This is a genomic window from Neorhizobium vignae, assembly GCF_000732195.1.
Taxonomy (GTDB): Bacteria; Pseudomonadota; Alphaproteobacteria; order Rhizobiales; family Rhizobiaceae; genus Neorhizobium; species Neorhizobium vignae.
On sequence record NZ_JNNU01000011.1, the window covers coordinates 51,652 to 159,857 of the forward strand.

The window sequence follows — 108,206 nt, forward strand, 5'->3', positions numbered from 1 at the left end:
CGTGTCGGCCATGCCGCCTTCATCGCCTCGGTCGACGAGAGCCTGGCCAAGCTGAAGACCGACTATGTCGACCTGCTTCTCCTCCACTGGCCACAGAGCGAAATGCCGCTCGCCGACCGCATGGGCGCGCTGAACGAGCTCAAAAAAGCCGGCAAGGTGAAGAATATCGGCGTCTCCAATTTTTCCACCGCGCTGATCGCCGAAGCGGTGAAGCTGTCGGACGCGCCGCTTGCCACCAACCAGGTGGAATACCATCCCTATCTCGACCAAACGAAGGTTCTGGCCGAAATCGCCAGGCACGGCATGTCTTTGACCGCCTATTACCTGATGGCGAACGGCGCTGTGCCGGATGACGATGTGCTGAAGGATATCGGCGCCAAGCACGGCAAGACGGCGGCGCAGGTGACGCTGCGCTGGGCGATCCAGCAGAAGGACGTCATCGCGCTTTCCAAGACCGCGACCGTTTCCCGCCTGCCGGAAAATTTCGACGTGTTCGATTTCGCGCTGTCGGAGGAAGAAATGCTGGCGATCCACGCACTCGCCAAGCCGACCGGCCGCATCGTCAGCCCGGGACATCTGGCGCCGGTATGGGATGTTTGACGTTCACCGACAAAGCCGACACGATGCGCCGGAGATCTCCGGCGCATTTTTCGTTTCCAGAAGCCGGAAGGCCCCGGCAAGGGTGAGGGCCCGCCCTACAGCCAGCCTCTCCGCTTGAAATACAGATAGGGCATGGCCATCGAGAAGATCATCAGCACGATCGCGGCGTGATAGCCGTAGTGCCATTGCAGTTCCGGCTGGTAGGCGAAGTTCATGCCGTAGATCGAGGCGACCAGCGTCGGCGGCAGGAAGACGACCGAGGCGACCGAGAAGATCTTGATGATCTGGTTCTGCTCCAGATTGATCAGCCCGAGCGTCGCATCCAGCAGGAAATTGATCTTGCTGGACAGGAAGGCCGAGTGATCGCCGAGCGAGGTGGCATCCCGCTGCAGCAGTTTCAGGCGCTGGCGCAGTTCCTTCGACAGTTTGCGGTCGACGCCATCGAGCGCTGCGTAATAGGCCACGACTCGGCTGACGCTGACGAGGCTTTCGCGCACCACGGTGATGAATTCGCCCTTCTGGCCGACCTCACGGATGAGGTCCTGCAGGTCGCGCGTCTTCTTGTTGGCCTTGGCGGCCTTGGTCGAAAAGACCTCCTGCGAAATCTGGTCGATCTCGGTGCCAAGCCGTTCCAGCGTGTCGGCCATGCGGTCGATGATCGCCTCGATCAGTCCGGTCATGATCAGCTCGCCATAACCGCAATGCAGGCCCGTGCCGTTCGGCTTGCGGGCGCGCGCCATGAACGCGTCGAAGGGGCGCGGTTCCGCATAACGGACGGTGACCAGGACCTGGCCCTTGATGATGAAGGTGACGGGCACTTTTCGCGGCGTGCCGGCATCGGGCCTGGTCAGCACCGTCATCGTCATGAACTCGGCGCCGTCCTCCTGGTAGAGGCGGGCGGAGAGTTCGATATCTTCCATCTCGTCCATGGTCGGCACGGTGATGCCGAGGCGCTCGCCGACGATGCGTTCCTCGTCGGGCGTGGGGCTGACGAGGTCGTACCAGACGACCGCAGGGATCGAGGGGGCGGACGTGACCGGTGCCGACGGATCGGAAACGACCGGCGCTGCGGCAACGGCCGGCACATCGGAGGCGACGGAAACAAGGCGATCAAGGTCGTAGGCATGGATGCGCAGCATGACGGCTCCTTTTTCGGACCATCGGTCCCTTCGGAGCGCGCATCCTTTCAAGCAAGGACTAGAGCCCCGGAGGAACGGGTCGGTATGATGACGTCGAACTTCGACTGTCGGGGTTCATCTCAATTTGTCCTTTGAAAGGAGGACGCCCGGACAGGCGCCTCTCCCGCGTGAAATGTGCCTTAAACGGCGAAAAGTCAATGGCTTTTCTGTCGGAGCCAAAGGCTTCCGGATTAACATTTGGAAAGGCTTTTTCAGTCCGTGGAGACGGGATGATCAGGCGGAAAGGTCCGCCCAGAGCCAAACCGAATGATCCGCCCGGTCACCTCGTGATCCGGAAGCCGACCGGCTTTTCCGCGAGCGCCGCCGGTTGTCGCTCCACGCCGGAGACCGACGCACCGGGCGGACCGTGCCGGAAACGTTCGAGCATTTGCGATATGCCGGCGGGCGATCCCGAGAGCAAAGCGAGGACGGAACCATCCGGCTCGTTGCGGACCCACCCGGTCAAACCCAGTTGATTTGCCTCCTCACGCGTCCAGGCACGGAAACCCACGCCTTGTACCCTTCCCGTTATCCGCACCATGGCGGCATCGTCGTCGGACATGGCAACCTCCCGTCCCGCGCAACTCTCATTGACATGGAGAGTGCGAAACCCACGGCAAGCCTGCAAGGTGCCGACGGCATCCGGTTGACCTCTCGCCGGTTCACTGCCTTGGATAAGACAAAAAACCGCCGGCCTCGCGGCCGACGGCTTGGACGTGCCGAAGGATGCAGATCAGACGAACTGGCTGAGGCCCGGAACCGAAGCGACCACCGTATCGACCACTTCGTCGCCGGCGTATTCGCGGGCGACCGCCATGGTTTCCTTGGCAAGGCCGGTGATCTCGCCCATGCCGAGACCCTGGCTCATCAGCTGCTGGCCGAGCGCCATGACGCCGCCGCCGAAGCTTGCCATCAGGCCGCCGAGGAGACCGCCGCCGCCCGCACCTTCGCCGTTGAACTTGGCGACCAGTTCGGAAGCGCCCGGGATCGCCTCGATCATCTTGGCAACCGCGCCGTCATCGGCCTCGCGCTGCAGGAAACCGAGCATCATGCCGATCGCCTTTTCGGCGACGTCAGGGGCAATGCCGACATTCTCGGCGACGCGGGAAACCAGTTCGTTCATCAATCTCTCCTGAAGTTTTGACGTTCACGTCAAGGTAATACACACAGTCTTCGCCGAAGCCAACAGGGCGCCTGAAGCCTCGTGCGGCTTCAAGTTTCGCCCGACGCCCTGCCCACCGTATCCGCCATGTAGGCGCCGCGGGCGCCCAGGGGTTTCGGCCTGCCGGTAGTCGAATCGCGGGCCGTCTGGTGTTCGAGTTCGGCATTGATCTCGGCACCGACGATGACGATGATGACCGATATCCATGTCCAGACCATGAAACCGATCAGCGCCCCGAGCGTGCCGTAGGTAGCGTTGTAATCGGCAATATTCCCCAGATAGAAGGAAACCGCAACCGAGGCGGCGAGCCAGGCAACAGCCGAGAATGCCGCACCCCAGGTGAGCCACTTGAGTTGAGCCGGCTCGCGGCTCGGGCCGAAGCGGTAAAGCATCATGATGCCGCCCGCGACGAACAGCATCATCACAGGCCAGCGCGCCAGCCGGATGATGATTTCAGTCCAGCGGTCGAGCCAGAGATAGCGCAGCACAGCCGGCACCACGCCCATCGCAAACAGGATGACGATCGCCAAAAGCAGCGCACCCAGGGTGAACAGAAGCGAGATGAGGTTGAGCCGGACGATGCCGCGCTTTTCCTCTTCTCCATAGGCAACGTTCATCGCCTCGAACAGCGCCTTCATGCCGTTATTGGCGCTCCAGAGCGCCAGCGCGAGGCCGCCGATCAGGGCGATCGACAGCGTCGTGTTGCGCTCCGAGGTCAGCGCCCGCAGCTGATCGAGAAAAATGTTCAGGGCATCCGCCGGCATGACGGAGCTCAAGAAGGTGATCCGGTCGACGATCGCGATCGGATCCGAGACGAAGCCGTAGATGGAAACGAGCGCACTTGCGGCCGGAAACAGCGCCAGCAGGAGATAATAGGTGACGCCGGCGGCGATCAGCGAGATGCGATCCTGGGTGACGCCTGCATAGACGCGCCAGAAGACATCCTTCAGCCCACGGGCGGGGATCTCGTCCGGGGAGTCGGCCTCACGGCCCCTGTTCTTTTCCAATGCGGGGACCGTTTCGCCGACCGTCATGCCTCCCCAACCTTCCCGTTGCGGGCGGGCTCCGGACAATCTCGTGGCCGTTGCCGGGCGCCTCCGCACATCCTATAAGCATTTGGCAGAGAACGCGGTCAGGGAGCGCATAGTTGCATGGACGATACGGGAAAGCTCTTCATCGGCGGCAGCCGCAAGCCGGACGATTCGCTCAACAAGGCTGAATATCTGGAACTGAAGTTCGGCAACCGCCACGGTCTCGTCACCGGCGCCACCGGCACCGGCAAGACGGTGAGCCTGCAAGTGCTCGCCGAAGGTTTTTCCAAGGCCGGCGTGCCCGTCTTCGCCGCCGACATCAAGGGCGACCTGTCCGGCATCGCCATGAAGGGCGAAGCCAAGGATTTCCTGCTCAAGCGGGCCGAGCAGATCGGCTTTGCGGACTATGATTTCGAGCAGTTCCCGGTGATCTTCTGGGATCTGTTCGGCGAAAAGGGTCACCGAGTGCGCACCACCATCGCGGAGATGGGGCCGCTCTTGCTGTCGCGCCTGATGGATGCGTCCGAGCCGCAGGAAGGCGTCATCAACATCGCCTTCAAGATCGCCGACAAGGCGAACCTGCCGCTGCTCGACCTCAAGGATTTCGCCTCGCTGCTCAACTACATGGCCGAGAATGCCAGCGAGCTGTCGAGCCAGTTTGGGCTGATCTCGAAAAGCTCCGTCGCCTCGATCCAGCGCGGGCTGCTGGTGCTGGAACAGCAGGGCGCCGAGCATTTCTTCGGCGAACCGGCGCTGAAGATTTCTGACATAATGCGCATCAACCCGAACAGCGGTTACGGGCAGATCTCGGTGCTTGCCGCCGACAAGCTGATGATGAACCCCAGGCTTTATGCGACCTTCCTGCTCTGGCTGCTCTCGGAACTGTTCGAGGAACTGCCGGAAGTCGGCGATCCGGCCCAGCCGAAACTGGTGTTCTTCTTCGACGAGGCACATCTGCTCTTCAACGACGCGCCGAAGGTTCTGACCGAGCGCGTCGAACAGGTCGTGCGCCTGATCCGCTCCAAGGGCGTCGGCGTCTATTTCGTCACCCAGAACCCGCTCGACGTGCCGGAAACCGTGCTGGCCCAGCTCGGCAACCGGGTGCAGCATGCGCTGCGCGCCTATACGCCGCGCGAGCAGAAGGCGGTGAAGACGGCCGCCGAAACGTTCCGCCCCAACCCGGACTTCGACTGCGCCACGGCGATCACCAATCTCGGCACCGGCGAGGCGCTGGTCTCGACGCTCGAAGGCAAGGGTGCGCCTTCCATCGTGGAACGCACGCTGGTGCGCCCGCCATCCGGCCGCATCGGCCCGCTTTCGGACCAGGAGCGGCAGATGATCATCGACAAAAGCCCGGTGCTCGGCCTCTACGACGAAGACCTCGACCGGGAATCCGCCTTCGAAATCCTCGCCGCACGCGCCAAGCAGGCTGCCGATTCCGCCGCGGCCAGAAAGGCGCAGGACGAGCTGCAGTCCGCCCCACCGGCTGGTTCCGGCGAGACGACAGGCTGGACCCTGCCGGGCTTCGGCGGCGGCAAGGACGACGACGATGACCAGGGCCGCCCCCAGCCGCGCCGCTCCGGCTACCAGCGCGAGACGATCATCGAAGCGGCGATGAAGAGCGTGACGCGAACCGTTGCGACCCAGGTGGGCCGGGCGATCGTGCGCGGGATTCTGGGTAGCTTGAAGCGGTAAGCGCGCCTTGAAATTGACAGAGCACTCGCTTAATGTAGTCACCGGTGACTACAGAGGCGAGAGCAATGTCGACCGTCAATCTGCGCGAGGCCAAAGCGGGCTTTTCAAACCTGGTGGATCAGGCCATCAAGGGTGAGATCGTGACGATTACCCGCCACGGCAAGCCCGTGGCGGCACTGGTGAGCATCGAGGCCGCGGAAGCCGCCAGGAACATGCTTGGCAAAGCCCGACCGAATTTCGGGGAATATCTGATGTCGTTTCCCGGCGGTATCGAATTCGAACGCGATCATTCGAAGATGCGTGACATCGACCTGTGAGCGGGTTTCTTCTCGACACGAACGTCATTTCCAGATTTGCCCCCGGCAAACCGGAGCCCTCGGAAGGCTTTCACGACTGGATGGTCGCAGAGGGCGCCGCAGACCGGCTGTTCATCGGCGCGATATCGATCGCGGAGATCGAGCGGGGAATAAGGAAGCTTCGACGCAAGGGCGGCCTTGAGCGCGCGGCGCGGCTTTCGGGCTGGCTCGACGGAATCATGCTGACTTTCGAGGATCGAATCCTCGCTTTCGACGCGCGGGCAGCAAAGATTGCCGGCGAAATGGCCGATGATGCCGAGGCACACGGACATCCGCCCGATCTTGCCGACGTGATGATCGCTGCCACGGCAAAAGCGAGCGCGATGACGGTGGTAACCGACAATATCCGCCATTTCGAAACGCTGGGCATCCCGGTCCGGCGTCCGCCGGAATAAAGATATCCAGCGCCCCTGCCCGTTCACCGCTTGCGCACGAACTCCGTCCGCAGCACCAGACCCTTGATCGCCTCATGACGGCAGTCGATTTCTTCGGGGTTGTCGGTCAGCTTGATCGACTTGATGACCGTGCCCTGCTTCAGGGTCTGGCCGGCGCCCTTGACCTTCAGGTCCTTGATCAGGGTGACGGAATCGCCGTCCTTGAGGACGGTTCCGGATGCGTCGCGAACCTCGGTGGCACCGGCACCTGCGGCCGCAGCCAGTTCGGAGGCAGGGCGCCATTCACCGGTCGCTTCGTCATAGACGTATTCGTCGTCATCGGCTGCCATCGGCGTCTCTCCTGAAAATCAACAATTCGCCAGTCGGCGATGGCCGCTTATAACAGCCGAACCGCCCCGGGCAAGCTCCACGGCAACAAGCCGGCCGAGTATGGTCCGATTGCATTCGCCTGACTGCGATGATATTTGGCCGATGTGCTTTTCAAGAGAAAGGAGGGTCACGTGCACAATTTCTATTTCCGGTACTACCGGACGCGTGGTCCCGTCGAAGCCCTGCAAATGCGTTTGCAGGGCTGACCAGAGGCCGTTTCTCTTATAATACCCCTCTTCCTGGTCTGCCCTTCGTGGCCCGCAGCGCCGAGTTTTCGCTCGTGCGCCCGCGATTTCCGAACATGTTGCAAGCGGTGCATGACGTCGATGATGGCCCCGAGTGCCCGCGATGCCTCACGCCTGCAAGCCAGGACCAGAGAACGACAATGAGCCTCATCAACCTCCGCAATCTCGGAATTACCCTTTCCAGCCCGCTGTTTTCCGGGCTCAACCTCACCGTCAACGCCGGCGACCGGATCGGCATCGTTGCGGCCAACGGGCGCGGCAAGTCCACGCTTCTCAAATGCATCGCCGGCACGCTCGATGCGAGCGAGGGCGAGATCACCAGAAGCCGGGGACTGACCATCGGCATGGTGGAGCAGAACGTGCCCTCCGTCCTGATGCAGACGAGTTTTCGCGATGCCGTGCTTCAGGCGCTCCCGGGCGACCAGATCGACAGCGAAAGCTGGCGCGCCGACGTCGCGCTCGAAGGGATGAACGTGCCCGAGGAGTTGCGCGAGCGGCCGCTTGCCGCGCTGAGCGGCGGCTGGCAGAGGCTGGCGCTGATCGCGCGGGCCTGGGTGACCGAGCCGGACGCGCTGCTGCTCGACGAACCGACCAACCATCTCGACCTCGCCAAGATCGCGCTTCTGGAAGACTGGCTGAACGCGCTCCCCCGCGACATGCCGGTGATCCTGTCGAGCCACGACCGCGCCTTTCTCGACGCCGTGACCAACCGCACGCTTTTCCTGCGGCCGGAAAACTCCCAGGGGTTCTCCCTGCCCTATTCCAGAGCGCGGGCGGCACTGGACGAGGCGGATGCGGCGGATGCGAAGCGCTACGAACGCGACATGAAGACGGCCGATCAGCTGCGCCGGCAGGCGGCGAAGCTGAAGAATATCGGCATCAATTCGGGCAGCGACCTTTTGGTCGTCAAGACCAAGCAGTTGAAAGAACGTGCCGAGAAGCTGGAGGATGCGGCAAGGCCGGCGCATCTGGAACGCTCTGCGGGTTCCATCCGGCTCGCCAACCGCGGCACCCATGCCAAGGTGCTGGTGACGCTGGAGGATGCGGCGGTGACGACGCCGGACGGCACGCTCCTGTTCAGGACCGGCAGGCAGTTCATCTGCCAGGGCGACCGGATCGTGCTGCTCGGGCCCAACGGTACCGGCAAGACGCGGCTGGTGACGATGCTGCGCCGGGCGATCACGGAGCCCTCAATGGCAACCGGCGGCATCAAGGCGACGCCGACGCTGATCCTCGGCTACGGCGACCAGTCGCTCGCCGATCTCGACGACCGGCAGACGCCGCACGGGACGATCATCCATCGCTTCGACATCGGCGACCAGAAGGCCCGCTCGCTGCTCGCCGGCGTCGGCATCACGGTGGAGATGCAGGCGCGGCCGGTCGGCGAGCTTTCGGGTGGGCAGAAGGCGCGGCTCGGCCTCCTGGCGCTGCGGCTGCGCGAGCCGAATTTCTACCTGCTCGACGAACCGACCAACCACCTCGACATCGACGGGCAGGAGGCGCTGGAAAGCGAGTTGATGGCGCACCAGGCAAGCTGCCTGCTGGTCTCTCACGACCGCAGTTTCGTGCGCGCCGTCGGCACCCGGTTCTGGCAGGTGGAAGGCCGGCGGCTGGTCGAGGTGGAGGGGCCGGAGGGCTTCTTTACGGCGAGCCGTGGCTAACCTTACGAAGCCTGCCAGGCCTTGCGGCGTTCGAGCTCCGCCTCGGTTGGCGTTTCCAGCGCGAAGGAGGCGGTTTCGACATCACCCTCCCGCAGATACCGGGCAACGATGACACCTTTCGGCGTGGTGCTGGACTTGACGAGTTTCAGCCCCGCCGGAACGGCGCCCGAGCCGAACAGCTTTTTGCCCTTGCCGAGGATCAGCGGGGCGATGATCAGCGTCATCTCGTCAAGCAGGTCGTTCTGCAGCAATATCTGGATGATCTCGGTCGATCCCTGCACCAGAAGATCCGGTCCATCCTCCTGCTTCAGACGGCGTAGCGCACCGGCGACGTCCTGCCCGAGCGCGCGGCTGTTTTCCCAGGCCAGCGTGTCCGGGCGGTGTGTCGCGACGAATTTCGTGATCCCGTCGAAAAGCAAGCCGATCTTCGCGCTGCCCTCGTCATAACCTTCCGCCGACGGATCTTTTTCCACATAGGGCCAGTGGGCCGCGAATATGTCGTATGTCCGGCGCCCCAGAAGCAGATCGAAGGGCGTTTCGAAGACCTCGTCGATCACCTGTCCGATCTCCTCTTCCCAGCGGGCCGCGAGCCAGCCGCCATGGGCAAAGCCGCCCGCTCTGTCCTCTTCAGGGCCGCCGGGAGCCTGCATCACGCCATCGAGACTGACGAAGGCCGAAACCACAATCCTGCGCATATCATTCCTCCTTGTTTTCCGGACGATCCCGAATGATCGTCGCCTCGCCAAGGACGAAGCGGCAGGCGCGAAGCCGACAGGGCGGGACAGAAAAATCGCGCCTGCCCCAACTTTGGACTCCAGGCCGGCCTTGGCGCCGCCGCTCAGGACTCCAAAAATTTGCCGGTGTGCGAGTCTTCAGGACGCGCACCTGAATCGCCACCTACCTGAACCCGACCGACGGGCGATCAAGCAGGAACGTATGTCAGACGGATCACGTCCTCGCCAACGCGATCGGTGGAAACAAGGCGGAGCAGTGGCCGCGGCCCGACGAAGAATGGCTTGCCGCGGCCAAGCACGACGGGGTGGAGGTAGAGCCGGTACTCATCGATCAGACCAAGATCGGTCAGGCTTCCCGCCAGGTCCGGGCCGGACACCGAAATCTCCCCAGCGAGCCGAAGCTTCAGCCCGCGGATCACCGTCTCGATGTCATCCTCGACAAGCGTGGCGTTGGGGCCGACGGATTTCAACGAGCGCGACACGACCCACTTCGGCAGGCGCCGCCAGGCCGCGGCGAACTCGTGGTGCTCGGCGCTCCACTCGGGACGGTCTTCGTCCCAGTAACGCATGGTCTCGTACATGCGGCGACCATACACACTGCCCGTCAGATCACGCACGTGCTCTATCCAGTGACGAAAGAGCACGGGGCCGGTCGACATCTCCTGATGATCGACATAACCGTCGAGGGACTGGTTCATTCCAAAGATGAGCTTCGCCATGTCGCAAAATCTCCACTGCAGGGTGTTCAGGCCGCCTCGATCAGCAGCGCGCTCAGTTCGTCCGGCATGTCGATCGGGACGTCGTGGCCGCAGGCAAGCTCCCGCACGGTCCAGCCGGGTGCGCCGCGATATTTCCGCGCGGTTTCGCCGAAAAGCCCGTTCCGGCCGGTCGCGACGATGAAGGTCTTTTTTGGAACGCGCTCGTAGGCGCTGGTGACTTTCAGCTTCTGCCGCAGCGTGCCGGAAGGCTGCGGCGTCGCCTTGGGAGCGGTCCAGATCTCGTCCTCCTCGCGCAGATAGCCGACAGGACCTTCCGGCGCCGCGATCATCGGCGCGGAATAATCTCCCTCCGGATCGTAGTCGGTGAAGCTCATGCCGTCCTCGGGAACGAAGGCCTCGACGTAAACGAGCGAGCTGATGCGCTCGGGGATCCGCTCGACAACGCCGGTGGCGACGATGCCGCCATAGGAATGGCCGACCAGCACGAGATCCGTCAGGTCCTTGTAGACCGCCTCGTTGACGATGTCGTCGATATGGGTGTCGAGGTTCACGGACGGGGCCGCCAGGTGCTTGCGTTCGCAAAGCCCGGTCAGCGTCGGCGCATAGGCGCGGTGGCCTCCTGCATGCAAACGGTTCAGCACCCTCTCCCAGGACCAGCCGCCGGTCCAGGCTCCGTGCACGATCAGGAATGTCAGGTTTCGATCCGTCATGTTCCCCCTCTCCAACCGGTTGCGATTTGCAATTGGTTGGAGTTTATCAATCCAATTTCATTTTGCAACCGGTTTTATCGAGGCATGAAAGGGGGAAGGCCCTCACCCCTCGGCGACATGCGGGCGCCTTTTTCAACGCCTCGCATGCCCTTTCAGGATGAGGGCCAACGCCCGCCAAAACAGACTGTGCCGCTTACTTCTTCGCGGAAGTCAGAGCGAAGAAAGCGCCCTGCGGATCGAGCGCCTGGACGATCCAGGAGCCGCCGGGGACTTCCATCGGGCCGTGGACGACCTTGCCGCCGCCTGCCGTCAACCGGGTGATGGCGGCGTCGATCGAGTCGACGATGAAATAGTAGCACCAGCAGGCCATCGGCACTTCCGCCGGCTTGGTCATCATGCCGCCGATCTGCCGGCCGTTATGGGAGAAGATGTGGTAGGTGCCCATCGGTCCCATGTCGAAATCATGGTCGAGCTTCCAGCCAAACATCTTGCCGTAGAAATCGACCGCTTCCTTGCCATTTCCGGCATAAAGCTCGCGCCAGCCGACATTGCCGACGGCATCCGGGGCGAGTTCCTGAGGCGGATTTTCCATCGGCAGCGGCGTCATGATGCAGATGACAGCACCGTGCGGGTCGGCGACGACGGCAAACCGGCCGATACCCGGAATGTCCTCCGGCTCGCGCTGGACGCGGCCGCCATTGGCGACGAAATCCCTGGCCGTCTGGTCGACGTCGTCGACCGCGACATAACCGGTCCAGTTCGGCGGGATCTTGCCTTCGAGTTCCGGCGGAAAGTTCATCATGCCGCCGATGCCCGGGCAATTGTCGCCCTCGCCCATCTCGAACAGGTAATAGGCCGGGAGATCCGGCATGCTCATCGCCTTGACCTTCCAGCCGACCACCGACGAATAGAATTTTCCGCCGGCATCGGTATCGGGCGTCATCAGCTCGACCCAGATGAATTTGCCATGGGTCTCCGATCTGGTCCCCGTAACGGTCTGCAACATGGTCGTCTCCTCTCCGAATGACTGCGCCGTTCGACGCGTTGATCGAGCACCCGCAAGGCTCAGCGCTTGCGGGCGTAATGTGCTTCCATGAATTGCTGCCAGGTGCCGTCCGGCTGTTTGGCACTGGAATTGAAGATGCGGTGATCCTCATCCGAGAAGATGATCTGCTCGCGGTAGTCGCCGGTCTTGCCGGGATTGGCGAAATCCGGGCCGGTCGTATAGAGATTGAGCGTCGATCCGTCTTCGGACACGTCACCCTCATAGACCCAAAGATGGTTCATCATCGTGCCGAGCCAGGTGCCGACATATCTGCCTTTGGCCGGATCGTAGCCGAGCGTGAGAATGGTGGTGGCGGGGCCACCGCCACCCGGCATCTCGCCGCTGCCTTCGGCGACGAACCAGATGCCGTTCAGCGAGCGGCAGACTTCCACCCATTTTTCGTCATGGCCCATGCTGGTGGATGTCACCTGCCAGAGGCCGACCATTCTTTCCAGAAAGCCGTGCTCGGCCTGGGGTTTGGGCATTTCCATCGCGCTCATCTTTTCCTCCTCCTCTTTTCGAAGCTCCAGAATGAACCCGTTCAATGGCAGCAGGATGAAGCCGTCTCTTGTGGCTTCTGTTCGTATTCGTCGTGGCGCTTGACGAAGTTCATCGTCGAATCCTCGTTGCGACCAAGCGGCGCCCGGTCGAGGATCATCAGCGTGCCGATCAGCTCTTCGCCGCCTCGGGCATAGCTGGAATAGGTATGAAAGACCTCGCCCGCCTCATTCCTGTAGAAGGCTGAAAGGCCCGGCAGCTCATCATGCGCCTCGGAGGGCGGCACTTCGCGGAAGTTATAATACACCTTCTCCTTGGCAAGGTCTTCCTTGGAAAAGGAAACGTGATAGTCGAAATTGAAATCGCTGCCGAAGGAAGAGACCCAGGGAAACTTCCAGCCCATGCGCTTCTTGTAGGTCTCGATCTTGTCGAGCGGCGCGCGGGCGACTGCGATGAAGGTGACATCGTGGTTGTTGAGATGCGGCAGCGTGCCGTCGATATGGTCCGACAGGAACGAGCAGCCCGGGCAGCCGGCATCCCAATCCGGACCGAGCATGAAATGGTAGATCAACAGCTGGCTGCGGCCGTCGAACAGTTCGGCGAGCGACTTCCTGCCCTTTGCAGTGTCGAACACGTAGTCCTTGTCGACCTTTACCCAGGGCATGGCCTGGCGTTCGGCGCGCACCTTGTCGCGCAGACGGGTCTCTTCCTTTTCCAGAGCCAGCAGCTTGCGCCGGGCTTCGAGCCACTCCTCGCGGCCGACGACAGGGTTTTTCGGGGACATGGTGACATCCATGACAGGCCTCCTCCAATGCTTGACAGAATAAGTTGATATCAACATACTCTTTCCATGCTGTCAAATATCCCGACTATCGAAGTGATTCCCTTTTCGACGACGCTGCTGGTACGCGACACGTGCCTCTGTCTGCATGTCCAACGGGCGGCGCGGGCGCTGGCCCGGCGTTTCGACAATGCGATGAAGCCGATCGGGCTCACCAACGGGCAGTTCTCGCTGATGATGTCGCTGAACCGGCCGCAGCCGGCTCCGATGGGCCAGGTCGCCAGCCTGCTCGCGATGGACCGCACGACGCTGACGGCGGCACTGAAAGTGCTGGAACGGCGCGGCCTGGTCGAAACCACCGTCGATCCGAAGGACCGGCGCGGCCGGCTCCTGCGCCTGACGGACGACGGAATGACCATGCTTTCCGCCGCACTGCCGATCTGGATACGGGTGCATGGGGAGATCGACGCGGAGCTTGGCGAGGGCGGGCCGGAAGAGCTGCGGGCGACGCTCAATACCCTCAAATAAAAAGCCGGCCCGAAGGCCGGCTCTTCATCTTGAAACTTTCAGAACGATCAGGCGACCGAGACCGGCACTTCGGTCGAGGTGCGCATCGCGTGGCTATAGGGGCAGACGATGTGGGCCTTGGCGGCGAGGTCTTCGGCCTGGGCCTTGTCCATGCCCGGAATGTCGACCAGAAGCGACACTTCGATGCCGAAACCGCCGCCGTCTTCGCGCGGGCCGATGCCGACAGTTGCCGTCACCTTGGCGTCGTCCGGGATCTTTACCTTTTCCTTGCCGGCGACGAATTTCAGCGCACCGAGGAAGCAGGCGGAATAACCGGTGGCAAAGAGCTGTTCCGGATTGGTGCCGCGGGCGCCATCGCCGCCGAGTTCCTTCGGAACCGTCAGCGTGACGTCGAGGACGCCGTCTTCGGAGGCGCCATGGCCGGCGCGGCCGCCGGTGGCCGAAGCCTTGGTGGTGTAGAGAATGGGCATGGGTCTAACTCCCTTGGTTCTGGTTCAGCGTGATGAATATCGTCCGCAATTCAATTGCGCACAATCTAATTACGCGCATTGCAATTTCCCGTCAAGCCTGCGAAAATGGGTTTGCCGAAAAAGATAGAGCACAGCTACGTGAAAACAGGACCGGCCATGCAGAAAAAACCGCGCGATCCGGACAATTTGGGAATCAAGCTCGATGCGCAGCTGTGCTTTGCGATCTACGGCGCGGCGCATGCCTTCACGCGTACCTACAAGCCGCTGCTCGAGCCCCTGGGGCTCACCTATCCGCAATACCTGGTGATGATCGCGCTTTGGGAAGAGGACGACCAGCCGGTGAAGGCGATCGGCGACCGGCTGGGGCTCGATTCCGGCACGCTCTCCCCTCTCCTGAAGCGCCTCGAGCAATCCGGCCTCGTCGCCCGCAAGCGTGATCGCGACGACGAGCGGCAGGTGAGGATCTCGCTGACGAAAAAGGGAGCGGAGCTGAAAGCCCAGGCGGCGGGCGTTGCCGGTGCGATCGGCAAGGCCGTCGGCTGCAGTGTCGAAGAGGCCGTGGCGCTGCGCGACGAATTGATCGCGCTGAAGCAGAGGCTGACCAAGGCGGGGAGCGAAAAAGAGACACTGCCATCTGCTTGATCGCCTGGGGCGCCATCAATGCCAAGTGACAACGGCGGAGGCAGTCATTCCCTGCCGAGATGATCCACGACGATCCGGTCGATCCAAGTACGGTGCTCTTCCTTGACGAGCGGATTGGTGCCGGGTTCGCCGGCGACCGTGATCAGCGCCTTCCAAAGGCACCAGCCGCGCGCCCTTTCCCAGGTCCGCGCATCGAGCCCGACCCGATCGCGGAAAGCGCGGGCCGCCGGTGCGTCGAACAGCGTCCACGCGATAACGAGGTCGCAGGCGGGATCGCCCGTGCCGGAACTGCCGAAATCGATCACCGCGGAAAGCCGCCCGTCACGGACGAGCAGATTGCCGTCAGCGACGTCGCCATGCACCCAGACCGGCCTGTTCTCCCAGGTCGAGGCGAGCGCCCTCTCCCAGATCTCGGTAATCAGCGGCACATCGATTTCACTCGAGAGAGTATCGATCGAACGGCGTGTCTCCGCGTCATAGACTTCCAGCGCGCCGCCGCGGTAAAAATTATGTTGGCCGGCGGGCGGGCCATCGGCAGCGTCGATTTTCCAGAGCGCCAAGAGGAAATCGGCCAGATCCTCGGCAAATTCCGTCAGGTTCGCGATGCTCTGCAGCCCCGAGCGCTCGCCCTCGATCCAGCGATAGACCGACCAGGGCCAGGGATAACCCTCGCCCGGCCTTCCGAGCCCGAGGGGCACGGGAATGGGAAGCGGCAGTTGCGGGGCCAGTGCCGGCAGGACGCGGTGCTCCTTTTCGACCTGCGCGACATACCGTTCGGCGCTCGGCAGACGCACCGACATGGTGTCGCCGAGATGGAAGGTGCGGTTGCACCACCCACCGATCGCGACCGGTCTCACCTGGAGACCCGCCCAATCCGGAAACTGGGCGGCGATCAGGCTTTTCACGAGAGCGGTGTCGATCTCGACCATGCACAAATCCCCTTCGGCGCGAGATCCAGGTTGCGCCGGGGATGACTAGCAACTGTCTGTGACAGAAATTACTGCCAGACCACAATGCGTGCCTTTTCCGGCACGCGGTCGTAGAGGTCGATGATATCCTGGTTCATCAGCCGCACGCAGCCCGACGAGGCGGCGGTGCCGATCGAGTTCCATTCCGGCGAGCCGTGCAGGCGGTAGAGCGTGTCCTTGCCGTTCTGGAAGATATAGAGCGCGCGGGCGCCGAGGGGGTTGAGAAGGCCGGGCGGCATTCCGCCGTTCTTCGCCGAATATCTGGTCAGTTCCGGCTGGCGCGCGACCATCTCGTCCGGCGGCGTCCATTTCGGCCATCTCTGCCGCCACTGGATGACGCCCTCGCCCTGCCAGGCAAAACCCTCCCGGCCGATGCCGACGCCGTAGCGCATGGCGGTGCCGCCCGGCTCGACGAGATAGAGAAAGCGCGAGGCCGTATCGACCACCACCGTGCCGGGGCGTTCGCCGGTCGGATCGACGACCTGCTGGCGATAATAGCGCGGGTTGATCTGGCGATAGGGAACCGCCGGGATGACAAAACCGCCATCGACCACGGAGCCGTACATGACATCCAGTTCCGACGACGGGCCTTCAACAGGCTCCGGACGGAAGGCAACCGTCGTCGCCAGCGGGCGCGGCACGGACGAGGCGCAGCCGGCAAGCGTGGAGGCTGCGCCCGCGCCGAGGAAAGACAAGAAACTCCGGCGGGAAAAGGCAGGATTCAGGATCATCTGGGGCAGGACCGCTCGATAGTAAAACGCAGGGAACAGCAAAATCGCTCTTTAACGGCAGGGCGGTCGAAAGGTTCCGACTCGCTCCTTGAGCTGCAAGATAGGTCCGCGGTCCTTAATCAACTATTCACGAGACCTACACGGCAGTTCAAACCCCTGAGACAACGAAAAAAAGAGCGGCAATGCCGCTCTCTTTCTTCGTTGAAGGAATGTTTCCGCGGTCAGATGACCACGATCGGCGTGCCCGAAGGAACGCGGTCGAACAGGTCGATGACATCCTGGTTGAGCATGCGCACGCAGCCGGACGAGGTCTGCTTGCCGACGGACTGCCAGTCCGGCGTGCCGTGCACGCGGTAGAGCGTGTCCTGGCCGTCCTTGAAGATATAGAGCGCGCGGGCTCCGAGCGGATTGTTGAGGCCCGGATTGGCACCGCCCTCGGCGGCCGAAAATTTGCGAAGATCCGGCTGGCGGGCGACCATCTCGTCCGGCGGCGTCCAGCGCGGCCATTCCGCCTTGCGCTGGATGACGCCGCGGCCCTGCCACGAGAAACCGGCGTTGCCGAGACCGACGCCGTAGCGGATCGCCTTGCCGCCCGGCTGCACGAAATAGAGGAACCGCTCCCTGGTATCGACGACGATCGTGCCCGGCGCTTCGTTGGTGCGGTAATCGACGTCCTGGCGCAGATAACGGGAATCGATGCGCGAATAGGGGATGGCCGGAAGCGTGTGGCCGTCGTCGCGGATGACGCCGTACATGGCCCGGTGGACCGGATTGGAAACCGGCAGTCCGTAGGTCTGGTGGAAGGTCGACGGATAGAGCTGGCGCTTGTGCGGGATGGCGCCCGGCATCGGAGGCGGCTGGTTCGACGGCGGATCGGCATAGGGCGCGACGTTGAAGACCGGCGCCGTCTGCTGCACGAAGACGTCCGGGTTCATGCGGCTGGTATCGGTGACCAAGGGGATCTGACAGCCACTGACAGCCGCGGACGCGGCGAGCATGGCGGAAAGGCCAAGGGGTCGGCGGAAAGGTCGAAAGGAGAATGGCATGGGAACCCGCTTCCAGCAGATGACGTCCGGCCGACAATGGCAGATGCGGCTGGCGCGAAGCTGGTGAACCCGTTCACGTGTGCCAGCCAGCACCGGCACGGGCCGCCGATTCCGGATAGCGTGCCATGCGAGCATCGAAATCGCGGGCGATATCTGCCAGCGTCACCTTGCCGAAGCGGCTGAGGAGCAGCTTCTCCGCCTCCTCGAAAGCTTCGGAAAGGGCCGCATTGACCGCCTGCTCCACCAGGCATGCCGGCTGGTCGCAGGCAGGGCCGACGGCAAAGACCGCAGGCTGGCCCACCGCTTCGTAAATGTCGAGCAACGTCATTTCCGACAGGGGGCGACCCAGCGTCCAGCCGCCGCCATGGCCCTTTTCTGAGCGCACATAGCCCTTATCCCGAAGCCCCGCCATGGTGCGGCGGACCACGACCGGATTGGTGTTAAGCATCGCGGCAATGGTTTCCGACGTGGCCGCACCTTCGTGGCGATCCATATGGATCAGTACATGCAGCATGCGGGACAGGCGGCTGTCGTGTCTCATCGCGGCGCTCCCTACGCGTTTTCGGCCATCCATTTCTAACACGCGCATTCATTCGCAACAACATAAGTTACAAATCTGTTGACCGCGCCTCATCATGTAACTTATGTTGTTTCGAGACACACAAGGAGAATTTCGCATGGATTACGACGCGATCGTCATCGGCGGCAGCTATGCCGGCCTCTCCGCAGCCCTGCAGCTCGCCCGCGCCCGGCGGCGTATTCTCGTCATCGACGACGGTCGCCGCAGGAACCGTTTTGCCGAGACTTCTCATGGGTTCCTGACCCGCGACGGGGAACGGCCCGAGATCATCGCCAGCGCGGCCCGCTCCCAGCTGATGGCCTATCCGACCGTCGAATGGCTCGACGCACGGGCCGACGATGCACGCAAAAGCGAAGCCGGGTTCTCGGTGACAGCGGGCGGCAAAGAGCTTGCGGCGAAACGGCTGGTGCTTGCCATGGGTGTCAGGGATCACCTGCCCGAGGTCCCCGGCCTGATCGACCGGTGGGGCAAAAGCGTCTTTCATTGCCCCTATTGCCACGGTTACGAATTGAACCGCGGGCCGGTAGGGGTGATCGGCGTCTCCGCCATGTCGATGCATCACGCGCTGATGCTGCCCGACTGGGGACCGACCACCCTGTTGCTCAACGGTGCGTTCCGGCCTGACGAGGAACAGGCCGGCCAGCTGGCCGCGCGCGGCGTCACCATCGAGGAAACCCCGATCTCATCGATCGGCGGCCATGCCGAAATCCTGCTGCAGGATGGCCGGGCCTTGAGTTTCGCCGGACTTTTCGTTCTGTCCCGGACGGAATTGGCAAGCCCCATTGCCGAACAGCTCGGCTGTGCCCTGGAGGACGGCCCGGTGGGCAAATTCATCCGCACCGACATGACCCAGCAGACCAGCATTCCCGGCGTTTTCGCCTGCGGGGATGCAGCCCGCGCGGCGGGCTCGGTGGCGATTTCCGTCGGTGACGGCGCCATGGCGGGCGCAGGAACGCACCGGTCGCTGATGTTCGGGTAATTCTTGCGACACCCTCTTTACAGGATGCGGCGAGCCTGTTCCGGTGACGGAAGCCAGCAGGCCTCTCGCCGTCCAAAGATGCGATAGCGGTTTCTGGCAACCAGGCGATAAAGCGGATCGCGAATGAACCGCGGCACCAGCCTGACGATCGACAGCCCCTTCCAGGGCCATCCGAGCCCCTCATAGATTGCCAGGACTGCATCGCTGTCGCGCAGGACGCTTTGCCCATCCACGACTATCATGGTTTCGGGGTTTTCGGGATCGATCCCGCACCGACGGTAAAGCGCTGCGCCGACCTCGCCCTGCATCGACGCCAGGCGAAACCTTGCGGTGCGATCATGTCGAAGCACGAACTGGGCGTTGGCCGAACACAGGACGCACATCGCATCGAAGACGATGATCGGCCCGCCCAAATCCATTCTGTCAGTACCGCTCATACATGCGCTCCGGCGAAGGCTCGGCCTCAACCCGTGACCTGATTGAAGAAGCGGATGCTTTCGGCGACAGCGCCCGGCACAACGCCGTTGTGATTGCCGGGCAGGAGCTTCGCCTCGATCGAGACGCCAGCTGATTTCGCCCGGTCCATCAGCAGCCGGTGATCGGCGTCGAAGGGCCGTTCCTCGGTGCCGCGCAGCAGCAGCGTCGGGCATTTGAGGCTGTGGCCGAAGCAGACCGAAGAGCGCATGATGAATTCCCTCTGGTCGGTCTCGTCGAAACGCACTTCGCGCTCGAACCGGCCGAAATAACGCCAGGAATTGACGCCGGCCGAGATCGGCGCGGAGGCGCGGAACTTTCGCGTCATCGAGGCGAGCAGCGCCAGTGTGCCGCCATTCGAATGGCCGGCGAGGAAGAAGCGGTTCTTGTCGATCCCCGGCAGATCCTCCAGGTAGCTTGCGGCAGCGAGCGCATCCGATGTCTCGTCGTAGAAGCCCGAATAATTGCCGGCCTGGCCGTTCTCGCCTCGGAACGAGGGCAGCATGACGACGTAGCCCGCTTCCCAATAGCCCTTCATCAGTTCCCAGTGGCCGTCCCCGGTGGCGTTGCCGCCATGCAGGAAAAGGACCGCGGGCTTCAATTTCGCGGAAGGCTCATAGAGCGAGATCCAGGCGATCAGTTCGATCGAGCCGTTCGGTCCGCCACGATACATCACCTTCTTCGAACCGGCGGGGGTGCCGAGCGGAGGCGACTGTTCCGGGGACGGGCCCTTGCGGATGAGGTTGGTGTGGAAATGCCGGCGAGCGTCGCCGTAATCCTCCTTTTCAAGCGGCGGAACCTCGGGGACGGGAAATTGCGCGCGGGCCGCGGCCGGCAGCATGGCTGCAGCCGAGAGACCGGCGGCCCCGGCCAGAATCGCGCGGCGGGTGACGCCATCCTGTCGCGAGGGGAAATTCGGGGCGATGATGCGGTCTGATGCCATGTCTTTCGATGCCATGTCTGCGGAATCCATTCCTGCGTTGCGCGCTATTGCGATTTCAGCACTCGCGAAAGGCGCTGTCCATTCAACGATTCGGGAACGGCAACGGGTTTCAGCCGGTCTTGGCATCCAGCATAGCGGTCAAGGTCGACAGCCGGTCGGCATCGCGCGGCAGCTTGTCCAGGCGCAGGCGGGCGATCCGCGGAAAACGCATGGCGACACCCGACTTGTGGCGGGTCGAGCGGTTGATGCCCTCGAAGGCGACTTCCAGCACGAAGCCGAAATCCCGCTCGGCACGCACCGCCCGGACCGGCCCGAAACGATCAACGGTGTTGTCGCGCACGAACTTGTCGAGCACTTCGAGTTCCGCATCGGTAAAGCCGAAATAGGCTTTACCGACCGGCACCAGTTCCTCGCCGTCGGGCGTCTCGGCCCAGACGCCGAAGGTGAAATCGGAATAATAGCTCGAGCGCTTGCCGTGGCCGCGCTGCGCATAGAGCATGACCGCGTCGATATTGTAGGGGTCGCGCTTCCACTTGAACCACGGGCCCTTGAGGCGGCCGGCCTGGTAGGGGCTGTCCTTGCGCTTGATCATCACTCCTTCGATGACCGGATCGGGCGGGGCGATGCGGATGCGGTCGAGTTCGTCCCAGGTGGTGAAGGGCACGAGATCGGAGAGATCGAAACGGTCATGCGGCGCCCCCTGGATGATGTCGCCGAGGCGTCTGCGGCGCTCGAGAAAACTTTCGGCGCGGATATCGAGGTCGCTTTCGAACAGCAGGTCATAGGCGCGCACGAAGGCGGGGTAGTCATCGAGCATCTTGCCCGTCACCGTCTTGCGGTTCAGCCGCTGCTGCAGGTCGGAGAAGGTGCGCGTCGGATTGTTGGAGCGGGCAGTGCCGCCGACCAGCAGTTCGCCGTCGATGACGCCTTCGAAATTGATCGACCCGACGACATCCGGAAAGGCACCGGTGATGTCGTCGCCGGAACGGGAATAGAGCTTCTTGATGCCGCCATAACTCGACATCTGGACGCGGATGCCGTCCCATTTCCACTCGGCGGCGTAATCGGCCGGATCGAGCTTTTCGAGATCGCCCGTCTCCACCGGATTGGCGAGCATGACCGAGTGGAAGATCGCCGGCGTGGCAAGGACCGGCTTTTCCGCCCTGCCTTCCAGCCAGGCGAACAGCGGTTCGTAGGGCGGTATCAGCCCATGCCAGAGCGTCTCGATCTCCGGGACATCCTTGCCGCTCATGTCCGACAAGGCCTGCTTGGCGAGACGGGCCGAGACCCCGATGCGGAGCGCGCCGGTGACGAGTTTCAGAAAGGCGAAACGGCTCGACGTATCGAGCTTGTCGAGCAGATCGCGGACGGCGGAGCGCACCTCCGTGCGGCCGAGCGAGTTCATCTTGGTGACGACTTCGCTCAGGCGCGGCTGGTGGTCATCGTCGATCACATCCTTGGCGCCGCCATCCCAGACGAGCGAAATGGTCTCGGCGAGATCGCCGACATAGTCGTAGGAGTACTGAAAGAGGACGGGGTCCATGCGCTCCAGCACGAGATCGCGCAGCATGGCCGGCTTGACGCTTTTCAGATCGAGCCCGCCGGCGAGAGCGGCAAGGCCATAACCGCGGTCGGGATCGGGAGTATCGCGAAAATAGTCGGCGAGCAGGGTGAGCTTGCCGTTGCGCGACGGGGTGAGGACGAGGCGGTCGAGGAGGGTGGCGAAGGCTTTCACTTTTCCCACCTCGTTAAGGGGGTGCCGGCGGCACCACTAATATGGTGTAACCCCATCAATCCCCCTCGTCCTCGTAACCCACCAGATGCAGCGGCCGGGCGGGGATGTTCTTCAGCTCGCACCAGCGCACCAGAGCCTCTTCGCGGCCGTGGGTCACCCAGACTTCGCTCGGGCCGATCTCCTTGATGGTCGACAGCAGTTCCGGCCAGTCGCAGTGATCGGAAATGACCAGCGGCAGTTCGACGCCGCCCTGCTTGGCGCGCTGGCGCACCATCATCCAGCCGGAGGCAAAGGCGATCAGCGGTTCGTTGAAGCGGCGTGCCCAGCGATCCTGGAAGGCCGAGGGCGGGCCGACGATGACGGCACCCTTGAAGGTGTCGGGACTGCTCTTCTCGATGGTCGCGGGTCTGATGTCGCCGAGATCGATTCCCTGGCCGGCGTAATAATCACAGAGCTTCGCCAATGCGCCATGGATGAAGATCGGTTCGGAATAACCGCAATCCCGGATCAGCCGGATGACCCGCTGCGCCTTACCGAGCGCATAGGCGCCGACCAGATGGCTGCGCTCGGGAAACTGTTTCAGCGAGGTCAGCAGCTTGTCGATTTCGTCCTTCGGGTCCGGGTGGTGGAAGACCGGCAGGCCGAAGGTCGCCTCGGTGATGAAGACGTCGCAGGCGACCGGCTCAAACGGTGCGCAGGTGGGATCGATGCCCCGCTTGTAGTCGCCGGAAACGACGATGCGCAGCCCGTCCTTCTCGATGGCGATCTGGGCCGAGCCGAGCACGTGGCCGGCCGGGTGAAAACTCACCCGCACGCCGTCGACATCGATCTCCTCGCCGAAGGCGGCTGCCTGTTCCTCACCACAGAAATCCTCGCCGTAGCGAAGCCGCATGATGTCGAGCGTCTGGCGCGTCGCCAGAACCTTGGCGTGGCCGGCGCGGGCGTGGTCGGAATGGCCGTGGGTGATCAGCGCCCGCTCGACGGGACGGACCGGATCGACATGGAAACGGCCGATGGGGCAGAACAGCCCGGCCGGGGTGGGATGAAGCAGCGCCTCTGGTTTCATGCCGCTGAAGATAGGGCAAAAACGCCGCGATGCCAGATCACTCCGAGGCGCCGGCCGGCTTGTTTTCGGCCATCACCGCCTGCGGCAGACGGACCGGTTTGAGCATCAGGGCGGCGATGAGGCCGATCAGCGCCATGGCGCTGCCGGCCAGGAACACGGGCGTGAAGGCCTCGGTGTAGAGCGTATGGACCGCGATCCGTGACGGTTCAGGCAATGCCAGCATCATCAGCGGCGTCAGCGAGCCGATGTCCTCGACGCCCGGAATGCTGGTGCCGACGCCCCTGATGCCGGCCGCGATGATCGCGCCGTAGACCGAGATGGCAATCGAGGCGCCGGCCATGCGCATCAGCGTCACGGCGCCGGTTGCCGCGCCGACATCCTCGCGGGGGGCGGAATTCTGTACGCCGATGATCGGCGCCTGCTGGCCGAAGCCGATCGCCAGTCCCTGCAGCAGCATGAAGCCGAGGATGACATAGATCGGGGTGCCGACCGGAAGCTGCGAGAGGATGAACAGGGCGGCGATATTCAGCGACAGGCCGAGCAGCGTGAACGGCTTGTAGCGGCCGCTGATCGAGATCAGCCGGCCGGTCGTGAGCGAGCCGATGACGATGCCGAGCGTCGTGGCGACGAAACAGAAGCTCGCGGTTGTGGGCGACAGGCCGGTGGTCGTCTGCAGGAAGAGCGCGAAATAGTTCGCCATGCCGATCGCCACCGCGCCGGTGCAGAAGGAGACGATCAGGAACAGCGAAAAGGTCGAATCGCGAAAAAGTTTCAGCGGCACGATCGGCTCGGGCACGCGTCCCTCGACGAACACCCAGAGGATGGCGCAGAGGGCGCCGATCGCCACGACGACCATCGACTGCCAGGCGACCAGCGAACCGAACAGCGTGACGCTGTCGGCCCAGACGACGACGCTCGCAACCGTTGCCGCCAGCAGGACGGCGCCGAGATAATCGATCTTCGGCTTGCGGATCGGGCGGCGATAGGGAAGCAGAAGCGAAATGCCGGTGACCGCGACGATGCCGACCGGCAGGTTGATCAGGAAGATGGACCGCCAGCCGAACAGTTCGCTCATCGTGCCGCCGAGCAGCGGCCCGAGGCTGCCCGAGGCCATGATCACCAGGCTCGAATAACTCTGGTATTTCGCCCGCTCGCGCGGCTCGAACAGGTCGGCATTGATGGAGAAGATCGATACCATGATGCCGCCGCCGCCAAAACCCTGCAGCACGCGCGAGGCGATCAGCGAATCCATCGACCAGGCAAGCCCGCAGGTGAGCGAACCGATGGTGAAGATGACGATCGCCGCCAGCATCACGTATTTGCGGCCGAACAGATCGCCAAGCTTGCCGTAGATCGGCATCGAGGTGCTGCTGGCGAGAAGATAGGCCGAACCGATCCAGCCGAAACGCTCCAGTTCGCCGAACTCGCCGACAATCGTCGGCAGCGCCGTCGAGACGATCTGGTTGTCCAGCGTCGCCATGAACAGCGCCGTCAGCAAAAAGCAGAAGATCACCAACCGCTGGCGGTGGTTGGCGACAAGCGGCACATGGGCCGGGCGGGTCATATCCATGGGTCTATCCAAAGTGTCGGAAATTTATGTGCCTTCAGCATATAAATGTCAACGGCACTCTGATGCGCTGCGCAAAGAACGGTTGGAAAGCCTTATGCGCTTTGATATGTTCATCCCATGACAACGAAGAGCCATTTGAACCCGAAACCCGCCGTCGCCTCCCCGGCTCCCGAGGACGTGGCCCGCGTGGGCGAAACGCTCGGGCGGATGCGGATCCTGATCGGCCGGCGGATCATCGGCCGCACGGCGATCGCCAATATCGCACCGGGCCTGGAAATCTCGCATCTCGACGTGCTGGAGGTGATGCGCCGGATCGAGGGCGAGGTGACGGTGGGTGCTATCGCCGAGGCGATGCGCATCGACCCCTCGCGCGGCAGCCGGCTGGTGGCCGATCTCGTCGCCCGCGGCATCCTGCGCCGCGATGCCTCCCAGGCGGACGGCCGCCGCTCGCTGGTCGTGCGCACCGAATTCGGCGACAGCCTGCTGGCCGAGATCCGAGCCGTCAAACGCACGCTGCTGGCACGCGTCCTGGAGGACTGGCCCGAAGACGAACTCAATGCCTTTTCGGTGCTGTTCGAAAAGTTCGTGTCGAGTTTCGAAGAGGTCTTCGTGACGGCGGAAAAGTCGACGGAAGGCGAGCTCTCCGAGGCGCCTCAGCCGAGGCCATAAGTTTCCGGCATTGCGGAAGACAGGGCTATCGATGAGACAGGCGTTATCTCAGTAGCGCCCCCCTGATACGAAAGCCTAAATGCCGAGACCATCGCCCGGCACATGCGAAACACGCAGGCGGTCGCGGCCCAGGTCCTTGGCTTCGTACATGGCACGGTCGGCGCGGGCGAGCAGTTCTTCCGGCGTATCACCGTCCTGCGGGAAGAAGGCGACGCCCATGCTGCAGGTGGCGATGACGCTCTTGCCGTCGATGACAATGGGTTTCGCGATCGCGGTCCGCAACTCCTGAAGCCGGCGCACCAGGCCGAGCTCGTCCTGACTGACATTGCTGAAGACGATCGCGAACTCGTCGCCGCCAAGGCGAACCAGAAGATCGGTGACTCGGACGCAGTTGACCATGCGCCACGACAGCGTTTTCAACACCTCGTCGCCGGCCGCGTGCCCCAGCGTATCGTTGATCTGCTTGAAATTGTCGAGATCGAGATAGGCGACCGTGACCTTGCGTTTCTCGCGGCGGGCCTCGTGCAGGGCGCGGCTGAACTGCGCCCAGAACAGCGTGCGGTTCGGAAGGCTGGTCAGCGGATCGTGATGCGCCATGTGCTGGATGCGCTCTTCCGCACGCGCACGTTCAATGGCGATGCCGGCGATGTCGGTCGCCATCGCGGTCAGTTCGAGCTCGAGCTCGGTCGGCTCGCGCGGCGCATCGGAATAAAGTGCGAACGTGCCCAGCACCTGCCCGTCGGCGCCCATGATCGGCGTCGACCAACAGGAGCGGAAGCCGAACCTCAACGCCAGTTCGCGATAATTGTCCCAGAGCGGATCGGCCAGCACGTCCTTGACGAAGACCGGTTCGCGCCGCCAGGCGGCCGTGCCGCAGGAGCCGACCTTCGGGCCGATCTCGATGCCATCGATCAGTTTCACATAAGCGGGCGGAAGGCGGGTCGCCGCGCCGTGGCGCAGCCGGTCCGTACCCTCTTCAAGAAGCAGAACCGAGGTGATGACGTCGTCCAGCTCATCTTCGACCGTTTTGACAATCGCATCCAGGACCGCCGACAAAGGCTGGCCCCGGGCGATCATCTCGAGAAGACGCGCATGGCCGTGCCGGCGGTCGTCCTGGCGTTTGCGTTCGGTAATGTCGCGGGAAATCCCGACCAGGCCGACGATCTGACCCTGAACGTCGCGCAGCGGCATTTTGGAGGTGGTGAGCCAGAGCATGCGGCCGTCGCCGAGCTTGACGCGTTCCTCGCGGCCTTCGATCGCCACGCCGGTCGACATGATCTCCTGTTCGACGATAAACAGTTCGCGTGCGGTTTCGTGATCGAGGATATCGAAATCCGTCTTGCCGATCAGATCGTTGCCTTTGTGCAGCTTGCTGCTGTGCCCGGCTGCGGCATTGGCAAAGACGAAGCGGCCGCGTCGATCCTTTACGTAAATGAAGTCCGGGAGCTGATCGAGAAGAGTGCGGGTTTCAAGTTCGCGGGTGGCCAGCGCGATGTCGAGATCTATCTCGCTGTCGGCGGAAACGCGCAGGAGGCGGCTGCAGAGTTCGTCCAGCGGGTCGACAAAAGCCAAGGGCATGCTATGCGACATGGGTCCCGCCATCCGAGTGCCTCCTTTTCATTTTCCAAAGAAAATACGCGGGAACTCGCGCCAAGTTGCCGTATAGCATGGCGGATAATTCCTTATCGTTGCTTAAAATCATTGTGAAATTGCCATGGTTGAAGCTTCGAAAGAAGCCTTTTTTACTGAATCAATCGGAACCCTTGAGCATAGTAACAATATAAAGGGCCGGCATGGAAAATGCTTTATTGACGCAGAGGAGACGCGCTGGATGATTTCGAGACGCACGGCATTGACGATGATCGCGGGTGCGGCGGCGGCAGGAGCCGTGCCTCGGCCCCTCTTCGCCCCCCCCCCGGGCTTTTCGACGATCGACCTGCGCCGCTCGATCGATGCCGGCGCACACGGCGTCACGCCTGACGGCGGCGACAAGCAAAACCGCAAGCTCGCGGAGACCATCGCCAAGGCGGCGCGACAGAACATGCCGGTATTCCTGCCACCCGGAAACTACCCGGTCTCCAATCTCGATCTGCCCGAGGGCACCCGCATGACCGGCGTGGCCGGGGCTTCCCGGCTCGTCTATTCCGGCGACGGGCGGATGCTCACGGCGGACGGCGCGCGCCGCATCGAGCTTTCCAACATTGTCATCGACGGGGCGAACCGCCGGCTCGACGACCAGAGCCCGGCGCTCGTCACCATGCGCGGCATCAGTGAGATCGTCATCGACAATTGCGAGATCATCGGCGCGCGCAGAACCGCCGTGCAGCTCGAACGCTGCGGCGGGCGGATAGAGCGCAGCCGCATTTCCGGCGCCGCCGAATACGGCCTCTATGCGGTCGAGAGCACTGGGCTTTCGGTCACCGGCAATACGGTCTCCGACTGCGGCAATGGCGGCATCCTCATCCATCGCTGGACCAAGGGCGTCGACGGCACGATCGTTTCCGGCAACCGGATCTTCCGGATCGGCGCTACAAACGGCGGCACCGGCCAGCACGGAAACGCCATCAACCTGTTCCGGGCCGGTAACGTGATGGTGGCCGGCAACCAGATCTCGCAATCGGCCTTTTCGGCGATCCGCGCCAACAGCGCCTCGAACGCGCAGATCACCAACAATACATGCCTGGCCTCCGGGGAGACGGCGATCTATGCGGAATTCGCCTTCGAGGGCGCGTTGGTCTCCGGCAATATCGTCGACGGCGCGGCGAACGGCATTTCGGTCGTCAATTTCAACGAGGGCGGCCGGCTTGCGACCGTCGCCAACAATATCGTCCGCAACCTCACCCCCACCGGCCCCTATGTGCTCGACGGAGCGATCTTCGGCGTCGGCATCAGCGTCGAGGCGGATACGGCGGTCACCGGCAACGTCATCGAGAATGTGCCGCTCTGGGGCATGGCGCTCGGTTTCGGACCTTACCTGCGCAACGTGCTCGCCAGCAACAACATCGTCCGGCAAGCGAAAATCGGCTGCGCGGTGACCGTGGTCGAAGGCGCCGGCGCAGCGCTGATTTCCGGCAACCTGTTCGAGGCGGTGAAGGACGGCGCGGTTATCGGCCACCGCTGGAAGACGCCCTCCACGGCAGAACTCGGCCGGGGCGACGGGCAGGCCCAGGGGTTCAAGCATCTGACGATCGAGAATAACCGGATCGCTTGAGTGAATGATTCATCGAAAACTTTCATCATCGTCCAACGCGGATTGGTCTTCCGTTTTGGGCGGCCTGCCCGTAGCTTGCGCTCGCATTTCCTGGAGGGACTTTCATGCTGAAAATCTATGGTGTTTACCGTTCGCGCGCCACGCGGCCGCTGTGGCTTGTCGAGGAACTGGGTATTCCTTTCGAACTTATTCCGATCATCCAGGGCTACCGCCTGCCCGAGCCGATGGCACCGGGTGCACCGGTAAACACGCTGTCGCCGGAATTCCTGAGCATCAACCCGATGGGCTCCATCCCATCGATGGACGACGACGGCTTCGTGCTGCACGAGTCGCTGGCGATCACGCTCTATCTCGCCCGCAAATACGGCGGCGAACTCGGTCCGAAGGATATTGCCGAGGAAGGCCAGATGGTGCAGTGGTCGCTGTTCGGCGCGACCAGCGTCGAGACCCCGGCATTGAAGATCTCCGCCACGATCGCCGGCGGCAGGGCGGAGACCGAAGAAGGCAAGGCCGACATCGAGGTTGCTGCCCGCACCCTGAAGCGGCCCTTCGACGTGCTCGAAAAGCACCTTTCCAAGAACAGCCACATGGTTGGCGGCCGCTTCACCGTGGCTGACATCAATGTCGGCGAAGTCGTGCGTTATGCGCAGGGATATGCGCCACTGTTCGACAGCCGCCCGGCCTTGAAGGCCTGGATCGAGGCCGCCCAGGCGCGCCCGAGCTTCAAGGCGATGTGGGACAAGCGGACCGCCGAGCCGGCGTAACGCTTTACTTCCGGCTCTCCGCGAGCGGCGGCAGTTCCGTCTTCAGCCAGTCCCGGAAAGCCCTCACCTTCGCCGGCGCCCGAGCGCCGGCGCGGGTGACGAGATAATGCCCCATGCCGGTATGCGCCCGGATCGAAAACGGCTCGACCAGCCGCCCCTGTTCCAGCGCGTAGGTGGCGAGCGTATGCCAAGCGAGCATCACGCCTTGGCCCGCGATCGTTGCATCGAGGCATAGCGAGGCGTCGTTGAACACATGCCGCGTCGCCATGCCGGCTCCGGACAATCCCGCCTCGTTCAGCCAGATCTCCCAGGAAAACATCGAGGGGCCGTCGATGATCGCGGGCAATTTCAGGATATCCTTCGGCTCCTTCAGCTTTTCAGCAAGCGCCGGCGAGCAGACCGGAAAGACCGTCTGCTCGATCAGCAGCTCGGCATCGACGCCCGGCCAGGTGCCCGGCCCGACGCGGATGCCGAGATCGATGTCGTCGACCCCGAGATCGGCGAGCCTGGTCGTCGCATCTATCCGCAGCCGAATTTCCGGGTGCAGGCTTGAAAACCGGTCGAGCCGGTGGACGAGGAACCGCGCTGCGAACACAGGTGCGACGGAAATGGTGAGCAGCGCATCGTCCTGCCGCCTGCCGATGGCCACCGCTTCGGAAAGCGCATGGAAACCCTCGCTCAATCGCGCCAGCATGGGCCGCGCCGAATCGACCGGCATCATGCCCTTCGGCAGGCGCTGAAAGACCGGCTGGCCGAGCTGGGCTTCCGCCTTGATGACCTGCTGGCTGACGGCGCCGATCGATACGCCCAGTTCGTCCGCTGCTGCCTGCAGCGAACCGAGGCGACCGACAGCTTCCAGCGCCCGTAAGCCGTTGAGGTGCACGAGGTTAAGATTGCTCATATAGATTTTCTATAGTCAGGCACTCAAGAACTCAATTGAAAGTAAGCCTGCGTGCGCCGATATTGCCGCTGCAAATGATAACAAATTTGCGAGGTAACGGTCATGGGACCGCTGAAGATTTTCTTGAGCCTGAAAGCCTGGTTGGAAACAACCGAAACGTTGACGGACCTGCAGTCGAACGACCCGTTCCGTCATCCCGACATCCGCGGGATGGACCTTCGGCAACTCGCCGACCTGCCCTTCCCGCGCCCGCTTCAAGCCGATCCGAACCGCAACGATGCGCCTCTGGCGAAATGCGCCTGACGCTCCCACGATCCGCTTCCCTCAAGAGCGGATCGGGTTGCTGACGTAAATTCGATATTCGAGCGGAAAGGCTTGCCGCCGTCTACCGGCGTTAGACTGCGGTCGCGGCAGCCTGTTCGGCCAGGGCGCGCTGTACGGCCGGACGCTGCTTCATCCGCTCGTAGTGCGCATTGACCTCGGAGAAGTCCGCACGGTCGAGCTTCATGTTCGCGAGCCAGTCGGTCATCAGGTAGAGATAGGCGTCGGCGACCGAATAGGTTTCGCCGAGCACATAGGGACCTTCGAGCAACGAGTCCTCGATCACCTGAAAACACTCGTGAAAGACCTTTGGCGCCTTGGCGACCATGTCGTCGAAGGAGGACTGGTTATCCGCCCAGCGATAACCGCGGCGCCAATGGGCATAGGCGACGTGGACCGTCGAGGCGATATAGGCGTTGAACGCCTGCATCTTGCCGAACAGGAACGGGTCGTCGAGCGGCGCAAGCTTCGCCTCGGGCGCCGCCTGGGCGATGAAGGCGAGGATCGCGACGGACTCGGTGATGATACCCCGGTCCGTTGCGAGTGCTGGGACGCGGCCCTTAGGATTGATCTTCAGATAGGCTTCCGACTGCTGTTCCTTGTCGGCGAATTTCACCCATTTGATCTCGTAGGGAAGACCGGATTCGGCAAGCGCGATGTGGCTGGCCAGCGAGCAGGCATTGGGCGAAAAGAACAGCGTATACATGAAAATCCTCCTTTGGACCGCGCCGTTCTAGCACGGTTTTTCCAGGCCAGAAGTCTCAAACCGCCGGTCGACTGACGCCGGGCACATCTTCCAGCCGATGCCAGACCGGAATGCCGCGTTCGGTAGCGATCCGCACATCGTTGTCGGCGCCCTTGGAGGCTCCCGGCAGGCGAAGGACTCCCTCGCAGAGCTGCAGCAGACGACCGGCGACCGGGTGAAAGATCTCCTCGTAGAGATCGTCGCCCACATGCTTGCCGCCGGCTGCATGCCAGACCGGCAGGGCCACCCATTCGCCGATCATCGGCACATGGCCGGCCTTGAACAGCGCATGCGACGGCGCTTCCAACCGCTTGAGGTTCTCGGCCATCTTCTCAGGGTCGTCCCCGGTGCCGGAGCGGTAGGGGCCTGCAATCAAAATCAACATCTTCGTTTCTCCAAACCTGTCCGCATCCATCGCGGAACTGCACGAATTTGCCTGAACTACTTTACATCGCCAGTAATTTCAGGCATAAATGCGCTTATTTATGCAATTTCGTGCAGAGTCAAGACCCATGCTGACAAGCCAACGCAAGAGCCTCATCCTCGATATGCTGCGCAGGGAGGGGCAGGTTGTCGCCAAACGGGCGGCGGAAGAGTTTTCGCTATCGGAGGACACGATCCGGCGAGATCTTCGGGAGATGGCGGCAGAAGGACTGCTCAGACGGGTGCATGGTGGGGCGATGCCGGTCGCCCCCGACCTGCCGGATTTTTCCGCCCGGCGGGCCGTGTCATCGGATGTGAAGCAGCGGCTTGGCGCAAAGGCGGCCGGGATGGTGCGCGAGGGGCAGACGATCTTTCTCGATGGCGGTACGTCGACGGCGGAAATCGCCCGCGCCCTGCCCCGCGACTTCGGCTTCACCGTCGTCACCCACGGCCCAACGATCGCCACCGAACTCGAACACCATCCGACCGCAGAGGTGATCCTGATCGGCGGACGGCTCTACAAACATTCGATGGTGGCGACAGGTGCGGCGGCCATGGCGCAGATCGCGCTGATGCGACCGGACATCTTCTTCCTCGGCGTCACCGCTGTTCATCCGGTACGCGGCCTATCGACCGGCGATTTCGAGGAGGCGGCGATCAAGCGCCATATCGCGGCATGCTCGGCGGAGACGATTACGCTCATCACGGCGGAGAAGCTGGATGCGGTCTCGCCGCATGTGATCATGCCGATTTCCGGGTTGTCGGGCATGATCGTGCAGAGCGGGATCGATGAGGGGCGGCTGGAGCCTTACAGGGCGATGGGTGTGGGCCTCATGGAGGCATGAGACGAGGCACGGGGAATTTTGGCGCCTCTCGCCTAGAGGCACTGCCCTCCCCCCTCATCCCTGTGCTTGTCACAGGAAAGAGAGAGCACGGTGGCCCCACCCTCACCGCCGTCATCCTCGGGCTTGACCCGAGGATCCACAGCCGCGTCTGCGGCGAATGGGACTTTTTTTCGCGAAAGACTTCGCGTGGATGGATCCTCGGGTCGAGCCCGAGGGTGACGGAGTGTGGGGAGCTGGTTTCCCTAAAACCTCGCCCGATGCATTGATGCCGACTGGATCGATCTGACCAATCTCACGCAAACAGCGCGTCGGTCACCCTCACGTCACCCACATGGATGCCGTTCCAATTCTTCATCGGCTTGTTGGCCATCGCCATCAGCTTGGCATGCACCTCACCGCCCTTTTCGAAATAACGCGCGATGAGGGCGAAGATCATGGCTTCGGCGGCGCGGGTGGTGCCGTCCTCGCATTTCACCGCCATGGCGATGCCCTGGTCCGGAAGGGCGGCGACGAAGACGCCTTCGGCGCCGGTCTTGGCGAAGATCCTGCCGGGCGCGATTTCCATCAGTTTGGTGCAGGCGCGGTTGGTGCCGGCGACGTAAAAGGGCTCGGCCATGCAGGCGTCCATCAGCCGGCGCGAGGCTTTCGCACGCTCGGCAGAGAGGGTGTTGCCGGTCGCCATTTTTGCGAAGCCGTGGGCAAGGCCTTTCAGCGGCACCGCGTAGGTCGGGATCGAGCAGCCGTCGGTGCCGCAATTCTGGTGGCCGATGATGGCGCCCGTCAGCACCTCCATCGTGCCGCGGATTTCGGCCTGCAGCGGATGGTCGTAACCGGCATAGCCCGTGACCTCCATGCCGGTGTGCACGCAGGTGCAGACGAAGCCGGAATGTTTGCCGGAGCAATTGTTGTGAAGTGCTGTCGGTGCCTCGATCGTGCGGGCCTGATGGATCAGCACCGCCTGTTCGGAGGCCCAATGGGCGCCGCATTCCAGCGCGCTGTCGTCACGGCCGGCCTTGTCCAGCATCGACGCGGCCATAGCCACATGCGCGTCCTCGCCGGAATGGGAGGCGCAGGCAAAGGCGAGTTCCTTGTTGCCGAAGCCATAGGCATCCGCCGCGCCGCTTTCGACGAGCGGCAGCGCCTGCATGGCCTTGCTGGCGGAACGGGGAAAAACATGGGCGTCCGCCTCGCCGAACGAGAACAGCACCTTGCCGTCACCATCGATGACCGCACCGAGCCCGCGGTGGCGGCTTTCGACCAGGTTGCCTCTGGTAACTTCAACGGTAACGGGGTTTTGCATGGTCTGTCCTGAAATTGCCGGTTTCAATGTGCCTATCGTCTGGCGATATCACAGGCTCTTAAACGAGTCCGGCGGGATTTTCATGGGGGATCGTATGAAATCGGTTAAGCGGTTGTTTCTGGTGATCTTCATTGTCTACCTGGTTCCGACCTTCGCGTCGGCAGGGTTTTGGGCGATGAAGGAGCGACCGTCGGGCTGGCGCGAGGCACGCTGGTCCTCGGCCGACATCCTCCCAAAACCGGAAGAGAGCAATGATGCGGCGATCTACGTCTTCTCGGCCATGACGGGGGGCCTGAAGGGTGCCGTGGCGAGCCATGCCTGGATCGTCTTCAAGGAAAAGGGCGCGAAAACCTACACGCGCTTCGACAAGGTCGGCTGGGGCAGTCCGATCCGCCGCAACGGCTATGCGCCCGACGCCTACTGGTATTCCAACACGCCGCAGCTCGTCACCTCGGTGACCGGCTCGAAGGCGGAACTGCTGATCCCCAAGATCGAGGGCGCGATCGCCGCCTACCCCTATGCGGAGCCTGGCGGCTACACGATCTGGCCGGGACCGAACTCCAACACGTTCGTCGCCCATGTGCTGCGCACCGTGCCGGAGCTCGACGCCGTGCTGCCGCCGCATGCCGTCGGGCGCGACTATCTGCCGGACGGCGAATTCGTCCATGTGGACGACGACTGGCGCGACGTGCATGTGACCGTGCGCGGCCTCATCGGCCTGTCGGCCGGCCTGCGCAGCGGGTTTGAGGTGCACTTCCTCGGCCTGGTCGCAGGCCTCGACTTCGCCAATCCCGGCATCAAGGTGCCGGCGCTCGGACGGATCGGGATTTAAGATGGCAGCTATGCATGAAATGCAAAACGCCCGCGGCTGCGGGCGTTCGACATAACTATCTGTCAGATGGCGATCAGAAGCCGACGGCCTGACGCGCAACCCGGCGGATATCGCCCTGGGCGATGCCGAGATCGTTGAGTTCGCGCGGTGTCATGCGGCCCAGTTCGGCAACCGTCTGACGGTACTTGCGCCAATTGTTGAGAGTGCGTGCGACGTTCATGATGGTTCCCCTTTCCTGGGATTTTCGAAGCCAGCTGCCAGTCCTTGGCGCTCTCGTTTGCTTCGATGACGCTTATATAAGCCCATCAAACGTGCACTGAAAGCGCCCAGTTGGCAGGCCACCTATGCGAGCGGCGCATGGGTCTTTCTCATATTAGAAATAATGAAAAATGAAGAACCGTCGTTGAACAAAAGCCTGGGATGAAAAGGCCATAAAATGGAAAAGGGCCGCTCGAGGCGACCCTTCCATGAGTTTGGTCCGGTTGAACGAACCCGGGGCGCTTCGTGAGCTCCCCGAAGGAAGATGAGGTTCAGGCCGAGGGTTGCCCCGTCAAGACCGCCACCTTTCCATTGCCCGTTACACAGACCGAAATCTCACTAGACATTGGATCACCTTCCTTTCACTACGTTGACGATGATTAAAAGGTAGGGGCCGAAGCCTGAGTCTGCAAGCCACGTTATATAAACGATTGCGTATTTAATTGAGTTGCGGAAACGGCCTTCCGCCCCTAGAATTCGCCAGCTTCGATCGAGGCAGATTCCCCCTTCAGCCCAGCGTCACGACTATCTTGCCGATATGGCTGCTGGTTTCCATCAATCCAGGGATCGAAGATCAGGCCGCGTCCGCGATATCCAGCCGGACGGAAAGCCCAACTTTTCCAGCAAGTTCTACCAGCGCGTCCAGACTGAAATTTGCAATCCTGCCCCGCAGCAGGTCGTTCAGCCTTGGCTGGGTGATGCCGAGGCGAGCGGCCGCATCCTTCTGGGTCACGTTCCAGTTCCGAACCTTCTGCTCGATCGCAATCAGCAGGGCCGAGCGCATCGACATATTGGCTGCTTCCGCCGGAGTGTTTTCCAGCGCATCCCAGACATTTGCAAAGCTCTGGCGTTCCATTGGTCCAATCCGATCAGATCTGCCGCAGACGTGCGGTGGCGATATCCAGATCTCGCTTTGCCGTCTGCTGCGTCTTCTTCTGAAATGCATGCAGGACGTAGACGGCATCCTCTATTTTGGTCACGTAGATGATGCGAAAAGCGCCCGCTTCGTCGCGAATGCGGATTTCCCGCACGCCCGCTCCGATCGTCGTCATGGGCTTCCAGTCGCTCGGCTCAAGGCCAAGTTGAATTTTATGCAACTGGACTCCCGCTTCCTTACGGGCTCCTTCCGGAAAGTCCCGCAGCTGCTCCAGGGCATCACCGAGAAAAACGACCGGTTTCATCACTTATACCAAAACTGATATAATTTGACAAACTTGTCAAAGGGTCACGACTATCTTGCCGATATGGCTGCTGGTTTCCATCAGCTTGTGGGCCTCGACGATGTCTGTGAACGGCAGGACGGAGTGGATGACGGGGGAGACCGTGCCATCCTCCAAGAGCGGCCAGACCTGCCCTAAGAGATCGTCGCGGATGGCGCGTTTTTCGTCTGGCGTGCGCGGGCGCATGGTGGAGCCGGTCACCGTCAGGCGCTTGACCATGATCGGCGAGAGGTTGACCTTTTCGGCCATATTGCCGCCGAGAAAGGCTATGATCGAGAGGCAGCCGTCCTTGGCGAGAACCGAGAGGTTCTTTTCGAGATAGGCAGCGCCGATCATGTCGAGCACGACGTCGACGCCCCGGCCGGCGGTTTCCGTCTTGATGACCTCGGCAAAGTCCTCGGTCTTGTAGTCGATGCCTCTCACGGCGCCGAGCTTTTCGCAGGCCTCGCATTTTTCCCTGGATCCGGCCGTCGCGTAGATCGTCGCGCCGAACGCCTTGGCGAGCTGAATGGCGGTGGTGCCGATACCGCTGGTGCCGCCGTGGATCAGCACGCTCTCGCCTTCGGTCAGGCCCGCCATCTGGAACAGATTGGCCCAGACGGTGAAGAAGGTTTCCGGCAGCGCCGCGGCCTTCACGGCGTCATAACCCTTCGGCCAGGGCAGAGCCTGGCCCGCCGGTATGGCGCAATATTGCGCGTAACCGCCGCCGTTTGCGAGCCCGCAGACCTTGTCGCCAAGCTTGAATTCGCTGACATCCTCGCCGAGCGCCACGACTTCGCCGGATATTTCCAGGCCGAGGATCGGGCTTGCGTCCTTCGGCGGCGGATAGGCGCCCTTGCGCTGCTGCACGTCCGGGCGGTTGATGCCTGCCGCCTCCACCCGGACCAGGATTTCGCCCGGCCGCACCGCCGGCAGCGGCCCCGTGGCAATGGTCATCACCTCCGGCTCTCCGAAGGACGGCAAATCGACGAAACGCATTTCGGTGGGAAGCAGCATGGCGGGACTCCTCTCAGAACCAGCCATCGACTTACGGCCGGCGTCGGGCACTGACTTAGGACAGACGTCTCGCGATAGGAAGGCGGCGTTCCGTCGCCTAGGTCATTTTGTCTCGCCGAAACTCGCGAAAAACAGACCGCCTTCGTTTTCCTTGGCCTGAGCCTTGACGGCGGCGATCTCCGAACCGATGCGGCCGACATCGTCGAGCAGCAGGCCCTGGGGCAGTTCGAGCACGCCGATCGAGCAGCGCAGCAGCGGGAAATCCCGCTCCGCGCCGGAGCGGTCGTGGCCGCGGATCTTGCCGGCGGCGCGCTCTTCCGGGGAGTAGAGCTCGACGACATCGTCGTGGAAATCGGAAAGCAGGCGTTCGAGGATCTCGTTCAGCTCGTCACGGGTCCAGTCGCGCACGCCGATGAAGAAGTCGTCGCCGCCGACATGGCCGAGGAAATCGCCGTCCGAGAAGAAATAGCGTTTCATCAGGGCGGCGAAGAGCGAGATCGCGTGATCGCCCATCTGGAAGCCGTAATGGTCGTTGAACGGCTTGAAGTTGTCGAAGTCGCAGTAACAGAAGAAGCGGGTCTCGTCGTCGTCGCGGCCGGTTTCCTGCATGAAATCGCGGATGGCGCGGTTGCCCGGCAGGCCGGTCAGCGGGTTCTGGTCCTGGGCGATCTTCAGCTGCTTTTCGTTGATGACCTTGATCAGCGAGGCGGCCGAAACGACGCCGGCATAGCGCATGTTTTCGGTGAGGATGACGCAGGCGCTGTTTTCCATATTGGCAAACAGGGTCATCAGTTCCTCGGCTTCCGCGTCCAGCCCGACGATCGGGGCGCGGTCGACGAAATGCGAGATCGAGCGCTCATAGACCTTGTTCTTCAGGAGATCGCGGCCGAAGGGCTGATAGATATATTCCTTGAGATGGTATTCGTTGATGACGCCGCGCGGCTCGCCATTGGCATTCAGCACCGGGAAGAAAGCCTGGCGCGGATTGCGGCGGAACAGGTCGAAGACGCTGTCGATGCTCTGGTTCTCATAGACGGTCGGCAGATGTTCGATCTGCTTGCGGATGAGGATCTCATCGAGCGACTGACTGGAGCGACGGATACGACCGATATCGGCGAGATAAGGGAAGGACGGCTGCAGTTCGGACACGAATGTCGTCGGCCGGGCTATGAACCAACCCTGGACGAGATCGACGCCGTATTCGCGGCAGATCAGAAATTCCGCTTCCGTCTCGATGCCTTCGGCGATGACGCGGATGCCGAGCACGTGGGCGATGCTGACGATGTTCTTGACGAGGTGGCGCTTGCGCGGGTTCCCGTCGATGCCGGCGATGAAATGGCGGTCGATCTTCAGGTAGTCGACCGGATAGTCGCAGAGCAGTTTCATCTCGCCATGGCCGACGCCGAAATCGTCGATAGCCAGCTTGAAGCCCTCCTTCCGCATCTGGGTGACCAGATCGGCGAATTCCGGCACGCTGGTATTGTCGAAACGCTCGGAGAACTCGAAGCAGACGGAAGACGGTGCGATATTTGCCTTGCGCAGGTGCTGAACGACCTTTTCAAGGAAATGTTTGCCGTGGCGGATCAGCCGGACATCGAGATTGAGAAACAGCGTCTGGGACGAGAAATCCGGCAGGCTGGCGAATTTCGCCAGCGCCCGGGTTGCCATCATCTGTTCGAGTGCCAGGAGCTGTCCGGTCTCCTGGGCCTCATCGAGCAGTTCGAGCGGTGAGGAGAAACCGATCCGTTCCTGGCCGCGCAGCAGCGATTCATAACCGAAGACGGAGCCCGTGCCGACTTCGACGATCGGCTGGAAGGCATTTTCCAAAACCAATTTTGCCAGGGTGACAAGCTGATCGCTCGCATACCGACGGAAAACGCCCGGTTCCAAGATGGCCGCAGACGACATGACTCACTACTCCACTGCGCAATGGCCTAAAATACGCCTAAAACACCAATGTCAGGTTCCTGGAAATTGGTCAAAAATACCTTTCCCGAACATGAAGGTTGGATGAAAGTTTTATGACGGAAAGAGATATTTTTATTGCAATATTAAAGACTTAACGGCAACTTTGCCGTGTTTCATGCCTTGGCCGCAAGCGCAACTGCGATCAATGCCCAGCCCTGCATCGTCAGGTCGATCGCCAGGAACAAGCCGAGGATCCACAGGCTGTTGACCGGCCAGCCGAGCGCGATGACGAGGCCCGCAAGCGCGGTGATGACGCCGCCGAAAATCACCCAACCGGACCCGCGCATCGGCCGCATCCTGAACCCGACCCAGATGCGGAACAGGCCCGCCACGATCAGCGTCACCGCCATGAAGAAGGTGACGATGACGGCGGTCAGCGCCGGATTCCAGAAGGCGAGCAGGCCGGCAATGGTGTAAAGGATGCCGCTTGCCGCCCAGAACAGGAACTGGTCCCAGCCCTTCACCTGGAAAGCATGCACGAGATAGGCGATGCCGCCCACCAGCATCATCATGCCGATGTAGAAGACCGACGCGACGGTCGCCACGAAGAGATTGGCGAGCGCGATGAAACCGAAGACCAGCAGCAGAATACCGAGGGCGAGAAACCAGCCCCACTTGTCGCGGACAGTCGAAACCGACGGCACATCCAGACCGAACGTCATGGCCAACCCCTTTTTGCCAAAACTCACCCGAACCTAACGGATAGGATGTGGAGCCGGCTTGATCCGGGTCAATGGCGCGCTTTTGGAACAGGAAGGTTCGCAATCGCTTCTTGATTGCCAAGACGATCAAAAATAACTCACTGTGGAGACCATACCGCCTGCTAGGAAGACGCCTGCCATGACCAAACCCAATATCCTCATCGTCATGGTCGACCAGTTGAACGGGACGCTGTTTCCCGATGGGCCGGCGGAGTGGCTGCATGCGCCCAACCTCAAGGCGCTCGCCGCACGCAGCGCGCGGTTTGCCAACAACTACACGTCCTCGCCGCTCTGTGCACCGGCACGTGCCTCGTTCATGGCCGGGCAATTGCCGAGCCGGACGCGGGTCTATGACAATGCCGCCGAATATGTTTCATCGATCCCGACGTTTGCGCATCACCTGCGTCGCGCCGGTTATTACACGGCGCTTTCGGGGAAGATGCATTTCGTCGGGCCCGACCAGCTGCATGGGTTCGAGGACCGGCTGACGACCGATATCTATCCCGCCGATTTCGGCTGGACGCCGGATTACCGCAAGCCGGGCGAGCGGATCGACTGGTGGTACCATAATCTCGGTTCGGTGACCGGCGCGGGCGTGGCCGAGATCACCAACCAGATGGAATATGACGACGAGGTCGCCTTTCTCGCCAACCAGAAGCTCTATCACCTTGCCCGCGAGCGAGACGATGCGGAACGGCGCCCTTGGGCGCTGACCGTCTCCTTCACCCATCCGCACGATCCTTATGTGGCGCGGAAGAAGTTCTGGGATCTTTACGAGGATTGCGAGCACCTGCTGCCGGAAGTCGGGCCGATCCCGCTCGAAGACCAGGACCCGCATTCCAAGCGGATCATCTTTTCCTGCGACTACAAAAATTTCGACGTGACGGAAGAGGATGTGCGCCGCTCGCGAAGAGCCTATTTCGCCAATATTTCCTATATCGACGAGAAGGTCGGCGAGTTGATCGACACGCTGACGCGGACGCGGATGCTCGACGACACGCTGATCCTGTTCTGCTCCGACCATGGAGACATGCTCGGCGAGCGGGGACTGTGGTTCAAGATGAATTTCTTCGAGGGTTCCGCGCGCGTGCCGCTGATGATCGCAGGTCCTGGCGTGCCCGCTGGTCTGCATCTGGCGCCGGTTTCCAACCTCGACGTGACGCCGACGCTCTGCGACCTTGCCGGCATTTCCATGGACGAGATCAAGCCCTGGACGGACGGCGAAAGCCTGAAGCCGATGATGGAGGGTGTTGCGCGCACGAGCCCGGTGCTGATGGAATATGCCGCCGAGGGCTCCCATGCGCCGCTCGTCGCCATCCGCGCGGGCAAGTGGAAATATGTCCACTGCATGCTCGATCCGGACCAGTTGTTCGACCTGGATAGCGATCCGAAGGAGCTCGACAACCTCGCCGACGATCCCGATTTTACCGAGGTGGTCGCTCTCTTCCGGCGCCAGCGCGAGGAGCGGTGGGACATGGGCGCCTTCGACGCGGCGGTGCGTGAAAGCCAGGCGCGGCGCTGGGTGGTCTACGAGGCGTTGCGCAACGGCGCCTATTACCCCTGGGACCACCAGCCCTTGCAGAAAGCATCCGAGCGCTACATGCGCAACCACATGAACCTCGACAATCTCGAGGAATCCAAACGCTATCCGCGCGGAGAATGAGATGAAAGCCCAGCCGATCGCCAGCCATTTCATCGACGGCGAATATGTCGAGGATACCGACGGCACCGTCATCGAAAGCCTCTATCCGGCGACCGGCGAGGTGATCGCCCGGCTGCATGCGGCAACGCCCGCGATCGTCGAGAGAGCGGTTGCTGCCGCCAGGCGCGCCCAGCCGGCATGGGCGGCGATGAGCCCGACCGCCCGCGGCCGCATCCTCAAACGCGCCGCCGACATCATGCGGGAGCGCAACCGCGAGCTTTCCGAACTGGAGACGCTCGATACCGGCAAACCGATCCAGGAAACCATCGTCGCCGACCCGACATCGGGGGCCGACAGCTTCGAGTTTTTCGGGGGTATCGCAGCGGCAGGACTCAACGGCAGCTACATCCCGCTGGGGCAGGACTTTGCCTATACGAAACGGGTGCCTCTAGGTGTTTGCGTCGGCATCGGCGCCTGGAACTATCCGCAGCAAATCGCCTGCTGGAAGGGTGCACCGGCGCTGATCTGCGGTAATGCGATGGTGTTCAAGCCGTCCGAAAACACGCCGCTCGGGGCGCTGAAGATCGCCGAGATCCTGATCGAGGCGGGGCTGCCGAAGGGGCTCTACAACGTCATCCAGGGGGACCGGACGACCGGGCCGCTGCTGGTCAACCATCCAGATGTGGCCAAGGTGTCGCTGACCGGCTCGGTGCCGACCGGCCGCAAGGTGGCTGCCGCCGCGGCCGGCAGCCTCAAGCATGTGACGATGGAACTCGGGGGCAAATCGCCGCTGATCGTCTTCGACGACGCCGATATCGACTCGGCGGTCGGCGGGGCGATGCTCGGCAATTTCTATTCGACAGGCCAGGTCTGCTCGAACGGCACCCGGGTCTTCGTGCAGCGGAACATCAAGGAGACGTTTCTGTCTCGCCTGAAGGCGCGCACCGAAAACATGGTGATCGGCGACCCCATGGACGAGGCGACGCAGCTCGGTCCGATGGTTTCCTTCGACCAGCGGCAGAAGGTGCTCTCCTATATCGACAAGGGCAAGGCCGAAGGTGCCACGCTCGTCACCGGCGGCGGCATTCCCAACCACGTGACCGGCGAAGGTTATTACGTACAGCCGACCGTCTTCGCCGACGTCACCGACGAGATGACGATCGCGCGGGAGGAGATCTTCGGGCCTGTCATGTGCGTGCTCGATTTCGACGACGAAGCCGAGGTGATCGCGCGGGCCAACGGCACCGAGTTCGGCCTGTCCGGCGGCGTGTTCACGTCCGACCTCACGCGCGGGCATCGTGTCGTCGATCAGCTCGAAGCGGGCACGCTGTGGATCAACACCTACAATCTTTGCCCCGTGGAAATCCCCTTCGGCGGCTCCAAGCAATCCGGCTTCGGACGCGAAAATTCGCTGGCCGCGCTGGAGCATTATTCCGAGTTGAAGACGGTCTATGTGGGCATGGGCAAGGTCGAGGCGCCGTATTGAGGATGGGTTCAGTCGACTACCAGATCGTCGAGATCAACCTTGAGAACGGCGGCGATGCGCTTCAGCACGTCGACGGAACCGTTCTTCTTGCCGGCCTCGATCTCGGAGAGATAAGGCTGAGAAATGCCGGCCGCCTCGGCGAGCTGCGACACGGTCATCTTGCGGTAGGTGCGGAAGGTGCGGATACGGCTATCGGTTTCCAACAGTTCATACACGAGTTCGGCCGGCCAGGTCTCTTCGCCGGCGGCGACCCGCGCCATGATCTCTTTGGCCGCGATGATATCCATCATGTCCTCGAACTCTTCCTCTGGCACCAAGACAAAGGGTTTGCCGTCGATGACCGTCCTGTTAAAAGCGCCCATCAGTTACTCCTTGTAGATGCCGCCCCTGGGACCAACATCGATGACCAGGACGAGGTTCGTCTGCTCGTCAATGATGATCCGGTCGTCGCCGACACGTATACGAACAAGCGGACTACCCACCAGCTTCTTGAGATCGACCTTTTCGCCACGTGCAAACGCATCGACCTTCGCCTTGATCCCAGCCTGACGTTTGGGCTGCATCCGGCTCAGGCTTTTCTGTGCAGTCCTAGAATAACGCACCGGCTTCATTGCATCAATATAGCTGACAGCTATAATTAACGCAATCAGGGATTGAACTCCATGCAGGCAGACTACGTCATCATCGGTTCCGGCTCGGCGGGCTCGGCCATGGCCTACCGCCTGTCGGAGGACGGCAAACATTCGGTGATCGTCATCGAGGCGGGGGGCACGGATTTCGGGCCGTTCATCCAGATGCCGGGGGCTCTCGCCTGGCCGATGAGCATGAAGCGTTACAACTGGGGTTATCTTTCCGAACCGGAGCCGAACCTCAACAACCGCCGCATCACCGCGCCGCGCGGAAAGGTGATCGGCGGGTCGTCGTCGATCAACGGGCTCGTTTATGTCCGGGGGCATGCGGAAGACTACAATCGCTGGGAGGAACTCGGCGCGCAGGGCTGGGCCTATGCGGACGTGCTGCCCTATTTCAAGCGCATGGAACATTCCCATGGCGGCGAGGAAGGCTGGCGCGGCACGGACGGGCCGTTGCATGTCAAGCGCGGGCCGATGACCAACCCGCTCTTCCATGCCTTCATCCAGGCGGGCTCCCAGGCCGGTTTCGAGATGACCGAGGACTATAATGGCTCGAAGCAGGAAGGTTTCGGGCTGATGGAACAGACGATCCATAACGGCCGCCGCTGGTCCGCCGCCAACGCCTATCTGAAGCCGGCGCTGAAGCGCAAGAATGTCCAATTGATCTATGGGCTGGCCCAGAAAGTGGTCATCGAGAAGGGTCGGGCCATCGGCGTGGAGATCGAAAGGCGGGGCTTTACCGAGACCATTATGGCCAACCGCGAGGTGATCGTCTCCGCCTCCTCCTTCAACTCGCCGAAACTGCTGATGCTGTCCGGCATCGGGCCGGCGCAGCATCTGAAGGAAATGGGCATCGAGGTGAAGGCCGACCGGCCGGGCGTCGGCGAAAACCTGCAGGACCATATGGAATTCTATTTCCAGCACGTCTCGACCAAGCCGGTATCGCTCTATTCCTGGCTGCCGTGGTTCTGGCAGGGCGTGGTGGGGGCACAATGGCTGCTCTCGAAGGGCGGGCTTGGCGCCTCCAACCAGTTCGAGGCCTGCGCCTTCCTGCGCTCCAGTGCCGGGCTCAGCCAACCGGATATCCAGTATCATTTCCTGCCGGTGGCGATTTCCTATGACGGCCGCGCGGCCGCAAAAAGCCATGGTTTCCAGGTGCATGTCGGCTACAACCTGTCGAAATCGCGCGGACGCGTGACGCTGCGCTCGGCCGATCCCAAGGCCGATCCTGTGATCCGCTTCAACTACATGAGCCATCCGGAGGACTGGGAGAAGTTCCGCCACTGCGTGCGGCTGACCCGGGAAATCTTTTCCCAAAAGGCCTTTGATCAGTATCGCGGCCCGGAAATCCAGCCAGGCGAACAGGTCGAAACCGACGACCAGATCGACGCCTTCCTGCGCGAGCATCTGGAAAGCTCCTATCACCCCTGCGGCACCTGCCGCATGGGCCGCGCCGACGATCCGCTCGCAGTGGTCGATCCGGAATGCCGAGTGATCGGCGTCGAGGGCCTGCGCGTTGCGGACTCGTCGATCTTCCCGCATGTGACCTACGGCAACCTCAACGGCCCCTCGATCATGACCGGCGAGAAGGCGGCCGACCATATTCTCGGCAGGACGCCCCTGCCCCGCAGCAATCAGGAGCCCTGGGTCAATCCGCGGGCGATGGTGAGTGATCGATGATCACCCTTGCCTGAATTACAAGACGCCTACAAAAACCCGATCCATCTGCCGGCAATCACCGCGCTGATCCACAGCACGACCGAGAGGACGGCGGAAATCCGAAGTGCAGTCGTCGGCTTACCGCCGGAGAGCACCGCCCGCCAGCCGGAACCGAAATGAACCACGGCAACGTTCAGAACGCCGAGCGCCACCAAGCCGAACTTGGCGAGGAAAGCCGGGTTGCGGGCATATTCCAGCGGCCGGACCGAGAACAGGCAGAGGCCGGTGAGGATGGCGAGGAGGACGCCGGCGCCGGCCAGGCGCGACAGGAAGGGCGCGATCGTGGCAAGCGGGACGGCCGGGGCCAGGCCCAGCAGCCGGAGATCGAGTGCCAGGATCGCGCCGAACAGCATGCCGATGCCGAGGATATGCGCGGCGTTGACCAGGAGATAAAGCGTCGAAGAAGCGATCAACGCCCGCGCGAGCGGCGTTTCAGCAGCCATGGCCAGAAATTCCATGCCCGCCTCAATTGGTCTTGATGCGTTCCGGATAGATGTCGAAGGTCTTGCCGGAGACCACGATCCGGACCGCCTTCAGGCGTTTTTCGCTGCGGTCTTCGGAGCGGTTGCCGGTGGCGGTGATCGGGTCGCCGACCTTGGCCTGTCCTTCGACGAATCCGGAGCGCTGGGTCTGGTTGGGATTGCCGAGCTCGACGCGCCAGACGCCGTCTTCGGCTCGGACTTCGAGCGTCGGATGCGGCGGCGCGAACGAAATCGACTGGATCGTACCCTTGAGGTCTATCTGGTCGGCTTGCGCCCAGGACCAGCCGTGATGGGCAATGGCAGTGCCGGCGAGCGACGCGGCGATCGTGGTGCCGGCTAGAATGCGGGCGATCGAAAGGCGGGGCATGGCGGCTCTCCTCTGTTCCGGATCATATGCCGGAGATGTAGGCCGTCTCCGAAGATGACCAGAGGTCTCACCGTTTCTTGAACGTCGGCTGACGATCGAACGTCAGTTGGTCGCCATCAGCGCCACGGCCCTGTCGACGATCAGGCGGTTGAGGGCGCGGTAGTCGCCGTCGAAATGGTGGCCGCCTTCGCGGGCGAGAACCTGGGTGCCACGGATCTCCCGGACTGCCGGGCAGGCGCTGTCGTCTTCCTTCAGTCCGTAGATGCACTGGATCTTGGACGGCTCGACCTCGCGAAGATCGTCGACCGGATCGCCGTATTTGCCGAGACCTGCAAAACCGAGCCAGCCGGTCACGTCGATCTCGAAATCCGCCTGATGCGACAGCGCCAGAAGCGAGACGAGCGAGATCGCCTGCTTGTCGGCCTCCGGCAGCAGCCGGTAGGTGGCCGGCAGGACATTGGCGCCGAAGGAATATCCGATCAGCAGGACGTTATCGACGTTCCAGCGTTTGCGGTAGGAACCGATGATATGGGAGAGATCGGCGGCGGTCTGTTCCGGGGTTCGCTCGCTCCAGAAATAGCGCAATGCATCGACGCCGACGACCGGGATGCCCTCTTCCTTCAGATAGGCGCCGAGCTGCTGGTCGATATCGCGCCAGCCGCCGTCGCCGGAATAGATGATCGCCATCATATTGTGCTTCGGCGTCGCATGGATCGGCACGATCGGCAGATTGAGCGGCGAAGCGGACTGCGCGAGCCGTCGGACCGTGGCCGAGGTATTCTCCAGCAGTGCCACATCGGCGCCCCCAGCCGTTTCCCGGTACTCGATCGCGGGATGGGTGTTTTTCAGATTTTCCGTGTGGACGCGGCCTGCCGCATCGGCCTCTGGAGTGAAGACGACGCGGACGGGATTGGGGAGATCGCCTTCTGTCAGGCCGTAGACCGTACCGCCTGGGACCGGCGTCTTCGGCGCCGGGGTGCAGAGAATGGTCGATAGCGGGATGGCGGTCTGCGGGTCGATGGCAAGCGTCTCGGCAATCGTCGAATCCGGCGTCTGCGCGACAATGGCCAGCGCCAGCGTACCGCCGTCGCCAATGCCGGCCACGATCGGCGGGTGATAGGTGGCGATATCAGCCGAACGATGCAGCTGGCGCGTCACATCTTCGATATCGGAAACGAGATAGAGGCAGTCGTCCCGCTCCTCCTCGAGCGCCGCATAATAATCGCGAATATCCACGCCGACCACCAGGGCGCCGTCCCTGATCAGCGCGTCGGAGGTCCGCTCCTCGCGGTCAGACCACCCCTCTCCGCCCGAAATCAGCACGACGACACCGGTCGCCTTGCCTTCGGGAAAGGAAATGCGATCGGTCGGCAAGCTTTTGGACTTGAGGCCCGGGTCGGAGACGATATTGACGATGGCAGCGACGAAGGTGATGCCTGCAACAATGATCGGCAGAATTTTCATCTGCGAAGGATGCCCTTCAGCCCGCCGCCGATCAGCATGGTAACGTCGACCAGTGAAACGACCGGCAGGCCACGGCCAGAGACTGCGATGTAGCGCGGCTGCCATTCCGGATCGAACTTGTCCTTGAACAACCTCACGCCGCGGAAATTGTAGAAACGCTCGCCATTCTGGAAGATGCGCTCGCCCACGTGGTTCCAGAGCGGCGCCCTGCTATGGGTCGAAAGGCCGGCAAGCGGAGCCATGCCGAGGTTGAGGGTGCGAAAGCCTGCAGCCCTCAAATGCTCCATGATCCGCACGAACAGCAAGACCATCATGCCCTGATGAGCATTCGGCAGGTGGCGCATTAGGTCGATGCAGGCGTCCCCTGCGGAGCCGGTGGAAAGGACGTTCGCGAAGGCAACGATCCTGCCATCGATGCGGATGACGCCGACCGGGCCGGCCGCCACGTATTGAGGCTGGAAGGTTCCGAGCGAAAAGCCTTTTTCCGTCGCATTCTGGGCCGTCAGCCAGGTCCGGGAGACGGCCCGGAGTTCGTCGAGAACTGCGGGCACGTCATTCGCCTCGATCATCGAAAACTCAAGACCATCGCGAACCGCGCGGTTGACGGCGCGCCGAAGCCTGATCCGGGTGCCACCCTTGAGGTCGAACTTCGTCAGGTCGACCACCGCCTGTTCGCCGAGCTTGTAGGGCTTCAATCCGGATTCGACGGTGAGCGGCAGGAAATCCGGGGAGACCTGATAGAAAACGGCGCGGCAGCCCGACTTGCGGGCATGTTCCATGAATTTCAGCGTCAGGCCTGCCCAGGCACTGCCGGGGCCGATGGGATCGAACAGGGCCACCCAGGAACGGCCCTGCTGGGCGTACATGATGAACGCGTTGCCGCAATCGGAAAAAAGCAGCTTCTTGTCGCCGAGGCGGACGAGACCGGCGCTCGCATTCGGCTGGGTGGCGAGAATTTCGAGGGCGCGGTTCATTTCGTCGCTCGCCGGCGGCTTGCGGCAGCGCCGCGGGCGCCGCAGCCGGGTGGTGGCAAGCGTACCGACCAGGAGCGTCAGCGCCAGGCCGGTCGGTGCGTGGATATCGCTGTTCGACAGAAGCAGGCTCCAGCCGAGCCTCACCAGATTTTCCTCGAGGAAAACACTTACGCCAAGCGCAATCACGAAAAGAAAGAAACCGAAAGACAGGAGAATGCTCGTATCGGGAGTCAGGCGGTCAATCAGCACCCTCCCCATAGAGATGGCCGATTGTGCCGACTGTTTTGCGGGCGAGCCGGTGACCGGCTCGGAGGGTTCTTCGAGGTGGGCAATGTCTGCCATAGGTTATCCGTCGCGGAAATAAGCGTTAGGCCTGCATTTCGTCAGAGCTTGCGCCCATAAGGTTCTTACCTGTTCTGCGTCAATCAACAATTGACACATATCAATTTTGGAAAACTTTCCGTGATTAAGGTAAAAACGTCACGCAACAACGGCGCGTGCACTGCGATTTCGGCGGCACCATATATGCCGCAGCGTGTACGGACGACCCACATCATCTCGAGGCTGCAAAAAGCTACTTGCGGAAAACCTTCCAGCGTGTCGGACGGAAGCGTGTTTCGCTGCCAAGCTCGATCGGCGCATGCAGCGGCACCTCCACCTCGACGTGGTACGGCGCGTGGCCGTCATTGGCGATGTCGATCTCGGCGATGCGCGTGCCGGCGAGGCGGCGGCAGGCGGTGACCTTGCCGAACAGCGCATCCGGCGCATCGACAAGCGTCACGTCCTCCGGCCGGAAGAACAGTTCCCCTGCCCCGTCGCCCGCCTCTGCGATGCCGATCGGCTGGCCCTGGAAGAGCATGGTGCCGTCTCTTACCTCGACCGGGAGCTGCGAGGACTCGCCGATGAAGGAGAAGACGAAGGGGGATCCCGGCCGGTCGTAGACGTCGTCAGCCGAGCCGACCTGCTCGATTTTACCCTGGCTCATGACCACGACGCGGTCGGCGAGTTCCAGCGCCTCTTCCTGGTCATGGGTGACGAAGACTGTGGTGTGGCCGGTGCGGTCGTGGAATTCCCGCAGCCAGCGGCGCAGTTCCTTACGGACTTTGGCGTCTAGCGCGCCAAAAGGTTCGTCGAGCAGCAGGATGCGCGGCTCGATCGCCATGGCGCGGGCAAGTGCGACGCGCTGGCGCTGGCCGCCGGACAGCTGGTTCGGATAACGCTTCTCGAGCCCGCTGAGCTGGACCATGTCAAGGAGTTCGGAGACGCGGCGGCGGATTTCCGTCTTCGGCGGGCGGCTGGCGGCCGGCCGGACCTTGAGGCCGAAGCCGATATTTTCGGCGACCGTCATATGCCGGAACAGCGCATAATGCTGGAAGACGAACCCGACATTGCGCTCCTGCACCGAATGATGCGACGCGTCCTGATCGCCGAAGAAGATCTTGCCCGATGTCGGGAAATCAAGGCCGGCGATGAGGCGCAAGAGCGTCGTCTTGCCGGAGCCCGAGGGACCGAGCAGCGCGATCAGCTCGCCGGACGCGATCTTCAGCGACACGTCGTTCAGAGCCGGGAAACGATCGAATTCCTTGCGGATATTGTTGATGGTGACTTCCATCTGGTCCTTGACCTTTCAATGCCTGCCGCCGGCAGCGCCGGCACCGAACCGAAGTTCGAGAAGAGTTTTCAATGCAAGGGTGACGAGCGCCAGCAAGGCCAGCAGCGAAGCCACCGCGAAGGCCGCGACGAAGTTATACTCATTATAGAGTATCTCCACATGCAGCGGCATGGTGTTGGTGAGGCCGCGGATATGGCCCGAGACCACCGAGACGGCGCCGAACTCGCCCATGGCGCGGGCGTTGCAGAGGAGCACGCCGTAGAGCAGACCCCATTTGATGTTCGGCAGCGTCACGTACAAGAAGGTCTGCCAGCCGGATGCGCCGAGCGACAGGGCCGCCTCCTCGTCGCCGGTGCCCTGGTCCTCCATCAGCGGGATCAGCTCGCGCGCGACGAAGGGAAAGGTGACGAAGACGGTGGCAAGCACGATGCCCGGCACGGCAAACAGAATGGTGATGCCTTGGCTTTTGAGGATCGGGCCAAGCAGGCTGTTGGAGCCGAAGAGCAGCACGTAGACCAGGCCGGAAATGACCGGCGAGATCGAGAACGGCAGATCGATCAGGGTGATCAAAAAGGACTTGCCCTTGAACTCGAACTTGGCGATCGCCCAGGAGGCGCAGAGACCAAAGACGAGGTTGAGCGGAACGGAAATCGCAGCCACCAGAAGTGTCAGCCGGATCGCGGCTGCCGCGTCGGGCTCGATCAGCGCCTCGTAATATTCCGACCAGCCTTTGCGAAACGCTTCCACAAAGACGGAAACCAGCGGCAGGAGCAGGAAGAAGGCGAGGAAAACCAGCGCCAGCCCGATCAGCAGGATCTTTGCGAGTGGCCGCTCGTCGGCAGGATTGCGGAAGGCCGGCGGTTTGCCGAGAGCGGTGCGGGTGTCTTCAGACATTGCCGTATCTCCTTCGGTTCCAGGCCTGGATGAGGTTGATGATGAAGAGCATCACGAAGGAGATGATCAGCATGATGGTGGCGATCGCCGTCGCGCCCGCATAGTTGAACTCCTCCAGTCGGATGACGATGAGGAGCGGGGCGATCTCCGAAACGTAGGGAATATTGCCGGCAATGAAGATGACCGAGCCGTATTCGCCGACGCCTCTGGCGAAGGCGAGCGCAAAACCTGTCAGGATCGCCGGCGTCAGTCCCGGCAGGATCACCTTCGAAATCGTCTGGAAGCGATTGGCGCCGAGCGTGGCTGCGGCTTCCTCCACCTCGCGGTCCAGTTCCTCCATCACCGGCTGCACGGTGCGCACCACGAAGGGAAGGCCGATGAAGACCAGCGCGACGACGATGCCGAGCGGCGTGAAGGCGATGCGGAACGGCATGAACAGCGAACCGACCCAGCCGTTCGGTGCATAAAGCGCCGCAAGCGCGATGCCGGCGACCGCCGTCGGCAGCGCGAACGGCAGGTCAACGATCGCATCGATCAGCCGGCGGCCGGGGAAATTGTAGCGCGTCAGCACCCAGGCGACGACGGTGCCGAAGACGACGTTGACCAGCGCGGCCACGAAGGCCGTGCCGAAGGATATATAAAGTGCATCCAGCGTGCGCCGGTCGGTCAGAACAGCGAAGAACCCGCTCCAGCCAAGCCCGGCGGTACGCCAAAGCAGGCCGGCAACGGGGATCAGAATAATTATCGACAGGTAGGCGAGCGAAAAGCCGAGCGTCAACCCGAAACCCGGGATGATGCTCGGCCGTTTCAGTCGCCACTTTGCCGGTGAGGCAGTGGCGTTATGGATCATTGAATATTCCGACTTACTTCCCGGGCTTGTAGATCTGGTCGAAAATGCCGCCGTCACCGAAATGGTCGGGCTGCGCCTTCTTCCAACCGCCGAAGATCGGATCGTCGATGGTGACGAGCTTGATGTTCGGCAGCGCCTTCAACAATTCCGGCTTTACCACATCGGGCTTCGAAGGACGATAGAAGTGCTTCGCCGCGATGTTCTGGCCTTCATCGGAGTAGAGATACTGCAGGTAGGCTTCCGCCTGCTTGCGGGTACCCTTGGAGTCGACGGTCGCGTCAACCACCGCGACCGGCGGCTCGGCGAGGATCGAAATCGGCGGAACGACGATCTCGAAGGCATCCTTGCCGAATTCCGCGCCGGCGAGATAGGCCTCGTTTTCCCAGGCCAGCAGCACGTCGCCGATCTGGCGCTGCGCGAAGGTGACCGTCGAGCCCCGGGCGCCGGTGTCGAGGACGGGAGCGCGCTTGTAAAGCTCGCCGACGTAAGCCTTGATCTTGGCCTGATCGCCTTTGTATTCCTCGTTCGCCCAGGCCCAGGCGGCAAGATAGTTCCAGCGGGCGCCGCCCGAGGTCTTCGGGTTCGGCGTGACGATCGCAACGTCGCCCTTCACCAGGTCGCCCCAGTTCTTGATCCCCTTCGGATTGCCCTTGCGGACGAGAAAGACGATCGTCGACGTGTAGGGCGATGCGTGGTTCGGCAGACGGTCGCGCCAGCCGGCCTTGATCTTGCCGGACTTCTCGATCGCGTTGATATCGCTTTCGAGCGCCAGCGTCACGACATCGGCCTCAAGACCGTCGATGACGGAACGGGCCTGCGCGCCGGAACCGCCATGCGACTGGCGGATCGTCACATCGTCGCCGCCCTGCGCCTTCCAGTATTTGGCGAAGGCGACGTTGAAATCCTTGTAGAGCTCGCGGGTCGGATCGTAGGAAACGTTGAGAAGCTGGCTATCGGCAAAAGCCGGTGCAACGATCCCGGCCGTCAGGGACAGACCGAGTGCGACGGCGCCCAAACGCGTGCCCAGTCGGCGACCCAATCCCGGGGCAAATTTGAACATGAGGTTCCCTCCTGTGGTTCTGCCAAAACTCTATCGGTTGGGTCGTCTTAGTCAATCGAGGGCGAGAAGAAGGCAAAACTGTTTCCCTTTGAGGGTCTGCGACGACAAAGAAACCATTAACCCTCACAACATGGACAGAACGCCCGCGTCGGCAAACGGGCGGTTTGCAAAATCACAATCCGGCCATAATCGGGATTTTGGGGGCGCGGGCGCGAGTATTTTCACGAAGCGTCCGACAGGATGTCGCAAATATCAACTGACATTCAACGCGAATCCCGCTCAGTGGTCACACGCAATCAATATCAGGCCAGAGATCGCCAATGAAGACCGTTCGGATCGCTGCCGCTCAAACATGCGAGTATCGGGAGGATATCGAAGCCGCTCTCGGCTGCATCGCCGAGGTTACGGCACAGGCCGAATCTGAACGCGTCCGCCTGCTCTGCTTCCCCGAGGGCTTTCTGCAGGGATATCTGATCGACGAGACTTCCGCCCGCCGCGTCGCGCTCGACCTTTCCTCCGGCGAATTCAAGGGGATCTTGCGCCGGTTTCCGCAGACCGAGGCGACAATCGTCGTGGGCATCATCGAGACGGAAGGCGGGCGGTTATTCAATACGGCCGTGGTGATCCAGGGCGGCAGTGTCATCGGTCGCTATCGCAAGACCTATCTGCTTGACGCTGAAAAAGCCTTCGACGCAGGAACCGAGACGCCGATTTTCGAGGTCGACGGCCTACGGTTCGGAATCAACATCTGCTACGATACAAACTTCCCCGAGGCGGCGCGAAAAGTATCTGAATTTGGAGCCTCCCTTCTCGTCTGTGCCGCAAACAATATGATGTCGCGACAAAAAGCCGAGGCGTTCCGGGAGTTGCACAATGCCGTGCGGGGCGAACGATGTCGGGAAACGGGTCTTTGGCTGGTGTCGTCGGATGTTACCGGCGAGCGCGACGGACGCATCGCGTGGGGACCGACGGCAGTTCTCAACCCGGAAGGCGAGGTTGCAGGTCAACTGCCTCTAGAAAAAACGGGATTATTGATCTTCGACATTCCGCTGTCCGTTCAGAACGGCCCGCACCAAGCGGGCTTAAAGCCGGCATAGGAAACCTCAAGCCGTCAGCAGTTCCCTGACGGGCACCTTGGTGTCGCCGGCGCCTTCGACGGCATCGGCAATCGTGGTGTTGAACAGCACGTCGCGGGTCGCATCTGCGACACGGGCGAAGACGTGGCGGATTTCACAGAGGTGTTCGCCGTCGCAATCCTCGCATTTGCGGTAGGCGGTCTGCGACAGGCAGGGCAGCGGCGCGATCGGGCCGTCGACCAGGCGCAGGACTTCGCCGAAGGTGATGGCATCGGCAGGTTTCAGGAGAAGATATCCGCCCTGCTTGCCGCGGCGGGAAACGACGATGCCGGAACGCTTCAGGTCGAGCAGGATCTGTTCCAGGAATTTCTTCGGAATGCTCTGCTGGAGGGCAATCTCGGAAATCAGCATCGGCGCTTCGGGATCAGCCTGTGCAAGGGCGGCCAAGGCCCGAAGGGCATATTTCGCTTTCTGGGATATCATCACGCAACCATCGACAATAGCGCCGCCGCAAGGCAAATGGTCCTCACGGCGCCGCTCACTTCAGCTTCGTTTGGGGCATCCACGGGGTCGCCAGAGGGGCGCTCAGGGGCTGCAAATCCACCAGGGGAAACAGCGCCCCGGAGACATGTTCCCGGAATAGCTTAAATCACGAAAAAATACAAACCAATGCAGGGGTTTCCGGGATAAAATCAGTCACTTTTGGTTAAGGCGGCAGGTTTTCTGTGTGAGCGCCGCTTTGGAGAGATATTTGCTCCGCATCACCATGGGAAGAAACGGGTTTTCCTGTCCTTGACGGCGAGAAATCTGGATAATCAAGCAATCGCTCACGGAAGAAGACCCATGACACTGCACGATGCCGCCGGCCCGGACCGCTTGGAACTGGCCGCCTCCCTCGACGCAAAGCTCGAAAGCCTGGACCTTGCCGGCCGCCTGGCGCTTGCCGCCGAACTCGGCCACGCCGTGTTCACCACCTCGCTCGGCATCGAGGACCAGGTGATATCAGCGGCAATCGGCACCCACCGCCTGCCGATCGAAGTCTCGACGCTCGAAACGGGGCGGCTGTTCAAGGAGACCGTCGACCTGATCGGCGAGACCGAGGAACGTTACGGCATCGAAATCCGCCGGTTTCGCCCCGAACAGGACGACGTCGATGAATATGCGGCGAAATACGGCCTCAACGGCTTCTACGACAGCGTCGAAGCCCGTCATGCCTGCTGTCATGTGCGCAAGCTGAAGCCGCTTGCCAAGGCTTTGGCCGGCGCCGACGTCTGGGTCACCGGCCTTCGCCGCGGCCAGTCGGGCAATCGCGCCACGACGCCGTTCGCCGAATACGACGCCGAGCGCAACCTGATCAAGATCAACCCGCTGGCGGACTGGGACATCGACACGATCAACGCCCACGTGGCGGCGGAAGCGATCCCGGTCAATCCGCTGCACAAGCGCGGTTATCCATCGATCGGCTGCGAGCCCTGTACCCGCGCCATCAAGCCCGGCGAGCCCGAGCGCGCCGGCCGCTGGTGGTGGGAAAACGACGAAAAGCGCGAATGCGGCCTGCATGTGCCGGAAAACGCCGCTCAACCGATCGCAGAGCCCGCGCCTCAGGCGCATTGAAGCCCTTTATTGTTTGTTTCTAGAGACTACCCGGAGACCGAAATGCCCTTGTCAGTACAGGAAACGGAAGTGAAGAACCCGCCCGTTTCCAGACCGCCGCTCGATCCGCATCTGAAGGCCCTCGAAAACGAAGCGATCCATATCTTTCGCGAAGTGGCGGCGGAATTCGAAAAACCCGTAATGCTCTATTCGATCGGCAAGGACTCGTCCGTCCTGCTGCATCTCGCCCGCAAGGCCTTTTATCCCGGCCGCGTCCCCTTTCCGCTGCTGCACGTGGATACGACGTGGAAATTCAGGGAGATGATCGAGTTCCGCGACCAGATCGCCGAAAAATACGATCTCGACCTCGTGGTCCACACCAATCCGCGCGGCGCCGAGGAAGGCATCACGCCGTTCAGCCACGGTTCGGCGCTCTACACCGACATCATGAAGACCGAGGCCCTGCGCCAGGCGCTCGATGCCGGCGGCTACGACGCGGCCTTCGGCGGCGCCCGACGCGACGAGGAAGCCTCCCGCGCCAAGGAACGCATCTATTCGTTCCGCACCCCGGACCACAAATGGGACCCGCGCAACCAGCGCCCCGAACTGTGGAACGTCTATAACGGCATGGTCCGAAAAGGGGAAAGCGTGCGCGCCTTCCCGCTGTCCAACTGGACCGAGGTCGACATCTGGCGTTACATCCAGGCGGAAGACATCCCGCTCGTGCCGCTCTACTACGCCGCCGAACGCCCCTATGTAGAACGCGACGGAATGATGATCCTTGCCGAGGATCCGCGGCTTGAACTGCTGCCCGGCGAAACCGTGCAGCAGGGTATGATCCGTTTCCGCACGCTCGGCTGCTTTCCGCTGACCGGGGCCATCCGCTCGACCGCCTCCAACCTCGAAGAGGTGATCGCCGAGCTCGAAATCGCCACCGTTTCCGAACGCCAGGGCCGCGCGATTGACCGCGACCAGTCCGGCTCGATGGAAAAGAAGAAGCGCGAAGGATATTTCTGAGATGACCGCAACAGCAACTTCGCCCTCCGCGACCATCCTTCCCTTCGCGGAACCCCTGAAGGCGGTGCGCGACACCCGCCCGCTGCGTCTCATCACCTGCGGCTCCGTCGACGACGGCAAGTCGACGCTGATCGGCCGGCTGCTTTGGGACACCAAGGCAGTCAAGGAAGACCAGGCCGCAACGCTTGCCCGCGACTCGGGCGGCCAGAACGACCTTGGCCTGCCGGACTTCGCCCTGCTGCTCGACGGCCTACAGGCCGAGCGCGAACAGGGCATCACCATCGACGTCGCCTATCGCTATTTCTCGACCGACAGGCGTTCGTTCATCGTTGCCGATACGCCCGGCCATGAGCAATATACCCGCAACATGGCGACCGGCGCCTCGACCGCCGATCTCGCCATCCTGCTTGCCGACGCCCGCGCCGGCCTGCTCGAACAGACCCGCCGGCATGCAACGATCGCATCCCTGATGGGCATTCGCCAGTTCGTGCTGGCCGTCAACAAGATCGACCTCGTCCACTACGACAAGGCCGTCTTCGACAGGATCTCCCACGATTTCCGCGAATTCGCCCTGTCGCTCGGCGTGCGCCAGATCACCGCCATCCCGATGTCGGCGCTCAAGGGCGAAAACGTCGTTTATCCGGCCGATGCCTCGATGCCCTGGTATGACGGCCCGACCCTGGTCGATGCGCTCGAACTGGCGACCGTACGCTCCACCCAGGCCGGCGGCTTCCGCCTGCCGGTACAGCGTGTCGTGCGTCCCGGCGAGAGTTTTCGCGGGTATCAGGGGACTGTCGCGGGCGGCTCGGTGAAGCCGGGGGACTCGGTCGTCATCCTGCCCTCCGGCACGGTCGCCAACGTCAAGCAGATCGTTACCTTCGACCTAGTGCGCAATGCCGCGGTCGCCGGCGACGCGATCACCCTTGTGCTCGACCGACAGGTGGACGTAGCGCGCGGCGACGTCATCGTCTCGCTCGACGGCCAGCCGATGACCGGCCACCATTTCGACGCCCAGCTCGTCTCGCTGCAGCCGGGCGGCATCGAGCCCGGCAAACGCTACTGGCTGAAAAGCGGTTCGCGCCGTCAGCGCGTCGCTGTCGAACCGATCAGCCAGCTCGAACTTGCGACCGGCAAGTGGCAGCCGCATGCCTCGACGCTCGCCATGAATGCGATCGGCAAGGTGCGCCTTTCCTTCGAGGAACTGGCGGTCTTCGACGCCTATGACCAGAACCGCTCGACGGGCGCCTTCATCCTGATCGATCCGGATACGCTGAACACGGTCGCGGGCGGCATGATCATCGCCAAGCGCGCCGAAATCGGCGGCATCCACCGCGCCGATGCGCCAGGCGGCCAACGCGTCGTGCTGTCGCTGCCGGCCGATCTCGCCGAGCAGCTGATGGCAAGCGAACTCTTCGCCAATCGCCGCGACGAGACCGAGGTCAAGCGGATGACCGCCAAGCAGGCGGCGGACCTGTTCTCCAACGCCGGCGGCGATATCTGATCGCTTCGTTCGGCGGGAAATGGAAAAGGGGCCGGAAGGCCCTTTTTTTGTTACCAGCTCATCAGGCGAGCGGCCGCGTCGAACCGCGCTGGATAAGGTCGAACGGCAGCTGGATGACGCGGCTCGGCAGGCATTCGTCGTTGATGGCCCGGACGATGAGATCCGCGGCCTGATAGCCCATTTGGAAACGCGGCACGCGGACGGTCGTCAGCCTCGGTTCGGCGCAGAGCGCGAAATCCAGGTCGTTATAGCCGCAGATCCCGAAATCATCCGGCACGCGCAGGCCCGCCCGTTGCGCCTCGAACAGCGCGCCGAGCGCAAGGTCGTCGTTCTGGCAGAATACCGCATCGACATCCGGTGCCGTTTCCAAGAGCCGCTTGAAGAGGTCGCAGCCGAGCTGCATGCTCGTCTGCTTGTGCTCGGTCATGACGAGGCCCGGGTCGTAGAGCCCCGCCTCCTGCATCGCCAGCGCATAGCCATCATGCCGCCGCTGCGCGCGAAGATCGCGGCTGCCGCCGATCAGGCCGATGCGGCGATATCCGCAGGCGAGCAGATGGCGCGTCGCAGTCTCCGCCGCCTCGCGGTGATTGATGCCGACCGCGATACCCGAGGGCAGCAGGTTGAGATCGACGATCTGAACCACCGGGCAAGGCGCGAGCTCAAGCAGATCGCCGACGCGCTGGTCCTGCAATCCCGTCAGCAGGATGCCCGCCGGATGCTGTGACAGGAAAAGCTTGACCTGACGGTATTCCTGGTCCGGATCGTGGTTGGTATTGGCATATTGGATGCGGAAATCCGTATCGCGCACCCGCTCTTCGATACCGCTCATGATGCCGAGATAGGCATGATTGGTCAGCGCCGGCGCCAGAACTCCGATAATGCCATTATGACGGCTTGCGAGCGCCCGGGCAGCGAGATCGGGTACATACCCCATCTGCTCCACCTGGCAGAGGATTTTCTGCCGAAGCGGCTCGGACACCTTTTCCGGTTCCCGCAGGGCGCGGGAAACAGTGATCGAGCTGACCCCGAGAACGTTTGCAACGTCTAGCAGGGTCACCCGTTCCGATCTGGCGCGTCTAGGCGGCATGCGTTCTGCGGCCCTCTCCCCTGCCAAGTGCAGGCGGCCGCCCGAAGCGGTTCCCGAGCTGGAAGGTCTTTCCACAAGTTACACGTTCCCGCTGCCATGATGCCTTAGCGGGATGCCGAGCCCTAATATAATCTCGTCCTGTTGAAGTAAGGGTTGTGGATAAGACCGATTTTAGGCGCCAGGTTCGATGTATTCGGCCGCGCAGGGGGCCTGCTGGACTACCACTTCTGCAGTAAAGGCGCTCGGGAAAGAGAAATCTCTTGGGAAACCAGAGATCGGCTGGTCGGAGTGGAGTGATTCGAACACTCGACCCCCACGTCCCGAACGTGGTGCGCTACCAGACTGCGCTACACTCCGTGACCAGCGGCGCCTCTATAGACCAGCATTTTTCATTGCACAAGCGCCGCTCATGAAAAATATGCGACAGCGGCGCGATCGCCAGCAACCCCGCTCCGGAAAGCCGGAAAACCAAGGCGTTGCAAAAAAGCGGCGCAGGACAAATTTGATGTCGGCGGGCGCTCATCGCCTCGCGAAGCCTGACAAAAATCTGTTACGTGCAGTCTCGAAAGACTTGCCTCAAAAGCCTTGCCTCCCAGGCACAACAGAAGACATGAAGGATTTTTCAGGATCATGAGCCGCCGCGTCATCGCATCGACTGCCCTTTTCGCACTCGCACTTTCGGCCTGCACCACCGTCAGCGTTGCCAGCAATCCGATCGAGACCCGCTGGGTGGGTCATTCGGCCGGTGAGTTCTTCGCGAAATTCAGCCCGCCGATCAGCGATATCGACGAGGGCTCCACGACCGTTTATACTTGGCGCGGAGGCTATAACCGCATCAAGCAGCAGGGCGGCCGCACCTCCAGCGTCAGCTGCACGGCCAAGATCACCGTCTCCTCCAGCTACGTGATCCGCGACATCACCATCATCTCCGATCGTCCGGGCGCCAACGGCCCGAGCTATTGCACGGAACTGCTGACCGCCAGCTGAGGCGCGCGAGCCCGCGCAGGCAGACGACATCAGTCATGAAAGCCGCCGGCCGCTGCCCGACAGGGTGAGAGCCGGCGGCAATTTCTGAATGCACCGCAGCGAAAGCGATGCTAGATCTCTCACCAGCGCCTTGAACAGCTTAACCGACGCGATCAAAGGCCCGGCGCAGCGCGGCAATGCCGCAATGGCCGTCATCGAGAGCGCATCAGGTGCGGAGGCCCGGCGTGGCGGAAGACATTACCTTCGACATGGAATTCACCCCTTCCTATGGCGTGCCGGTCACTGTTGCCGAAGGCGTGCAGCGGCTGACCGTCAACAATCCCTCGCCGTTCACCTTTCACGGCACCAATACCTACATCGTCGGCGGTTCGTCGGTCGCGGTCATCGATCCAGGCCCCGAGAACGAGGCGCATTTCGAAGCGCTGATGGCGGCGCTGAGGGGCCGCGAGGTCACCCATATCTTCGTCAGCCATACGCACCGCGACCATTCCCCGCTCGCCCGCCGGCTGCGTGAAGAAACCGGGGCGATCACCGTCGCCGAAGGACCACACCGGGCCTCGCGGCCGCTGCATGCGGGCGAGGTCAACCCGTTCGCGGAAAGCGCCGACACCGGTTTCGTGCCCGACATCGCGGTTACCGACGGGCAGTTGATCGAGGGGGACGGCTGGGCGCTGACGGCCGTGCATACGCCCGGTCACACGGCCAACCATTCCGCCTTCGGGCTGGAAGGAACCGGCGTGCTGTTTTCCGCGGATCACGTGATGGCCTGGGCGACGACGATCGTCGCGCCGCCGGATGGGTCGATGGCGGATTTCATGGCTTCGATCGAAAAGCTGCTGCCGCGCGAGGATCGCATCTTCTTTCCGGGCCATGGCGGCCCGGTGAAGGAGCCCGGCTCGTTCCTGCGGGGGCTCCGCACCCATCGGCGCATGCGCGAACGGGCGGTGCTGGAGCGCATCAAGGCCGGCGACCGGCTGATCCCCGACATGGTCAAAGTGATCTATGCCAGCACCGATCCGCGCCTGCATGGGGCAGCTGCCCTTTCCCTGCTGGCGCATCTGGAAGACCTGGTCGAAAAAGGCCGCGTGCTGACCGAAGGCCCGCCTTCGCTTGAGGGCGTATACTGGGCGACCTGAAGCGTGCTCCGCATGTCGTTATCGCAAAACCGCTGCACAGTTTTGCGCGACATGCTTTAGTTCCCGGCAATTCCCAGAAGTTCGGTATCGAGCCGGTCGAGGAAATCCTCGGCGATGGCTTCGCTCATTCCGAGGTCATGCGGCCCGTAACGCGAGGCGACGCGGATATCGACGGAGGTGGTCTCGGCATCTTCGCGCAGCCGGATCACGAGGTCGAAACGCAGGCCGAAAACCAGGGTGCGGGTCTCGCCCTGCAGCAGGACATCGCCGGCATTGACGAAAACCGGTGCGAGCGAGGGCTCCGGGCGCGGCAGCGGGATCGGCGCCACGTCCGGCACCGGCGCCTGTTCGTCCTGCGGCGCGGGACGCTGGGAGATATCCGGCGCAATCAGCTCGACGCCTTCCTTCTTGGTGATCGTGATCCGGGCGGAAAGCACCGCCTTCTGCACGCCCTGATAGACCCGGTCGAGGGCGCCCTCGTAACGCCTGCCGGTAAGGCCGGGATAGGCGGCGAACTGCACCCGCCGGTCGGCAGGCGTAAGGATCGTCGAGCGCGGCAGCCATTTCTGGCCGGCCTTCGGCTCGGCAACCCACGGCGGCGGGTCGGCAATATCGGTGGAAATGTCAAAGAGCGGCGGCAGGGTGAAATAATAGAAGGCGCCGGTCGCCACCACGGCGAGCGGGACCGCCGCATAGATCAGTCCTTTCGTCGCCGCGACGCCGCCGGTTGCCCCGACCTGCCAGAGCCGCACCAGGCCAATCAGCGACAAGGGAACCGAAACGGCTGCAATCGCCGCCGAGAGGAACAGCAGCGCCAGGAAATCGGGGGTTGCGAGCGGGCCGAAACGATGGGCCAGCGCGGCAATCACGAACAACGCCAGCGCCGACAAGGCCAGCCTGCGGGCCGTATAGGCCGAATGGGAAACGGGCCGGACAAAACGGACGGGCATGGGATCGGCAATGGCTCCATGGCAAAAGCGCTTGCTCCTGTGTAAAACAGCTTCGCCCGGAATGGAATCCCAAGGTTGCAGGCCGGCCGAATGAAAAGGAGTTCATGCCATGCGTCCTCACAGCCTTCTCCTCGTCACCTCGCTTTGCGCCCTGCTGGCCGGGTGCCAGACCATGACGCCGGAGGAACGCCGCGCGGCGGACGAAACCACCTGCGCCAGCTACGGCTTCAGGCGCGGCACGGACGCGATGGCGCGCTGCATGCTCGATATCGAGCTCGACCGCCGCGCCGAAGGCCGTTCGATGCAGTCCCGTGCCGATGCGATGATGTGGCGGCCGATGGTGGTCGAGCGCCGGGTGATCGTCGAGCGGCGCTGAACGAACGCGAGTGCCCATTCGATCACCGGCGGTATTGCAGCTCGATCTTCACGCCTTCCGGGCCGTAGACGAAGATCTGGCCGATGTCGGTATCAGGTATGGCGTCGTGTTCGAAGCGGTAACCCGTCGCCGTGATCCTCTCGACGGCCGCGTCGTGATCGTAAAAACCGAAAGCCACATGGTTGAACATGCCGGCCGGAAAATCTTCGTCACGGGTGACTACGCTCAGGTGAATGAAGGGATGTCCGTCGAGATAAAGCCAGCGGCCCGGATCGGAGAAGGGCGGCCGGTAGCCCTCCTCGGCCCCGAGCACCTTGCCCAGGAACGCGATCATCGCGTCGGCATCGCGCGTATGAATATTGACGTGGTCCAGGCGCGGCATGTTTTCCTCCCTGTCGCTCCCGGCGGACGATAGCATGGGAAGTCGCTCTCCTAAACCTCATGGCCGGACAGGCCGACGGCCGGCCTCAGAAGTTCTTCATGTTGTAATGGGGAATTCCCACGTCGAAGAACTCCTCGCCATAGGCCTTGAGGCCGAAACGCTCGTACATGGAGATCTTGTCGCTCTGGGCCGCCAGATGAAAGCGGTTATCCCGCGCCTGGCCGTGCGCCTCCATGGCGGCGCGGATCATCGCGCTGGCGACGCCCTTGCCGCGCCAGGGCCTGGTGACGGCGACCCGGCCGATCTTGACGCAATCCTCCGCGTAAATGACCCGCAGAGTGCCGCAGACTTCACCCGAAACGACGGCGACGAAGTGGAAGGCAGTCAGGTCGTCGGCATCGAATTCCATCTCGGCCGGCACGTTCTGCTCGACGATGAAGACCTCGCGGCGAAGGCGGAAACCCTCGTTGCAGAGCGTGCTGAAAACGGGCACGGCGAGAACGGTGACCTGGCTCATCCCTTCCTCCTTTCGATCGCCGCCTGCGCCGCGGCAAGGCGGGCGATCGGTACGCGAAAGGGAGAGCAGGAAACGTAGTCGAGGTCGGCATTCTCGCAGAAGCGGATCGAGGCGGGGTCGCCGCCATGTTCACCGCAGATACCGAGCTTGAGGTCGTTGCGGGTCCGGCGGCCGCGCTCGGCGGCGATCTGGATGAGCTCGCCGACGCCGTCGAAATCGAGCGAGATGAACGGGTCGTGCTCGATGATGCCTTTCCTCTGATAGGTGGGGATGAAGGCCGCCGCATCGTCGCGCGACATGCCGAAGGTCGTCTGGGTCAGGTCGTTGGTGCCGAAGGAGAAGAACTCGGCCGTCTCGGCGATGACATGGGCGCGGATGGCGGCGCGCGGCAGCTCGATCATCGTGCCGACGAGATAGGCGATCGGGACGCTGGTTTCCTTGGCGACATCCTCGGCGACGCGGTCGATGACGCCCTTCACATAATCCAGTTCCTTGCGCAGGCTGACGAGCGGCACCATGATTTCCAGCTCGACCGGTTCGCCCGTGAGCTTTCCGGCCTCCACCGCCGCCTCGAAGATGGCGCGCGCCTGCATTTCGGCGATCTCGGGATAGGAAATCGCCAGTCGGCAGCCGCGATGGCCGAGCATGGGGTTGAATTCGTGGATGGCATCGATGCGGCGGGCGAGGAAGGCCGGTGGCATTGCCATCGCCTTGGCGACTTCGGCGATTTCGGCTTCCGTCTTCGGCAGGAATTCGTGCAGCGGCGGATCGAGCAGGCGGATCGTCACCGGCAGGCCGTGCATGATGGAGAAGAGCTCGATGAAATCCGAACGCTGCATCGGCAGGAGTTTTCCGAGCGCCTCGCGGCGGCCTTTCTCGTCCTCGGCGAGGATCATCTCGCGCATGACGTGGATGCGGTCGCCTTCGAAGAACATGTGTTCGGTACGGCAGAGGCCGATGCCTTCGGCCCCGAAGGAGCGGGCGGCGCGGGCGTCCTGCGGCGTATCGGCATTGGTGCGCACGGTCATGCGGCGGGTCTTGTCGGCCCAGGCCATCAGCTTGCCGAAATCGCCGGAGAGTGCTGGCTGGATCATCGGCACCGCGCCCTTCAGCACCTGCCCGGACGAGCCGTCTATCGTAACCGTGTCGCCGCGCTTCAGCGTCACGCCGGCGCCGATCAGGAGTTCGTTGCGCAGATCGACCCGCATCGAGCCGGCGCCGACGACGCAGGGGATGCCCATGCCGCGGGCGACGACCGCGGCATGACTGGTCATGCCGCCGCGGGTGGTGAGGATCCCTTCGGCGGCGTGCATGCCGTGGATGTCTTCAGGGCTGGTCTCGATGCGCACCAGGATGACCTTGCGGCCTTCGTGTTCCGCCTCAACCGCCTCTTCGGCGGTGAAGACGATCTCGCCGGTGGCCGCCCCCGGGGAAGCCGGCAGGCCGGACCCGACCACGTGGCGCTCGACGCGCGGATCGATGGTCGGGTGGAGAAGCTGGTCGAGCGAGGGCGGTTCGATGCGGCAGACCGCCTCTTCCTCGGTGATGACGCCCTCCTCCACCATGTCGACGGCGATTTTCATCGCCGCGCGGGTGGTGCGCTTGCCTGAGCGGGTCTGCAGCATCCACAACTTGCCGCGCTCGACGGTGAATTCAAGGTCCTGCATTTCGCGGTAATGCGCTTCCAGCCGGTCGCAGATCACCTTGAACTCGGCGAACGTTTCCGGCATCAGCTTTTCCATCGACGGCTTCTCGGAGCCGGAGGCGATGCGTCCTTCCTCGGTGATCGATTGCGGCGTACGGATGCCGGCCACGACATCCTCCCCCTGCGCATTGACCAGAAACTCGCCGTAAAGCGCCTTTTCGCCGGTCGAGGGATTGCGGGTGAAGGCGACACCAGTCGCCGAGGACGAACCGAGATTGCCGAACACCATGGTCTGGACGTTGACGGCCGTGCCCCACTTTTCCGGAATGCGGTGGAGCATGCGATAGGTCATGGCGCGCGGGTTCATCCAGCTCGAAAAGACGGCACGGATGGCCCCCCAGAGCTGCACATGCGGATCCTGCGGAAAGCCGGTGTCCAGCTCGTCCTCGATCATCCTCTTGTAGAGGCTGACGACGTGCTGCCATTCGACGGCGGACAGATCGGTGTCGTAGTCGTGGCCGAGCCGGGCTTTCTCGTCCTCGAGTATCTCCTCGAAAATCTCGTGGTCGAGGCCCATGACCACATCGGCATACATCTGGATGAAGCGGCGGTAGCTGTCCCAGGCAAAGCGCGCGTCGCCGGCATCATGCCCGAGCGACTGCACGGTCTCATCGTTGAGGCCGAGGTTGAGGACGGTGTCCATCATGCCCGGCATCGAGGCGCGCGCGCCGGAGCGCACGGAAAGCAGCAGAGGCTTGGTCTTGCCGCCGAAGACGCGACCCGTCAGCCCCTCGATCGCGGTAACGCCTTCCAGGACCTGCGCCTTCAGGTCGTCAGGAAGCGTCCTGCCGTTCTCGAAATAGAAAACGCAGGCGTCTGCGACGATGGTCAGTCCCGGAGGAACGGGCAGGCCAAGGCTTGCCATCTCCGCGAGATTGGCGCCCTTGCCACCCAGCCGCTCGACATCCGTGGCGCGGCCCTCCGCCTCGCCACCGCCGAAGCGATAGACCCATTTCGACATTGCTGCTCTCCACCCGTCGCAGTCTTTTGCGCAATAACTACAAGTTTTATGACGGTTTGGAAACGGATGTAGGCAGGAATATGTTGCGTCGCAACAAGAGCGGCCGGAGACGGTCACAAATCGACCTGGGAGCGCCAAAGACAAAGCTTTGCGGGGCCGGATCACAGGCGGCCCCGCAAAGCTTTCCGCCCGGGACAGGAAACCCGGACGGGGGGTGGGAAACTTTAGTCGGACTGCGAAGCGTATGGACGCTCAAGCGCGTTCCAATTCCACGGCCCACAAAATAACAATAGTCAGAAAATTACATCCCCCATATGGGTGATTCTACGTATGTCCTAGGTACTTTACCCCCGGATGCAGCGCTAAAAATTGATGCTGATCAATGAATGACGTAAATCACGTCGCGTGAGAATGCAACTCGCGACAACCGGATCCCTTCAGCTCGCCTCGCGCAGAAGTTCCGCGGTCTGGAGATCGACGGAAACGAGCTGGGAAACGCCCTGTTCGCCCATCGTCACGCCGAAAAGGCGGTTCATGCGGGCCATCGTGATGGGATTATGGGTGATGATGATGAAACGGGTTTCGGTGGAGGCCGCCATCTCGTCCATGAGATTGCAATAGCGCTCCACATTGTGGTCGTCGAGCGGGGCATCGACCTCGTCCAGCACGCAGATCGGTGCCGGATTGGTGAGGAAGACGGCAAAGATCAGCGCCATCGCCGTCAGCGCCTGCTCGCCGCCCGACAAAAGCGTCATGGTCTGCGGCTTCTTGCCCGGCGGGCGGGCGAGGATTTCAAGACCGGCTTCGAGCGGGTCGTCCGATTCGATCAGCTGCAGTTCCGCCGTGCCGCCGCCGAAGAGATGGGTGAAGAGCCGCTGGAACTGTTCATTGACCACGTCGAAGGCGGCCAGCAGCCGCTCGCGGCCTTCGCGGTTGAGGCTCTGGATCGCACCGCGAAGCTTGCGGATCGCGTCGATGACGTCGGCGCGCTCGCGCATCAGGTTGTCGAGCTTGTCGGAAAGCTCCTTCTGCTCTTCGTCGGCGCGCAGGTTGACGGCGCCGAGCCTTTCCCGCTCCATGCGCAGGCGGTCGACCTCGCGTTCGATCTCGCGGACATCCGGCAGGGCCGAGTCGGGCTTCAGGCCCGCCAGCCGCAGGACCTCGTGGGGCGCGACATTGAGCGCCTCGCGGATGCGGTTCTCGCTCTCATGGCGCTTTTCGGCAGCCGAAACCAGACGCTCCTCGGCACGGCCGCGCTTTTCGCGCACCTCGGCCAGTTCCGACAGCGCGACGGTGGCAATCCGGTCAGCATCGCGCTGATGGGTTTCCGCTTCGGCCAATCGGTCGGCGGCGGCGCGGCGGGCCTCTTCCGCCTTCAGCAACTCGGTCAGCAGCGCGCGGCGCTTGTCGTCGAATTCCTCGGGCGCAGCTTCGAGATCGGCGATCTCTTCGCGGGCTTCTTCCTCACGTTCTCGAAGGCTGGCGATATGATCGGCGGCGCTCGCCGCCCGGGCCGTCCAGGAGGCGCGTTCCTGGGCGATCGCGGCAAGGCGCCGCTTGCGGGCCTCGGTCTCGCGGCTCAGGCCCTCGTAACGGGCACGCGCTTCAGCGAGCAGGCCGCGATCGGTCGCGACAACCGCCTGCTGGTCGCGCAGCCGGTTGTCGAGATGGGAAATATCGGGCGCGTCCTCGAGCTCGATGCGGGCGTTTTCTTCCTGGACGCCGAGATCCTCGATCTGCGCGGTTACCTGGTTCACCGCCTCGCCGGCCACATCGCGGCGGCGCATCAGGTCGCCGGCGGCACGTTCGGCAGCGGCCAGCGCATCGCGGGCTTCCGACAGCTGGCGGGCGACGATGCGGGCGCGGTCACGGGCATCCGCAAGGCGCCGTTCCGCAGCGGAAATTTCGGAAGCGGCAGCGGCGAGCGCCACTTCGGTTTCGGACAGCACGATGCGCGCTTCGTCGATCTCGGCTTCCAGTTCCGAGAGCCGGTTCTTCTGGGACAGGCGCAAGGCAGCCGCACCCGGCGCCTCGGAGCCGGTAACGTGGCCGTCCCAGCGATAGACGGCGCCTTCGCGGGTCACCAGGCGCTGGCCGGGCCGCAGCAGGCGCATCATCCGTTGGGCGTCCGCCGAAGCCACGACGCCGATCTGGGCAAGGCTGCGGGACAGTTCCGGCGGAGCGGTGACATGGGCGACCAGCGGCTGGGCACCCTGGGGCAGGCCGGGATCGCCCGAGCCGTCGCCATTCACCGACCAATAGGTGGGGGCCGACGCATCGACCGGGCTTTCGAGATCGTCGCCGAGCGCGGCACCGAGGGCCGCCTCGAAACCGCGATCGACGCGGATCATGTCGGCGACCGCCACGAAATCCCCCGATGTGGCACCGGCCGCGAGCATTTTCGAAATGGTACGGGCTTCCGTTTCCAGCGCATTGAGCGCCGAACGCGCGGCCTCCACCGGGCCGCGGGCCATCAGCTCGGCCGAGCGGGCTGCGGAAAGTGCCGCCTCCACGTCTTCGACCGCGATTGTCGCATCCTCGACGGCGATTTCCGCCGCTTCGACCGCTTCACGCCTTTCGGCCGGATCGTCGAGGGCGGATAGCCGCTCGTTGATGGCGTCAAGCTCGCCCGTGGCATCGCCAAGCTGCCGGTCGAGGCGCTGGCGGCGCTCCGTGAGATCGCGGATCAGCCGTTCGAGCTGGTGACGCCCGGCGGCGGCCTCCGCACGCTCGGCGGTGATTGCCGAAAACAGCGCTTCGCTCGCCGCAAGCGACGCGGCGGCAGCCTCGAAGGTCTCGCGCATCTCCTCGGCTTCGGAGCCGGAATCGGCAAGCATGTCGCTGATCTCGGCCTCTTCCTCGCCAAGCTTTTCGAGGAAGGCGGTATTGTCGGCGGCGAGCCGTTCTTCGCGGCCGATATCATCCCCGAGCTGGACGAGCCGGCGAGTGAGTTCGTCGCGGCGCTTCAGCAGTCGGTTTGCCTCTTCCTCCAGCTGGCCGCGGGCGATCTGCAGGCGCTGCAGGGCGGCACCGGCCTTGGCTTCCTCCTCGCGCAGTTCCGGCAGCCTGAGGCTGGCGATCGCCTGTTGCTTGGCGGCCTCCATCTGCGCCTGCGCCTTTTCGGCAACGACGCTGGTTACCTGGTTGAGCGCGCTTTCCGCCTCGCCTTCCGCCTCCCTGGCCTGCACCCAGCGGATATGCAGGAGCATCGCCTCGCGGGCCCGGATATCGGCCGACAGGGTCTTGAAGCGGCTCGCCTGGCGGGCCTGGCGTTTCAGGCTCTCGATCTGGCTTTCGAGCTGCGACAGCACGTCGTCCAGGCGTTCGAGATTGCCTTCGGCGGCGCGCAGCCGCAGTTCCGCCTCGTGGCGGCGAGAATGCAGGCCGGAAATACCGGCCGCCTCTTCGAGCAGCTGGCGGCGCGCCTGAGGTTTTGCCTGGATCAGTTCGCCAATGCGCCCCTGCCCGACCATGGAAGGCGAGCGGGCGCCGGTCGAGGCATCGGCGAACAGAAGCTGCACGTCCTTGGCGCGGGCTTCCTTGCCGTTGATGCGGTAGACGGAGCCGGACTCGCGCTCGATGCGGCGCGTCACCTGGATCTCGTCGGAATCGTTGAAGGCGGCGGGTGCCGTACGGTCAGAATTGTCGAGATAGAGGCCGACTTCGGCCGTATTGCGGGCCGGCCGGTTGCCGGAGCCCGAAAAGATCACGTCGTCCATGCCGGACGCGCGCATGTTCTTGTAGGAGTTTTCCCCCATCACCCAGCGCAGCGCCTCGACGAGGTTCGACTTGCCGCAGCCGTTCGGGCCGACCACGCCGGTCAGCCCGCGCTCGATGATAAATTCCGTCGGTTCGACGAAAGACTTGAATCCGAGGACGCGCAGCTTGTTGAACTTCATGCCGCGCCCCTCACCTTCCCGCCGGGGAAGGCGTGCTCACAACAGGCTGTCGATGAGCTTGGACATGGATTCAACAGACATATCTCCCGAATACTTCTTGCCGCCAATCAGGAAGGTCGGCGTGGAATTGACGCCAAATTCGTCCGCGCCCCTCTTAACGACGGCATTCACTTCATCGAGAAGCTTCTGGTTCGTCAAGCAGGCCTCGAAAGTCTGCTGTGAGTAACCCGCGAGTTTCACCGCCTGGAGCAGCGCATTGCGCACATTTCCGTCCGCCGGTGCCGCCCAGCCGCGCTGCTGCTTGAACAGCATCGAGACCATCGGGAAATACTGGGCGGGCGTCGAAGGCTCGGCCGCGTTCTGCGGGCTGCAGCGGGCAAGCATGAAAGCGGCGGTCGCGACCGGATCGAACGGGAATTCGCGGAGGATGAAACGCACCTTGCCGGTATCGATATACTTGGTCTTGATCGTCTCGAAGGTCTTGTTGTGGAAATTGGCGCAATGCGGGCAGGTCATCGACATGTATTCGATGATCGTGACCTTGGCCTTTTCGTCGCCCAGCGCCATTTCCGGAAGCGTACCCGGCTTCACTGCAGCGGCCATGTCCACGTTGCCCTGGGACTCCGGCAATTCCTGCGCGAAAGCTTCGGAAGCACCAAGCGGCAAGGCTAGGCAAACAGCGGTGACTGCCACTCCGCCGAGAAGCGCGCGCCTGGTCATGGTCATTTCGTTCATCTGCATGGAACACCCGTGTGCGAGAGATCTTCAATAAAGGTGACATTCCGTATCGCGGCGCCCCAGCGCGAACAAGCTGTCGATAGGCAAATCTCTTCAAAGAATTGTGACAAATCGGAGGTCTATCAAGAGGATCGGCGGGTTTATCTCTCAGACCTTGCGTTTCTGCTGCAGGACGGCGGTGCCGAGCCTTGCCACGGCCTTCTTGAGCGCCTCGCTTTCGATACCTTCCATCATGGTTTCCAGCCGCTTGGCGGCCTCGCCTTTCAAAGGCGGCGGCTTGCGGGGATGCTTGAAGGTCTGGGACACCGGTTTCTGGACGATGCGGATCTGGCGCACGGCCGGGAAACCGAAAAAGCCGTTGATACGGGCGATCAACTCACCCTGGGCATGGGTGAGGAAAAGAGCGCGCGCCCCTTCGCAGGCGATCGTCAGCACGCCTGCCTGGTGGCCGCCGCCGGAACCGGTGCCCTCGTCGCGGCGCGGCCAGGCGATCTTTTCCGGCCTCGTGCAATCGGCAAAGTCCTCGCCGGCGATCTCGTCCCAGGAGCCGAGCAGTGCCGTCGATATGCCGGCGCGACGGGCGAGCACCGGATCGATGATGCCGTTGGCGATTTCCGATATCTGCAGCTCGCGTTTCTTTGGATAACTCATGACGCCCGCCATTGCGGCCCCGGCAGGCCTTGATGCCGGCGCACTATTCCCACAACTATACGCCATCTCTTCCCATAACGGCAAACGATGCTCCAGACGATCAACATCACCCATGCGCGGAAGCTGCTGAACTGGTACGACCGGCACCACCGCGAGCTTCCATGGCGGGTGAGCCCGGCTGCTGCAGAAGCCGGGAAACGGGCCGATCCCTACCACGTCTGGCTTTCGGAAGTGATGCTGCAGCAGACGACCGTGCAGGCGGTGAAACCCTATTTCGCCAAGTTCCTGACGCTCTGGCCCAAGGTGACCGACCTCGCCGCCGCCCCGGTCGAGGACGTGATGGCCGCCTGGGCGGGGCTCGGTTATTATGCCCGCGCCCGCAACCTGAAAAAATGCGCCGAAGCGGTTGCGGCCGAGCATGGCGGTGTGTTTCCTGACACGGAGGAAGGCCTGCGAGCGCTTCCCGGCATCGGCGACTATACGTCAGCGGCAGTCTCGGCCATCGCCTTCAACCGCCAGTCCGCGGTCATGGATGGCAATGTCGAGCGGGTGATTTCGCGGCTCTACGCCATCGACGCGCCGCTTCCAGGCTCTAAGCCGGCGATGAAGGCAAGGGTCGCTGAACTGACACCCGCCGACCGGCCCGGCGATTTCGCGCAGGCGATGATGGATCTCGGCGCGACCATCTGCACCCCGAAACGGCCGGCCTGCGCGCTCTGTCCCTTCCGCGACGACTGTCTGGCCTTTGCGGAACACGACCCGGAACGGTTTCCGGTCAAGGCAGCGAAGAAGGAAAAGCCCGTGCGGCTCGGCGCCGTCTTCGTGGCCGTGACGCCCGAGGGCGAAGTGCTGTTGCGGCGGCGGGTCGACAGCGGTCTGCTCGGCGGCATGACCGAAGTGCCGACCACCGCCTGGACATCGCGCGTCGACGGCGGGACCACGACCGACCATGCCCCCTTCCCCGCCGCATGGGAGGCATCGGGCTCCGTCACTCACGTCTTCACCCATTTCGAGCTGAGGCTCTCGGTCTTCCGGGCGAAGACCGAAAGGGTCGCCACCGCCGACGGATGGTGGGAGCCGGTCGCAAATCTCGAGGCCCAGGCCTTGCCTACCGTGATGAAAAAAGCCATCACCCAGGCTATTCCACTGGCCTTCGAAAAATCCTCGAACTGATATCCCGGGACATATTCATGGCAGCCAAGATCGACCACATCGTCTTCGACATCGGCAAGGTGCTGATCCACTACGATCCGAACCTTCCCTATGCCCGCCTCATTCCCGACGAGGAGGAACGCAGATGGTTCTTTGAGAACGTCTGCACCCATGAATGGAACCTGGAGCAGGATCGCGGCCGCAAGTGGGAAGATGCCGAGGCGCTGCTGGTCGTGCAATATCCGGAGCGCGAGGAGCAGATCCGCGCGTTCCGCAAATACTGGCACGAAATGGTGCCGCATTCCTATGACGGCTCGGTCGCGATCATGGAGAGCCTGATCGACAATGGCCGCGACGTGACGATGCTGACCAATTTCGCCGCCGATACATTCGTGGAGGCCAGAAAAATCTTCCCCTTTCTCAACAAGCCGCGGGGCGTCACCGTGTCGGGTGAGATCGGACTGATCAAGCCGGACGTGGCTATCTACGAAAAGCATGCCCGCGACTTCGGCCTGACGCCGGAAGCCTCGATCTTCATCGACGACAGCCAGGCGAATGTCGAAGGTGCGCGCGCGGCCGGCTGGCAGGCAGTGCATTTCAAGGATGCCGAGACGCTGCGGCAGGACCTGATCGCCTACGGCATCGAGATATAGGACCTTCCGGCCGCCGGGCCGGTTCCTAGAGGATCCGGCTCACGGCACAGACGCGACCGACGACCTTCAGATCGGACAGGCCGTCCTTGAGGACATGCTGCGGGCTGTAGCGCTCCAGATTGTCCGGCAGGAGATCCAGGCTGCCGTCCAAAAGCCGCTGCACCCGCCGGGCAATCAGTTCCGCACCGGTATCGAACAGATAGACGCTCCCGTCCTCCAACTTGCGGTCGTTGATATCGATAAACATCGGCGTACCACCGACGATCGTCGGCGACATGCTGTCGCCGCTTGCGGATACGACCCGCATGTTTTCCGGATCGACCGAGAGCTTCGCCCAGAAACCTCCGGGGATGGCCGCCCATGTGGTATCGAGAGAAGACTGTCCTGAAACGTCTTCATAAGCCGGGATGAGTATGCGATCGGCGAGATCCCAGACCGGGCTCGGCTCGGAAAACCCGGCCGGCGGGATTTCCGGAGGTGAAAAATGGATGACTCCATCCTCGACCGACCAGTCGTTGCCGAGATATTCGATCGGCACGTCGGCGAGCTCCGCCATCATGTTGAGCGTGCTGTGGCGCGGTTCGGTCTTGCCGTGGCGATAGTTGTCGAGCGTGTTGTCGTTGAGGCCCAGCGCATCGACGACGCGCAGGCGGCCGCCGGCCAGTTCGCAGAGGATCAGCATCTTCAGCGCCACGGCCCGGCGCGCGGCATCCCTGCCCTCCCAGCTTGGAGAGAACCGCGCCAACGCACGCTCGATCCGGTGGCGCAGCTCGCCATTGACAGGCATGGACATTCTGAAAAACGCTAAATTCGAAATTCGTTCAACCCCATACAACCTACGATATCAAGCGCAGGTGACGGCGGGAATACCTGAAATTTCGCAAAGTCGAGTTTGGCCGGGCGGCAGAGGCTGTCGACGCCATGCCGAAAAGAAATGGCGCCCGGGATCAGCCTTCCCGGGCGCCAATTATCCTCGTCCGGGACTAGAGGTACGAAACCGGACGAGGCATTCGGTCGATCTGGCGGGGACCGGTGGATCAGTCCAGTTTCGCCATACCGTTTCGGATCACGGATCGCAGTTCATCGATGGGCTTGAGCGATTGCCCGTCGTCGAAATGCCAGAACGTCCATCCGTTGCATGCATCAAGGCCCTGCACTTTCGCGCCAAGGCGATGAATGGAACCGGCGTCGCCACCTGCCGAGAGCGTGCCGTCGGCGCGAATGATCGCGCTGTGGCGGCGCTTCGCATCGGTCAGGACCTGACCGGGCTTGACGAGACCGCTTTCGACCAGCGTGTTGAAGGCGACACGAGGTTCGGCCTTCTTGCCGGTCATGACCGTCAGTTCCGCCTTGCCGAGCGGCTCTACGGAGGCGATGCGCTCGGAGGCCGCATCGATATAGTCCTGCTCGCGCTCGATGCCGACGAAGTTGCGGCCGAGGCGTTTTGCGACCGCACCTGTCGTGCCGGTGCCGAAGAACGGATCGAGGATGACGTCGCCCGGCCTGGTGGAGGCCATGATCACGCGGGCAAGCAGCGCTTCCGGCTTCTGAGTCGGATGGACCTTCTTGCCGTCGTCGCCCTTCAGGCGTTCGCCGCCGGAGCAGATCGGAAACAGCCAGTCGGAGCGCATCTGCACGTCGTCGTTGGAGGCCTTCAGCGCATCGTAATTGAAGGTATAACCCTTTGACTTGGCGTCGCGGCTCGCCCAGATCATCGTTTCATGGGCATTCTGGAACCGGCGGCCCTTGAAGTTCGGCATCGGGTTGGTCTTGCGCCAGACTATGTCGTTCAGCAGCCAGAAGTTCAGGTCCTGCATGATCGCGCCGACGCGGAAGATATTGTGGTAGGAACCGATGACCCAGATCGTGCCATTCGGCTTCAGCACGCGGCGGCATGCAAGCAGCCAGGCGCGGGTGAAGGCATCGTAGATTTCGAAGGAGGCGAACTGGTCCCATTCGTCATCGACGGCATCGACCAGCGACTGGTCGGGACGGTGCAGTGTGCCGCCGAGCTGGAGATTGTACGGGGGATCGGCGAAGATTGCATCGACGGAATGATCCGGCAGGGCTTCCAGGGCAGCGACGCAATCGCCCTTGATGATGGAGTTTAGCCAAGTGTCCGGACGGACCTGACGCTTCAGGTCGGCCAGCGGAAGAACTGCTGCCATTTGCTACTCGCTACGCTCTACTCGATACGAATTTACTGACTGTTATGGTTACCTATTTTGGTTACCAAAGCCTGAAGCGGTGCGCGATTTCGGGAAAAATTTCGAGACGTGGAAAGATAGCGCCCGTTGCGCTAAATCGCCTCATGAACAGAAACGAAGCGATCGAAAAACTGAGGCAGCAGGCCGACGCCATCCGGGCGCTCGGTGCGACGTCGCTTTATCTTTTCGGGTCGGTCGCCCGCGATGAGGCGGGGCCGTCGAGCGATCTCGATCTGTTTATCGATTATGATCCTGAGAGCCGCTTCAACGCATTCGACCTCGTCGGTATCAAGCTGTTCCTGGAAGATGAGCTTGCCACAGAGGTCGATATAACGACGCGCGATAGCCTTCATCCGATGCTGAAAGACAGGATCGAGAACTCCGCTTTACAGGTTTTCTGATGCCCCGTGAAGTTCGGCATTTTCTCCACGATATCCGTCAAGCGATAGCAATCATCGAGAGCGCAACCGCCGACAAATCGTTTGCCGATTACCAGACTGACGCAATCCTCAAACTCGGCCTGGAGCGCGCTGTCGAAATCATCTCAGAGGCAAGCCGTGGGATTCCGGGACCTCAAGGCATCACGCCCTGAAATCCCGTGGCCCAAAGTTAAAGGTATCGGCAACGTCTTGCGACACGAATATCACGGCCTTTCGGACAAGATCATCTGGGGCGTGATCGTTGACGAGATCCCAAGGCTTCGGATTGCCATAGAAGCGAACTGAGCGAAGTCGAAAACTAACTAAGCCGCATGCACCTCGCGGCTGTCCTTCGGCGCCTCGTCCCTCTCGAACATGCCATAATCTCTGACGATATGGCCAATCCGCAGGCGGTAGTCGGCGAAGACGCCGCCGCGGCCAGCTTTCTGGGCCGCGCGATGGCTTTCGAGGTTGCGCCACGTCTTGACCGCCTCCTCGTCCCGCCAGAACGACAGGGAAAGGATCTTTCCGCGCAGCGTCAGGCTTTCGAAACGTTCGATCGAGATGAAGCCGTCGATGGTTTCCAGTTCGGGTCGCAGTTCGCCGGCAAGGTCGAGATATTTGTGACGCTCGCCGATATAGGGGATGCCTTCGAAGATGACGGCGATCATGGCTTTACCAAAGCTCCGTGCGGCATGGAGACGTTCTTGAGGAAGATCCGGTCCTCCTTCAGGATGAAACGCTCGCGCTTGGAAAATGCGTAATTCTCCTGGCCGAGCGGATCGGCCATCAACCGGGTGCGATAGGTCTCATAGGCGGCGAGGCTGTCGATATTGTAGACGCCGTAAGCCGTCGTCGCCGAACCCTCGTGCGGGCCGAAATAACCGATCAGGTCGGCGCCGCAGCGCGGGATCGCCTGGCCCCAGTTGCGGGCATACTCAGTGAATTCATCCTTCTTGAACGGGTCGATCTCGTAGCGGATGAAACAGGTGATCATGGCTTCGTCTCCTTTGGTTGTGGAGGTGTTTTGCCATATTGCCTGACGAAGATGCTTCGGTTACGGTCGAAGTATGAAAGAAGGTCCAGACATTGCCCGCATCGGGATGCTGTTCGGCGATCCCGCCCGCGCCAACATGCTGACCGCGCTTATGGGCGGCCAGGCACTGACGGCGACCGAGCTTGCGCAAGCGGCCGGCGTGACGGTGCAGACGGCGAGTTCGCATCTCTCCAAGCTTGAGGAAGGTGGTATTCTCGCCCAGCGCAAGCAGGGCCGGCACCGCTATTTCACGCTTGCCGATGCGGCCGCCGGCGCGTTGCTCGAAAACATCATGGGGTTTGCGGCAAGCAGGGGCCATCTGCGCCACAGGCCGGGGCCGAAGGATCCGGCACTGCGCAAGGCACGGGTCTGTTACGATCATCTCGCCGGTGATTATGGGGTCAGGATGCTCGACAGTTTCGTCGCCCGCGGCGCGATCGAGAGCGATGGCGAGAACCTGACGATGACCGAGGACGGCCGCGCGGAACTCGGCACGCTCGGCATCGATGTGGCATCGCTCACATCCAGTCGCCGGCCGGTCTGCAAATCCTGCCTCGACTGGAGCGAGCGGCGCTCGCATCTGGCCGGCACGCTCGGCAAGGCGCTGCTTGCCCATTTCCTCGAAAACGGCTGGGCACGGCGCAGTGACGAGAGCCGCGCGGTGCTGTTCACGCCGGATGGCGAGCGGAAGTTTCTTTCGCTGTTTCCGGCGGGCTGAACGCCATGACCAGCGCGCCTGCATAATCTTCTCCCGCAGTACGATCGCAAAGGCTACTCCATTCGCAGCCCGTGCAAGCGCGGCGCGTCACACCGGCAGAGAAGGCGCGGCGCAGTTCCTCGAACAGCGCCGGATCGGAGGCGATCACCGACCCGATCTCGAGCTCCCGTCCAAACAGGCGGGCAATATCCGCCAGCGCCGCTGCATCGCGACCGGCAACCGAAGCACCGAAACAATGCGCATCTTCATCGGACAGAAGCGGGGCGCAGATATCGTCGGGGCCGGAAACGATCTCGATCGGCTCGCCGGCAGAAAGCCGGCCGGCGAGACGACGATAGTTGGCGACGAAGGCCGGGCTGTAGCCCTCGCCGACAAAGGTCAGCATGCAGAGAAGATGATGCGGCCGCAGCCTCACCGTCATTCTGTGGCAGCGCGGCTGCGGGAGGCAACGGCGGCAAGGACGGCTGCCGCCAGGCCCGATTTCAGCGCCGCACCGAGGATGAATGGGGCAACGCCCGCCCAAAACGCCTTGTCAGCGCCGATCAGTGCCGCAAGCCAGGTCCAGCCGAGCGCAAGGCAGAGAAGGTTTGCGATGAGATGTGCCGAGAAGCTGGCGAGGATGCGCCGCCCGGTCCAGCCCCGTTCGGCAAGCCAGCCGGCAAGAGCGGCAATCACCGGAAAGGAAAAGAGATAACCGGCGGTCGGCCCAGCGAAGGCGGCAAAGCTGCCCGCCCCACCCGCCAGCACGGGCGCTCCAAGCGCTGCTTCTCCCAGCCACGCAAGCACCGTCAGGGCACCGAGCCGCCAGCCGTAAAGCGCGCCGATCATGGTCACGGCGAAGGTCTGCATGGTGATCGGCACCGGAACCATCGGCACGGCGATCTGGGAGGCAATCGCCAGAACCAGCGTGCCGGCAAGTACGAATACGGCCTTGATCACGAACGACCGTTCGGCCAACCGCAGCGGATCGAAGCCAAGGGTCTGATGGGAGTTGGTCAGGGACATCAATTCTCTCCTTCTCAAATTATAGATAATTTTGATTCCCATCTATTTTATGAAAGGATTTTTGGCTGTTGACAAGCGATCCGTCCGCGCCTGATCGCCAGATACCAAGCATGGAGACGCAGATGCTCAATGTTTCCGGGGAAACTCATTGGAAATTAAATTATCTATAATTTTGGAATGATCAGCCGACGATGGCAAAAATCTCTCGCGGAGCGCCCGTCTTGGCCGGTTGCGGGCCACGGCCGATCCATTGAACGTGCTTCTGCAGGATGGCGGCGGCCTCGTCAGTCTTGCCCTGCCGGAGAGCGGCCAGGATGGCGCGGTGGTCGTGGTCGGTGCGTTTTTCCCAGCCGGACTGCCAGGCGGAGAACAGGAACCTGGCGCTTGCCGCATGCAGATCGTCGATCGAGGCGAGCAGGCGCTTCATGCCGCAGGGGGTGAGGATCAGCCGGTGGAAACGGCGGTTCGCCTCTTCCCAAGCATGCACGTCGGCAGCGGCATCGCCCTCGCGGGCCGCGTCTTCCGCCGCATCGAGGATGGCCGGGGTCAGGTGGCGGGCGGCGTGGCGGAGCGCCAGCACCTCCAGCACGGCGCGCATTTCCGCCACCTCGCGGACTTCGGCGAGATCGAAGGAGGCCACACGCACGCCGCGGCGCGGCTCGCTGATCGCCAGGCCCTGCGCTTCCAGCCGGCGGAATGCCTCGCGCACCGGCACATGGCTGGTTTCGAATTCCTCGGCGACATGATCCTGGCGGAGACGGGCGCCGGGAGCGAGCTCGCCACGCACGATGCGGTCGGCAAGCACGCGGCTGATGCGGCTGGCGATGGTGTCTTCCGGTTCCTTGCCCATCAGCGTTCCTTAGTGCGCCATTTTCCGCTTGTCGAGAGCCGCCCGCTACGCTTGCCCCAGCCATGCGCGGCGGTTGGTTGAGGTTTGTCCTGCCATCGTATAAAAGGCCGCCTCACCATATATCAGGCCCATGGAAGGCATTTCCTCATGAGCAGCTTCGACCTCATCATCTTCGACTGCGACGGCGTTCTCGTCGATTCAGAAATCATCGCGGCGCAGGTGGAATCCAGACTGCTCACCGAAGCGGGTTATCCGATCAGCGTCGAGGAAATGGGCGAGCGGTTCGCCGGCATGACCTGGAAGAACATTCTGCTGGCCGTGGAAAAGGAAGCCGATATTCCCTTGTCCGCCTCGCTGCTCGACAAGTCCGAGACACTGCTCGACGCGCGGCTTGCCCGCGACGTGAAGATCATCGACGGCGTGAAGTTCGCGCTGGCAAGGCTGACGACGCAACGCTGCATCTGCTCCAACTCAAGTACCCACCGCCTCGACGTGATGCTCGAAAAGGTCGGCCTGAAACCCTATTTCGCACCGCATATCTATTCGGCCAAGGACCTTGGGCCGGATCGGGTCAAGCCGAAGCCGGATATCTTCCTGCACGCAGCCGAGCAGTTCAAAGTTTCGCCGGAAAAGTGCCTGGTGATCGAGGATTCCACCCATGGCGTCCATGGCGCCAAGGCGGCAGGCATGCGCGTCGTCGGCTTTACCGGCGCATCGCACACCTATCCGAGCCATGCCGACCGGCTGACGGACGCCGGTGCCGAAACGGTGATCTCACGGATGATGGATCTGCCGGCCGTCATCGCCGCGCTCGGCGAATGGGCCGGGGCGCTCTGAGCGCCCCGATCAGTTCTTTCTCGATCAGCTCCGGCGGGCCGGCTTCTTTGCAGGGCCGGTGTCGAAGCCGAGGCGGACGCGCGTGAAGCGCGAGGCGCCGCCTTGCGCGTTCGGGATTTGCACATCCGCCTTGTTGAAGATAAACTGGGTGCCACCGGCCGGCATCTCGACCGGGAATGCCACCTTCTGCGAATAGATGACGCTGTCGCCATCGACCACCTCGACGAGGATCGGCAAGGTGACCTTGCCGGGAACGCCGACCGGGCCCTGGACGAGACGTCCTTGCGCGACGACATTGATGGTCAGCGTCGTCTCATTGGCGGTGCACTGGCGCGTCGCGTCGGCGAGCGAGGCCTGATAGAGCAGTTTTTCCGGCTTGTTCTCCCCGCCGCGGGCATAGGCGCGGTGAACGGCGGTCTGTTCCAGCATGACGACCGGCGGGCAGAATGCCTGCACGACGGCAGTTGCCGCCTCAGCGGCGGGGGCGGCAGTAGCGGTCGGGGTCAGCCCTTCTGTCGGCGCCGAGGAATTGCAGCTTGCGAGAACCGCCACGAGCGACACCGCCAGAAGACCACGCGAAATCTTTGCAAACACCGTACTCAACCCTCTTCCATCCCAATATCTGGGCCATTTACCTGGCGAACCGGAGCGTCACTTTCCGGTCTTTCACCGCCCATTTTCCTGGTCTATATCAGCGGCGCGAATAAAAATCGATTGGGGTTGATGGTCGTGGACTATATTTCTACCCGGGGCGAAGCCGCTCCGCTCGGATTCCGGGATGCGCTGATGGCGGGCCTTGCCCGCGACGGCGGCCTTTACGTGCCACGTCAATGGCCTTCGCTCTCCAAGAAGGAGATCCGCGCCCTGCGCGGCAAGACCTATCAGGAGGTCGCCTTCGAGATCCTCAAGCACTTCGTCGGCGATGAAATCCCCGCTGACAAGCTGAAGGGAATGACCACGGAAGCCTATGCCACGTTCCGGCATCCGGCCGTCGTGCCGCTGGTGCAGACGGGGCCGAACGACTTCGTGCTCGAACTCTTCCATGGCACCACGCTCGCCTTCAAGGACGTGGCGATGCAGCTGCTCGCCCGGCTGATGGACTATGTGCTGGCCGAGCGCGGCGAGCGGGCCACCATCGTCGGCGCAACGTCGGGCGATACCGGCGGGGCGGCGATCGACGCATTCGCGGGCCGCGAGCGCACCGACATCTTCATCCTTTTCCCGCATGGCAAGGTCTCGCCCGTGCAGCAGCGGCAGATGACCACCTCCAGTGCCGCCAACGTGCATGCGCTGGCGCTGAAAGGCAATTTCGACGACTGCCAGAACATCGTCAAGGAGATGTTCAACGACGTCGCGTTCCGCGACCGGGTGAGGCTCTCGGGCGTCAATTCGATCAACTGGGCGCGCATCATGGCGCAGGTGGTCTATTATTTCACGGCCGCCGTTTCTCTCGGCGGGCCGGACCGGAAAATCTCCTTCACGGTGCCGACCGGCAATTTCGGCGATATCTTCGCGGGCTATGTTGCCAAGAAGATGGGCCTGCCGATCGACCGGCTGGTGATCGCCACCAACGACAACGACATCCTCGCCCGGACGCTGAAGACCGGGCGCTACGAGATGCGCGACGTCAAGGCGACCACCTCGCCGTCGATGGACATCCAGATCTCGTCCAATTTCGAGCGGCTGCTGTTCGAGGCTTATGGCCGCGACGCCGTCTCGGTGCGCGCCGCGATGGCCGGGCTCAAGCAGTCCGGCAGCTTCGAGATCAAGCCGGACGCGCTCAAAGCGATCCGCCGCGAGTTCCGTGCGGGGCGGGCAACGGAGCGGCAGGTCGCCGCCACGATCCGCGAGACGCTTGCCGAGACCGGATACCTCCTCGATCCCCACACTGCGACCGGCGTTTTCGTTGCAGGCAAGAATGCAAAACCGGCAAGCCCGATGGTCACTCTCGCCACCGCCCACCCGGCCAAATTTCCGGCCTCGGTAAAATCCGCTTGCGGAATTGATCCGGCGCTTCCATCATGGCTTGCTGATCTTATGCAAAGGGAGGAGCGCTTCGATATCTTGGAGCCTGAGCTTAAGGCCGTCGAAACCTTCATCGGCCAGCATGCCCGCGCTAAGTAATAGAGGTATCGGCGGCGCCGGAAAGACGTAAACATGAATGTAGAAATCACCCGGCTCGCCTCCGGGTTGACGGTCGTCACCGAAACCATGCCGCATCTGGAGAGCGTTGCGCTGGGTGTCTGGATCAAGTCCGGATCGCGTAACGAGACCGATGACGAACATGGGATCGCCCATCTCCTCGAGCACATGGCCTTCAAGGGCACCGCCCGCCGCAGCGCCCGTGACATCGCCGAAGAGATCGAGAATGTCGGCGGCGAACTCAACGCCGCAACATCCACCGAAACCACCTCCTATTACGCCCGGGTGCTCAGGGACAACGTGCCGCTCGCGGTCGATATCCTTGCCGACATCCTGACGGAATCGGAATTCGACGAGGAAGAACTGCGTCGCGAAAAGCACGTCATCCTCCAGGAGATCGGGGCTGCCAACGACACGCCCGACGATGTGGTTTTCGACAAGTTTTCCGAGGTCGCCTATCGGGGCCAGACGCTCGGCCGGCCGATCCTCGGCACGCCGGATACGGTCCAGGGTTTTACACCGGGACAGATCCGCAACTATCTTTCGCGCAACTACACGACGGACCGGATGTTCGTGGTCGCTGCCGGCGCCGTGGACCACACGACGTTCGTCAAGCAGGTCGAGGAGCGTTTTGCCCGTCTGCCCATGACCCCGAGCGCCCCGCCGGTGCTTGAAGCCGCCCGTTACATCGGCGGCGACGTGCGTGAAACCCGCGACCTGATGGACGCGCAGGTGCTGCTCGGCTTCGAGGGCAAGGCCTATCACATGCGCGACTTCTACTGCTCGCAGATCCTCGCCAACATCCTCGGCGGCGGCATGTCCTCGCGCCTGTTCCAGGAAGTGCGCGAACGTCGCGGCCTGTGCTATTCGGTCTATGCCTTCCACTGGGGTTTTTCCGACACCGGCATCTTCGGCATCCATGCGGCAACCGGCGGCAACGAGTTGCCGACGCTGGTGCCCGTCATCATCGACGAGCTGCGCAAGTCTTCGGAAACCATTCATCAACAGGAAATCGACCGCGCCCGCGCCCAGATCCGCGCCCAGCTGCTGATGGGCCAGGAGAGCCCGGCGGCGCGTGCCGGCCAGATCGCCCGCCAGATGATGCTCTACGGACGCCCCATCCCCAACCCGGAAATGATGGAACGGCTGGAAGGCATCACCACGGAGCGGCTCACCGATCTTGCCGGACGGCTGTTTTTCGATACAGTTCCCACATTGTCGGCGGTCGGTCCGATCGAACAGCTCGCGCCATTGACCGACATCTCCACGGCGCTTGCCACGCCGGGGATCCAGACGAAGAAGGCTGCCGGCTAAGCCGGCCGCCCTGCCCGGAGCAGCGTTAGCATGACCAAATCGGTGTTTCGGTTCCTGTCGCGACAGCCGGACACACCAGAGCTTTTTGGCGAAAACCACCTGCTCCGGCTTCCCCGTTATTCCGACTACAAACAATGGCAGCGGCTGCGCTCTGAAAGCCGGCCTTTCCTGCAGCCCTGGGAGCCGACCTGGCGGCCGGACGAACTGACCGAGGGGGCGTTCCGCCTGCGCGTCGTCAGAAGCGGCCAGGAATATGCCTCGGGGCTTGCCGTACCGCTGCTTCTCTTCCGCCGCGACGACCAGGTTCTGCTCGGCGGACTGACCATCGGCTACATCCGCCGGGGGGCGGCGCAGAGCTGCATGATCGGCTACTGGATGGGTGAGAAACATGCAGGCCAAGGCCATATGTTGGCCGCATTGAAGGTGGCAATCCCCTATATCTACGGCGGACTTCAGTTGCACCGGATCGAGGCAGCCTGTATTCCGGAGAATTGGAAAAGTGTCCGGCTTTTGGAAAAGGCCGGTTTCGAGCAGGAAGGTCTTTTGCGCAAGTATCTCAAAATCAATGGCGAATGGCGCGACCACCTGATGTTTTCCCGCCTGCCGGAAGACGGCGAGTTCGGGAAGATGCTGAAGCCATGAACGCCTCAGCCTTGCGTCTTGCGTCATTGATCCGCTTTTTTCCGGCGATCATCGCCCTCCTCGCCGCCGCCATGGTCCTGACGGCTGCGCCGGATGCGCGCGCCGCGGAGCCGGTCAAGATTTCGCGAGACGACACGGCGCTCGACCTCACCAGAACCACCGATATCTACGTCAACCAGGGCGAGGCCTTCCAGGTCTCGACCGCCGCCGGCGCGGACGGCATCCGCCGCCGCATCGAGGTGCGCGCCAGTTCCCCCGGCCACCAGGGCGACTGGGCGGTCTTCGCACTTTCCAACGTTTCGGAAGAACAGCTCGAACGGGTGATCGTCGCGCCGCATTTCCGGCTCGCCAACTCGAAAATGTTCTGGCCGGACCTCGGCTCGCAGCGCATCATCTCGATCACGCCTTCGGAAGGCTTTGCGCTCGACCGGATACCGAGCCCGGATGCCGACGTCTTCCGGATCACGCTGAACCCCGGCTCGACCATCACCTTCGTCGCCGAACTCGCGACGCCGTCGCTGCCGCAGATCTATCTCTGGCAGCCGGATGCCTACAAGGACACGGTCAACTCCTTCACGCTCTATCGCGGCATCGTGCTTGGCATTGCCGGCCTTCTGGCGGTGTTCCTGACCATTCTCTTCGTCGTCAAGGGCACCTCTATGCTGCCGGCGGCGGCAGCGCTTGCCTGGGCGGTGCTCGCCTATATCTGCGTCGACTTCGGCTTCCTCGACAAGCTGATCACCGTCACGTCCGGCGACCAGCGCATATGGCGGGCGGCGGCGGAAGTGGCGCTCGCGTCTTCGCTCGTCATCTTCCTGTTCACCTATCTCAACCTCAACCGCTGGCACGTGCATCTCGGTTACGCGACGCTTGCCTGGGTGGTCGGCCTGGTGCTGCTCGGCGGGGTGGCGATCTACGATCCGTCGGTCGCGGCAGGCATTGCCCGCATCTCGTTTGCGCTGACCGGCTCGGTCGGCATCCTGTTGATCATCTATCTCGGCTTCAACCGCTACGATCGCGCGATCCTGCTGGTGCCGACCTGGGCGCTGATCCTGGTCTGGCTGTTCGCCGGCTGGCTGACGGTGACCGGCAAGCTCGACAACGACATCATCCAGCCGGCGCTTGGCGGCGGCCTGGTCCTCATCGTTCTGCTGATCGGCTTCACGGTCATGCAGCACGCCTTTGCCGGCGGTGCCTACCAGCAGGGCCTGTTCTCCGACCTCGAACGGCAATCGCTGGCGCTAACCGGTAGCGGCGACACCGTCTGGGACTGGGACGTGGCCCGCGACCGCGTCGTCACCACACCCGACATCTCGACCCGCCTCGGGCTCGATGTCGGCGCCATGCACGGGCCGGTGCGCAACTGGGTGCCGCGGCTGCACCCCGACGACCGCGACCGTTTTCGCGCGACGCTGGATGTGCTGCTCGAACACCGCCGCGGCCGCCTGAACCACGAATTCCGCATCCGCGCCGAGGATGGGCATTTCCACTGGCTGCAGATCCGTGCCCGGCCGGTGCTCGGCTCGAACGGTGAGATCATCCGCTGCGTCGGCACGATCATCGATGTGACCGAGCAGAAGAATTCCGTCGAGCGCCTGCTGCAGGACGCGATGCACGACAACCTGACCGGCCTGCCGAACCGCCAGGTCTTCCTCGACCGGCTGCAATCGGTGCTGACGCTGGCGCCGGGCGGCGACACCGTGCGCCCGACCGTCATGGCGATCGACATCGACCGCTACAAGCAGGTCAACGACTCGCTCGGCATCGCGGCCGGCGACAATATCCTGATCGCGCTGACCCGCCGCCTGCGCCGGCTTCTGAAGCCGCAGGACACGCTGGCGCGGCTTGCCGGCGACCAGTTCGGACTGATCCTCGTCTCCGAGCGCGATCCTGCAAAGGTCGCGGATTTCGCCGATGCGGTCTCCAAGGCGATCATGGTGCCGATCAATTTCGCCAATCGCGAGATCATCCTGACCGCGTCGATCGGCCTCTCCTCGTGGGTCGACCAGCAGGAAAGTGCGACCGGCATGCTCGCCGACGCGGAACTTGCCATGTACCGGGCAAAACGCTCCGGCGGCAACCGCGTCGAGCCTTTCCGCCCCGCCTTCCGGGCCGCCGGCGCCGACAAGCTGCAGATCGAGACCGATCTTCGCCGCGCGATCGAACGCAAGGAACTGTTTCTCGCCTATCAGCCGATCATCAGCCTCAAGGACGGCGAAATAGCCGGTTTCGAGGCGCTGATGCGCTGGGATCATCCCAAGCGCGGCAGCATCCCGCCGTCGGAGTTCATCCCGATTGCCGAAATGTCTGACCTGATCGGCCCGCTCGGCCTGTTCGCCATCGACCGGGCCGCCTCGGACCTGATGGTCTGGCAGGGCCAGACCGGCGATCTGCCGGTGTTCGTGTCGGTCAACCTGTCGAGCGCGCAGCTTCTCAACTCCGATCTCTACAACGACGTGCGCGCGCTCCTGCAGAAGACCCAGGTCAATCCGGGCCAGTTGAAGCTCGAACTCACCGAGTCGCTGATGATGGAGAACCCGGAACAGGCGCGGCTGGTGCTCGGCAAGCTCAAGCAGACGGGCCTCAGCCTGGCGCTCGACGATTTCGGCACCGGCTATTCGTCACTCGCCTACCTTACGCAGTTCCCGTTCGACACGATCAAGCTCGACAAGGCGCTGGTCCGCAACGCAACGGAAAAACGGGCAGTCCTGCTGCGTTCCGTGATCGCCATGGCCCGTGCGCTGGAAATGACCGTGGTAGCGGAGGGCGTCGAGACCGACGAGGATGCGGCGGAACTCGCCAAGATGGGCTGCCATTTCGGCCAGAGTTATCTCTTCGGCCCGCCTGCCCCGGCAGACGCCGTGCTCCGTCTTCTGAAAGAGCGCTTTCCGTTGACCAAGCGAGCGTAGACTTTCTCAGGCGGCCTTGCCCGCTCTCGGTCGCTCGCGGGCGAAGGGGCTGAGACCCAGCCATTGCTGCATCGAGCTCGCCATTTCCGGATCGCCGTCCAGCTCCAGCCTTCCCTGCGCCATTTCGGCCCGCACTGTCGCTATGCCCATCCAGATGGCGGTCATCGTCCGGAGCGAACTGGTCACGTAGAGGTCGATCTCGAAGCCGGGATCCGTCGAGCAGACATCGACATCGCGGCCGTCGACGACCAGCCAGTAGCGCTGCTGGGCCGCCGGCCGATCGGGAAAGAGAAAAAGGACCGTGCAGCGCCGCGGAGGCATCGGGGTCGGATCGAGGTGTCGGCGCATGTCCCACATCAGCAGCGACGGATCGAGTTTCTGGAGCGAATGCTGGGTCTCGACCCAATGCTGGCCCCAGAAGCCGAGGGTCATCACCACCTCGCGCAGATCCTCGCCGGCCGGCGTCAGATGATATTCCATCACCCCATCGGCGGCCTTGCGGTTCTCGACGATGCCGGCCTGGACCAGCTCCTTCAGCCGTTTCGAAAGCAGGGTCGGCGACATGCGTGGCACGCCGCGCCGGAGGTCGTTGAACCGGCAGCTGCCGCAAAGAAGTTCGCGGAGGACGAGCGGCGTCCAGCGGGTGCAGAATATCTCCGCCGCCATCGCCACCGGGCAGAACTGGCCGTAGCTCGCGGTTACTTCCAACATCGCCACCTCCTCGGTATGCCCCGGGGCAAGATAGTCCCGTTCCGAAAACCGACCAAGTCCGCTTTATGGGCTACGGGTTGCATGCCGTAGCCCCACGGCGTGAGCAGAACGACACCGCGCGGTGCATAACCACCGAGGTGATCGCCATTGCCAATTTCGTCGCCATGAGCCTTGGGGAACCGCCCTTGTGGGTGGTCTACTCTCCACTACTCCCGCTGTTCCTGCTATTATTCAGCGGTCTTTATCTGCTCGCGCTGCCATACGCCACGTCCTGGCGCCGCGGGCAAAGGACCGGCGGACAGGAGTAAATTGAATGGCGGCCAAGACATCCAGCAAGTCCGGGGAGGCGCCCGCCAGCCACGTCGCTGCGGAGCCGGCTCTCCTTTCGGGCGGCAACCCGCAGATCGCCAAAGGTTATGGCGACGCACCGGTGCGGGCCTATATCGCGGCCATGCCGGGCTGGAAAAGCGATGTTGGGCGCCGCCTTGACGCACTCGTCACCAGCACCGTTCCCAACGTCTACAAGGCGGTCAAATGGAACTCGCCGCTTTACGGCATCGAGGGCGACGGCTGGTTCCTCGGCGTCCATTGCTTCACCAACTACATCAAGCTGGCCTTCTTCCGCGGCACCTCACTCAATCCAGTCCCTCCCGGCACGTCCAAAACGCCGCAGACGCGCTACTTCCATATTCACGAGGGAGACGAACTCGACGAAACGCAGCTCGCAGATTGGGTGAAACAGGCCAGCCAATTGCCCGGCGAACGGATGTAGAGGCGGGCGAACGACGACAGCATGAAGAAAGCGACGGCAACCATGGAAAGCATTTCGGCGGACAAAGACTCCTCTCCGGCGCAGTTGATCGATGCGAGGATCCGCGAACTCGGCGACTGGCGGGGTGAGACGCTCGCCCGGGTGCGGTTCCTGATCAAGCAGTCCGTGCCCGACGTGGTCGAGGAATGGAAGTGGCGAGGGGTGCCGGTCTGGGAGCGCGACGGGATCATCTGCACCGGCGAGACCTATAAGGCAGCCGTGAAACTGACCTTTGCCAAAGGGGCTTCGCTGGAGGATCCTTCCGGTCTCTTCAACTCCAGCCTCGACGGAAATACCCGGCGTGCCATCGATTTTCACGAGGGCGACAAGATCGATGAGGAGGCGCTGAAGGCACTTATTCGCGGCGCCGTGGCGCTGAATGCCGCCCGCCCCGCCCGCTCCCGAAAGAAGCCGAAGAGCGCCTGAAAAGCGCCTCGAAACGGCTCGGATCGATCCGCTTTCCGATGCCATGGTCAAAGGCCCGAATGACTGGCACGGCCCCGATCATCCTCGGCGCCGCGGCGTCGGCGATCCGCGTCCGGCAGGGGCTAGTCCATTTCCTGTACTTGCGGCCGCTCGCCAAGCGGCCAACACTCCGCCCATTCTCAACATATGGGAGGAGAAAAACATGACCGCAGCAACCGAATTCAAACCCGCCCACACGGTCCATTCGAATGCGATCGGCATTGCCAGATCGCTCGGGCCGATGTTTGCCGCACGCGCCGCCGAGGCCGATGATGGCGATGCCTTCGTCGCCCACAACTATCGCGACCTGCGTCATTCCGGCCTGATCGAGGTCGGCGTTCCCGCCGATCTCGGCGGCGGCGGCGCTGAGGTTCGCGAACTCTGCGACATGATCCGGGAGCTTGCGCATCATTGCGGATCGACGGCGCTCGCCTTTTCGATGCACACGCATCAGGTGGCGATCCCCGCCTGGCGCTGGACACACCAGAAGGCGGCACCGGTGATGCCGCTTCTCAAACGCGTGGCGGCAGAGCGGGTCGTCCTGCTGTCGAGTGGCGGCTCGGACTGGATCGAGGGATCGGGCAAGGCCCAGAAGGTCGATGGCGGTTACCGGATCACCGCACGCAAGATCTTCACCTCCGGCTCGCCGGTCGGCGACATCCTGATGACGGGCGCGGTGCTCGACGAACCGGATGGACCTAAGGTCCTGCATTTCGGCCTGCCGATGAAATCGCCGCATGTCAAAGTTCTCGACACCTGGAAGGTGATGGGAATGCGCGGCACGGGCTCGAACGACGTGATGATCGAGGGCCACGTGGTGCCGGAAGAGGCGGTCGCGCTGAAGCGCAACCAGGGCGAATGGCACATGCTGTTCCACATCATCTCGATGATTGCCTTCCCGCTGATCTATTCCGCCTATCTCGGCGTCGCCGAAAGCGCGCGCGATATCGCGGTCGAGATGGCGAAGCGGAAGGAACCGGATGCCCATGTGATCGAGCTTGCCGGACGGATGGAGACCGAACTCAGGGCCGCGCAATACGCCCATGCAGCCATGATTGCCGCGGCCGAGCGCGGCGAACCTTCACCGGCCACGACCAACGAGATCATGATCGGCCGCTCGCTGGTCGCCCGTCATGCGATCGCCGCGACAGAACTCGCCATGGAGACAGCTGGCGGCGCAGCCTTCTACCGGGACAAGGGCCTCGAACGCCGGTTCCGCGACATTCAGGGCGCCCGTTATCACCCCATGAGGACAGGACCGCAGCAGGAATTTTCTGGCCGCATCGCCCTGGGTCTCGATACGCTCAGGACCTTTTGAGAAGCAAAAGCTCGAGGTGGGGGCACCTCAAAAACTAGCATAAGCTGTATTCCTGCGCTGGAATACACCGTTATGAGGAGCAACTTCAACGCAAAGTAGCGCCTGTTAAAATATGAAAATACATATTTTGGAGTTGACGAAATCGTGATCTTGCCCCCTAATTCCCAGGGGTCTCTGAATGCGCCCCATAAACTACTTCCCGCCTTTCGATCCACCGAAAGGCGGGTTTTCTTTTTGGGGCGGGAGCTTATCCCCTCTGCGCCTGGATAAGCCGGTGAATATATTCCAGCTTGACCATGACGGCCTGCGAGAGGACGAAGGGATAGAGATCCGGCTGACCCATCGAGCGGTGGATGCTGTTGAGCGCCATGCTGAACGGGACCCAGGCCGAGATGAGCTGTTCCGCATCACGCGCCGCATAAGGGTTGAAAGCCACTTCGGCGGCCATTTCCGCATGGCCGCGCGGCTCGATCACCATGCCGTAGGCACGGGCGGTCTCCAGCGTATCGACGATATGCAGATAGTGGGCGAAACACTCGGCGAAATCTTCCCAAGGGTGGGTGCTGGCGTACGTGCTGATGTAGAAATCCTGCCAGCCGGGCGGCGGGCCCTGCACGTAATTTCTCTGCAGCGCCGCACCGTAATCGATCGTCTCGTCGCCGAAGATGGCGCGAAATTCGTCCAGCCTGCCGCCGTCGCGCACCAGCTTGTCCCAGATATAGTGACCTGTTTCATGGCGAAAGTGCCCGAGCATGGTGCGGTAAGGTTCGTTCATCGAGACGCGCACCTGCTCGCGGGTCGCATCGTCGGCCTCGGCGGCGCGGATCGCGATCAGGCCGTCCTCGTGGCCGGTCATGGCCGGCACGATGGTGCCGTCCGGCTGCACCTCGTCGATGAGGAAGTCGAAGACCAGGCCGCCCTGCGGATCCTCGTCGCGATTGGTGTGCGGCAGGTTCCAGCGCATCAGCGAGTAGAAGAGATGCCGCTGCGCCTGGCTGATCCGCCGCCATTGGCTGAGACCGACCTCGGTCGAGGCGTCCGGAACCAGCCGGTTGTGCCGGCAGGCAGGGCAGAAGGGATGCGGATCGTCGGCGCTGACCGTCCAGTTGCAGATGTCCATCGCGGCATTGGCGCAGTGGCGCACCTTGTAGTCCGGCCGGGCGACGAGATGCCATGTTCCCTCCCCTTCATCCTGCACGAGCGCATGCATGGCCAAATGCTCCGGGACGAAAGCCAGCCGATGGCCGCAGTTCACGCAGACGCGGTTATCGAAATGGATGGTCTGGCCGCAATGATCGCAGTCGTAAAGGCGCATGGAGGGTCCGTGGGTTTCAAAGGGTCGGATACAGAAAACCTGCTCCGGCCGGAGCCGGAACAGGTTCGCATTCTAAACTTGTAAAGTAACGCTTACATGCGGTCGACAACACCCTTCGCCGCATCCTTGACCTTGCCCTTGGCCTGCTGCGCATGGCCCTTGGCTTCCTGGCCGGCACCCTTTGCCTTGAGCTTCGGATTGTCGGTCATGTCACCGGCGGCCTGCTTGACCTTGCCGGCTACTTCGTTGGCCTTGCCGGCCATCTTGTCACTGGTGCTGCCCATCATGCTTCTCCTTCACGCGGACGTCTATCGCCCTGCGGAAAGAAGAACTCCGAGCTGGAGGCTTCGTTCCGGAAACTTTTAAAATTGAACGATCAGGCGTGGCCCGCTTCGCTGGAGAGCATTTCCGGGCTGACCCCGAGCAGCGCCAGGGCGCGTTCGTATTTGCCTTCCAGCGCGCGGTCGAAGATCAGCGCGTCGCTGGCGGGGCAATTCAGCCAGCCGTTGTTGGCGATCTCGATTTCCAGCTGGCCGGCGCCCCAGCCGGCATAGCCGAGCAGCATCGTGGCACGCGCCGGTCCCCGCCCGTCGCAGATGGCGCGGATGATATCGAGCGTGGCGGTCAGCGAGATGTCGTCACTGACCGGAATGGAGGACTCGCTGACGAAATCGTCCGAATGCAGCACGAAACCGCGGCCGGTCTCGACCGGACCGCCGGAAAGGATGGGCAGGTCACGGGTCTGCACCGGCAGCATGATCGCATCGGCCTGATCCATGATCTTCAGGTGGAGGAGAACGTCCGTGAACGAAATCTGCTGCGCGCGGTTGATGATGAAACCCATCGCGCCAGCCGACGAATGGGCACAGATATAAACGACGGCGCGGGTGAAATTGCTGTCCTGCATGCCCGGCATGGCAATCAGGAACTGTCCGTCCAGGAAGCCCCGTTCGCTCTTGTCCCCGAGGGTCGAGAAAGACATGATGCCTCCAGCCTGCCTTCCGGCCCGGCCAAACGGGCAGGAGAGCGTCAATTGCAATTCCATCAAGATGGGGCAGTCGCCCCAATCAATCAACCGAAAATGATCAGTTTGCGCGGGCTCGTGACTGGTTCGGGCAAGGCCAATCGGTTAAACGCTTGGTCGATGAAGAGAATTTCGCCGAGAAGCATTCCGTCCCGCGCGCCCGCAGCGCTCGCCGCCTGCATCACTGCAGGCGCTGTTCTGGGTATTGCCTCGATGAGCTGCGCCGAGACCACGCCGTGGGCGAGCAACGAGGGCGGCCGGATGCGGGTGGTGGCGATGCCGCCCGAGCCCGACGGCACGGTGCGTGGCGCGCTGCAGATCGAACCGAAGGCCGGCTGGATCACCTACTGGAAGGAGCCGGGCGATGCCGGCATTCCGCCGCAGATGATGTTTTCGAAGGCAAGCGGCGTAACGCTGAACAGCATGAGCTATCCCGTGCCGAAGCGGATCGACAACGGCAAGCTGCGCGATATCGGCTACGACCATGCGGTCACCCTGCCCTTCGAGCTCAAGATGGAGGATCCCGGCAAACCGCTGAACCTCGGCGCTTCCGCCTTCGTCGGCCTATGCCGCAATATCTGCATTCCGTTCCAAGCGGAATTCTCGCTGCAGCTCGGAGCCACCAAGGGCACGCCAGTCGAAGAGGCGATGATCCTCAATGCGGCAGCCTCGAAGCTCCCGGAACCGCCCTCGGACGATTTCGCGGTCACCTACTATGCGATGACGCAGGGGCGGGACAAGCTGGCCCTGAAGCTGAAACTGCCGCCCGAGGCCTCGGCGCCGCCTCAGGTGATCGTCACCGGTCCGCAGGGCCACGTGCTCTTCGATGGCGTCAACGGCCGGCGTGACGGCGACGCTTACGCGCTCGACATGCCGGTCGGCAAATTGCCGAAGAACTACGACATCAAGGGCAAGCGCTGGGGCATTCTGGTGATCGCCGGCAACCGCGCGATGGAAACCTCGCTCGCCTTCGACTGAGGTCACGTCCTGTTGATCTAACCTGCCTCCGGCGGCCTGTTGCATTGCGCCTTTCCCTTGTCTTGCGCCAGGTGCGCTCTATAGTGCGCCGCGAATGGCGGGCCTGAAACAGGCGCTCGCCCAACCGAGGAGAGCCCCATGACGATTGCCGTCGGCGACAAACTTCCCACAGCCAAGTTCAAGGAAAAGACCGCGGACGGTCCGGTGGAGATCACCACCGAACAGCTTTTCGACGGCAAGAAGGTGGTTGTCTTCGCCGTGCCGGGCGCCTTTACGCCCACCTGCACGCTGAACCACCTGCCGGGCTATCTCGAGAACCGCGACGCGATCCTCTCCAAGGGGGTCGACGACATCGCCGTCCTCGCCGTCAACGACTGGCACGTGATGGGCGCCTGGGCGACCCAGACCGGCGGCCTCGGCAAGATCCACTTCCTGGCCGACTGGGACGGCGCCTTCACCAAGGCGCTCGGCCTCGACGCCGACCTTTCAGCCGGCGGCCTCGGCGTGCGCTCCAAGCGTTATTCGATGCTGGTCGAAAACGGCGTCGTGAAGTCGCTCAACGTCGAGGAAAGCCCCGGCCAGGCCACAGTCTCCGGCGCCGCCGCGATGCTGGAACAGCTCTGAAGCCGAGTTTGCATTCCGTTTGAAAAGGGCGCCCTCGGCGCCCTTTTTGTTTTATGTCCCCCATCGCGTTTGATCCCGCCTTCTTTCCGCCATAATCGTTATAACATAACCGTAATGTTATTACGTAAATGGCGAACCGAATGGCACATGCACTCCTCTCCCCTGGCTTGATCGGCCGTTCGGCTCTTGGCCGCCTCGTCTACGTCGCGCTGCTTCTCGGCCTGCTGTGGCTGGCAATCGCCTGGGCGGTGATGCTGCCGTGAGCGCCCTCCTCACGCTCGACAATCTCACGGTGACCTACGACCGCCATCCGGCCGTCCATCACATATCGGGCTTCTTCCGTGCGGGCAGCCTCACGGCCATTGCCGGACCGAACGGGGCAGGCAAGTCGACGCTGATGAAAGCGATCATGGGCGAATTGCAGCCGGCGGAAGGACGGCTGCAGCATCAGCTCGTCCGCAGCGATTTCGGTTACCTGCCGCAGGCGGCGGACATCAACCGGCGCTTCCCGATCTCCGTCCTCGATACGGTGCTGCTCGGCACCTGGCGGCATACGGGGGCGTTCAAGGCGAACGGAGCGAAGGAACATGCCCAAGCGGCGGAGACGCTCGCCGCCGTCGGCCTCAGCGGTTTCGAGCGGCGCCCGATCGGCTCGCTCTCAGCCGGGCAGTTCCAGCGCGTGCTGTTTGCGCGCCTCCTGCTTCAGGACGCCAAAGTCATCCTGCTCGACGAACCTTTTACGGCGATCGATGCGCGCACGACCCAGGATTTGCTCGACATCGTCGCGCACTGGCATGGCGAGGGCCGCACCGTGATCGCCGTGCTGCACGACCTCGAGCAGGTGCGGACGCATTTTCCCGAGACCCTGCTTCTGGCCCGCGAATGCATCGCCTGGGGGCCGACGGCGGAGGTGATGTCGGCCGGCAATCTGCTCAAGGCGCGGATGATGGCGGAGCGATGGGACGACGGCGCAGGGATTTGCGAGAGCCCAAGCGGAAAGGCATCGAGCAACGGGGTTGTCGCATGAGCGCCTACGATCTGCTGATCGCGCCGTTTGCCGATTACGGCTTCATGCGCCGGGCGCTGGTCGCCTGCCTCTGCCTGGCGCTCGGCTCCGGACCGATCGGCGTCTTCCTGATGCTTCGGCGCATGAGCCTGATGGGCGATGCGATGAGCCATGCGGTGCTGCCGGGTGCGGCGATCGGTTATCTCGTCGCCGGCTCGCTGTCGCTGACCGCGATGGGGATCGGCGGGCTTGTGGCGGGGCTTTCCGTGGCGCTACTTTCAGGCGTGGTCAGCCGTGCCACGGTGCTGCAGGAAGATGCGAGCTTTGCAAGCTTCTACCTGACCTCGCTGGCTCTGGGCGTGCTGATCGTCTCGCTGCGCGGCTCCAACATCGACCTGCTGCACGTGCTGTTCGGCACCATTCTCGCGATCGACGGCTCCGCGCTCGCCCTCATCGGCTCGATCACATCGGTAACGCTCATCGCCCTTGCCCTGGTCTACAGGCCGCTGGTGGCGGAATGTTTCGATCCGGGCTTCCTGCGCACCGTCGGCGGCCGCGGGCCGGTCCATCACGCGCTGTTCCTGCTGCTCGTGGTGCTGAACATGGTCGCGAGCTTCCAGGCGCTCGGCACGCTGATGGCGGTCGGGATGATGATGCTGCCGGCCGCGGTGGCGCAGCTCTGGGGCCGCAGCCTGACCGCGATGATAGTTCTTGCCGCCGCCACGGCGGCCGTCTCCGGCTATGTCGGGTTGGTCGTCTCCTATCACCTCGAACTCGCCTCCGGCCCGACGATCATCATGACGGCGGCGGTGATCTACGGTCTTTCCATTCTTTTCGCACCGTCCGGCCTTGCCCGACGGCTCTTCCCCCGCCCGCATCTCGCGGGCTGACCTCACGGAGACCTCGATGATATCCCGCAGACTGCTTCTCTCCGCCGCCGTTCCCGCCCTCATGGCCTTTTCCGCCGTGCCTGCCTTCGCCGACACGCTCAAGGTCGTCGCCTCCTTCACGGTGCTCGGCGACGTCGTCTCCCAGGTGGGCGGCAAACATGTGAAGGTGACGAACCTCGTCGGCCCGAACGGCGATCCCCATGAATTCGAGCCGTCGCCGACGGACGCCCGGAACCTGAAGGCGGCGCAGGTCGCCTTTGTCAGCGGCGAAGGCCTGGAAGGCTGGATGGACCGACTGATCACCGCGTCGGGCTACAAGGGCAAGCCGGTCGTGGTGTCGGAAGGCGTCAATACCCGCACCATGGACGAAGACGGCAAGACGGTGACAGATCCGCATGTCTGGAACAGCCCGGTCAACGTGAAGGTCTGGGTCGCCAATATCGAAAAGGCCCTGTCGGAGGCAGACCCGGCCGATGCGAGCGCCTTCAAGGCGAATGCCGAAGCCTATCTCCAGAAGCTCGACGCGATGAATGCCTACGCGCATTCGAAGTTCGACAAGATCCCGGCCGACCGCCGCAAGGTGCTGACCAGCCACGACGCCTTCGGTTATTTCGGCCGCGAATACAATGTGAGCTTCCTCGCGCCGCTCGGCCTCTCGACCGAGACCGAAGCCTCCGCCGCCGACGTCGCCAAGCTGATCGAGCAGATCAAGGCCGAGGGCGTTAAAACCTACTTCCTCGAAAACTCCAACGATCCGCGGCTTGTGAAGCAGATCGCCAAGGCGACGGCTGCCCAGCCGGGCGGCGAGCTTTATGTGGAATCGCTCTCGGATGCCAAGGGACCGGCGCCCACCTATGAGAAGATGTTCCGCTACAATGTCGACCAGATCGCCGCGGCGATGGCGAAGTCGAGCTGATCCCGCAAGAGGAGGCTGCGGGCAAAAGCCCGCGGCCTTTCTTCAGACCGCCATATCGAAAACCAGAAGCCCCGACAGACCGCCGTCCGCAGAACCGATGATCCGGTCGCCGACAGCTATATGGTCCGGATGGACGAGATAGGCGTCGCGCGCCTCGGGGTTCTCGAAGGTCACGATGAAACCGTCGAGGAAGCCGCCGTTCAGGCCTTCCGGGGAAACGTTCTGGCCGAACTTCACGTCGAGGATGCCGGGCGTGACATGCTTCAGCGCGGCGACCGCTTCGTAGATCGACTGCTTGTCGGCCTGGTGGAGGGCCGCCTTGAACCGAACGAATACGCAATGCAGGATCATGAGCGGACCTCCCCGGGTTGTTGGCGGCAGAATAGTGACTGATGCTGCGAGCGCAACAGCGGCTCAGGCGATTTCCAGAAGAAGCGCGCGGTGGTCGGAAACTTCCGGCTCGGCGACGACATTAAAACTCTCGACCTTCACATCCGGCGTCACCAGCAGGTAGTCCGCATAACGGCCGTCCTTCGGATACCAGGACGTGCGGGTATCGGTGAAGCCGCGGGTGGTGACGAGATCGGTGAGGCCGAGCTTTGCGAGAATGGCGAAGGTCTCGCTGCCGGGCAGCAGATTGAAATCGCCACAGACGACAAGTGGTTCACCCGGCTGCCAGACCTTTCCGATCAGCGCGACGAGAGCGTGAGCCTGGGCCAGCCGGGCCGTCGTATCGCCCTTGCCGGCCAAATCCCGCAGCCCGTGCATCTGCACGATGGTCACCGCGGAGCCGGTATCGTAGCGGTGGACGCGGACGGCGTGGGCATTGCGCGAGCGCGGGTGCTCGCCCCAGCCGTCGGCCGAGAACGCTCCGTGGACGAAACCGAGCTGCTGGCCGATGATCGGGAAAGAGCCGCGCACGAAAGTGGCGAGGCCGAATTCGGAGCCGACCTCCCGGTCACCCTCGAACAGCGTGCCTCGGGCGACGGGAGCGTACATCGCCTCATGACCGGGCAGAACCGCCTTCACATCCTCATAGAGGCTGGCCCGCTGCGGCAGTTCGAAGGCGCCGTCGCGGTAGGCCAGCCAGTCGGCGGCCGCATCCGGCGTGCGGGTGACTTCCTGCAGGCAGAGCACATCCGGGTCAGCCGCCTTGAGATACTGCATCAGCGGCGCATGGACTCGGCCGCCCCAGGCGTTGAGGGAGATCAGGCGCAAGATCATCGTTCAGCGCTCCCCCTACTTCTTCTTGAACGGTGCCATCCCGAGGCGGGCAAGCTCGTCGGCGCGCTCGTTTTCCGGATGGCCGGCATGGCCCTTGACCCAGTGCAGCGTCACCTTGTGCCTGTTGCGCGCTTCCTCAAGCTGCTGCCAGAGCTCGGCATTCTTCACCGGCTTCTTGTCGGCTGTCTTCCAGCCGTTCTTCTTCCAGCCGAAGATCCATTTGGAAATGCCGTCCATCACATATTTGCTGTCGGTGTGAAGGTTGACTTCGCAGGGGGTTTTCAGCGCGTTCAGCGCGGTGATCGCCGCCATCAGCTCCATGCGGTTGTTGGTCGTTTCGGCCTCGCCGCCGAACATTTCCTTTTCCGTGTCGCCATAACGCAGGATGGCGCCCCAGCCGCCCGGGCCGGGATTGCCGGAACAGGCGCCGTCGGTGAAAATCTCTACCTGCTTCATGATGCGGACAGTCTTTCCTCGGCCAGCCCATATTCGGTGGCAGATGTGATTTGGCGGTGGAAGCGCAGCTTGCGCAGATATTCGAGCGGGTCCTTCTTGACGACCAGGGCGCCGGCCGGCGTCGTCAGCCAGTCGTAAAGCCGCGTCAGGAAGAACCGCAGCGCGGAACCGCGGGCAAGGATCGGCAGGGCCTCGATCTCGGCTTTCTCAAGCGGACGGACGCTCTGGTAACCTTCGAGCAGCGCCTGGCCCTTGGTGAGATTGTAGGCGCCATCCTTTTCGAAGCACCAGGCATTCAGGCAGATCGAGACGTCATAGGCGAGCAGGTCGTTGCAGGCGAAATAGAAGTCGATCAGGCCGGACAGTTCGTCGCCCAGGAAGAAGACGTTGTCCTGGAAGAGATCCGCATGGATGACGCCGGCGGCCAAATCCTTTGGCCAGTTTCGGTCCAGGTGATCGAGTTCGGAGGAAATCTCGTCCTGCAGGCCGGTCTCGACCTCATCGGCCCGCTCGGCGGACTTTTCCCAAAGCGTCTTCCAGCCCTCCACGGAAAGCGCGTTCGGGCGCGTCAGCCCGAAATCCTGACCGGAAAGGTGCATCCGGGCGAGAGCCTTGCCGACCTCGCGGCAATGTTTCGCCTCCGGCTTCCTCAGCCACATGCCCTCTAGGAAGGAGATCAGGGCGGCGGGCCGGCCGGACAGTGTGCCATAGAGATTTCCGTCGTTGCGCGGCAGGGGCAGCGGGCAGGACAGGCCGCTGGCCGCCAGATGCTGCATCAGGCCGAGGAAAAACGGCAGGTCACGCTCATCCGTCCGCTTTTCGTAAAGCGTCAGGATCAGCGGATCACGGGTGGTGTGCAGCAGGAAGTTCGAATTCTCGACGCCTTCGGCAATCCCCTTGTAGGAGGTCAGTTCGCCGACGTCGTATTCGGTCAGGAACTGCTTCAGGTCGTCTTCGGTGATATCGGTGTAAACAGCCAAGGTGTCATCCCGCTTGAGTCTGCCGCGCAGATTGGTGATGGGGCTTTCCTAGCGGCTCGCCCGGCCCTTCGCTAGAGGTCGGGGCGTCCGAAGCTGAAATCGGACCGCTCTATCGATTTTTCCGGTTTCGCCGGGCGGCTCTCACCCATTCACCCATGCCATGTCCTCAACCGTCAAAGGCACGCCGCGCAGCTCGCGGTTGACGAGGAAATTTTCGGTTTCTTCCGCGGTGATCGCGAGCTCGATCTCGGCCTCGAAACGCTCCTTGAAGGCGGAGATGATCTCGTCGACGATGACTTCCGGGGCGGAGGCGCCGGCGGAAAGGCCGAGCGTGCCGATGCGGCCGATCTCGTCCCAGTTCAATTCGGAGGCGCGCTGCACCAGGAGGGAGCGCTTGGCCCCTGCCCTTAGCGCCACTTCGACCAGCCGCTTGGAATTCGACGAATTCGGAGCACCGACGACGATGAAGAGGTCGCAGCCGGGAGCTGCTTCCTTGACCGCCTCCTGGCGGTTGGTGGTGGCGTAGCAGATGCTGTCGGCCGCCGGCGCCGTGAGGTTCGGGAAACGCTCCTGCAGCTTGGCTATCACGCCTGCGGTGTCGTCCACCGAGAGCGTCGTCTGGGTGACGTAGCCGAGATTGTCCGGATCTTCGGGAACATAGGCTTCCGCGTCGGCGATCGTGTCGATGAGCGACACCGTGCCCGGCGGCAGCTGGCCCATCGTGCCGATCACTTCCGGATGGCCGGCATGGCCGATCAGCACCACGTGGCGGCCGAGGCGCTGGTGGCGCATCGCCTGCTTGTGGACTTTCGAAACCAGCGGGCACGTCGCATCGAGATAAAAGAGATTGCGGGCCTCGGCATCCTCGGGCACGGATTTCGGTACGCCATGGGCGGAGAAGACAACCGGCTGCTGGCGATGTTCGGCCGGGATCTCGTCCAGTTCCTCGACGAAAACGGCGCCCTTCGCTTCGAGACCCTCGACCACATAACGGTTGTGGACGATCTCGTGGCGGACATAGACCGGCGCGCCATAGGCTTTCAGCGCCAGCACGACGATCTGGATCGCCCTGTCGACGCCGGCGCAGAAACCGCGAGGGCCGCAGAGACGAATCTTGAGCGGGCTTTTTTCAGGTATGGATGATGCCATCAAATCAGGACGCCAGGACTGTCAGCACGAGAGCGAAAATGGCCGGACCGCCCTGGATGAGCAGGATGCGCGACTTGACCGACCACGCGCCATATATAGCGGCAATGGTCACGCACACAAGAAAGAAGAGCTTCAATCGGAAGGCGAAGGCGGGATCGCGCCGCGCGCCGCGTCGTCGAAGCGCGGGGGAAATCACGACTGCCTCACGGCCTTCGGAGCTCCGCTCGTCTCTTTAGGAAATCAGGGAAGCGCGTCGTAGCCTGGGCCGAAGCCGGTGAGCTCGATCGGAATGCCGACCCGGTCCTGATCGGCGGATTCGCGCAGGGCGAAGACGGCGGCCTTGCCGGCGCGCAGGATGCGCATCAGTTCCTCGTCGATCTCCACTTCCACATAACAGCCCTCGGAGAAGCAGCGTGTGAAATAGGCGCGGCCGATATTGTTGTTGTCGACATAGAGTTCCATGCCGTCCTTCAGGAGCACGCCGAGCGGCGCGAGGATGCGCAGGATGCGTGCCTTGCGGTCGGCGGTCTTCAGCACCACTACCGACAGGCCGACTTCCGGCCGGTCCTCGGCGATGACGTTCTGCATCAGCGCGCACTGGTCGGCGGAAGCGCCGGCGGGCCGGTCGCAGATGATCGACCATGCGCCATGGTTCTCGCGCACGTTGCCCGGGGGCTGCGCCTGCTGCCCCGAAGGCTGCTGGGCCTGCCCGCCATTCGGCGCCGGCCGGGGCGGCTGCGGTCCCGGCTTGGCGCCCTGAGCCGGCTGGGGGGCCGACTGGGGTGCAGCGGGCCGCGGGCCGGGCTGCGGCTGCTGCGCGAACGCGGGAAGCGAAACGGCGGCTGCAAGCATCACGGCTAGACCGGCGCAGATCAGGGAGGGACGACCCATGGAAACCTCTGGAAGACGAATCAGTGCGGCTATTCTTGTCGTTCACTAGACGAAATGAAAAGCCCTGACCTCTTTCCAGTGGAGTACGGCGAAAGTGGGACCCGCCAAGCGGCGTGGCCCAGCCGTCACTTTTATCAAGAAAACGCCGGATTTTAGCCGCCGTGCAGTCTATAATGACGCGGCGGGAGGTGTGGAAGGCCTTTGAAACAGGACCTCGGCACGGCAGAAAAAGCGGGCTGCGGCCCCTGGCTATCACGGGATTCCGGGCTTATCCCGGAGGCGCAAAAATGCCGCATGGGCTTTTCCCGCCAGATATTGCGGCGGCAGGCAAACTGTGATTGAAGCAGACCATATAGCTTGGATTCTGCGTTCGGTTTGATCGAGATCAGACGCATGGGGAGATATGTAGTGATGAACAGGGCTTTTGCAGTGATGACGGCGCTCATCTGTCTGCTCTTTGCTTCCGCAGGTTTTGCGGACCAGCCGCATCCGTGGCAGATTGATTTCCAGGCGGCAGCAACGCCGATCATGCACCAGATTCGCTGGTTCAACCACTATACGCTGTGGTTCATCGTGCCGACCACGCTTTTGGTTCTGGCCCTGCTGGTCGTCGTCGTCGTGAAGTTCCGCGCCAGCGCCAATCCGGTACCGTCGCGGACCAGCCACAATACGGCGATCGAGATCATCTGGACGCTTGGCCCGGTTCTCATCCTCTTCTTCCTCGCCATCCCCTCCTTCAATCTCCTGAATGCCCAGCTCGAAATTCCGGAATCGGACATGACGGTCAAGGCCACCGCCACCCAGTGGCAGTGGAACTATGAATATGAAGGCACGCCGGCGCCGGTGGCCTTCGATAGTTTCATGCTGAAGGAACAGGACCGCGCAGCCACCGGCAAGACCGACCCTGCGGTCTATCCGCGTCTTCTCGCCGTCGACAACGAAATGATCATCCCGGTCAACAAGACCGTGCGCATGCTGGTGACGGCTGCTCCGTCCGACGTTATCCATGCCTTTGCGATGCCGGCTTTCGGGGTCAAGATCGACGCCGTTCCGGGCCGCCTGAACGAAACCTGGTTCAAGGCCGAGAAGGAAGGTCTGTATTACGGCCAGTGCTCCGAACTGTGCGGCAAGGACCACGCGTACATGCCGATCGCCATCCGCGTCGTCTCGGAAGACAAGTACAAGACCTGGCTCGCAGCTGCTGCGACCGACCTGCCGGGCGCCTACAAGGCTCTCGTAGCTGCGGTCGACAAGCCTGCCGGCAATTTTGCCGTCGCGGCAAATGAATCCAAGTAATACAGAGGAGTGAGGACAATGGCTGGACATTCCGCTCACGACGATCACGCTCATGCTCGCACCTCTCACGATGATGCGCATGCTCACGGCGATCATCACGATCATTCGCACGCGCCGACATTTGCTCAGCGCTGGCTGTTTTCGACCAACCACAAGGACATCGGCACGCTCTACCTGATCTTCGCGATCTTCGCGGGCATCGTCGGCGGGCTTCTTTCCGTCGCCATGCGCATGGAGCTGCAGGAGCCGGGCATCCAGATCTTCCATGGTCTGGCATCGATGGTCTACGGCTTCCAGGGCGACGCTGCCATCGACGGCGGCAAGCACATGTTCAACGTGTTCACCACCGGCCACGCGCTGATTATGATCTTCTTCATGGTCATGCCGGCGATGATCGGCGGTTTCGCCAACTGGATGGTGCCGATCATGATCGGCGCGCCGGACATGGCCTTCCCGCGCCTGAACAACATCTCCTTCTGGCTGATCGTGCCGGCCTTCCTGCTTCTGCTGCTTTCGATGTTCGTCGAAGGTCCGGCGGGCGCTTACGGCGTCGGCGGCGGCTGGACCATGTATCCGCCGCTCGCGACCATGGGTCATCCGGGTCCGGCCGTCGATCTGGCGATCTTCTCGCTGCACGTCGCCGGCGCATCCTCGATCCTCGGTGCGATCAACTTCATCACCACGATCCTGAACATGCGCGCCCCGGGCATGACGCTGCACAAGATGCCGCTGTTCGCCTGGGCCGTGCTGGTCACCGCCTTCCTGCTGCTGCTCTCGCTGCCGGTTCTGGCGGGGGCCATCACCATGCTTCTGACCGACCGCAACTTCGGCACGACCTTCTTCTCGCCGGAAGGCGGCGGTGATCCGATCCTCTACCAGCACCTGTTCTGGTTCTTCGGTCACCCGGAAGTCTACATCCTGATCCTGCCTGGCTTCGGCATCATCAGCCACATCGTCTCGACCTTTTCCAAGAAGCCGGTCTTCGGTTATCTCGGCATGGCCTATGCCATGGTCGCGATCGGCGCCGTCGGCTTCATCGTCTGGGCCCACCACATGTACACGGTCGGCATGTCGCTCGACGCGCAGCGCTATTTCGTCTTCGCGACGATGGTCATCGCGGTTCCGACCGGCATCAAGATCTTCTCCTGGATCGCGACGATGTGGGGCGGCTCGCTGACCTTCTCGACACCGATGATCTGGGCGATCGGCTTCATCTTCCTGTTTACCGTCGGCGGCGTCACGGGCGTCCAGCTCGCCAATGCCGGCCTCGACCGTTCGCTGCATGACACCTATTACGTCGTGGCCCACTTCCACTACGTTCTGTCGCTCGGTGCGGTCTTCGCCATCTTTGCGGCCTGGTACTACTGGTTCCCGAAAATGTTCGGCTACATGTACAGCGAGCGGGTCGGCAACCTGCATTTCTGGGTCATGTTCATCGGCGTCAACCTGGTGTTCTTCCCTCAGCATTTCCTGGGTCTCGCCGGTATGCCGCGCCGTTACATCGACTATCCGGATGCGTTTGCCGGATGGAACTACGTTTCTTCCATCGGCTCCTACATCTCCTTCGTCGGCGTTCTGATCTTCCTTTATGGCGTCTGGGAAGCCTTCGCAAAGAAGCGCGTCGCCGGCGACAATCCGTGGGGCGAAGGTGCGACCACGCTGGAATGGCAGCTTTCTTCGCCGCCGCCGTACCACCAGTGGGAACAGCTGCCGCGCATCAAGTAAGCGCTCGATCCTTGAAAAAGGGCATCGCGGCAACGCGATGCCCCGAAATACCAAACAGGACGGTTCAATGACGGTTATCGACAATCACGACGCTCTCGGCACCGATGGAGGCGCGCGCCTCTCGGAAGCGAGCGCACGCGATTTCTTCGAGCTCCTGAAGCCCCGGGTGATGTCGCTCGTGGTCTTCACCGCATTCGCCGGCCTCATTCTCGCGCCGGGCCAGATCAATCCGGTCCTCGGCGTGATTTCCATTCTCTGCATCGCGGTCGGCGCCGGCGCCTCCGGTGCGCTGAACATGTGGTATGACGCCGATATCGATGCCGTCATGACCCGCACCGCCAAACGCCCGATCCCGGCCGGCCGCATCCTGCCCCAGGAAGCGCTCGCCTTCGGCCTGACGCTCTCGGTCTTCTCGGTCGTCATCCTCGGCCTTGCGGTCAACTGGTTCTCGGCCGGCCTGCTTGCCTTCACGATCTTCTTTTATGCCGTCGTCTACACGATGTGGCTGAAGCGCTCGACCCCGCAGAACATCGTCATCGGCGGCGCCTCCGGCGCATTTCCCCCGATGATCGGCTGGGCCTGCGTCACCGGCGGCGTGTCGCTCGACAGTATTCTCCTGTTCCTGATCATCTTCCTGTGGACGCCGGCGCATTTCTGGGCGCTCGCCCTCTTCAAGATGCGCGACTATGGGTCCGTCGGCGTGCCGATGATGCCGAATGTCGCAGGCGAGGCCTCCACCAAGAACCAGATCATCGTCTATGCGGTGCTGACCGCGGTGATCGCTGTCGCCCCCACCCTCACCGGACTTGCGGGCCTCGGTTACGGCATCTTCGCCGCCCTGCTCGGCGCGATTTTCGTCATCTGTTCCATCGCCGTCCGGCGCATGCCCGACGGCGATGAAAAGATGATGCCGGCGAAGAAGATGTTCGCCTATTCGATCTTCTATCTCTTTGCGATCTTCTCAGGCCTCCTGGCCGACCGGCTGCTCGCGGGATTGCCGCACCTCGTGGGAGGTTTGCTGTGATGGAAAAAATCACGCTCAGCGAAGCCCAGAGGAAGTCCCGCCGCAACCGCAATATCGCGCTCGGCATCGTTCTGGCCGGGCTCGTGGTCCTTTTCTACATCATGACGCTGGTGAAAATCGGCGGAGTCGGGAACTAGGGTGGAGCGATGACGGACGTCAATCAGAACGGTCAGGCAAAACGGGTCAGCAACAGCGCGATCTTCGCCGGCTGCGCCGTTTTCGTGGCCGGCATGGTCGGCGCTGCCTATGCGTCCGTGCCTCTCTACCGGCTGTTCTGCCAGGTCACCGGCTATAACGGCACGACCCAGCGCGTCGAGCAGTATTCCGACAAGATCCTGAACAAGCCGATCCAGGTGACGTTCGACGCCAACATCTCGCCGGGCCTGAACTGGGAGTTCAAGCCTGCCAAGTCGGTCAACCCGAAGATCGGGGAGACCGTGCAGATCGAATACACGGCGACCAACCGGTCGTCCAAGCCGACGACGGGCAGTGCCGTGTTCAACGTGACGCCGATGGAAGCGGGCGCCTATTTCAACAAGGTCGAGTGCTTCTGCTTTACCGAGCAGACGCTGCAGCCCGGCCAGTCGGTTCAGATGCCGGTGGTGTTCTTCGTTGACCCGGAGCTCGCCACGGCCCAAGAGACCAAGAACATCAAGACGATCACCCTGTCCTACACCTTCTATCCGAGCGAGCCGGGCAAACCGGTCGCGGCTCTGCCGGAAGGCCCGAAGGCAGGCGCCCCGAAGACGGGCACAGGGAAACTTTAAGAGGGTTCGCCGGTTTTCCGGCGAAGCAGGCATTCATCCGGGGATTCTGACATGGCCGATGCGCATCAGAAAAATCACGACTACCACATCATCGATCCGAGCCCGTGGCCGATTCTCGCCTCGCTCGGCGCCTTCGTCATGACCTTCGGCGGCGTCGGCTACATGCGTTACCTGCATGGCGGCCAGTTCCATATCTTCGGTCTGGATCTTGCGACACCGTGGATCTTCTACATCGGCCTGGCGATCATCATCTATACGATGATCGGCTGGTGGGCGGACACGATCAAGGAAGGCAATTCGGGCGCCCATACCCGCGTCGTCTCGCTGCATCTGCGCTACGGCATGATCATGTTCATCGCTTCCGAAGTGATGTTCTTCGTCGCCTGGTTCTGGGCCTTTTTCGATGCCAGCCTCTACGCCAACGAGGCGATCCAGGCGACCCGCGTCGAGTTTCTCGGCGGTCAGTGGCCGCCGAAGGGCGTCGAGGTGCTCGATCCCTGGCACCTGCCGATCTACAACACGGTCATCCTGCTTCTGTCGGGCACCTGCGTCACCTGGGCTCACCACGCGCTGCTGCACGGCGACCGCAAGGGCCTGATCAGCGGTCTGGCGCTCACCGTAGCGCTCGGCATCCTGTTCTCCTGCGTCCAGGCTTACGAGTATATCCACGCTCCGTTCGCGTTCTCGAACTCGATCTACGGCGCGACCTTCTTCATGGCGACCGGCTTCCACGGCTTCCACGTGCTGGTCGGCACGATCTTCCTGGCTGTTTGCCTGCTGCGCGCCATCAACGGCGGTTTCACGCCCACCCAGCATTTCGGCTTCGAAGCAGCCGCCTGGTACTGGCACTTCGTCGACGTGGTATGGCTGTTCCTCTTCTTCGCCATCTACATCTGGGGTGGCTGGGGCGCACCGCTCGCCCATTGAGC

Annotated in this window: 121 protein-coding genes and 1 tRNA gene (1 of these 122 running past the window's edge); 51 read left to right on the forward strand and 71 right to left on the reverse strand. The window is 62.7% G+C overall.

The window, feature by feature from the left end:
- Window positions 1-600, forward strand: the 3' portion of a protein-coding gene (locus tag GQ59_RS19140) for an aldo/keto reductase (protein ID WP_037084083.1). Its footprint begins 228 nt before the window's first position; the window shows 600 of its 828 coding nt (coding positions 229-828); its start codon lies off the left edge, out of view; it ends in the stop codon at window positions 598-600.
- Between the two features lie 95 nt (window positions 601-695).
- Here the strand turns inward: GQ59_RS19140 and GQ59_RS19145 are convergent, their stop codons facing one another.
- From GQ59_RS19145 to GQ59_RS19160, 4 genes are all read right to left on the reverse strand, one after another.
- Window positions 696-1,739 (reverse strand): magnesium transporter CorA family protein, encoded by a 1,044-nt coding sequence (locus tag GQ59_RS19145; RefSeq protein ID WP_037084085.1) that lies wholly within the window; start codon window positions 1,737-1,739, stop codon window positions 696-698.
- A 319-nt stretch (window positions 1,740-2,058) separates the two neighbouring features.
- Window positions 2,059-2,340, reverse strand: a complete 282-nt coding sequence (locus GQ59_RS19150; protein WP_037084086.1) for an acylphosphatase — start codon at window positions 2,338-2,340, stop codon at window positions 2,059-2,061.
- Window positions 2,341-2,511: 171 nt separating this feature from the next.
- Window positions 2,512-2,901 (reverse strand): hypothetical protein, encoded by a 390-nt coding sequence (locus GQ59_RS19155; protein ID WP_037084088.1) that lies wholly within the window; start codon window positions 2,899-2,901, stop codon window positions 2,512-2,514.
- A gap of 89 nt (window positions 2,902-2,990) precedes the next feature.
- Window positions 2,991-3,974, reverse strand: coding sequence for a YihY/virulence factor BrkB family protein (locus GQ59_RS19160; RefSeq protein ID WP_037084089.1), 984 nt, complete (start codon window positions 3,972-3,974; stop codon window positions 2,991-2,993).
- Window positions 3,975-4,091: 117 nt separating this feature from the next.
- On the opposite strand from GQ59_RS19160, the gene GQ59_RS19165 reads away from it, so the two are divergent.
- From GQ59_RS19165 to GQ59_RS19175, 3 genes are all read left to right on the forward strand, one after another.
- Window positions 4,092-5,666 carry a helicase HerA-like C-terminal domain-containing protein gene (locus GQ59_RS19165; RefSeq protein ID WP_037084090.1) on the forward strand — a complete coding sequence of 525 codons (1,575 nt, stop codon included), beginning with the start codon at window positions 4,092-4,094 and terminating at the stop codon, window positions 5,664-5,666.
- A 65-nt stretch (window positions 5,667-5,731) separates the two neighbouring features.
- Entirely contained in the window at window positions 5,732-5,983 is a 252-nt protein-coding gene (locus GQ59_RS19170) for a type II toxin-antitoxin system Phd/YefM family antitoxin (protein ID WP_037084092.1), read from the forward strand.
- Complete coding sequence (locus GQ59_RS19175) at window positions 5,980-6,417, forward strand: type II toxin-antitoxin system VapC family toxin (protein ID WP_037084093.1); 438 nt, start codon at window positions 5,980-5,982, stop codon at window positions 6,415-6,417. The genes GQ59_RS19170 and GQ59_RS19175 overlap by 4 nt, the downstream gene beginning before the upstream one ends.
- A gap of 23 nt (window positions 6,418-6,440) precedes the next feature.
- Here the strand turns inward: GQ59_RS19175 and GQ59_RS19180 are convergent, their stop codons facing one another.
- A complete protein-coding gene (locus tag GQ59_RS19180) occupies window positions 6,441-6,746 on the reverse strand; it encodes an alkylphosphonate utilization protein (RefSeq protein WP_037084095.1) in 306 nt (101 codons plus the stop codon).
- A gap of 425 nt (window positions 6,747-7,171) precedes the next feature.
- Here GQ59_RS19180 and GQ59_RS19185 point away from each other — a divergent pair, with 425 nt between their 5' ends.
- Window positions 7,172-8,692, forward strand: coding sequence for an ABC-F family ATP-binding cassette domain-containing protein (locus tag GQ59_RS19185; RefSeq protein ID WP_037084098.1), 1,521 nt, complete (start codon window positions 7,172-7,174; stop codon window positions 8,690-8,692).
- Between the two features lie 2 nt (window positions 8,693-8,694).
- Here GQ59_RS19185 and GQ59_RS19190 read toward each other — a convergent pair whose 3' ends face one another.
- From GQ59_RS19190 to GQ59_RS19215, 6 genes are all read right to left on the reverse strand, one after another.
- The gene (locus GQ59_RS19190) at window positions 8,695-9,387 is read right to left on the reverse strand and encodes a dihydrofolate reductase family protein (protein ID WP_037084099.1); all 693 of its coding nucleotides are present in this window, start codon (window positions 9,385-9,387) and stop codon (window positions 8,695-8,697) included.
- 227 nt (window positions 9,388-9,614) lie between these two features.
- The gene (locus GQ59_RS19195) at window positions 9,615-10,145 is read right to left on the reverse strand and encodes a dihydrofolate reductase family protein (RefSeq protein WP_037084100.1); all 531 of its coding nucleotides are present in this window, start codon (window positions 10,143-10,145) and stop codon (window positions 9,615-9,617) included.
- Between the two features lie 26 nt (window positions 10,146-10,171).
- Window positions 10,172-10,855 carry an alpha/beta fold hydrolase gene (locus GQ59_RS19200; RefSeq protein ID WP_037084101.1) on the reverse strand — a complete coding sequence of 228 codons (684 nt, stop codon included), beginning with the start codon at window positions 10,853-10,855 and terminating at the stop codon, window positions 10,172-10,174.
- A gap of 193 nt (window positions 10,856-11,048) precedes the next feature.
- Window positions 11,049-11,861, reverse strand: coding sequence for a VOC family protein (locus GQ59_RS19205; protein ID WP_037084104.1), 813 nt, complete (start codon window positions 11,859-11,861; stop codon window positions 11,049-11,051).
- A gap of 59 nt (window positions 11,862-11,920) precedes the next feature.
- Entirely contained in the window at window positions 11,921-12,400 is a 480-nt protein-coding gene (locus tag GQ59_RS19210) for a DUF1579 domain-containing protein (protein WP_432762597.1), read from the reverse strand.
- A gap of 41 nt (window positions 12,401-12,441) precedes the next feature.
- A complete protein-coding gene (locus GQ59_RS19215) occupies window positions 12,442-13,194 on the reverse strand; it encodes a DUF899 domain-containing protein (RefSeq protein WP_037084105.1) in 753 nt (250 codons plus the stop codon).
- Window positions 13,195-13,248: 54 nt separating this feature from the next.
- Here GQ59_RS19215 and GQ59_RS19220 point away from each other — a divergent pair, with 54 nt between their 5' ends.
- A complete protein-coding gene (locus GQ59_RS19220; RefSeq protein WP_037084107.1) occupies window positions 13,249-13,707 on the forward strand; it encodes a MarR family winged helix-turn-helix transcriptional regulator in 459 nt (152 codons plus the stop codon).
- A 47-nt stretch (window positions 13,708-13,754) separates the two neighbouring features.
- On the opposite strand, the gene GQ59_RS19225 is transcribed toward GQ59_RS19220, so the two are convergent.
- On the reverse strand, window positions 13,755-14,177 hold the full coding sequence (locus GQ59_RS19225; RefSeq protein ID WP_037084108.1) for an organic hydroperoxide resistance protein: 423 nt from the start codon (window positions 14,175-14,177) through the stop codon (window positions 13,755-13,757).
- A gap of 156 nt (window positions 14,178-14,333) precedes the next feature.
- Here GQ59_RS19225 and GQ59_RS19230 point away from each other — a divergent pair, with 156 nt between their 5' ends.
- The gene (locus GQ59_RS19230; protein ID WP_051904070.1) at window positions 14,334-14,819 is read left to right on the forward strand and encodes a MarR family winged helix-turn-helix transcriptional regulator; all 486 of its coding nucleotides are present in this window, start codon (window positions 14,334-14,336) and stop codon (window positions 14,817-14,819) included.
- Window positions 14,820-14,863: 44 nt separating this feature from the next.
- Here GQ59_RS19230 and GQ59_RS19235 read toward each other — a convergent pair whose 3' ends face one another.
- The 4 genes from GQ59_RS19235 to GQ59_RS19250 form a co-directional block, all read right to left on the reverse strand.
- Window positions 14,864-15,748, reverse strand: coding sequence for an aminoglycoside phosphotransferase family protein (locus GQ59_RS19235; RefSeq protein ID WP_037084109.1), 885 nt, complete (start codon window positions 15,746-15,748; stop codon window positions 14,864-14,866).
- 68 nt (window positions 15,749-15,816) lie between these two features.
- Window positions 15,817-16,518, reverse strand: a complete 702-nt coding sequence (locus tag GQ59_RS19240) for a L,D-transpeptidase family protein (protein ID WP_037084389.1) — start codon at window positions 16,516-16,518, stop codon at window positions 15,817-15,819.
- Window positions 16,519-16,739: 221 nt separating this feature from the next.
- Window positions 16,740-17,516, reverse strand: a complete 777-nt coding sequence (locus GQ59_RS19245; RefSeq protein ID WP_084683232.1) for a L,D-transpeptidase — start codon at window positions 17,514-17,516, stop codon at window positions 16,740-16,742.
- A 121-nt stretch (window positions 17,517-17,637) separates the two neighbouring features.
- On the reverse strand, window positions 17,638-18,105 hold the full coding sequence (locus GQ59_RS19250) for an Rrf2 family transcriptional regulator (protein WP_037084113.1): 468 nt from the start codon (window positions 18,103-18,105) through the stop codon (window positions 17,638-17,640).
- 136 nt (window positions 18,106-18,241) lie between these two features.
- On the opposite strand from GQ59_RS19250, the gene GQ59_RS19255 reads away from it, so the two are divergent.
- Complete coding sequence (locus GQ59_RS19255) at window positions 18,242-19,123, forward strand: NAD(P)/FAD-dependent oxidoreductase (protein ID WP_037084115.1); 882 nt, start codon at window positions 18,242-18,244, stop codon at window positions 19,121-19,123.
- Between the two features lie 17 nt (window positions 19,124-19,140).
- On the opposite strand, the gene GQ59_RS19260 is transcribed toward GQ59_RS19255, so the two are convergent.
- The 5 genes from GQ59_RS19260 to GQ59_RS19280 form a co-directional block, all read right to left on the reverse strand.
- Window positions 19,141-19,560 (reverse strand): thiol-disulfide oxidoreductase DCC family protein, encoded by a 420-nt coding sequence (locus GQ59_RS19260; RefSeq protein WP_037084117.1) that lies wholly within the window; start codon window positions 19,558-19,560, stop codon window positions 19,141-19,143.
- Window positions 19,561-19,586: 26 nt separating this feature from the next.
- On the reverse strand, window positions 19,587-20,540 hold the full coding sequence (locus GQ59_RS19265) for an alpha/beta hydrolase family protein (protein WP_037084391.1): 954 nt from the start codon (window positions 20,538-20,540) through the stop codon (window positions 19,587-19,589).
- Window positions 20,541-20,649: 109 nt separating this feature from the next.
- Window positions 20,650-22,275 carry a cisplatin damage response ATP-dependent DNA ligase gene (locus GQ59_RS19270; RefSeq protein ID WP_037084119.1) on the reverse strand — a complete coding sequence of 542 codons (1,626 nt, stop codon included), beginning with the start codon at window positions 22,273-22,275 and terminating at the stop codon, window positions 20,650-20,652.
- 55 nt (window positions 22,276-22,330) lie between these two features.
- On the reverse strand, window positions 22,331-23,341 hold the full coding sequence (locus tag GQ59_RS19275; RefSeq protein WP_037084120.1) for a ligase-associated DNA damage response exonuclease: 1,011 nt from the start codon (window positions 23,339-23,341) through the stop codon (window positions 22,331-22,333).
- A gap of 37 nt (window positions 23,342-23,378) precedes the next feature.
- Window positions 23,379-24,911, reverse strand: a complete 1,533-nt coding sequence (locus tag GQ59_RS19280) for an MDR family MFS transporter (protein WP_037084122.1) — start codon at window positions 24,909-24,911, stop codon at window positions 23,379-23,381.
- Window positions 24,912-25,028: 117 nt separating this feature from the next.
- On the opposite strand from GQ59_RS19280, the gene GQ59_RS19285 reads away from it, so the two are divergent.
- On the forward strand, window positions 25,029-25,580 hold the full coding sequence (locus GQ59_RS19285; RefSeq protein ID WP_051904071.1) for a MarR family winged helix-turn-helix transcriptional regulator: 552 nt from the start codon (window positions 25,029-25,031) through the stop codon (window positions 25,578-25,580).
- Between the two features lie 75 nt (window positions 25,581-25,655).
- Here GQ59_RS19285 and GQ59_RS19290 read toward each other — a convergent pair whose 3' ends face one another.
- Window positions 25,656-27,182, reverse strand: a complete 1,527-nt coding sequence (locus tag GQ59_RS19290) for a sensor domain-containing protein (protein WP_084683226.1) — start codon at window positions 27,180-27,182, stop codon at window positions 25,656-25,658.
- Window positions 27,183-27,411: 229 nt separating this feature from the next.
- On the opposite strand from GQ59_RS19290, the gene GQ59_RS19295 reads away from it, so the two are divergent.
- On the forward strand, window positions 27,412-28,791 hold the full coding sequence (locus GQ59_RS19295) for a TIGR03808 family TAT-translocated repetitive protein (protein ID WP_037084124.1): 1,380 nt from the start codon (window positions 27,412-27,414) through the stop codon (window positions 28,789-28,791).
- A 104-nt stretch (window positions 28,792-28,895) separates the two neighbouring features.
- Window positions 28,896-29,555: a glutathione S-transferase family protein gene (locus GQ59_RS19300; protein ID WP_037084126.1), complete on the forward strand. Its 660-nt coding sequence runs from the start codon at window positions 28,896-28,898 to the stop codon at window positions 29,553-29,555.
- Window positions 29,556-29,559: 4 nt separating this feature from the next.
- On the opposite strand, the gene GQ59_RS19305 is transcribed toward GQ59_RS19300, so the two are convergent.
- Window positions 29,560-30,456: a LysR substrate-binding domain-containing protein gene (locus GQ59_RS19305; RefSeq protein WP_037084128.1), complete on the reverse strand. Its 897-nt coding sequence runs from the start codon at window positions 30,454-30,456 to the stop codon at window positions 29,560-29,562.
- Between the two features lie 102 nt (window positions 30,457-30,558).
- On the opposite strand from GQ59_RS19305, the gene GQ59_RS19310 reads away from it, so the two are divergent.
- A complete protein-coding gene (locus tag GQ59_RS19310) occupies window positions 30,559-30,759 on the forward strand; it encodes a hypothetical protein (protein ID WP_037084130.1) in 201 nt (66 codons plus the stop codon).
- 91 nt (window positions 30,760-30,850) lie between these two features.
- Here GQ59_RS19310 and GQ59_RS19315 read toward each other — a convergent pair whose 3' ends face one another.
- Both GQ59_RS19315 and GQ59_RS19320 read right to left on the reverse strand, forming a co-directional pair.
- Window positions 30,851-31,483 carry a glutathione S-transferase family protein gene (locus GQ59_RS19315; protein ID WP_037084132.1) on the reverse strand — a complete coding sequence of 211 codons (633 nt, stop codon included), beginning with the start codon at window positions 31,481-31,483 and terminating at the stop codon, window positions 30,851-30,853.
- Window positions 31,484-31,538: 55 nt separating this feature from the next.
- Window positions 31,539-31,907 (reverse strand): hypothetical protein, encoded by a 369-nt coding sequence (locus GQ59_RS19320; RefSeq protein WP_037084133.1) that lies wholly within the window; start codon window positions 31,905-31,907, stop codon window positions 31,539-31,541.
- A 127-nt stretch (window positions 31,908-32,034) separates the two neighbouring features.
- Between GQ59_RS19320 and GQ59_RS19325 the strand changes: the two genes are divergently transcribed.
- Window positions 32,035-32,790 carry a DeoR/GlpR family DNA-binding transcription regulator gene (locus GQ59_RS19325; RefSeq protein ID WP_037084136.1) on the forward strand — a complete coding sequence of 252 codons (756 nt, stop codon included), beginning with the start codon at window positions 32,035-32,037 and terminating at the stop codon, window positions 32,788-32,790.
- A 292-nt stretch (window positions 32,791-33,082) separates the two neighbouring features.
- On the opposite strand, the gene GQ59_RS19330 is transcribed toward GQ59_RS19325, so the two are convergent.
- Window positions 33,083-34,090, reverse strand: coding sequence for an asparaginase (locus GQ59_RS19330; protein ID WP_037084137.1), 1,008 nt, complete (start codon window positions 34,088-34,090; stop codon window positions 33,083-33,085).
- Between the two features lie 94 nt (window positions 34,091-34,184).
- On the opposite strand from GQ59_RS19330, the gene GQ59_RS19335 reads away from it, so the two are divergent.
- Window positions 34,185-34,922, forward strand: a complete 738-nt coding sequence (locus tag GQ59_RS19335; RefSeq protein WP_037084139.1) for a DUF3750 domain-containing protein — start codon at window positions 34,185-34,187, stop codon at window positions 34,920-34,922.
- A 73-nt stretch (window positions 34,923-34,995) separates the two neighbouring features.
- On the opposite strand, the gene GQ59_RS31305 is transcribed toward GQ59_RS19335, so the two are convergent.
- From GQ59_RS31305 to GQ59_RS19360, 6 genes are all read right to left on the reverse strand, one after another.
- Window positions 34,996-35,142 carry a DUF1127 domain-containing protein gene (locus GQ59_RS31305; RefSeq protein WP_007751079.1) on the reverse strand — a complete coding sequence of 49 codons (147 nt, stop codon included), beginning with the start codon at window positions 35,140-35,142 and terminating at the stop codon, window positions 34,996-34,998.
- 612 nt (window positions 35,143-35,754) lie between these two features.
- Window positions 35,755-36,036 carry an XRE family transcriptional regulator gene (locus GQ59_RS19340; protein WP_037084142.1) on the reverse strand — a complete coding sequence of 94 codons (282 nt, stop codon included), beginning with the start codon at window positions 36,034-36,036 and terminating at the stop codon, window positions 35,755-35,757.
- A 13-nt stretch (window positions 36,037-36,049) separates the two neighbouring features.
- A complete protein-coding gene (locus GQ59_RS19345; RefSeq protein WP_037084145.1) occupies window positions 36,050-36,361 on the reverse strand; it encodes a type II toxin-antitoxin system RelE/ParE family toxin in 312 nt (103 codons plus the stop codon).
- A gap of 36 nt (window positions 36,362-36,397) precedes the next feature.
- On the reverse strand, window positions 36,398-37,396 hold the full coding sequence (locus GQ59_RS19350) for an NAD(P)H-quinone oxidoreductase (RefSeq protein ID WP_037084147.1): 999 nt from the start codon (window positions 37,394-37,396) through the stop codon (window positions 36,398-36,400).
- A 102-nt stretch (window positions 37,397-37,498) separates the two neighbouring features.
- Window positions 37,499-39,304, reverse strand: a complete 1,806-nt coding sequence (locus GQ59_RS19355; RefSeq protein WP_037084149.1) for a bifunctional diguanylate cyclase/phosphodiesterase — start codon at window positions 39,302-39,304, stop codon at window positions 37,499-37,501.
- Window positions 39,305-39,477: 173 nt separating this feature from the next.
- Complete coding sequence (locus GQ59_RS19360; RefSeq protein ID WP_037084399.1) at window positions 39,478-40,026, reverse strand: HdeD family acid-resistance protein; 549 nt, start codon at window positions 40,024-40,026, stop codon at window positions 39,478-39,480.
- Between the two features lie 178 nt (window positions 40,027-40,204).
- Between GQ59_RS19360 and betC the strand changes: the two genes are divergently transcribed.
- Both betC and betB read left to right on the forward strand, forming a co-directional pair.
- A complete protein-coding gene (gene betC, locus GQ59_RS19365; protein ID WP_037084152.1) occupies window positions 40,205-41,728 on the forward strand; it encodes a choline-sulfatase in 1,524 nt (507 codons plus the stop codon).
- 1 nt (window position 41,729) lies between these two features.
- Window positions 41,730-43,193 (forward strand): betaine-aldehyde dehydrogenase, encoded by a 1,464-nt coding sequence (gene betB, locus GQ59_RS19370; RefSeq protein ID WP_037084154.1) that lies wholly within the window; start codon window positions 41,730-41,732, stop codon window positions 43,191-43,193.
- An 8-nt stretch (window positions 43,194-43,201) separates the two neighbouring features.
- Here betB and GQ59_RS19375 read toward each other — a convergent pair whose 3' ends face one another.
- Both GQ59_RS19375 and GQ59_RS19380 read right to left on the reverse strand, forming a co-directional pair.
- Window positions 43,202-43,555 (reverse strand): helix-turn-helix domain-containing protein, encoded by a 354-nt coding sequence (locus tag GQ59_RS19375; protein WP_037084156.1) that lies wholly within the window; start codon window positions 43,553-43,555, stop codon window positions 43,202-43,204.
- 3 nt (window positions 43,556-43,558) lie between these two features.
- Entirely contained in the window at window positions 43,559-43,756 is a 198-nt protein-coding gene (locus GQ59_RS19380; protein WP_244448008.1) for a type II toxin-antitoxin system RelE family toxin, read from the reverse strand.
- Between the two features lie 99 nt (window positions 43,757-43,855).
- Here GQ59_RS19380 and betA point away from each other — a divergent pair, with 99 nt between their 5' ends.
- Window positions 43,856-45,505 carry a choline dehydrogenase gene (gene betA / locus GQ59_RS19385; RefSeq protein ID WP_037084159.1) on the forward strand — a complete coding sequence of 550 codons (1,650 nt, stop codon included), beginning with the start codon at window positions 43,856-43,858 and terminating at the stop codon, window positions 45,503-45,505.
- Between the two features lie 26 nt (window positions 45,506-45,531).
- Here the strand turns inward: betA and GQ59_RS19390 are convergent, their stop codons facing one another.
- The 8 genes from GQ59_RS19390 to GQ59_RS19425 form a co-directional block, all read right to left on the reverse strand.
- A complete protein-coding gene (locus GQ59_RS19390) occupies window positions 45,532-46,002 on the reverse strand; it encodes a DUF6644 family protein (protein ID WP_037084162.1) in 471 nt (156 codons plus the stop codon).
- Window positions 46,003-46,009: 7 nt separating this feature from the next.
- A complete protein-coding gene (locus GQ59_RS19395) occupies window positions 46,010-46,393 on the reverse strand; it encodes a DUF6152 family protein (RefSeq protein ID WP_037084164.1) in 384 nt (127 codons plus the stop codon).
- Window positions 46,394-46,495: 102 nt separating this feature from the next.
- Window positions 46,496-47,857, reverse strand: coding sequence for an AcvB/VirJ family lysyl-phosphatidylglycerol hydrolase (locus GQ59_RS19400; protein WP_037084167.1), 1,362 nt, complete (start codon window positions 47,855-47,857; stop codon window positions 46,496-46,498).
- Entirely contained in the window at window positions 47,854-49,173 is a 1,320-nt protein-coding gene (locus tag GQ59_RS19405; protein ID WP_037084168.1) for a phosphatidylglycerol lysyltransferase domain-containing protein, read from the reverse strand. The genes GQ59_RS19400 and GQ59_RS19405 overlap by 4 nt, the downstream gene beginning before the upstream one ends.
- 232 nt (window positions 49,174-49,405) lie before the next feature.
- Window positions 49,406-50,443: a sulfate/molybdate ABC transporter ATP-binding protein gene (locus GQ59_RS19410; protein ID WP_037084170.1), complete on the reverse strand. Its 1,038-nt coding sequence runs from the start codon at window positions 50,441-50,443 to the stop codon at window positions 49,406-49,408.
- 15 nt (window positions 50,444-50,458) lie between these two features.
- Window positions 50,459-51,337: a sulfate ABC transporter permease subunit CysW gene (gene cysW / locus GQ59_RS19415; RefSeq protein ID WP_037084173.1), complete on the reverse strand. Its 879-nt coding sequence runs from the start codon at window positions 51,335-51,337 to the stop codon at window positions 50,459-50,461.
- Window positions 51,330-52,187, reverse strand: coding sequence for a sulfate ABC transporter permease subunit CysT (gene cysT, locus GQ59_RS19420; protein ID WP_037084174.1), 858 nt, complete (start codon window positions 52,185-52,187; stop codon window positions 51,330-51,332). Before cysT ends, cysW begins: the two co-directional genes overlap by 8 nt.
- Before the next feature lie 13 nt (window positions 52,188-52,200).
- The gene (locus tag GQ59_RS19425; protein ID WP_037084175.1) at window positions 52,201-53,247 is read right to left on the reverse strand and encodes a sulfate ABC transporter substrate-binding protein; all 1,047 of its coding nucleotides are present in this window, start codon (window positions 53,245-53,247) and stop codon (window positions 52,201-52,203) included.
- Window positions 53,248-53,567: 320 nt separating this feature from the next.
- On the opposite strand from GQ59_RS19425, the gene GQ59_RS19430 reads away from it, so the two are divergent.
- Entirely contained in the window at window positions 53,568-54,344 is a 777-nt protein-coding gene (locus GQ59_RS19430) for a carbon-nitrogen hydrolase family protein (RefSeq protein WP_037084178.1), read from the forward strand.
- A gap of 6 nt (window positions 54,345-54,350) precedes the next feature.
- Here the strand turns inward: GQ59_RS19430 and GQ59_RS19435 are convergent, their stop codons facing one another.
- Window positions 54,351-54,806: an RrF2 family transcriptional regulator gene (locus GQ59_RS19435; RefSeq protein WP_037084180.1), complete on the reverse strand. Its 456-nt coding sequence runs from the start codon at window positions 54,804-54,806 to the stop codon at window positions 54,351-54,353.
- Between the two features lie 309 nt (window positions 54,807-55,115).
- Here GQ59_RS19435 and GQ59_RS19440 point away from each other — a divergent pair, with 309 nt between their 5' ends.
- The 3 genes from GQ59_RS19440 to cysN are packed head-to-tail and all read left to right on the forward strand — an operon-like array spanning window position 55,116 to window position 58,434.
- Window positions 55,116-55,937, forward strand: coding sequence for a phosphoadenylyl-sulfate reductase (locus tag GQ59_RS19440; protein ID WP_432762598.1), 822 nt, complete (start codon window positions 55,116-55,118; stop codon window positions 55,935-55,937).
- Between the two features lie 42 nt (window positions 55,938-55,979).
- The gene (gene cysD / locus GQ59_RS19445) at window positions 55,980-56,933 is read left to right on the forward strand and encodes a sulfate adenylyltransferase subunit CysD (protein WP_037084185.1); all 954 of its coding nucleotides are present in this window, start codon (window positions 55,980-55,982) and stop codon (window positions 56,931-56,933) included.
- 1 nt (window position 56,934) lies between these two features.
- A complete protein-coding gene (gene cysN / locus GQ59_RS19450; RefSeq protein ID WP_037084187.1) occupies window positions 56,935-58,434 on the forward strand; it encodes a sulfate adenylyltransferase subunit CysN in 1,500 nt (499 codons plus the stop codon).
- Window positions 58,435-58,495: 61 nt separating this feature from the next.
- Here cysN and GQ59_RS19455 read toward each other — a convergent pair whose 3' ends face one another.
- Window positions 58,496-59,521: a LacI family DNA-binding transcriptional regulator gene (locus GQ59_RS19455; protein ID WP_037084190.1), complete on the reverse strand. Its 1,026-nt coding sequence runs from the start codon at window positions 59,519-59,521 to the stop codon at window positions 58,496-58,498.
- Window positions 59,522-59,801: 280 nt separating this feature from the next.
- A tRNA-Pro gene (locus GQ59_RS19460) sits at window positions 59,802-59,878 on the reverse strand.
- Between the two features lie 273 nt (window positions 59,879-60,151).
- Here GQ59_RS19460 and GQ59_RS19465 point away from each other — a divergent pair.
- Window positions 60,152-60,508, forward strand: coding sequence for a hypothetical protein (locus tag GQ59_RS19465; protein ID WP_037084193.1), 357 nt, complete (start codon window positions 60,152-60,154; stop codon window positions 60,506-60,508).
- 248 nt (window positions 60,509-60,756) lie between these two features.
- Window positions 60,757-61,644 carry an MBL fold metallo-hydrolase gene (locus tag GQ59_RS19470; RefSeq protein WP_037084401.1) on the forward strand — a complete coding sequence of 296 codons (888 nt, stop codon included), beginning with the start codon at window positions 60,757-60,759 and terminating at the stop codon, window positions 61,642-61,644.
- Between the two features lie 56 nt (window positions 61,645-61,700).
- Here the strand turns inward: GQ59_RS19470 and GQ59_RS19475 are convergent, their stop codons facing one another.
- A complete protein-coding gene (locus GQ59_RS19475; RefSeq protein WP_037084196.1) occupies window positions 61,701-62,594 on the reverse strand; it encodes a DUF1499 domain-containing protein in 894 nt (297 codons plus the stop codon).
- Window positions 62,595-62,703: 109 nt separating this feature from the next.
- On the opposite strand from GQ59_RS19475, the gene GQ59_RS19480 reads away from it, so the two are divergent.
- Window positions 62,704-62,970 (forward strand): hypothetical protein, encoded by a 267-nt coding sequence (locus tag GQ59_RS19480; protein WP_037084197.1) that lies wholly within the window; start codon window positions 62,704-62,706, stop codon window positions 62,968-62,970.
- 22 nt (window positions 62,971-62,992) lie between these two features.
- Here GQ59_RS19480 and GQ59_RS19485 read toward each other — a convergent pair whose 3' ends face one another.
- The 6 genes from GQ59_RS19485 to GQ59_RS19510 form a co-directional block, all read right to left on the reverse strand.
- On the reverse strand, window positions 62,993-63,352 hold the full coding sequence (locus GQ59_RS19485) for a VOC family protein (protein ID WP_037084404.1): 360 nt from the start codon (window positions 63,350-63,352) through the stop codon (window positions 62,993-62,995).
- 85 nt (window positions 63,353-63,437) lie between these two features.
- A complete protein-coding gene (locus GQ59_RS19490; protein ID WP_037084200.1) occupies window positions 63,438-63,869 on the reverse strand; it encodes a GNAT family N-acetyltransferase in 432 nt (143 codons plus the stop codon).
- On the reverse strand, window positions 63,866-66,535 hold the full coding sequence (ppdK, locus tag GQ59_RS19495) for a pyruvate, phosphate dikinase (protein WP_037084202.1): 2,670 nt from the start codon (window positions 66,533-66,535) through the stop codon (window positions 63,866-63,868). The genes GQ59_RS19490 and ppdK overlap by 4 nt, the downstream gene beginning before the upstream one ends.
- A 437-nt stretch (window positions 66,536-66,972) precedes the next feature.
- A complete protein-coding gene (locus GQ59_RS19500; protein ID WP_037084204.1) occupies window positions 66,973-70,434 on the reverse strand; it encodes a chromosome segregation SMC family protein in 3,462 nt (1,153 codons plus the stop codon).
- Between the two features lie 36 nt (window positions 70,435-70,470).
- Window positions 70,471-71,175, reverse strand: coding sequence for a DsbA family protein (locus tag GQ59_RS19505; RefSeq protein ID WP_037084205.1), 705 nt, complete (start codon window positions 71,173-71,175; stop codon window positions 70,471-70,473).
- A 144-nt stretch (window positions 71,176-71,319) separates the two neighbouring features.
- Window positions 71,320-71,823, reverse strand: coding sequence for a DUF721 domain-containing protein (locus GQ59_RS19510; protein ID WP_037084405.1), 504 nt, complete (start codon window positions 71,821-71,823; stop codon window positions 71,320-71,322).
- Window positions 71,824-71,910: 87 nt separating this feature from the next.
- Here GQ59_RS19510 and mutY point away from each other — a divergent pair, with 87 nt between their 5' ends.
- Together mutY and GQ59_RS19520 are read left to right on the forward strand one after the other, a co-directional pair.
- The gene (gene mutY / locus GQ59_RS19515) at window positions 71,911-72,996 is read left to right on the forward strand and encodes an A/G-specific adenine glycosylase (protein ID WP_037084207.1); all 1,086 of its coding nucleotides are present in this window, start codon (window positions 71,911-71,913) and stop codon (window positions 72,994-72,996) included.
- Window positions 72,997-73,013: 17 nt separating this feature from the next.
- Complete coding sequence (locus tag GQ59_RS19520; RefSeq protein WP_037084209.1) at window positions 73,014-73,628, forward strand: HAD family hydrolase; 615 nt, start codon at window positions 73,014-73,016, stop codon at window positions 73,626-73,628.
- Between the two features lie 25 nt (window positions 73,629-73,653).
- On the opposite strand, the gene GQ59_RS30675 is transcribed toward GQ59_RS19520, so the two are convergent.
- Complete coding sequence (locus GQ59_RS30675; RefSeq protein ID WP_162183308.1) at window positions 73,654-74,415, reverse strand: S24 family peptidase; 762 nt, start codon at window positions 74,413-74,415, stop codon at window positions 73,654-73,656.
- A 250-nt stretch (window positions 74,416-74,665) separates the two neighbouring features.
- Window positions 74,666-75,796, reverse strand: coding sequence for a site-specific DNA-methyltransferase (locus tag GQ59_RS19530; RefSeq protein ID WP_037084210.1), 1,131 nt, complete (start codon window positions 75,794-75,796; stop codon window positions 74,666-74,668).
- Window positions 75,797-75,939: 143 nt separating this feature from the next.
- Here GQ59_RS19530 and GQ59_RS19535 point away from each other — a divergent pair, with 143 nt between their 5' ends.
- From GQ59_RS19535 to GQ59_RS33715, 3 genes are read left to right on the forward strand one after another with little or no spacing between them, the layout of a single operon-like run.
- Window positions 75,940-76,236: a nucleotidyltransferase family protein gene (locus tag GQ59_RS19535; RefSeq protein ID WP_037084211.1), complete on the forward strand. Its 297-nt coding sequence runs from the start codon at window positions 75,940-75,942 to the stop codon at window positions 76,234-76,236.
- On the forward strand, window positions 76,236-76,427 hold the full coding sequence (locus tag GQ59_RS33710) for a HepT-like ribonuclease domain-containing protein (RefSeq protein ID WP_490396644.1): 192 nt from the start codon (window positions 76,236-76,238) through the stop codon (window positions 76,425-76,427). Before GQ59_RS19535 ends, GQ59_RS33710 begins: the two co-directional genes overlap by 1 nt.
- Window positions 76,393-76,560, forward strand: coding sequence for a HepT-like ribonuclease domain-containing protein (locus tag GQ59_RS33715; protein WP_490396645.1), 168 nt, complete (start codon window positions 76,393-76,395; stop codon window positions 76,558-76,560). Before GQ59_RS33710 ends, GQ59_RS33715 begins: the two co-directional genes overlap by 35 nt.
- Window positions 76,561-76,577: 17 nt before the next feature.
- Here GQ59_RS33715 and GQ59_RS19545 read toward each other — a convergent pair whose 3' ends face one another.
- Both GQ59_RS19545 and GQ59_RS19550 read right to left on the reverse strand, forming a co-directional pair.
- Window positions 76,578-76,925, reverse strand: coding sequence for an antibiotic biosynthesis monooxygenase family protein (locus tag GQ59_RS19545; RefSeq protein WP_037084212.1), 348 nt, complete (start codon window positions 76,923-76,925; stop codon window positions 76,578-76,580).
- Window positions 76,922-77,251 carry an NIPSNAP family protein gene (locus GQ59_RS19550; protein ID WP_037084214.1) on the reverse strand — a complete coding sequence of 110 codons (330 nt, stop codon included), beginning with the start codon at window positions 77,249-77,251 and terminating at the stop codon, window positions 76,922-76,924. The genes GQ59_RS19545 and GQ59_RS19550 overlap by 4 nt, the downstream gene beginning before the upstream one ends.
- Before the next feature lie 73 nt (window positions 77,252-77,324).
- Here GQ59_RS19550 and GQ59_RS19555 point away from each other — a divergent pair, with 73 nt between their 5' ends.
- Window positions 77,325-78,008 carry an ArsR/SmtB family transcription factor gene (locus GQ59_RS19555; protein WP_037084215.1) on the forward strand — a complete coding sequence of 228 codons (684 nt, stop codon included), beginning with the start codon at window positions 77,325-77,327 and terminating at the stop codon, window positions 78,006-78,008.
- Here the strand turns inward: GQ59_RS19555 and GQ59_RS19560 are convergent.
- From GQ59_RS19560 to GQ59_RS19570, 3 genes are all read right to left on the reverse strand, one after another.
- The gene (locus GQ59_RS19560; RefSeq protein WP_037084216.1) at window positions 77,959-78,429 is read right to left on the reverse strand and encodes a DUF1284 domain-containing protein; all 471 of its coding nucleotides are present in this window, start codon (window positions 78,427-78,429) and stop codon (window positions 77,959-77,961) included. The two genes, GQ59_RS19555 and GQ59_RS19560, sit on opposite strands and share 50 nt — an antisense overlap.
- Window positions 78,426-79,013 (reverse strand): biotin transporter BioY, encoded by a 588-nt coding sequence (locus GQ59_RS19565; RefSeq protein ID WP_037084217.1) that lies wholly within the window; start codon window positions 79,011-79,013, stop codon window positions 78,426-78,428. Before GQ59_RS19565 ends, GQ59_RS19560 begins: the two co-directional genes overlap by 4 nt.
- A 181-nt stretch (window positions 79,014-79,194) precedes the next feature.
- Window positions 79,195-79,863 carry a GntR family transcriptional regulator gene (locus tag GQ59_RS19570; RefSeq protein ID WP_037084219.1) on the reverse strand — a complete coding sequence of 223 codons (669 nt, stop codon included), beginning with the start codon at window positions 79,861-79,863 and terminating at the stop codon, window positions 79,195-79,197.
- 147 nt (window positions 79,864-80,010) lie between these two features.
- On the opposite strand from GQ59_RS19570, the gene GQ59_RS19575 reads away from it, so the two are divergent.
- Window positions 80,011-80,700, forward strand: a complete 690-nt coding sequence (locus GQ59_RS19575; RefSeq protein WP_037084221.1) for an HAD family hydrolase — start codon at window positions 80,011-80,013, stop codon at window positions 80,698-80,700.
- Window positions 80,701-80,724: 24 nt separating this feature from the next.
- Here GQ59_RS19575 and GQ59_RS19580 read toward each other — a convergent pair whose 3' ends face one another.
- On the reverse strand, window positions 80,725-81,294 hold the full coding sequence (locus GQ59_RS19580; protein WP_152564396.1) for a PilZ domain-containing protein: 570 nt from the start codon (window positions 81,292-81,294) through the stop codon (window positions 80,725-80,727).
- A gap of 126 nt (window positions 81,295-81,420) precedes the next feature.
- Here GQ59_RS19580 and thrC point away from each other — a divergent pair, with 126 nt between their 5' ends.
- From thrC to GQ59_RS19600, 4 genes are all read left to right on the forward strand, one after another.
- Entirely contained in the window at window positions 81,421-82,824 is a 1,404-nt protein-coding gene (gene thrC, locus GQ59_RS19585; protein ID WP_174459625.1) for a threonine synthase, read from the forward strand.
- Between the two features lie 33 nt (window positions 82,825-82,857).
- Entirely contained in the window at window positions 82,858-84,156 is a 1,299-nt protein-coding gene (locus GQ59_RS19590; RefSeq protein WP_037084222.1) for a M16 family metallopeptidase, read from the forward strand.
- 30 nt (window positions 84,157-84,186) lie between these two features.
- Entirely contained in the window at window positions 84,187-84,798 is a 612-nt protein-coding gene (locus tag GQ59_RS19595) for a GNAT family N-acetyltransferase (protein ID WP_037084224.1), read from the forward strand.
- Window positions 84,799-84,869: 71 nt separating this feature from the next.
- On the forward strand, window positions 84,870-87,707 hold the full coding sequence (locus tag GQ59_RS19600) for an EAL domain-containing protein (protein WP_244448012.1): 2,838 nt from the start codon (window positions 84,870-84,872) through the stop codon (window positions 87,705-87,707).
- Window positions 87,708-87,713: 6 nt separating this feature from the next.
- Here GQ59_RS19600 and GQ59_RS19605 read toward each other — a convergent pair whose 3' ends face one another.
- Complete coding sequence (locus tag GQ59_RS19605; protein ID WP_037084229.1) at window positions 87,714-88,418, reverse strand: winged helix-turn-helix transcriptional regulator; 705 nt, start codon at window positions 88,416-88,418, stop codon at window positions 87,714-87,716.
- 65 nt (window positions 88,419-88,483) lie between these two features.
- Between GQ59_RS19605 and GQ59_RS33105 the strand changes: the two genes are divergently transcribed.
- From GQ59_RS33105 to GQ59_RS19625, 4 genes are all read left to right on the forward strand, one after another.
- Entirely contained in the window at window positions 88,484-88,726 is a 243-nt protein-coding gene (locus GQ59_RS33105) for a hypothetical protein (protein ID WP_432762599.1), read from the forward strand.
- Window positions 88,727-88,731: 5 nt separating this feature from the next.
- The gene (locus GQ59_RS19615) at window positions 88,732-89,190 is read left to right on the forward strand and encodes a DUF1801 domain-containing protein (protein ID WP_037084231.1); all 459 of its coding nucleotides are present in this window, start codon (window positions 88,732-88,734) and stop codon (window positions 89,188-89,190) included.
- A gap of 21 nt (window positions 89,191-89,211) precedes the next feature.
- The gene (locus GQ59_RS19620; RefSeq protein ID WP_037084233.1) at window positions 89,212-89,655 is read left to right on the forward strand and encodes a DUF1801 domain-containing protein; all 444 of its coding nucleotides are present in this window, start codon (window positions 89,212-89,214) and stop codon (window positions 89,653-89,655) included.
- A gap of 202 nt (window positions 89,656-89,857) precedes the next feature.
- Entirely contained in the window at window positions 89,858-91,012 is a 1,155-nt protein-coding gene (locus tag GQ59_RS19625) for an acyl-CoA dehydrogenase family protein (protein ID WP_037084235.1), read from the forward strand.
- Window positions 91,013-91,259: 247 nt separating this feature from the next.
- Here GQ59_RS19625 and GQ59_RS19630 read toward each other — a convergent pair whose 3' ends face one another.
- From GQ59_RS19630 to GQ59_RS19640, 3 genes are all read right to left on the reverse strand, one after another.
- Complete coding sequence (locus GQ59_RS19630) at window positions 91,260-92,327, reverse strand: zinc-binding metallopeptidase family protein (protein WP_037084236.1); 1,068 nt, start codon at window positions 92,325-92,327, stop codon at window positions 91,260-91,262.
- A 92-nt stretch (window positions 92,328-92,419) separates the two neighbouring features.
- Window positions 92,420-92,611 (reverse strand): CsbD family protein, encoded by a 192-nt coding sequence (locus GQ59_RS19635; protein WP_037084237.1) that lies wholly within the window; start codon window positions 92,609-92,611, stop codon window positions 92,420-92,422.
- A gap of 92 nt (window positions 92,612-92,703) precedes the next feature.
- Entirely contained in the window at window positions 92,704-93,309 is a 606-nt protein-coding gene (locus GQ59_RS19640; protein ID WP_037084240.1) for a YqgE/AlgH family protein, read from the reverse strand.
- 162 nt (window positions 93,310-93,471) lie between these two features.
- Here GQ59_RS19640 and GQ59_RS19645 point away from each other — a divergent pair, with 162 nt between their 5' ends.
- From GQ59_RS19645 to GQ59_RS19665, 6 genes are all read left to right on the forward strand, one after another.
- Entirely contained in the window at window positions 93,472-94,329 is an 858-nt protein-coding gene (locus GQ59_RS19645; protein WP_084683233.1) for a protein-disulfide reductase DsbD domain-containing protein, read from the forward strand.
- 138 nt (window positions 94,330-94,467) lie between these two features.
- Window positions 94,468-94,953, forward strand: a complete 486-nt coding sequence (locus GQ59_RS19650; protein ID WP_037084242.1) for a peroxiredoxin — start codon at window positions 94,468-94,470, stop codon at window positions 94,951-94,953.
- Between the two features lie 140 nt (window positions 94,954-95,093).
- Complete coding sequence (locus GQ59_RS33340; protein WP_280114053.1) at window positions 95,094-95,216, forward strand: hypothetical protein; 123 nt, start codon at window positions 95,094-95,096, stop codon at window positions 95,214-95,216.
- The gene (locus GQ59_RS19655; RefSeq protein WP_037084245.1) at window positions 95,213-95,980 is read left to right on the forward strand and encodes a metal ABC transporter ATP-binding protein; all 768 of its coding nucleotides are present in this window, start codon (window positions 95,213-95,215) and stop codon (window positions 95,978-95,980) included. Before GQ59_RS33340 ends, GQ59_RS19655 begins: the two co-directional genes overlap by 4 nt.
- The gene (locus tag GQ59_RS19660; protein ID WP_037084248.1) at window positions 95,977-96,849 is read left to right on the forward strand and encodes a metal ABC transporter permease; all 873 of its coding nucleotides are present in this window, start codon (window positions 95,977-95,979) and stop codon (window positions 96,847-96,849) included. The genes GQ59_RS19655 and GQ59_RS19660 overlap by 4 nt, the downstream gene beginning before the upstream one ends.
- A 16-nt stretch (window positions 96,850-96,865) precedes the next feature.
- Window positions 96,866-97,765 (forward strand): metal ABC transporter substrate-binding protein, encoded by a 900-nt coding sequence (locus tag GQ59_RS19665; protein WP_037084249.1) that lies wholly within the window; start codon window positions 96,866-96,868, stop codon window positions 97,763-97,765.
- A gap of 42 nt (window positions 97,766-97,807) precedes the next feature.
- Here the strand turns inward: GQ59_RS19665 and GQ59_RS19670 are convergent, their stop codons facing one another.
- The 7 genes from GQ59_RS19670 to GQ59_RS19700 all read right to left on the reverse strand — a co-directional run bounded on the left by GQ59_RS19670 (window position 97,808) and on the right by GQ59_RS19700 (window position 102,465).
- Window positions 97,808-98,116, reverse strand: coding sequence for a Dabb family protein (locus tag GQ59_RS19670; protein WP_037084251.1), 309 nt, complete (start codon window positions 98,114-98,116; stop codon window positions 97,808-97,810).
- Between the two features lie 63 nt (window positions 98,117-98,179).
- On the reverse strand, window positions 98,180-98,983 hold the full coding sequence (locus GQ59_RS19675) for an endonuclease/exonuclease/phosphatase family protein (protein ID WP_037084418.1): 804 nt from the start codon (window positions 98,981-98,983) through the stop codon (window positions 98,180-98,182).
- A 21-nt stretch (window positions 98,984-99,004) separates the two neighbouring features.
- Window positions 99,005-99,445, reverse strand: a complete 441-nt coding sequence (gene rnhA / locus GQ59_RS19680; RefSeq protein WP_037084253.1) for a ribonuclease HI — start codon at window positions 99,443-99,445, stop codon at window positions 99,005-99,007.
- Complete coding sequence (locus GQ59_RS19685; protein ID WP_037084255.1) at window positions 99,442-100,425, reverse strand: homoserine kinase; 984 nt, start codon at window positions 100,423-100,425, stop codon at window positions 99,442-99,444. The genes rnhA and GQ59_RS19685 overlap by 4 nt, the downstream gene beginning before the upstream one ends.
- 141 nt (window positions 100,426-100,566) lie before the next feature.
- Window positions 100,567-101,574: a 4-hydroxy-3-methylbut-2-enyl diphosphate reductase gene (gene ispH / locus GQ59_RS19690; protein WP_037084419.1), complete on the reverse strand. Its 1,008-nt coding sequence runs from the start codon at window positions 101,572-101,574 to the stop codon at window positions 100,567-100,569.
- A 4-nt stretch (window positions 101,575-101,578) separates the two neighbouring features.
- Complete coding sequence (locus tag GQ59_RS19695) at window positions 101,579-101,770, reverse strand: DUF1304 family protein (protein WP_051904075.1); 192 nt, start codon at window positions 101,768-101,770, stop codon at window positions 101,579-101,581.
- A 44-nt stretch (window positions 101,771-101,814) separates the two neighbouring features.
- Complete coding sequence (locus GQ59_RS19700) at window positions 101,815-102,465, reverse strand: invasion associated locus B family protein (protein WP_037084256.1); 651 nt, start codon at window positions 102,463-102,465, stop codon at window positions 101,815-101,817.
- Between the two features lie 411 nt (window positions 102,466-102,876).
- Here GQ59_RS19700 and coxB point away from each other — a divergent pair, with 411 nt between their 5' ends.
- From coxB to GQ59_RS19730, 6 genes are all read left to right on the forward strand, one after another.
- Entirely contained in the window at window positions 102,877-103,761 is an 885-nt protein-coding gene (coxB, locus tag GQ59_RS19705) for a cytochrome c oxidase subunit II (RefSeq protein ID WP_051904076.1), read from the forward strand.
- Between the two features lie 18 nt (window positions 103,762-103,779).
- Window positions 103,780-105,486: a cytochrome c oxidase subunit I gene (gene ctaD / locus GQ59_RS19710; protein WP_037084259.1), complete on the forward strand. Its 1,707-nt coding sequence runs from the start codon at window positions 103,780-103,782 to the stop codon at window positions 105,484-105,486.
- Between the two features lie 67 nt (window positions 105,487-105,553).
- A complete protein-coding gene (locus GQ59_RS19715; RefSeq protein ID WP_037084260.1) occupies window positions 105,554-106,510 on the forward strand; it encodes a heme o synthase in 957 nt (318 codons plus the stop codon).
- Complete coding sequence (locus GQ59_RS32730; protein ID WP_037084261.1) at window positions 106,510-106,647, forward strand: cytochrome c oxidase system small membrane protein; 138 nt, start codon at window positions 106,510-106,512, stop codon at window positions 106,645-106,647. The genes GQ59_RS19715 and GQ59_RS32730 overlap by 1 nt, the downstream gene beginning before the upstream one ends.
- A gap of 9 nt (window positions 106,648-106,656) precedes the next feature.
- A complete protein-coding gene (locus GQ59_RS19725; RefSeq protein ID WP_037084263.1) occupies window positions 106,657-107,277 on the forward strand; it encodes a cytochrome c oxidase assembly protein in 621 nt (206 codons plus the stop codon).
- 51 nt (window positions 107,278-107,328) lie between these two features.
- The gene (locus GQ59_RS19730; protein ID WP_037084265.1) at window positions 107,329-108,204 is read left to right on the forward strand and encodes a cytochrome c oxidase subunit 3; all 876 of its coding nucleotides are present in this window, start codon (window positions 107,329-107,331) and stop codon (window positions 108,202-108,204) included.
- The last annotated feature ends 2 nt before the right edge of the window (window positions 108,205-108,206 follow it).

Excerpts from the sequence above, each read along its gene's own strand:
- GQ59_RS31305 (WP_007751079.1), bottom strand. The coding sequence starts at position 35,142 with ATGAACGTCGCACGCACTCTCAACAATTGGCGCAAGTACCGTCAGACG.
- GQ59_RS19340 (WP_037084142.1), bottom strand. The coding sequence starts at position 36,036 with ATGGAACGCCAGAGCTTTGCAAATGTCTGGGATGCGCTGGAAAACACT.
- GQ59_RS19725 (WP_037084263.1), top strand. The coding sequence starts at position 106,657 with ATGACGGACGTCAATCAGAACGGTCAGGCAAAACGGGTCAGCAACAGC.
- GQ59_RS19665 (WP_037084249.1), top strand. The coding sequence starts at position 96,866 with ATGATATCCCGCAGACTGCTTCTCTCCGCCGCCGTTCCCGCCCTCATG.
- GQ59_RS19505 (WP_037084205.1), bottom strand. The coding sequence starts at position 71,175 with ATGCAGATGAACGAAATGACCATGACCAGGCGCGCGCTTCTCGGCGGA.
- cysD (WP_037084185.1), top strand. The coding sequence starts at position 55,980 with ATGCCCTTGTCAGTACAGGAAACGGAAGTGAAGAACCCGCCCGTTTCC.
- GQ59_RS19335 (WP_037084139.1), top strand. The coding sequence starts at position 34,185 with ATGAAATCGGTTAAGCGGTTGTTTCTGGTGATCTTCATTGTCTACCTG.
- GQ59_RS19310 (WP_037084130.1), top strand. The coding sequence starts at position 30,559 with ATGGGACCGCTGAAGATTTTCTTGAGCCTGAAAGCCTGGTTGGAAACA.
- GQ59_RS19635 (WP_037084237.1), bottom strand. The coding sequence starts at position 92,611 with ATGGGCAGCACCAGTGACAAGATGGCCGGCAAGGCCAACGAAGTAGCC.
- GQ59_RS19160 (WP_037084089.1), bottom strand. The coding sequence starts at position 3,974 with ATGACGGTCGGCGAAACGGTCCCCGCATTGGAAAAGAACAGGGGCCGT.
- betC (WP_037084152.1), top strand. The coding sequence starts at position 40,205 with ATGACCAAACCCAATATCCTCATCGTCATGGTCGACCAGTTGAACGGG.
- GQ59_RS19535 (WP_037084211.1), top strand. The coding sequence starts at position 75,940 with ATGAACAGAAACGAAGCGATCGAAAAACTGAGGCAGCAGGCCGACGCC.
- GQ59_RS19300 (WP_037084126.1), top strand. The coding sequence starts at position 28,896 with ATGCTGAAAATCTATGGTGTTTACCGTTCGCGCGCCACGCGGCCGCTG.
- GQ59_RS19510 (WP_037084405.1), bottom strand. The coding sequence starts at position 71,823 with ATGAGTTATCCAAAGAAACGCGAGCTGCAGATATCGGAAATCGCCAAC.
- GQ59_RS19395 (WP_037084164.1), bottom strand. The coding sequence starts at position 46,393 with ATGCCCCGCCTTTCGATCGCCCGCATTCTAGCCGGCACCACGATCGCC.
- GQ59_RS19350 (WP_037084147.1), bottom strand. The coding sequence starts at position 37,396 with ATGCTGCTTCCCACCGAAATGCGTTTCGTCGATTTGCCGTCCTTCGGA.
- GQ59_RS19255 (WP_037084115.1), top strand. The coding sequence starts at position 18,242 with ATGGATTACGACGCGATCGTCATCGGCGGCAGCTATGCCGGCCTCTCC.
- GQ59_RS19485 (WP_037084404.1), bottom strand. The coding sequence starts at position 63,352 with ATGCCGCGCCTGGACCACGTCAATATTCATACGCGCGATGCCGACGCG.
- GQ59_RS19170 (WP_037084092.1), top strand. The coding sequence starts at position 5,732 with ATGTCGACCGTCAATCTGCGCGAGGCCAAAGCGGGCTTTTCAAACCTG.
- GQ59_RS19220 (WP_037084107.1), top strand. The coding sequence starts at position 13,249 with ATGCTGTCAAATATCCCGACTATCGAAGTGATTCCCTTTTCGACGACG.
- GQ59_RS19620 (WP_037084233.1), top strand. The coding sequence starts at position 89,212 with ATGAAGAAAGCGACGGCAACCATGGAAAGCATTTCGGCGGACAAAGAC.
- GQ59_RS19625 (WP_037084235.1), top strand. The coding sequence starts at position 89,858 with ATGACCGCAGCAACCGAATTCAAACCCGCCCACACGGTCCATTCGAAT.
- cysT (WP_037084174.1), bottom strand. The coding sequence starts at position 52,187 with ATGATCCATAACGCCACTGCCTCACCGGCAAAGTGGCGACTGAAACGG.
- betB (WP_037084154.1), top strand. The coding sequence starts at position 41,730 with ATGAAAGCCCAGCCGATCGCCAGCCATTTCATCGACGGCGAATATGTC.
- GQ59_RS19500 (WP_037084204.1), bottom strand. The coding sequence starts at position 70,434 with ATGAAGTTCAACAAGCTGCGCGTCCTCGGATTCAAGTCTTTCGTCGAA.
- GQ59_RS19590 (WP_037084222.1), top strand. The coding sequence starts at position 82,858 with ATGAATGTAGAAATCACCCGGCTCGCCTCCGGGTTGACGGTCGTCACC.
- GQ59_RS19305 (WP_037084128.1), bottom strand. The coding sequence starts at position 30,456 with ATGAGCAATCTTAACCTCGTGCACCTCAACGGCTTACGGGCGCTGGAA.
- ctaD (WP_037084259.1), top strand. The coding sequence starts at position 103,780 with ATGGCTGGACATTCCGCTCACGACGATCACGCTCATGCTCGCACCTCT.
- mutY (WP_037084207.1), top strand. The coding sequence starts at position 71,911 with ATGCTCCAGACGATCAACATCACCCATGCGCGGAAGCTGCTGAACTGG.
- GQ59_RS33710 (WP_490396644.1), top strand. The coding sequence starts at position 76,236 with ATGCCCCGTGAAGTTCGGCATTTTCTCCACGATATCCGTCAAGCGATA.
- GQ59_RS19615 (WP_037084231.1), top strand. The coding sequence starts at position 88,732 with ATGGCGGCCAAGACATCCAGCAAGTCCGGGGAGGCGCCCGCCAGCCAC.
- GQ59_RS19165 (WP_037084090.1), top strand. The coding sequence starts at position 4,092 with ATGGACGATACGGGAAAGCTCTTCATCGGCGGCAGCCGCAAGCCGGAC.
- GQ59_RS19195 (WP_037084100.1), bottom strand. The coding sequence starts at position 10,145 with ATGGCGAAGCTCATCTTTGGAATGAACCAGTCCCTCGACGGTTATGTC.
- GQ59_RS19235 (WP_037084109.1), bottom strand. The coding sequence starts at position 15,748 with ATGGTCGAGATCGACACCGCTCTCGTGAAAAGCCTGATCGCCGCCCAG.
- GQ59_RS19225 (WP_037084108.1), bottom strand. The coding sequence starts at position 14,177 with ATGCCCATTCTCTACACCACCAAGGCTTCGGCCACCGGCGGCCGCGCC.
- GQ59_RS19730 (WP_037084265.1), top strand. The coding sequence starts at position 107,329 with ATGGCCGATGCGCATCAGAAAAATCACGACTACCACATCATCGATCCG.
- GQ59_RS19260 (WP_037084117.1), bottom strand. The coding sequence starts at position 19,560 with ATGAGCGGTACTGACAGAATGGATTTGGGCGGGCCGATCATCGTCTTC.
- GQ59_RS19245 (WP_084683232.1), bottom strand. The coding sequence starts at position 17,516 with ATGCTCGCCGCGTCCGCGGCTGTCAGTGGCTGTCAGATCCCCTTGGTC.
- GQ59_RS19355 (WP_037084149.1), bottom strand. The coding sequence starts at position 39,304 with ATGTCGTCTGCGGCCATCTTGGAACCGGGCGTTTTCCGTCGGTATGCG.
- GQ59_RS19475 (WP_037084196.1), bottom strand. The coding sequence starts at position 62,594 with ATGCCCGTCCGTTTTGTCCGGCCCGTTTCCCATTCGGCCTATACGGCC.
- GQ59_RS19565 (WP_037084217.1), bottom strand. The coding sequence starts at position 79,013 with ATGTCCCTGACCAACTCCCATCAGACCCTTGGCTTCGATCCGCTGCGG.
- GQ59_RS19285 (WP_051904071.1), top strand. The coding sequence starts at position 25,029 with ATGACAACGAAGAGCCATTTGAACCCGAAACCCGCCGTCGCCTCCCCG.
- GQ59_RS19520 (WP_037084209.1), top strand. The coding sequence starts at position 73,014 with ATGGCAGCCAAGATCGACCACATCGTCTTCGACATCGGCAAGGTGCTG.
- GQ59_RS19205 (WP_037084104.1), bottom strand. The coding sequence starts at position 11,861 with ATGTTGCAGACCGTTACGGGGACCAGATCGGAGACCCATGGCAAATTC.
- GQ59_RS19545 (WP_037084212.1), bottom strand. The coding sequence starts at position 76,925 with ATGATCGCCGTCATCTTCGAAGGCATCCCCTATATCGGCGAGCGTCAC.
- GQ59_RS33340 (WP_280114053.1), top strand. The coding sequence starts at position 95,094 with ATGGCACATGCACTCCTCTCCCCTGGCTTGATCGGCCGTTCGGCTCTT.
- GQ59_RS19295 (WP_037084124.1), top strand. The coding sequence starts at position 27,412 with ATGATTTCGAGACGCACGGCATTGACGATGATCGCGGGTGCGGCGGCG.
- GQ59_RS19575 (WP_037084221.1), top strand. The coding sequence starts at position 80,011 with ATGAGCAGCTTCGACCTCATCATCTTCGACTGCGACGGCGTTCTCGTC.
- GQ59_RS19345 (WP_037084145.1), bottom strand. The coding sequence starts at position 36,361 with ATGAAACCGGTCGTTTTTCTCGGTGATGCCCTGGAGCAGCTGCGGGAC.
- GQ59_RS19280 (WP_037084122.1), bottom strand. The coding sequence starts at position 24,911 with ATGGATATGACCCGCCCGGCCCATGTGCCGCTTGTCGCCAACCACCGC.
- GQ59_RS19410 (WP_037084170.1), bottom strand. The coding sequence starts at position 50,443 with ATGGAAGTCACCATCAACAATATCCGCAAGGAATTCGATCGTTTCCCG.
- GQ59_RS19185 (WP_037084098.1), top strand. The coding sequence starts at position 7,172 with ATGAGCCTCATCAACCTCCGCAATCTCGGAATTACCCTTTCCAGCCCG.
- GQ59_RS19155 (WP_037084088.1), bottom strand. The coding sequence starts at position 2,901 with ATGAACGAACTGGTTTCCCGCGTCGCCGAGAATGTCGGCATTGCCCCT.
- cysN (WP_037084187.1), top strand. The coding sequence starts at position 56,935 with ATGACCGCAACAGCAACTTCGCCCTCCGCGACCATCCTTCCCTTCGCG.
- GQ59_RS19465 (WP_037084193.1), top strand. The coding sequence starts at position 60,152 with ATGAGCCGCCGCGTCATCGCATCGACTGCCCTTTTCGCACTCGCACTT.
- GQ59_RS19645 (WP_084683233.1), top strand. The coding sequence starts at position 93,472 with ATGAAGAGAATTTCGCCGAGAAGCATTCCGTCCCGCGCGCCCGCAGCG.
- GQ59_RS19400 (WP_037084167.1), bottom strand. The coding sequence starts at position 47,857 with ATGAAAATTCTGCCGATCATTGTTGCAGGCATCACCTTCGTCGCTGCC.
- ispH (WP_037084419.1), bottom strand. The coding sequence starts at position 101,574 with ATGGCATCATCCATACCTGAAAAAAGCCCGCTCAAGATTCGTCTCTGC.
- GQ59_RS19600 (WP_244448012.1), top strand. The coding sequence starts at position 84,870 with ATGGTCCTGACGGCTGCGCCGGATGCGCGCGCCGCGGAGCCGGTCAAG.
- GQ59_RS19470 (WP_037084401.1), top strand. The coding sequence starts at position 60,757 with ATGGAATTCACCCCTTCCTATGGCGTGCCGGTCACTGTTGCCGAAGGC.
- GQ59_RS30675 (WP_162183308.1), bottom strand. The coding sequence starts at position 74,415 with ATGCCTGTCAATGGCGAGCTGCGCCACCGGATCGAGCGTGCGTTGGCG.
- GQ59_RS19200 (WP_037084101.1), bottom strand. The coding sequence starts at position 10,855 with ATGACGGATCGAAACCTGACATTCCTGATCGTGCACGGAGCCTGGACC.
- GQ59_RS19230 (WP_051904070.1), top strand. The coding sequence starts at position 14,334 with ATGCAGAAAAAACCGCGCGATCCGGACAATTTGGGAATCAAGCTCGAT.
- GQ59_RS19570 (WP_037084219.1), bottom strand. The coding sequence starts at position 79,863 with ATGGGCAAGGAACCGGAAGACACCATCGCCAGCCGCATCAGCCGCGTG.
- GQ59_RS19455 (WP_037084190.1), bottom strand. The coding sequence starts at position 59,521 with ATGCCGCCTAGACGCGCCAGATCGGAACGGGTGACCCTGCTAGACGTT.
- GQ59_RS19240 (WP_037084389.1), bottom strand. The coding sequence starts at position 16,518 with ATGATCCTGAATCCTGCCTTTTCCCGCCGGAGTTTCTTGTCTTTCCTC.
- GQ59_RS19190 (WP_037084099.1), bottom strand. The coding sequence starts at position 9,387 with ATGCGCAGGATTGTGGTTTCGGCCTTCGTCAGTCTCGATGGCGTGATG.
- GQ59_RS19380 (WP_244448008.1), bottom strand. The coding sequence starts at position 43,756 with ATGCAGCCCAAACGTCAGGCTGGGATCAAGGCGAAGGTCGATGCGTTT.
- GQ59_RS19700 (WP_037084256.1), bottom strand. The coding sequence starts at position 102,465 with ATGGGTCGTCCCTCCCTGATCTGCGCCGGTCTAGCCGTGATGCTTGCA.
- GQ59_RS19715 (WP_037084260.1), top strand. The coding sequence starts at position 105,554 with ATGACGGTTATCGACAATCACGACGCTCTCGGCACCGATGGAGGCGCG.
- GQ59_RS19375 (WP_037084156.1), bottom strand. The coding sequence starts at position 43,555 with ATGGGCGCTTTTAACAGGACGGTCATCGACGGCAAACCCTTTGTCTTG.
- GQ59_RS19605 (WP_037084229.1), bottom strand. The coding sequence starts at position 88,418 with ATGTTGGAAGTAACCGCGAGCTACGGCCAGTTCTGCCCGGTGGCGATG.
- ppdK (WP_037084202.1), bottom strand. The coding sequence starts at position 66,535 with ATGTCGAAATGGGTCTATCGCTTCGGCGGTGGCGAGGCGGAGGGCCGC.
- betA (WP_037084159.1), top strand. The coding sequence starts at position 43,856 with ATGCAGGCAGACTACGTCATCATCGGTTCCGGCTCGGCGGGCTCGGCC.
- GQ59_RS19250 (WP_037084113.1), bottom strand. The coding sequence starts at position 18,105 with ATGAGACACGACAGCCGCCTGTCCCGCATGCTGCATGTACTGATCCAT.
- GQ59_RS19265 (WP_037084391.1), bottom strand. The coding sequence starts at position 20,540 with ATGGCATCAGACCGCATCATCGCCCCGAATTTCCCCTCGCGACAGGAT.
- GQ59_RS19180 (WP_037084095.1), bottom strand. The coding sequence starts at position 6,746 with ATGGCAGCCGATGACGACGAATACGTCTATGACGAAGCGACCGGTGAA.
- GQ59_RS19405 (WP_037084168.1), bottom strand. The coding sequence starts at position 49,173 with ATGGCAGACATTGCCCACCTCGAAGAACCCTCCGAGCCGGTCACCGGC.
- GQ59_RS19630 (WP_037084236.1), bottom strand. The coding sequence starts at position 92,327 with ATGCGCCTTTACGACTGCGATCATTGCGGCCAGACCATCCATTTCGAT.
- GQ59_RS19150 (WP_037084086.1), bottom strand. The coding sequence starts at position 2,340 with ATGTCCGACGACGATGCCGCCATGGTGCGGATAACGGGAAGGGTACAA.
- GQ59_RS19435 (WP_037084180.1), bottom strand. The coding sequence starts at position 54,806 with ATGATATCCCAGAAAGCGAAATATGCCCTTCGGGCCTTGGCCGCCCTT.
- GQ59_RS32730 (WP_037084261.1), top strand. The coding sequence starts at position 106,510 with ATGGAAAAAATCACGCTCAGCGAAGCCCAGAGGAAGTCCCGCCGCAAC.
- GQ59_RS19315 (WP_037084132.1), bottom strand. The coding sequence starts at position 31,483 with ATGTATACGCTGTTCTTTTCGCCCAATGCCTGCTCGCTGGCCAGCCAC.
- GQ59_RS19425 (WP_037084175.1), bottom strand. The coding sequence starts at position 53,247 with ATGTTCAAATTTGCCCCGGGATTGGGTCGCCGACTGGGCACGCGTTTG.
- GQ59_RS19320 (WP_037084133.1), bottom strand. The coding sequence starts at position 31,907 with ATGTTGATTTTGATTGCAGGCCCCTACCGCTCCGGCACCGGGGACGAC.
- GQ59_RS19325 (WP_037084136.1), top strand. The coding sequence starts at position 32,035 with ATGCTGACAAGCCAACGCAAGAGCCTCATCCTCGATATGCTGCGCAGG.
- GQ59_RS19390 (WP_037084162.1), bottom strand. The coding sequence starts at position 46,002 with ATGGAATTTCTGGCCATGGCTGCTGAAACGCCGCTCGCGCGGGCGTTG.
- GQ59_RS19290 (WP_084683226.1), bottom strand. The coding sequence starts at position 27,182 with ATGGCGGGACCCATGTCGCATAGCATGCCCTTGGCTTTTGTCGACCCG.
- GQ59_RS19480 (WP_037084197.1), top strand. The coding sequence starts at position 62,704 with ATGCGTCCTCACAGCCTTCTCCTCGTCACCTCGCTTTGCGCCCTGCTG.
- GQ59_RS33105 (WP_432762599.1), top strand. The coding sequence starts at position 88,484 with ATGGGCTACGGGTTGCATGCCGTAGCCCCACGGCGTGAGCAGAACGAC.
- GQ59_RS19215 (WP_037084105.1), bottom strand. The coding sequence starts at position 13,194 with ATGGATGTCACCATGTCCCCGAAAAACCCTGTCGTCGGCCGCGAGGAG.
- coxB (WP_051904076.1), top strand. The coding sequence starts at position 102,877 with ATGAACAGGGCTTTTGCAGTGATGACGGCGCTCATCTGTCTGCTCTTT.
- GQ59_RS19555 (WP_037084215.1), top strand. The coding sequence starts at position 77,325 with ATGAAAGAAGGTCCAGACATTGCCCGCATCGGGATGCTGTTCGGCGAT.
- GQ59_RS19560 (WP_037084216.1), bottom strand. The coding sequence starts at position 78,429 with ATGACGGTGAGGCTGCGGCCGCATCATCTTCTCTGCATGCTGACCTTT.
- GQ59_RS19660 (WP_037084248.1), top strand. The coding sequence starts at position 95,977 with ATGAGCGCCTACGATCTGCTGATCGCGCCGTTTGCCGATTACGGCTTC.
- rnhA (WP_037084253.1), bottom strand. The coding sequence starts at position 99,445 with ATGAAGCAGGTAGAGATTTTCACCGACGGCGCCTGTTCCGGCAATCCC.
- GQ59_RS19595 (WP_037084224.1), top strand. The coding sequence starts at position 84,187 with ATGACCAAATCGGTGTTTCGGTTCCTGTCGCGACAGCCGGACACACCA.
- GQ59_RS19530 (WP_037084210.1), bottom strand. The coding sequence starts at position 75,796 with ATGGCAGCAGTTCTTCCGCTGGCCGACCTGAAGCGTCAGGTCCGTCCG.
- GQ59_RS19650 (WP_037084242.1), top strand. The coding sequence starts at position 94,468 with ATGACGATTGCCGTCGGCGACAAACTTCCCACAGCCAAGTTCAAGGAA.
- GQ59_RS19360 (WP_037084399.1), bottom strand. The coding sequence starts at position 40,026 with ATGACGTTCGGTCTGGATGTGCCGTCGGTTTCGACTGTCCGCGACAAG.
- GQ59_RS19640 (WP_037084240.1), bottom strand. The coding sequence starts at position 93,309 with ATGTCTTTCTCGACCCTCGGGGACAAGAGCGAACGGGGCTTCCTGGAC.
- GQ59_RS19330 (WP_037084137.1), bottom strand. The coding sequence starts at position 34,090 with ATGCAAAACCCCGTTACCGTTGAAGTTACCAGAGGCAACCTGGTCGAA.
- GQ59_RS19275 (WP_037084120.1), bottom strand. The coding sequence starts at position 23,341 with ATGAAACCAGAGGCGCTGCTTCATCCCACCCCGGCCGGGCTGTTCTGC.
- cysW (WP_037084173.1), bottom strand. The coding sequence starts at position 51,337 with ATGTCTGAAGACACCCGCACCGCTCTCGGCAAACCGCCGGCCTTCCGC.
- GQ59_RS19550 (WP_037084214.1), bottom strand. The coding sequence starts at position 77,251 with ATGATCACCTGTTTCATCCGCTACGAGATCGACCCGTTCAAGAAGGAT.
- GQ59_RS19430 (WP_037084178.1), top strand. The coding sequence starts at position 53,568 with ATGAAGACCGTTCGGATCGCTGCCGCTCAAACATGCGAGTATCGGGAG.
- GQ59_RS19490 (WP_037084200.1), bottom strand. The coding sequence starts at position 63,869 with ATGAGCCAGGTCACCGTTCTCGCCGTGCCCGTTTTCAGCACGCTCTGC.
- GQ59_RS19670 (WP_037084251.1), bottom strand. The coding sequence starts at position 98,116 with ATGATCCTGCATTGCGTATTCGTTCGGTTCAAGGCGGCCCTCCACCAG.
- GQ59_RS19145 (WP_037084085.1), bottom strand. The coding sequence starts at position 1,739 with ATGCTGCGCATCCATGCCTACGACCTTGATCGCCTTGTTTCCGTCGCC.
- GQ59_RS19210 (WP_432762597.1), bottom strand. The coding sequence starts at position 12,400 with ATGAGCGCGATGGAAATGCCCAAACCCCAGGCCGAGCACGGCTTTCTG.